Here is a 111,521-nt window from a genome sequence, read left to right as displayed (position 1 = left end):
TCACGCGGGCCGGGGCATCGGCGGGCGTGATCTCGATATTCTCGATCATGCCCATCATCAGGATGCGTTCCTCGGCACCCGGCGTCGCGTCGATCGCGACCGACACGGCGTCCATGGCACGGGCGCGGCGATCGCCGAAGGTCTTGTTGATGCCGTCGGCCACGCGCAGCGCGGTGGTCAGGTCGGCTTCGGACAGGTTGAAGGTCAGGGTCGGCGCGGTGTCGAAGCCGGTGGCAACCGCACGCTCGACCGTCGCACCTTCGGGGATGCGGCCGGCCGACGGGATGTTCACCGACACCTGGCTGCCATCGGCACCGGACACGCCCAGGCCGCCGACGGCCAGATTGCCCTGCGCCATCGCATAGATTTCGTTATCGGCGCCGCGCAGCGGCGTCATGATCAGCGTGCCGCCACGCAGCGACTTGGCCTTGCCCATCGCCGATACGGTGACGTCCAGCCGCTGGCCGGGCTTGGAAAAGGCGGGCAGGTCGGCCGTCACCAGCACGGCCGCGGCGTTCTTGAGCGCCGGGTTGACGCCTGCGGGCAGGGTCAGGCCAAAGCGCGAGACCACGCCCTTCATGCCCTGCACCGTATATTCGATGCTGTCGTCGCCAGTGCCAGCCAGGCCCACGACGATGCCATAGCCGGTCAGCTGGTTGGGACGGACGCCCTGGAAGGTGCCCAGATCCTTGACGCGTTCGGCATGGGCCGGCGCGGCGATCAGCGCCAGCAGCGGCAGGAGGAAGCGGAACAGGCGGGTCATGGCGATCCGGGTCTCCATCAGAAGGGGCTGATCATCGAGAAGAAGCGCTGCAGCCAGCCCTGGCGGCTGGCGCGGGCGATCTCGCCCTTGCCGGTATAGATGATCTTGGCGTCGGCCACGCGGGTCGACAGGATGCGGTTGTCCGGGCCGATATCGGCCTGGCGGACCAGGCCGCTGATCTGGATGAACTCGTCGCCGCGATTGAGCGTCAGCGCCTTCTCGCCCTTCACCAGCATGGTGCCGTTGGGATAGGCGGCCGCGACTGTCACGGTGATCTCGCCGTTCAGCGCGTTCGACTGGGTCGCCGCGCCCTTGCCGGTGAACGTGTTGTTGCCGCCCATCGCGATGTCGCTGGACGAGAAGAGCTTGGACAGCGGACCGGTGGTCGGCGGGTTGAGGCCGATCGAGCCGCTGCGGTTGGTGTCCGCGCTGTTGCTCTTGGTCGCCTGGGTCCGTTCGACCAGCACGATGGTGATGATGTCGCCGACATTGCCGGCGCGCGCGCCGCTGGTCAGCGGGGTATAGCCGGTCGAGACCTGGAAGATCGATCCATTGGCCTGCGGGGCCTGCGGCTGGGCGATGACGGTCGGCGCATAATATTCGCGCTCTACCTCGCGCTTCTTCTTTGCGGCGAAGGCGGGCGACGCGGCCATGGAGACCATGGCGAGAGCGACGAGCGAAGTGGAGAGCGCGCGCATCAGCCGGCTCACATATTCTGGTTGGCGTACTGGAGCATTTCGTCCGTCGCCTTGATCATCTTGGAATTGACCTCATAGGCGCGCTGGGTCTCGATCATGTCGACCAGTTCCTCGACGATGTTGACGTTCGAGGTTTCCAGATTGCCCGAGCGGATGAGGCCGCGGCCTTCCAGACCCGCGGTGCCGACCTGCGGCGTGCCGCTGGCGGCGGTTTCGACCAGCAGATTGCCGCCGATCGACTGAAGCCCTGCCGGGTTCATGAAGCTTGCCAGTTCGATCTGGCCCAGCTGGGTCGGTTCGCTCTCGCCCTGCAGTGTCGCCGACACGGTGCCGTCATTGCCGACGGTGACCGACGTCGCGCCCTGCGGCACGGTGATCTGCGGGATCAGCGGCAGGCCGTCGCTGGTGACGACGGTGCCTTCGGCGGTGACGCTGAAATTGCCGGCGCGGGTGTAGGCGGTCGAACCGTCGGCCTGCTGCACCTGGAAATAGCCCGATCCCTCGATCGCCATGTCCAGCGCATTGCCGGTTTCCTGCAACGTGCCCTGCGTGTTGATCTTGCTGGTGCCCTGCAACGAGACGCCCGAACCCAGATTGAGGCCGGTGGCGAACTTGTTCTGGCTGTCGCTGTTGGCGCCGGCGGCGACGATCTGCTGATAGGCCAGCGTCTCGAAGTCGGCCCGGTCCTTCTTGAAGCCGGTCGTGTTGACGTTCGCCAGGTTGTTGGCGATCACGCGCATCTTCGTGTTCTGCGCGTCAAGGCCGGTGCGGGCGACATGAAGGGCGGCGTTGGTCATCGTTCAATCTCCGTGCGGCTCCCCGAAGGGATGCTCATGCGTCGTTCACAGCAAGATGCGTGCCAAAATTAACCATCCAGTTTCATGAGCGATGCGCCGCCGTCGTCCATCTGCTTGGCGGTGTCGATCATCTTGATCTGGGTTTCCCAGGCGCGGCTGGCTTCGATCATCTGGACCAGCGCGGCGGTGGCGTTGACGTTCGATCCTTCCAGCGATCCCGATGTGACGGTCGCGATCGGATCTTCGGGCAGGGCGCCGCCATTCACTTCGCGGAACAGCCCGTCCGTGCCCTTGGCGATGCTGGAACCGGCGGCATTGACCAGCTTCAGCTTGTCGACCTGCTGCGGATTGGCCGGATCGCCGCCCTGGGGCACGCCCCAGATGCTGCCATCCTGGGCGATCGATACGCTGTCCATCTGGGGCAGGGTGATCGGGCCGCCCTGGCCCAGCACGGCCAGGCCGTCGCCGGTGGTCAGCAGGCCGCTGTCATTGACCTTCAGGTCGCCACGGCGCGTATAGGCTTCCTGTCCGTCCGGGGCCTGAACGGCGAGCAGTGCGTCGCCGTTCATTGCCACGTCCAGCGGATTGCCGGTTTCGGTGACCGCCCCCTGCGCCATGTCGGCGGCGATCACCTGTTCGGAGGCCTGGGCTCGGGTGTCGAAGGTGTCGCCCTTGATCCAGCGCGTCTCGGCATTGGCGATTTCGGCGCGAAAGCCGACCGTGTTGGCGTTCGCGAGATTGTTCGCGATCGACGCCTGGCGGGCCATCGCACCGCGCATCGCGGTCAGTGCCGTGTTGACGAGCCGGTCCATGGGCTACCCCTTCTACCCTAAGCCTTAGCTACGGATGTTGACGATGGTGGTGGTCAGCGTGTTGGCCGCCTCGATCGCCTTCGAGTTCGCCTGGAAGTTGCGCTGGGCAGCGATCAGCTGGACCAGTTCGTCGGTGATGTCGACGTTGGAACGTTCCAGCGAGCCCGAGTTGACGGCGCCGAACATGCCCTGGTTGGGCGTGCCGATGATCGCGTTGCCGCTTTCCACGGTCGAGGTCCAGTGCGCGTCGCCCTGCTGGCGCAGGCCTTCCAGGCTATTGAACGATGCCATGGCGACCTGGCCCAGATAGACGGTCGAACCGTCGGCATAGATGGCCGACACCAGGCCGTCCTTGCCCACGCCCACGCTGGTCAGCTGCGCGCCATCGGCTTCGCCCTTGTAGGTGGTCGGGATCTGCAGGTCGGTCAGGTCGTTGGGCGTGGTCGCGCTGGTCGCCGGGGTGGTGATTTCGCCGGTGTCGGGATCGACCGCGAATACCTGGATGCGCGACCCGGTGGTGTCGACGGCATAGCGGTCATTGTCGACCGAGAAGGCGCCGTTGCGGGTATAGCTGATGGTGCCGTCTTCGCCCTTCACGGTGAAGAAGCCTTCGCCCGAGATCGCCATATCCAGCGTCTTGTCGGTGGTTTCGATCGTGCCCTGGGTGAACTGCTGGGTGATGCCCTGCACGCGCACGCCCTGGCCGGCGACCTGGTGGGTGGTCTGCATCGGCGCAGCGGCGAAGATGTCGCCGAACTGGGCTTTGCTCTTCTTGAAGGCGGTCGAGTTCACGTTGGCGACGTTGTTCGAGACGGCGGACAGGTCGGCCTGTGCGCCCTTGAGGCCGGAAAGCGAAACATAGAAGGACATGGCGTAGCTCCTTGGGTGAAAAGGATGGGTGAAATTACATCAGGCTGATCGCGTCGGTCGGGGCGAAGCTGCCGAGCGCCGTGATCAGTTTGGAGGAGGAACCGTCAGCGGGTGACTGGACGGCGGCGATGGTGGCCCAGGTCGCGACCTGGCTGGTGGTGCCGCCATTGACCTTGACCTGCAGGGCGGAGGAGGAAACGGTTTCGCCCGCATCGTCCTTGCCGTCCCAGTAGAAGGCGACCTCGCCGGCGCTCTGCGCGCCCAGGTCGATCGACTTGACGACATTGCCGTCGCCATCGACCAGGTCGATGCTGACGGCATCGCTCGCGCCGCTCAGCGTAATCTGGCCGGCATAATAGCCGCTGGAATCGGGCACCGCGACATTGCTCTGGACCAGCATCGACTTGCCGATCCAGCTGGCCGCATCGCCAAGCCGCGTGCCGCTCAGTTCCGAAGCCAGCGATTTCAGCGACTGGTTCATTTCGGCGATGCCGGTCGACTGGGTGATCGTCGCCATCTGCGACACCATCTCGGTATTGTCGACCGGTTCGAACGGATCCTGATACTGCATCTGCGCGGTCAGCAGCGTCAGGAAGCTCGACTGGTCCATGGTCGCGCTGCCCGTGCCGACATTGGCATTCGGGTTGTAGACCGAAAGGCCTGCGCTATCGGTGACGGTAGACGTCGTCGTCATTTGCCGATCCTTATGGTTTCGAGCATCAGGGATTTGGCGGTGTTGAGCACCTGCACATTATTCTGGTACATGCGGGCGGTCTCGATCATGTCGACCATCTCCGCATTGCTATCGACCGCAGACTCCCAGACATCGCCATTGGCATCGGCCAGCGGATGATTGGGGTCGTGGCGCTTGGTCGGTTCCGCATTGGTGGTCACGACATTGGCGACCTTGACCGTCGACACGCCGGGGCTGTCGGTAACCGACTGGAAAACCGGCTTGATTGCGCGATAGGCTTCGGCGGCGCTCCCGGTGACATTGCCGGCATTGGCCATGTTCGATGCGGTGGCGTTCAGACGCACCAGTTGCGCGCTCATGGCGCGGCCGGCGATGTCGAACACATTCATGGGGCCTGAACCGCTCATGCTCATTCTCCCTTCAGCGCGCGGTTGATGGTGTTGATGCGGCCCTCCAGGAAGGAGAGGGTAGTGCGATATTTCACCGCATTTTCCGCAAACAGGGTCTGTTCGGTGCTCAGTTCGACGGTGTTGCCGTCAAGGCTGGGCTGCAACGGCACGCGATAGCCCATGGCATCGTCCACTGCCTGGCCGACATCGGCCGGCCCGCGGTCGCTCTGGGCGGTCGCTTCCTTGAGCGCCGCATCGAAATCGATGTCGCGCGCCTTGTAGTTGGGGGTCGAAGCGTTCGCGATGTTCGACGCGAGCAGGGACAGGCGCTGCGAGCGAAGCGCCAGCGCCTTTCCGTGGATCCCGAACAAACCGTCTTCCAGCGACATTTCCCGTCAGTCCCTTTTTGCCCTTTCGGGCCTAAAGCTTTCGATCGTCCCGTCGTTCTCCTGCCTGATGGCGTTCGATGCGAGCGATCCAGCCGGATATCCGCAAGGACCGTGCCAATTTGCGTGGGTGACGCAGGATGGTGCGGCAAACTGCGGGAAATTCGGGCTTTCGCGGCATCGGGCGGCAAGGGCGGCAAAAATTTGCCGGGTGGCGGCAATCTTTTGCCGCCCGGTCAGCATGGCGGAACGGAAGGTGGCATGATCGGGATTTTGGCGCATCTGTTCGATCCGCTCACGCTCGCCGCGATGCTGGGTGGTGTCGCGGTCGTGGCGCTGGCGCAAAATGGCGTTCAGGCGGTCGGCCGGGCCTGCGTGGCGTTGCGGCCTTTGCTGCGCGCCGATCCGCTGCGCGACCGGGATGCGGCGCGCACGGCCCTGCTTCAGATTGACCAAGTGGCCCAGTTGCGCGGCCTGATGTGCATCGACCGGGTGAAGAGTGACAGCGGCTTCATGGTCGATGCCGCGCGTCGCCTTGCCAATTGCGATCGCGTCGAACAATTCGAAACCTGGGCGTCGCAGGCGCTGGCCGATCGGGCCCAGCGCCACGCCAGCGTGCGCAACGTCTGGCTGTCGGTCGCCGATGCGGCGCCGGCGCTGGGCATGGCTGGCACGATCATTGGGCTGGTCGGCATGTTCGCGGCGATGGATGATCCGTCCGCGCTTGGTCCTTCCATGGCGCTTGCGCTGCTCACAACCCTTTATGGCGTGGTCATCGCCAATCTGCTCGCCGCGCCGATCGCTGCGCGTCTGGCGACCCTGTCCGAACAGGAACTTGCCTGGCAGCAGGAGGCGGTGGCGCGCATGCTGGCGATCGCACGGCGCGAAAATGCGCCGCTGCGCCGCGCATCGATCCGCGAAGTCGCATGACCGCGCCTGCAATTCCATCGGCCGCAACGGCGGCCCGGCGCAATCGCTGGGCCGTCAGCTTTGCCGATCTGCTGATGCTGCTGCTCGGCTTCTTCGTGCTGCTCCAGGCGACCGGCAGCCAGCGCCGCGATGCGATGCTGGCGGAGGTCAGTCGCCAATTTGGTGGCCGTCCCGCCCGCACCGCGATCGAACTGCGCGCGGCAGAGCTGTTTGCGCCGGGCGAGGCGATGCTGACGCCGCAAGGGCAGATACGTCTGCGCGCGGCGGTGCGGCCCTATATGCAGGATGACCGCATGATCGAACTGCGCAGCCAGGGGCAGGACCGGGCACGACAGCGTTTCGACGATTGGGATCTGGCGGCGGCGCGGCTTGGCGCCGTGGCGCGTGCGCTCAAGGCGCAGGGCATAGGCGGCGATCGGCTGCTCATCCGCGGCCTGGATCAGGCGGACAGCGCCGACGGGCAGGGGCAGGTGATCCGCATCGCACCGGGCGAGACCGTGAAGCCCTGATCCTTAACTGGCACGTTTGTTGCTTTTAACCATGGCGAAAGTCCGCATTTTCGGAGAAACGCCGTGACCAGACCCGTTCAGTTCCTCGCCATCGCCCTGGCCTGCGCCGCTGCGCAGCCCGCGCTGGCGCAGCAGAAGTTCGAGAATCTGGATCGCATCGACAGCCTGGTCGCGATGACAGTCGGCGCGAACATGGGTGAACCCGGTGGCCCGCTGGCGCCGGTCGATCGTCGCCTCCGCCTTGCAGCCTGCCCGACCACGCCCAGCGTCGAAGGGCCGATCTTCGGCGCCGCCATGGTCAAGTGCGATGCACTGGGCTGGCGCATCCGCGTGCCGCTGGTCGCGGGCGCCGCGGCAGCTGCTTCCGGCCCGGTCGGTCGCTATGCCCCGGCCGCGCGGCCGGTTGTCAAGGAATCGGTCGTCAAACGCGGCGATCCGGTCCAGCTCATGGCTGGCAATGCCAGTTTCAGCGTATCGCGCATGATGATCGCCGATGAAGATGGCGCAATTGGCGAGACGATTCGCGTGCGCGAAGACAAGAAGTCATCGCCTGTACTTGCCCAGATCGTGGACATGGGCGTAGTGCGCATTCCGGGATTTAATAATTTTTGAACTTGTCCGTTATAGCGTTCAAGGGACGAGTGAAGGAATGAACCAATGATCAACTCAGTCGGCCAGAGCATCAGTTCGGCAATCGAGGCAAACCGCTTGCGCGAAGGGGGCAAGACCCGCGTCGCATCGGCAACCGGATCGACCGGCACCACCGCGTCGGCATCGACGTCGGCCAGCCCGGCGGCGCGTATGGCGGCCGAAGGCGCGCCTGTCGACATGGACCGCATCGCCGCCATCAAGGCCGCGATCGCTTCGGGCAATTATCCCGTCAACCCGTCGGTGATCGCCGACCGGATGATGGCGCTCGATCTTCCCGCCTAAACAGGACATTCCTTCATGCCCCTCGGCCTTGCTGCATTGGATGGTCTCTTCGCCGCATTTGACGACCTGCGCGCTGCGCTGGACGGCAATGATGCGGCCGCGATCGAAGCTGCCAGCACCAGGGTCAGCACGGCGGCCGCTGCCGCCCGTGCGATTGGCGCCTGGCGCTCCGAACCCGATGTGGTCGAACGGCTCAACCGGCTCCTGCCGCTGATCGAAGCGGCGCGCGTCCGCACCAATGTGCTGGCGGACTATACCAGTCAGCGACTCGCGATCCTGACCTCCAACGGCGCTCGCAATGCGCCGCTCACCTACGGTCGGCGCTGACAAAAATAAATTTTGCTTTCGGGCTAAAGCGGCGCCAATCGGCGCCGTTTTTCGTTTTACGCAGAATCTTGTTTAACCGCGTTAACCAAATCTTGGCACAAGCATTGCTCTAATAGCCCACGGTACCAAATGGGGATTGTGGGTCAGTGTCGGCACTTGCAGACATTTCAGCAACGGGAGCTTCGGCCGGTAATCGCGTCACCAACGCGATTGCGATGGCGAGCCGTCGTACCGGCGTGGACTTCTCCTACCTGCTTGGTCAGGCCAAGATCGAATCCAGCCTGAACCCCAGCGCCCGTGCCGCCACCTCTTCCGCCACCGGTCTCTATCAGTTCGTCGACCAGAGCTGGCTCGCCGTCGTCGACAAGCATGGCGCCGAATATGGGCTGGGCTGGGCGGCTGACGCGATCAGCAAGGGCAGCAATGGCCGCTATTATGTGTCGGACCCTGATCTGCGCCAGCAGATCCTGGACCTGCGCAAGCATCCCGAGACCGCCTCGGTCATGGCGGCGGAACATGCCGCCGACAACAAGGCCTATCTGGAAAGCCGCCTGGGCCGTGAGGCCGAGCCGGTCGATCTCTACCTCGCCCATTTCCTGGGCGTGGGCGGTGCGTCCAAATTCCTGTCGATGAATGATCGCGCGCCTGGCGCAACGGCCGCCTCGATCTTCCCGGCGGCGGCCCGCGCCAATCGCTCGATCTTCTATGACAAGCAGGGCAATGCCCGCAGCTTCGCCGATATTCGCGATCGCTTCGCCAGCAAGCTGCAAAAGGGTGTCGATTCGATCGGCACCGGCAATGTCCAATATGCCGACGCATCTGGCGCAACTGGGCTACCCAGCGGCGCGAAGACCGTCGCTCCCGCCGATTATGTGCGGATCGAAACCCAGCGCCTTGCGACCCAGGCCGACGTTACCGTCCGCCCGGAACCGCAGACCGCGCGTCTCGCCTATCTCATGCTCGCCACCCTCGGAAGGTAACGGCCTCTCATGACTCCCACCCAAGTCAAAGCGAAGATCTGGATGAGCGCCGCCAAGGGGGCGGTGTTGCCGTTCGCCACGCTGATGGTCGTGCTGTTCATGATGGTGCCGGTGCCGGCGGTGATGCTGGACATCGGCTTCATCACCAACATCATGATCAGCCTTGCCGTGCTGATGGTGGCGCTGAACGCCGCCAAGCCGCTCGACTTTTCCAGCTTCCCGACGGTGCTGCTGTTCGCGACCCTGCTGCGCCTGGCGCTCAACGTCGCCTCGACCCGCGTCGTGCTGGTGTCCGGCCATGAGGGATCGGACGCGGCCGGCCAGGTGATCGAGGCGTTCGGCCACTTCCTGATCGGCGGCGACTATGTCGTCGGCATCTTCGTCTTCGCGATCCTGATGATCATCAACCTGGTGGTCATCACCAAGGGCGCCGGCCGCGTGTCGGAAGTGTCGGCCCGCTTCACCCTGGACGCCCTGCCGGGCAAGCAGATGGCGATCGACGCCGATCTCAACGCTGGCCTGATGACGCCTGAGGAAGCCAAGCTGCGCCGCGCCGAAGTCGCGACCGAAGCGGATTTCTACGGTTCGATGGACGGTGCGTCCAAGTTCGTGAAGGGCGACGCGATTGCCGGCATCCTGATCCTGGCGATCAACATCATCGGCGGCATCATCCTGGGCGTGGTCAGCCATGGCCTGGCGATGGGCGATGCGGCCCAGACCTATATCCTGCTCGCCATCGGTGACGCGCTGGTCGCGCAGATCCCGGCGCTGCTGCTGTCGATCGCTGCCGCCTCGATCGTGACCCGCGTCAAGTCCGAACAGGATCTTTCGGCGCAGGTCGCCGGCCAGTTCGGCACCGGCAAGGCCTGGGTGCCCGTGGCCGCGATCCTCGGCTTCCTCGGCATCCTGCCGGGTATGCCGCATCTCATCATCCTGACGGCCGCCGCCATCGCCGGCGGCATCGCCTGGCAACTGCGCAAGGCGGGTCAGCGCAAGGCCGCCGAACCCGAACCGGTCGCGCCGCCGCCCAACCCGGCCATCATCGAATGGAACGACGTGTCCGATGGCGCGATCCTGGGTCTGGAGATCGGCTATGGCCTCATCGGCCTGGTCGACGAGCGCAAGGGCGCGCCGCTGATGGCCCGCATCACCGGCATTCGTCGCCAGTTGTCGAAGGAACTGGGCTTTGTCGTGCCGATGGTCCGCGTGAAGGACAATCTCGCGCTCGAACCCAATCAGTATCGCATCACCATCGCCGGCGTCGTCGTGGGCGAGGATGATATCTGGCCCGACGATCTGCTGGCGCTGGACAGCGGCATGCTGGAAGGCACGGTCGCCGGTCGCCCGGCCAAGGATCCGACCTTCGGCCTCGACGCTGTCTGGATTTCGCCGGCCAAGCGCAGCGAGGCGGTGGTCGCCGGCTATACCGTGGTCGATCCGCCGACGGTGGTCGCCACCCATCTCAACCAGCTAATCGCGATGAACGCAGCCGAGATGTTCGGTCTGGACGAGGCTCGCAAGCTGCTCGACAATCTCAAGGATGTCGCGCCGCAGCTGGTCGATGGCCTGACCCCCGGCACGCTCAGCCTGACACAGATTTCCGCGCTGTGCCGCGCGCTGCTGTCGGAAGGGATCGCGCTCAAGGACTTCCGCCGTATCTGCGAGGCGATGGTCGATGCGGCCCGCCCCGACATGAACCACGAACAGCTTGTCGAAGCGGTGCGCCAGCGCATCGGCGCGCTCATCATCCAGGGCCTTGTCCCGGTGAAGATGCCGCTGCCGGTCATCACCCTCGACGGCGATCTGGAAGCGATGCTGGCGCAGGCGATGCGTGTCGCCGGCGACGCCAAGCATCCGATCGAGCCGAGCCTGGGCAACCGCATCGTCGAATCGGTCGTGCATGCCGCCCGGCCGATGCTGGGCCAGGCGCGCAATTTCGCCATCGTCACCTCGCCGGTCGCGCGCCGCGCGCTTGCGCGGCTGTTCAAACCCCATCTGCCCGAGACCCCGGTGCTGTCCTTCCTGGAAATCCCGGACGGCAAGGGTGTCGAGGTTGTCGCCGTCGTCGGTGGCGAGCAGCGTCCCACGCCCCGGCACGATCCGCTGCCGCGTGAACGCGTCGCCTGAGGAGACTGACCAATGTATATGAATAAGGTCGCTGCAGGCTCGGATGTCCTTACCTATGGACGGGCAGGGCTTGCCAATTCCCCTGAACAGCTGGCGCGTCGCTATATGCCGCTGGTGCGCAAGATCGCCTGGCACGTCCATGGCCGCGTCTCCAGCGCGATCGAGGTGGAGGATCTGCTGCAGATCGGCATGGTTGCGCTGGTGGAATCTGCCAACAGTTTCGAGGATCGCGGCCTGGGCTTCGCCTCCTATGCGCAACTGCGCGTGCGCGGCGCGATGATCGATCATCTGCGGCGCCATTCGACCCTGTGCCGCTCCGCCATGGCGACCCGCAAGAAGCTGGCCGCCACCCGCGCGAAGCTGGAACAGAAATTGGGCCGGGCGCCGCTCGAAGCCGAAATGGCCGCTGAACTGGACATGGATGCCGCCGATTATCGTGAGGCGGCCGATGGCGCCGAGATGGTCCAGCACACCAGCATGGACGAGGTCTATTCCGACCAGTCCATGTGGTTCGCCGATGTCGAGGATCGCGCCGACGACATCATGCAGCGGGAATCGCTCAAGGGCGCGCTGGCCAAATGCATCGGCGAACTGCCCGAGCGCGAGGCACTGGTGCTGCAACTCTATTTCGTCGAGGAACTCAATCTGGAGGAAATCGGCCAGACGCTGGACATTGGTGCTGCGCGCGTGTGCCAGATCAAGAAGTCGGCGCTCGACAAGCTGCGCGGCAAGCTCAGCGACTGGAACTGACCGGCCCGCGCGCCCGTCAACCGTCGTTGGCGGGGCGCGATACCGATGCCTTGCGACCCGGAACCGGCCAACGGAAACGCAGCGGCCGGTAATTCTGTGTCCGCCACCAGGGTTCGGGCACCTGGAACAGGCCGCTATTTTCCGCCCGCTGGCCCAGATCCTTGCGCGCGGTCAGCGCGGCCAGAATGGGCGCGGCGAACAGGCCGGCCAGCACCGGGCTCATCCAGCCGATCGCATTGGCGCGCACCGCCAGCACGGCCAGGCCGACGCCCAGCAAGATATGCCATTTGAACAGCCAGATTGCGCCCAGGATCGCCATGCCGTCGCGGTCGCGGGTCTGGCCGTTCCAGCTCGCCTTGCGGCCCATCAGGATGGAAAACAGGTTGATCGTCTGGGTCAGCATCGCGACCGGCGCCATCAGGATCGACAGGATTATGTCGGCGATCACGCCGCGCGTCATCCGCACCGCGCCGCCAAAGCCGATCCGCCGCGACGGGTCGGCCATGGCCCAGCCGATCGCCAATATCTTGGGGCCGAACAGCAGCACCGCCGTTACCGTCAGCAGCGTGCTGGACGGCAGCACGGCGGCCGGCGGCCAGACGCCGGTGGCGACGCCGCCCAGAACCACCAGCATCATCGCCAGCCATAGCGGCGAGGTGCAATAGGCCGATGCGCCGACGAACAGTTGGAACCGGCTGACCGGGTGCAGCCCCTTGATCTTCGCCAGCAGCGGGACATGCTGGATATTGCCCTGGCACCAGCGACGATCGCGGGTGAACAGGTCGGGCATGGCCGGCGGAAATTCCTCGAAACTGTCGTCGGCGGTGACCATGTGGACGTCCCAGCCGCGCCGGCGCAGCAGCGCCGCTTCCAGCATGTCATGGCTCAATATATGGCCGCCAAAGGGCGCGCGCCCCGGCAGTTCGGGCAGGCCGCAGCTTTCGGCGAAAGCGCGCACCCGCACGATCGCATTATGGCCCCAGAACATGCCTTCGGACCCGGCCCACCAGATCATGCCGGCGGCCGAGATCGGCCCGAACAGGCGGCTGGCAAATTGCTGCCAGCGGGCGAACAGCGTGGCGGCGCCCATCACCGTCGGGACGGTCTGGATAAGGCCCAGATGCGGGTGACGTTCCATGTCGACCGACAGGCGCGCCATGGTCTGGCCGCTCATCACGCTGTCGGCATCCAGCACGATCATATGGTCATATGCGCCGCCGAAACGGGTCACCCACTCCTCGATATTGCCCGGCTTGCGGCCGATATTGCGGGCGCGGCGGCGATAATGGACCGGGCGCGAGAAGGCCTTGCGCATTTCCAAATAGGCCTTGCGCTCGGTCTCGCCATTTTCCGGGTTGGAATCCGACAGGATGAAGAATTCGAAGCGCTCGCCGCCCATTACCTGCGACAGAGATCGTTCCATGATCGACAGGCGGCCGAGCACGCCCAGGAAATCCTCGTTGCAGACCGGCAGCAGGATGGCGGTGCGCGCCTTGAGCGGTGTGCGGTCGCGCGGGATATAGGGGCGAACGCCCTTGCCCTTGCCGACCGTCAGCAGCAGGAAGCCGATCGCGGCAGTGGCAAAGCCAAAGGCGATCCAGGCAAAGAGCGGGATGAACAGGGCAAGATAGACGCCTTCCCAGAAGGAAATGCCGTCCAGGCCGATCGACCGGCGCATCTCGTGCGCGGCAAGCGCGGCGGGCAGCAGCGCCAGCAGCACGACCAGCAGCCGGCGGGCCCACAGGTCGATGTTCAGCGGCCGATGGATCCGACCCGGCGCGGTCGCGAAATCCTGCACCGGCATGGCAAGCGGCGCCTCTGCCGGCACGCTTTCGAACGCCCGGACAAGCGCTTGCGACCCCGTGGCCCCATCGGCCACGTTCGTGCCTCCTGTCGATGTCATGTCAGACCCATTCCTGGTTAACCCGAGCGCTAGAACCTTTCGCTACCCGCGTGGTTCCCTTCATGCGCCTATCGGATAATGCACATATTCACTGAACGCGCGATTGCCAGAGCGAAGTTGGACCCGGATATCCGCCGCCCTGTCGCCCGATTTGCGGATATCGATCGCCACGCGATACAATCCCGTCTGGCCCAGCACCGGATATCCGCCCTTCTTGACGATGGTGCCATTGCCGATGTCGGTCCACAGTTCGGGCTTCGCATCGGCGGGCAGGCCGGCAAAGTCGATCACCAGTCGCTCGACCCCGGCTTCGTCACCACGACCGCGCCAGACCGCCTGCACGATCGCCAGATTGCTGCCGGCGGGTGCCCGGTCCGCGGTCCAGTCCAGGCGATAGGCGGCATCGATCCGGCTGCCGGGACGCGCGGCCTTGGCCGGCGTCCAATAGGCGCAGACATTGTCGGTATATTCGCTGTCGGTCGGGAAGGTGTAGAGCCGCACCTGTCCTGCGCCCAGCGGCGCAGACGGCGTCGCCCATAGCGAGGGGCGACGGTCATAATAGACGCCGTCATCCTGATAATGGTCGAAATTGCGGTCGCGCTGCAACAGGCCAAAGCCCTTGGGGCTGGTCTCGGCAAAGCCATCGACGCGCGGGACGGACGGGTTCACCAGCGGCCGGGCCTGCGCGCTGCCATCGGCGCTGGCGATGGAGAGCAGGTCGGAATCATGGATTTCCGGGCGCCAGTCGGTGCCCTTGGTCCGATGCGCCTCGTCGTACCAGAACATGCTGGTCATCGCCATCAGGCCCAGTTCGGGGATCGGCCGGCGCGGGAAGAGGGCAGCGGTCACGTCCTGTGTCACCCCCTTGGCGCCAAGCCGATTGACGAAGCGGAAGGCGCCGGTGATCGACGCCCCGTCGAGCAGGGCATAGACGGTGACGCTGCTGTCGCCGGTCCGCTCCAGCCAGAAATGGGTGAAGCGGGGAAATTCCTCCTTGCCCGGAATGCTGGTGTTGATCGCGATCGCGCGGGCGGACAGGCCGAACTGCTTGGTCGGGCCGGGCGCGCGGAAATAGCTGGCACCCAGGAAGGACAGCCAGTCGCCGTCGCGCCTGGCATTCATGATACGGAAGCCGGCATAGCCCGCGTCCGGGCCAAGGTCCGCGACGGCATTGCCGTCGGGCGTCTCGAACATGGCGGGGTCATAACGCAGCGGCGTCGCCACGCCCTTGTCCACCAACGCGATCTGCACCGGCTGCTGGGCCGTGCCGCTCAGCGGAAACAGGCGGACGCCGGTGTCGCCGGACAGGTCGCCCCAGATCGTCTTCTCGTCGCGGAACCGGGCCTGGTGCATCTGGTCATAACCGACCTTGGCGGCGACCGGATTGGGCGGGGTTTCGGCAAAGGGCGCGCGCGCCAGCTTCTGTGCCATGGCGATGATGCCATCCCAGGAGAAACGGTCGTTTCTGGCTTGGGAAAGGGCAGGGCGGGGGAGCAGCAGCGCTGCGCCCGAAGCAGCGATCAAGGCGCGCCGGTCGATCATGGTCATGCGTCCATCATGGGTGCTGATCGCGGCATTGCAAGATGCGCCTGTAATCAAACGCGATGAAGCCCCCGTCCGGGGGGGACGGAGGCTTCGAATTTGGCCGTTTGATCGAAGGTGTTACCCCCGGCACGGTGGGGACTGTTGATGTGCCGGGGGTGACATGGCGGGTTGCCGGTGACCAATACCTCAACCCGTCATTTTCGGTGTCTGATCCGGATTACTGGATCAGCTTCATGACGTTCTGCTGGCTCTGGTTGGCCTGGGCCAGCATCGCGGTCGATGCCTGGCTCAGGATCTGGGCCTTGGCGAGCGCGGTGGTTTCGGTCGAGAAATCGGCGTCTTCGATGCGGCTCTTGGCGTCGGTCAGGTTGGTGACGTTCGCGGTCAGCGTGTTGACGGTCGATTCCAGGCGGTTCTGCACCGCACCGAGATTGGCGCGCGAAGTGTCGATCGCCTTCAGGGCCGAGTCGTAGAGGTCGAGCGCTGCGCCGACGTCGAAGGTGCCGGCCGTGACGTCGAGGGCGGTGGTGGTCGCACCAGCGGTCACGACGGCGGCGACATCGGTGTCGTCTTCGACATTGCCCAGGTCGATTTCGATCGCGTCGCTGGAGTTGGCACCAGCCTGGATGTTGATCTTGCCGTCAGAGGCGGGACCGGCCGAACCGTCGAACAGCTTGATGCCGTTGAAGCTGGTGTCCGACAGAACCTTGCCGATCTGGGTGGCGAGCTGGTCGATTTCCGACTTGATGTTGCCCTTGGCGGTGTCGTCGTTGGTGTCGTTGCCGGCCTGGACGGTCAGTTCACGCATGCGCTGCAGCATGTTGGTGACTTCGCCCAGTGCGCCTTCTGCGGTCTGCGCCAGGCTGATGCCGTCATTGGCGTTGCGGATGCCCTGGGTCATGCCCTTGATCTGCGAGGTCATCGACGAAGCGATGGCGAGGCCGGCGGCGTCGTCCTTGGCCGAGTTGATGCGCTTGCCGGTCGACAGGCGCTCCATGGCGGTGGACAGAGCCTTGCTGGAGGCGGCCGAAGCATTGGTGGCCCGCAGCGCCGACGAGTTGGTTCCGATAACAGTCATGATATTCCCTTTCCGTTCATCAGGTCGCTGTCGTCTGACGCTTGCGGCCTCGAAAGGGGATAACGGCGGGCCGCGAAAAGCTTTTAGGGGGCGATGCGATTTTTCTGGAAAAAGACGGAAAAACAGCCCTCTACGCGTGCGCGTATATATAGAGTGCGATTTTTCTGCCGGCGGAGCGGAAAAAAATTGCCGGTCACCGGCAAGTTAATGGCCGCGTTAACCATCTAATAACCACGTAGGCGTAAATTTAAGTCATCGAAGGGGGTAGGGGCGTGCGGGGGCACAAACCTGCCAAGACACTGGGGACAGTTCATGTCATCGCTTGACGTGAGCCGTGGGGTCTGCGCGCTCGTTCCGGGCTTGCAGCACTGGCTCGAAAATGCCTTGTACACGGTGCGGATCGTGGATGCGCAGAGCCCGCGTGAGCGGGATAGCCGCCGCGTCCTTCTCGCGACCGAGATCGGTCATGCCACCCATCGCGATATCCTCATCAACCTGGTCGACGGCAAGCCGTCACTGGTGCCGGCGGCCAATGGCCTGCCCGCCCGCGTCGCCTTTGGCCTCGAAGACATGGGCTTTGCCTTCGCGCTGATCGCCGAACTGGCCCGCCCGGCTTCGGTCCCGGCCGTTGGCGATGCCGCCAGTGCCCGCCTGATGACGCTCGCCGGCCGCGTGGCCCGCAGCGATGCCACCGTCCTGATCCAGGGCGATACCGGCACCGGCAAGGAAGGCATGGCGCGCTTCCTTCATACCCAGTCCGGCCGGGTCACCCATGACTTCATCGCCGTCAACTGCGCCGCGCTGCCCGAAACCATGATGGAAGCCATGCTGTTCGGCCACAAGAAGGGCAGCTTCACCGGCGCATCCAATGCCTCGGACGGCCTGTTCCTGGCCGCGGACGGCGGCACCCTGTTCCTCGACGAAATCGCGGAGCTGCCCCTCGCGCTCCAGGCCAAGCTGCTGCGTGCCCTCCAGGAAGGCGAAGTGCTGCCGGTCGGCGCCACTCATCCGGTGCCGGTCAATGTCCGCATCGTCGCCGCCTGCAACCGCAACCTGGCCGATGAAGTCGCCGCCGGCCGCTTCCGCGAAGACCTTTACTGGCGCCTCAATGTCATGGCGCTGGAACTGCGCCCGCTGGCCGAACGTCCCGGCGACATCGCCGCGATCGCCGCCGCCATGCTGCTGCGCCACCAGGATGCCGGCAAGGACGGCTTTGTCTGGCCGACCGCCGCCGCACTCGACAAGCTGGCCGCTCATCGCTGGCAGGGCAATGCCCGCGAGCTGGGCAATGTGCTGCAGCGCGCGCTGGTGCTGCGCGACGGCGAGCGCATCGAGGCCGACGACCTGCATGTCGCCGGCGCGCCGCAGCCGCTGCGTATCGTTTCGGCGACGCCGGTGGCCGCAGTCGCTGCCGCACCGGCCGAACCGATCCGCCTGCGCGACGTCGCCCATCATTCCAAGCTGGAAGCGATCCGCACCGCCCTGCGCGAGACCGATGGCCATCGCGCCGCCGCCGCCCGCAAGCTGGGCATTTCCGAACGCACGCTGCGCTATCGGCTCGCCGAGATGCGTGAGCTGGCTGCGGCTTAAGGAGGGTTAGGGCATGACCGGTATCTCTCCCACCGACAGCGTGATGGCGATGCGCAATGCCATCCTGCAGAAGAACGCCGCGCTGCGCGACGTCGCCTCGACCGGCAATGTCGGTTCGACCGGTGGCGCGGGCGCAACACAGGGCACCGCGCCCGGCGGCTTCACCGACGCGCTCAACAACGCGCTCCAGCAGGTCAACGGCCTGCAGACCCAGGCCGGCGATGCCGCCTCGGCGTTCGAGCGGGGCGAAACCACCGATATCGCTGCGGTCATGCTGGCCAAGCAGCAGGCATCGGTCAGCTTCGAGGCGACCCTCCAGGTCCGCAACAAACTCCTGTCCGCCTACAAGGACATCATGAGCATGCCGGTCTAACCCATGAGCGAGAACGCACTCACCATCGATGGCGGCTCGGCCGCTGCCCCGGCCCTCCCGGCCGTCACCGGTGCCAGCTTCGGCAATGCCAAGGGCGTGGATGCGCTCAAGGCGCGCTTCGCGGGCTTCATCAAGCAGCCGGCCGTGGCCAAGAGCCTGCCGCTGCTCGGCCTGCTCGGCACCGTCGCGGTGGCCGGCGCTGCCTGGCTGGCCCTGCGTGAACCGCCACAGCGCGACCTGTTCCGCGGCCTGCCCGATGGCGACAAGTCTGCCGTCGCCCAGGTGCTCGACCAGAATGGCATCAAGTACGACTTCGACAATGCCGGCGGCATGACCGTTGGCGAGGGCGACTATTTCAAGGCGAAGATGATGCTCGCCGCCCAGGGCCTGCCCAAGAGCGCGCCCGACGGCAACAGCATGATCGACAGCCTGCCGATGGGCGCCAGCCGCGCGGTCGAGAATGAGAAGCTGCGCGGCGCCCGCGAGACCGACCTCGCCCGCACGATCGAGGCGATCGACAGCGTCGAAAGCGCCAAGGTTCATCTCGCGGTCGAAGCGCCCAGCGTTTTTCTGCGCGAACGCACCAAGCCTTCCGCCTCGGTGATGCTCCGCCTGTCGCAGGGCCGCACGCTCACCGACGCGCAGGTCAGCGCCATCGTCCATCTCGTCGCCTCGTCGATCCCGGAACTGAACCCGGAGGATATTTCGGTCGTCGACCAGAATGGCCGCCTGCTCAGCAATAATGACGGCAATGCCGCCGACGATCGCCAGCTCGCCATCCAGACCCGGATCGAGGATCGCTATCGCCAGTCGGTGGTCGCGCTGCTGACCCCGATCCTGGGCGACGGCAAATTCTCGGCCGAAGTCCACGCCGAACTGAATTTCGCCGAACGCCAGGCGACCCGCGAAAGCTTCCCCCAGGACGAGGCGCGCCTGCGTGCCGAGCAGGGCAGCTGGTCGTCGGACGAGCGGGGCCAGAAGGCTGGCGAGGCATCGGGCATCCCCGGCGCGCTCAGCAACCAGGCACCGGTCAACCCGACCGTGACCCAGACCAACCCGAACGGCCAGGCCGTTACGCAGGGGCAGACCACCGAACAGCAGCAGCCGGCCACGCCGGGCCTGCCGCCGATGAAGACCGAGGAAACCTTCAACCGCAGCTTCGAGCTGGGCCGTGAAGTGTCGGTCACCAAGGATGCAGTCGGCACCGTCAAGCGCCTGTCGGTCGCCGTCGCGCTCGACACCGGCGCCGACGGCAAGCCGCGCTCCGCCCAGGAAATCGCCGCGCTGGAAGCGCTGGTGAAGGGGGCCGTCGGCTTCGATCAGGCCCGTGGCGACGTCGTCGCCCTGTCGGCCCGCAGCTTCGCCAAGGCCGAAGAGGTCAAGGCCCCCTGGTATGAGGCCGACTGGATGTCGCCGCTGATCCGCAATGTCTCGGCCCTGCTGGTCGCGCTGCTGGTGATCTTCGGCATCGGCCGCCCGCTGCTCAAGCGCCGCGCCGCTGCCCAGGAAGCGAAGGCCGTCGAGACTGCCGAAGTCGGGCAGCGTCTGGGCCGCGAAATCTCGGGCGAACTGACCAAGCAGGCGACCGAAAATCCCGATCCCAGCCGTCCGGTGACGCTCGACATGATCTCGTCCACCTATGACTATGCCCAGCGCGCCGACCTGATCCGCAACTTCGTCAAGCAGGATCCCGATCGCGCCGCCCTGGTGGTCCGCGACCTTCTGAAGGAAGGAAAGAAGGAAAATGCCTGAGATCGTCCCCGGCCGTCCCGAGGCGCTCAAGGGCAGCGCCGCCGCCGCCGTCTTGCTGATGCTGTTCGATGAGGATGAAGCGGCGCAGATCCTGTCGCGCCTGGAGCCCGAAGAAGTCCGTCAGCTCGGCTATGCCATGTATGACGTGCAGGATGTCGATCCCGAGGAAGTGAACGAGGCGCTCGACCATTTCGTCACCAAGGCCAAGAAGCGCACCACCATCGGCTATGGCGCCACCCGCCATATCCGCGGCGCGATGACCAAGGCGCTGGGCGAGGAACGGGCCGAAACCATCCTGGCCCGCATCACCCCGCCGACCCGCTCCACCCAGCTGGAAATGCTGAAGTGGATGGACGCCAAGGAAATCGCCGTCCTGATCGAGATGGAGCATCCGCAGATCATGGCGATTGTGCTGGCCCATCTGGAAGCGCCGGTTGCCGCCGACGTGCTGCAATTGCTGCCGACTGAATATCAGGAAGAGATCGTCTATCGCATCGCCACGCTCGGCCCGGTGTCGAACGAGGCGCTGGACGATCTGGAGCAGTTGCTGCTGCGCGGTCCGGTGAACAAGCAGGGCGCGGCGTCGCAGCGCGGTGGCACGGTCGAAGCGGCCGCGATCATGAACAATGTCCGCAAGGACAATGAGCAGCGGATCATGAAGGCCGTCGCCAAGCGCGACAAGATGATCGCCCAGACCATCGAAGAGGAAATGTTCGTCTTCGATAACCTGATCGACATGGATGACAAGAATCTGGGCACGCTGATGCGCACCGTCGACAGCCAGGTGCTGGTCGTGGCGCTCAAGGGTGCGAACGACATGCTCAAGGCGAAGATCTTCAGCTGCATGTCGGCCCGCGCCGCACAGGCGATCGCCGACGAGATCGAGGAACGCGGCCCGATCCGCCTGGCCGAAGTCATCGACGCGCAGAAGCTGATCATCGCCACCGCCCGCCGCATGGCGGATGCCGGCACCATCATGCTGGGTGGCAAGGGGAACGACTTTGTCTAAGATCTGGGCCGCCGAAGCCAGCCATGACGTATCGAGCGTGCCGATGATCGGCGTTGGCCAGGTGGCCAGCAACGGCTTCCGCAGCCTTTATTCGGCGCTGCCCGGCGACGTCATCGCGGCGCCCGCCCGCGCCCCGATCCATGCCGAACCGGAAACCGATCCGATCGACGAAGCCCATATGGCGGGCTTCTCGCAGGGTTTCGAGGAAGGCTATCGCGCTGCCGGTGAGGATCAGGCGAACGAGATCGAGGCGCGCAACCGCCTGACCGCCGCGCTCGAAATGCTGGCGCCGGCGCCCAGCGGCAGCCTGTCGACCATGTTGTCGGCCACGGTCGTTCGCCTGGTCGAACAGATTGTCGGCGAAGTGCAGATCGATCTTGATCGACTGACCCAGCGTTGCGAGGCCGTGGCCGCCTTTATCGACAGCAGCAGCGACAAGAGCGCGCTGCATCTGCATCCTGACGACGTCGCCCTGCTCGAAGGCGAGCAGATCGGCGTGCCGCTGGTGTCGGACAAGAACATGCAGCGCGGCTGCGTGCGCCTCGAAACCGCCGATGGCTGGGTCGAGGATGGCCCGGACGTTCGTCTGGCGCGCCTGCGCGCCCTGATGGACGACATGGAGGGTAAGGCATGATCCGCGCCGAGCTGGCGCAGGCCGAAACCCTGTTCGAGCATCTTCAGGTCCAGAATCGCCAGCCGCGCCATGTCGGCCGTCTGGTCAGCCATGATGCCGGCATGCTGGAAGTCACCGGCTTCCGCCGTCCGATCGGTTCGGGCGCCCGCGTCCTTGCCAGCGACGGGTCGGTCTGCCGCGCCGAAGTCGTTGGCTTTCGTGGTGAGCGCACCCTGCTGGTGCCGCTCGATGCCGACGCGCCGCTGGAAAATGGCATTCGTGTCGAACCCGACAGCCAGGCCAATATGGTGCAGGTGGGTGAGGGGCTGATCGGCCGCGTCATCGACGCCATGGGCCAGCCGCTCGACCGCAAGGGGCCGATCATCGCCGGCGGCGTCTGGCCGCTCAACGGGGTGAAGGGCAATGTCCTCGATCGCGGCCGCGTGACCGAGCCGTTCGACCTTGGCGTGCGCGCCGTCAACGCGCTGCTGACCGCCGGGCGCGGTCAGCGCATCGCCATCATCGCCGGCTCGGGTGTCGGCAAGTCGGTGCTGATGGGCCAGATGATCGCCGGCGCGGAAGCCGATATCGTCGTCACCGGCCTGATCGGCGAGCGTGGCCGCGAGGTCAGCGACTTCCTCGAAACCAAGCTCAAGCATGCGATGCACAAGAGCATCGTGGTTGCCGTGCCGGCCGATCATCCGCCGGTGCTGCGCCTGCGCGCCGCCGCGCGCGCCACCGCCATCGCCGAATATTTCCGCGCTCGCGGCAAGAAGGTGCTGCTGCTGATCGACAGCCTCACGCGCTGCGCCCATGCCCAGCGCGAGATCGGCCTGGCGCTCGGCGAACCGCCGGCGATGAAGGGCTATCCGCCTTCGGCGCTGGCGCTGATCCCGCGTCTGGTCGAGCGGGCCGGCGTCGACGCCCGCACCGGCGGCTCGATCACCGCGCTCTACACCGTTCTCGCCGATGGCGACGACACCGACGATCCAATCGTCGATGCCGCCCGCGCCATTGTCGACGGGCATTTCGTGCTGTCGCGCAGCCTGTCTGAACAGGCGATCTTCCCGGCGATCGACATCGGCAAATCCTTGTCGCGCGTGATGGCCGACGTCGTGCCGGACGAGCATCGCCAGGCCGCAGCCGCCTATCGCCGCCTCTGGGCTGCCTATGAGGAAAATCGCGACCTCATCCTGATGGGCGCCTATCGTCCCGGCAATGATCCGGTGATCGACGAGGCGGTGCAGCGTCGCCAGGAAATTCTGAACTTCATCCGCCAGGACCAGAAGAGCCGGATCGACCTTGATACCAGCGCCAACGCGCTGATCGCGGAGTTCGGCGCGTGAAGGGGCTGGTGTCCCGCCGTCATCGCGTGCTGCGCGTGCGCCATGTCCAGCATGCCATGGCCATGGCCGAGACCGCGCGCGCCCGCGACGAAGCGGAAGGGATCGCCACCAACCTCGAACGTCTGCGCCGGGTGCGGGGCGAGCTGTTCGGCGTTCAGGGCGGCGCCACCGGTGCCTCCTTTGCATCGATGCAGGAACTGGCCAGTCGTCTGGAGCAGGCCGGTCGCCAGCTCGACGGCGCGCTCTATGACGCCCGCCGCAAGGTGGAGGCGAAGGAAGGGCTCAGCATCGCGGCCAACCGCGAGAAGGAAATTGCCGCGCGCCTGAAGGATCGGGCCCGCGTCGCGCTGGAAGAATGGCGCGAGAACAAGCTTGCCGCGCTGCCGCGCTATCGCCGCATGCAGCGCACGGGGGACAATTGACATGACCATGCTCGCCAGCCTCAAATCGCTGCTCTTCTCCTCGACGCCGCTGGCCGGTGCGACGACGGCCGCTGCTTCGGCCGTGGTCGAGGGTGCGACCGACTTCGCCGCGCTGCTGAGCGATGTCGATGGCGCGCCGCAGCCGGCTGCGCCTGCCACGACCGTGGGCGCGCCAGCCCTGCCGGCGGAAGCGACGATCGAGGGCGATGCGCCGGTCGTGATGCCCGAAGCAATCGAGGCGCCGGCTCTGCCGGATACCGCCGAATTCTTGACCCAGCGGGCCATGCCGGTCCAGCCGGTCGCAGAACCGGCGCCGCCGGTCGTTGCGGCCGCCTTGCCGGTTGCGGAACCGGTCCTGCCTGTCGCTGCGTCGGTTCAGAATCAGGCGGATGTCGCGCCCGTATCGGCCGAGCCCGCGCCGATCGTCCTGCCCGAAGGCGAGGCTGACGCTGAAGCCCTGCCGCTGCCCTTGCCGACCCCGGCGCCGGTGGTCGCGCCTGCGCCTGCCGATATCCGCACTCCGGCGCCGGTTCCGACTGCCGATATGGCCGCGCCGCTGCCGGTGGAAGCCGAAGGCCCGATCGCGCTCGCCCTTGCCGACGCGCCGATCAAGGCCGCGCCGACGCACGCGCCGCAGCCTCTGCCGGCTGCGATGGCCGCGCCCGAGGCCGACGACATCGCCGATGGTGACAGCGAAGCTGACATGGTGACGGCCGATGCGCCCGTCGACAGCGACGCACCAGTTGTCGCCGATCCGATTGCCCATTCCTTGCCTGCTGCACTCCCCCCCTTGCCGCAGGCGCCGATTGATGCCCCCGCATCTTCGGCTCCATCCGCGCCGACCCGGGAGATGCCTTTGAGCGTGTCTCCTTCGCTGTCACCTTCATTGTCCCAAACCCAGGCCCCTTCGAAACCGGCCGTGGGACAGGAAGCGATGACGGCCCCGGTGGTCGGCGCGGATGGGCAGGATGACCCGATCGTTGCAGCGCCCGTGGCGGCGCCTGCAATGACGCCCGAACTGGTCGCTGCGATGATCCCGGCACAGCCTGTGCCAGTCGCCAACGCGACACCGAATGTCGTGCAGGCCCCGGTCCAGGCCGCCCCGCAGCCCGCGATTGCACCGCGCCCGGTCGAGCAGGTCGTGCCCGCCGTCGCTGCGGCGCCGGAGGTCAACCCTGACATGCCCGCCGAAATGCTCGTGGCGGCCGCCAAGCCGACCGAAAAGACCGCGCCTGCAGCTGTAACCAGCAGCCCGGATGAGGGAGATGTCGAGATCGCATCCGCCGGCACCGACATCCCGGCCGCGCCCGTGGCCGCCAAGCCGGCCAAGGCGGAAGCCCTGTCGCTGCTGCAACTGGTGCGCGACCATATGAACCGCCGGGCGACGCCGGTGTGCGACAGCGCCGAAGCGGCAGCGCCGATCAGCGATCGCACGCCGGACAAGGCGACCACGGCCGTCGATCCGCTGGTTGCCACCACCCCGGCCGCGCCGCATCGTAGCGCGGAAGTATCCGTGCCACAGGCTGCTGCGCCCCAGACCCCTTCGGTTACCCCGGCGGCGATGCCGACGGTCGACCTGTCGGCCAGTCTTGGCCAGCAGGTCGTCGATATGGGCGTGTCGGGACAGTGGATTGACGGGCTGGCCCGCGACATTGCCGGCCTGTCGGCCAATGGCGCGCAGGGCCGGTTTCAGATCAATGCCGACCAGCTTGGCCCGATTCAGGTCGATATCCGCCAGGATGGCGATGGCGCGGCGGTCAGCCTGACCGTCGCCAGCGAGGCGGCGGAAATGGCGCTGCGCCAGGATAGCGATCGGCTGAAGCTGGACGCGGGCCTTGCCGCCGTGCGCATCCATGAGGTGAAGATCGAGCGTGCGCCGCATGTTGCCGAAGCGGCCAAGGCCGATGCCAATGGTCAGACCGGCAGCCAGTCGAACGGCCAGCAGGGCAATGCCTCCCAGCAGCAGGGCGCCTGGCAGGGTGCCGGCCAGATGTCGGGCCAGTCGATGGGCCAATCCTCGTCGCAGGGGCGCTGGCAGGGCCGTGAAAATAATGGCCTTGGCCATAAAGCCGGGAGCGATCCGGCCGTTCTTAACCATGGTGACACCGGCGATAGCGCCGGTGACGTCCGCCGCGCGCGCTACGCCTGACGGCCGGGACGGGATATTCCAGGGGACGTGAACGATGAGCGATGAACCCAAGGCGAAGAAGAAGGGTGGGGGGATGAAGCTCATCCTGCTGGTCGCCGTCGCCATGGTGGTGGGTGGTGCCGGCGCTGCGGGCGGGCTGTACGCCGCCGGCTTCTTCAGCCCCAAGGCCGAGGGCCCCAAGGAAGATCCCAACAAGCCCGTGCTCGTCCTGGCGGGCGAGGATGCGCAGGCTGTCGCCACCGCCCATGGCTGGGCCGGTGAAGGCGGCGGCGGTGGTGGCGAAGGCGGTGGCCATGCGAGCGCCGGTGGCGAGGGGCATGCCCCGTCGGCCGCCCATGCGCCGGGCAAGGGCATCGACCTGCCCGCGCCGGCCAATCCGACCGCCTATCAGGCCACCTATTTCCAGCTTCAGGCGCCCTTCACGTCGAACATGACGGACACCGACGCCTTCGCCCAGATCACCGTCGCGGTGTCGACCTATTATGACTATCGCGTGATCGCCGCGATCAAGATGCACGAGATGGCGATTCGCAGCCAAGTGCTGATGATGCTCGCCGAACAGCCGGAGGAGCAGCTGGTCACGCCCGACGGCAAGCGCATGCTGCAAGGAAAAATCCGGGGCATCATCAACGATGTACTCAAGCAGAAGACCGGCTATGGCGGTGTCGATAACGTTTATTTTACCAATTTCGTTATTCAATAGCGCTGCCTGAACGCTGGGAAGTCCCCTGGCCGAGGGCAGGGGACAGACATGAATCACGTTCAATCCTTCGCCTTCGGGCGGGGAGACGCGCAAGCTCCGGTAATGCTGTCGGGCCTCGACCGGCTGGGTGAAAAGCTCGGCCGGCGTATCCGTGCGCTGATCGAACCCATTTCCGGCATCCGCCCGCATGTCGCGGCCGAGGATGCACGGGTCGTGGAGTTTGGCGCCTGGTCGGCCGGCGCGCCCAATTTCTGCAGCCTGTCCATCTATCGCCTGCTGCCCCTGAAGGGGCAGATGCTGCTGTGCATGGACGCCACCATGATCTCGACCCTGGTCGACTGTTTCTATGGCGGCCTTGGCAACCGGGCGCTGCCCGCGCGCGGCGAATTTACTCCGACCGAGGACCGGCTGATCGCCCGCCTGTCCGAAACCATCATGGCCCGCATGGTCGAATGCTGGTCCGAAGTCCTGCCCCTGGAACCCGGCCTGCTGCTGCGTGAAACCGGCATCGGCTTCGCTGCCGCTGCCCAGCCCGCCGACCAGATGGTGGTGCAGCGCTTCCGCGTCGGCCTGGACCGGGATCGCGAATGGTCGATCGACATGGTCTTCCCGCTGGCGGCGCTGCGCGGCGTCGAGGCGCTGATGGGCAGCAAGGTCGCAAGCGACGACGAGCATGTCGATCCGGTATGGCAGGCCCGCGTGGCGCGTCGCATGCGCGACATCCGCCTGCCGGCCCGCACCGTGCTGGCGCGCCCCAATCTCTCGCTGGCGGAGCTGATGCAGCTCAAGGCCGGGGACATCATACCCGTGACGATCGGCCGCAGCCTGCCGCTGATCGTCGGCGACAGGATCGTCGCGCACGGCACGATCGGCGAACAGGATGGCCGTGCCGCCTTCCAGATTGAAAAGATTGCACAGGGACCGGAACAATGAGTGATATGAGCGACGCCCCGATGATGGATCCCCGTGGGGAAGACAGCGCCAGCCGCATGGCGGCGAACCGCCAGTTCAAGCTGCTGGCCGATATTCCGGTGCGCATGTCGGTGGAGGTCGGATCGACCTCGCTGCGCCTGGCCGAAGTCATGGACCTGGCCGAAGGCAGCATCGTGGAACTGGATCGCCAGGCCGACGAACTGCTCGACATCATGGTCAATGGCGCGTTGATCGCGAAGGGCGAGGTCGTGACGGTGAACGGCCGCTATGGCATCCGCATCGTCGATATCGCCGCCACCGAAACCCGCATGGCCGGGGTCGAACGGCGCGGCTGATCGCAGGGCCGTGCTTTTGCGCTTGCCTTGCGGCCCATTCTTGCGGATCGGATGACGCATTAACCTAAACGCGGGGCGCGTGCATGTTCTGGTATTTCGTCAAATTGCTGATCCTGCTGCCGCTTGTGGGCGGCATGGCCTTTGGTGCCTTGTGGCTGTGGCGCAAATATCAGCCCGGCATGATGGTCGGCCAGAATGACCGGTCGCTGAAGCTGCTGGAAGCGCTGCCGATGGGCACGTTCGGCAAGCTGGCCGTGGTCGAGTTCGAGGGCAAGAAGATCCTGCTGTCGGTTACCCGTGGCCGGATCGAGAAGATCGCGGAAGGCGACCCCTATCGTGCGCGCTAGTCACTGGTTGGTCGGCGGCATCCTGCTGACCGCCGGGCTGATGCTGGTCGATCCTGCGCTGGCGCAGGCGGTGCCGGCCGCGCCGGCGCCGGTCGACAATGGCGGCGCGCTGACCCGCGCGATGGGACAGATTTCGGGCGACGGCCGCTCGCTGTCGCTGTCGCTGCAGATCCTCGTCCTCATGAGCCTGCTGTCGGTCCTGCCGTCGCTGATCCTCATGATGACCAGCTTCACCCGGATCATCATCGTCCTGTCGCTGCTGCGCCAAGCGCTGGGCCTGCAACAGACGCCGCCCAACCAGGTGCTGGTCGGGCTTGCCCTGTTCCTGTCGCTGTTCGTGATGCGGCCGGTGATCGACCAGATCAACGGCCAGGCCTATGATCCCTATGGCAAGGGCCAGATATCGATCGAGGAAGCGGTCGGCCGTTCGGGCAAGGTGCTGCACGGCTTCATGGCCAAGCAGACGCGCGAGAGCGACCTCAAGCTGTTCGCCAACATGGCCGAGGCCCCGGCTTTCCGCACGCCCGACGACATTCCCTTCACGATCCTGCTGCCGGCCTTCGTCACCAGCGAGTTGAAGACCGCGTTCCAGATCGGCTTCATGATCTTCCTGCCCTTCCTCATCATCGACCTGGTCGTCGCATCGACCCTGATGGCGCTGGGCATGATGATGCTGTCGCCCACGATTATCTCCATGCCCTTCAAGCTGTTGCTGTTCGTGCTGGTCGATGGCTGGGCGCTGACGATGGGGTCGCTCGCCGGCTCCTTCGCGACATAGGAGGGCGGCAATGGAGAATGCGGATTTCTTCATGGGCCTGGCACAGCATGCGCTGTGGATCACGGCGCTGGCGACGGCGCCGATCCTGATCCCGGCGCTGGTCGCGGGCGTGCTGATCGGCATGGTCCAGGCCGCGACGTCGATCAACGAACAGACGCTCAGCTTCATTCCCAAGATTCTGGTCGTGGGTGCGATGCTGACCCTGTTCGGTGGGTCGATCATGGTGCTGATCGCTGACTTCACGCGCGAGATATTCGAGCGGATACCGGACCTGCTGCAATGATCGCACCCGGCTTCGCAGGCGTCGAGACGCAATTGTGGATCTGGCTGATCGCCATGATCCGCCCCGGTGCGGCCTTTCTGGCCGCGCCCGTCTTCGGTGCGCCCGCGATGCCGCTTCAGTTGCGCCTGATCCTCTCGCTCGCGCTTGGCATGGCCGCCCTCAACAGCGTCACCATCCAGTTGCCGCATGACGGCGTCGCCAGTTTCGAAGGCGTAATGCTGGTCGCCGGCGAAGTGCTGACGGGCCTTGCCATGGGTTTTGCCGTGCAGATCGGCTATTCCGCCGCCTTTGTCGCTGGTGAGGCGATTGCCAACACCATGGGGCTGGGCTTTGCCGCGATGGTCGATCCGGGATCGGGGCAGGGGACGCAGGCGGTCGGCCAGTTCCTGTCGATCCTCTCGACCTTCCTGCTGCTGGCGATGGACGGCCATCTGCTGCTCGTCAGCTTCGTGGTGCAGAGCTACAAGGCGCTGCCGCCCGGCGCCGCAATGCTCAGCAATGATGCGGTCTGGCACATGATCCAGTTTGGCGGCTCGCTGCTGGGGGCCGGGGTCACGATCGCGCTGCCGGTCGGCTTTGCGCTGGTGCTGGTGCAGATCGTCATGGGCATGCTGGCGCGCACCGCGCCCGCGCTCAACCTGTTCGCCGTCGGCATGCCGATGGCGGTGATGGCGGGGCTGGTGCTGCTGGCGATGGCGGTGCCGGTGATGGGCGAGGGGATCACCATCGCGCTCAAGTCGGGGCTGGAACAGGCCCGCGCCATCTCGGAAGGGCGCTGAGCCATGGCGGGCGGATCCGAGGGCGGTGAAAAGACCGAAAAACCGACACAGAAGAAATTGCAGGATGCCGCCAAGGAAGGCGATATCCTCCAGTCCCGCGAACTGGGGACGGCCCTGGTGGTGATGGCCGGCATCGGCTGGCTCGCGGTCGCAGGGCCGGGCCTGATCGACGCGCTGTCGGGTATGCTGACCCGCGCGCTGCGCTTCGGGCGTGAGGATATCGTGAACTTCTCGCCGGTGACGCGCGGCACCGGCCTGTTGGCGGACATCGCGCTGCCGGTGGGCGGCGTATTGCTCGCGACCTTCTTTGCCGCGATCGCGGCGCCGGCGCTGCTCGGATCGCTGGGCTTTCGTCCTGGCGCCTTCGCGCCCAAGGCGTCGAAGATGAACCCGGCTTCGGGGCTCAAGCGCATGTTCGGCGCGCAGGGGCTGATCGAACTGGTCAAGTCGATCGCCAAGGTGGGGCTGCTGGGCGCGGTCGGCTTCTGGATGATCTGGGACCGGCTGACCGCGATCATCGGCCTGGGCAAGGCGGGGGTCGGCAATGCGATCAGCGACCTTGGCAACATGTTCATCCTGGTCTGCTTGGTGATGGCGGGCGGGCTGTTCGTGATCGCCGGCATCGACGTGCCGATGCAGATTTTCCAGCGCGCCAAGCGGCTGGGCATGAGCAAGCAGGACATCAAGGACGAGCATAAGGAAAGCGAAGGCTCGCCCGAACTCAAGGGGCAGATCCGCCGGCGCCAGTTCGAGGTGCTGAACGGATCGACCCGCCAGGCGGTGGCAGAGGCCAGCGTCATCATCACCAACCCGACCCATTTCGCGGTGGCGCTGCGCTATCGACCCGGCGTGGATGCCGCGCCGGTCGTGGTCGCGCGCGGCTGTGACGCGATCGCGGCCTCGATCCGCGAACTGGCCGAGGATCATGGCGTGTCGGTGCTGCAATATCCCGAACTGGCGCGCGCCATCTACTTCACCTCGCGCGCTGGCGAGATCGTCAATGAAGGTCTCTACATGGCGGTGGCGACGGTGCTGGCCTTCGTCTTCCGGGTCGAGAACAAGATGGCGACGGAAATGGACCGTCCGTTCATTACCGTGCCCGAAGATCTGCGTTTCGATCCGGATGGAAAGAAATTGTAGAGAATTTGCTGATACTTGGCAGTTGATCGAAGAAATAGAGCGATGGTGAATTAAAGTTTAGCCACGCTTGTCCGTATTCTGTTTACGGGGACGCATTAGGATGGTGCGTCATGAACGAGTATTTTTCGCGTAGCGAGATTTCGCCAGTGGATCGGAGCGTCGTTCGCGCGCCGGTGCCGGCTGCGGCCGTTCAGCCGGTTTCAGCGATGGAATCGGCAACCGAGCAGGGCAACATGTCTGCCAGCGATGCGCGCAGGCAGGAGAGTTTTGCAGTCGATATCGTTGCGGTCGACGAGGATGCCGCCGGCGCCGCCGAATATGCGCGCATCCATGCCCGGATCGCCGATATCCTGGCCGACATGCGCGCCGGGCAGGGGGATGTGTCGGTCGATGGTGCATCGGCGGCCGTCCAGGCGATGATGCCGCAGCCCTTCATCTACATTCCGCTGCCGCCCGCCACGCGCGAGGCGGTGGAGCAGGCCGCCGATCTGGCCAAGCGGATCGCCCAGCAGGCCAGCTATGCCTATGCGGCCCAGGCGCATGTCGCGCGCGGGACCGTCGACCAGATCCTGTCCGCATCGGCGATCTGATCGCGGCCATGCCCGCTTTTTTGCGGGCTTTGCCATCAGCTTGAAAATCATTCCTAAACATCTTCGCGCTACGGCCGTTCTCTCATTTGAAAGGACGGTCCATGGCAACGACGACGACATCGGTAGGGAGCAGCATCCTGTCGGCGCTGGGTGCCAATTCGGGCATCGACACGAGCGCGCTCGTCACCAGCCTGGTCAGCGCGACCCGTGACCCGCGCCAGTCCGCGATCACCACCCAGCAGACGACCAACAATGCCCGCATTTCGGCACTGGCGTCGGCCATCAGCTCGCTCGACACCTTCGCCGATGCGCTGACCAGCGTCCTGTCGGGTGCCGAATATACCGGTACGCCCAATTCGACCAACACCAACATCGCGTCGGTCAGCCTGCTGAGCGGCGGCACGCCGGCCGGCATGCCGGCGCAGTTGGTGGTGAAGTCGCTGGCGACCGCCCGCATCTTTGCCTCTACCGCGACCAGCGGCGCCACCAGCAGCACGGCGGTCGGCACGGGATCGCTCACCATCACGACGGCGGGCGGCAAAACCGCGACGATCACCGTCGATTCGAGCAATAACAGTTTCTCCGGCCTGGCTTCGGCGATCAACGCCGCCGACATCGGCGTAACCGCGAGCGTCGTCACCGATGCGCAGGGCACGCGGCTGGTGTTCAAGGGCGAAACCGGCGCCGCCAATGATTTCACCATCACCAGCTCGGCCGACAGCTCGACCAGCGTTCTCGCCGGCCTCAACAGCAGCGCGATGACCTCGACGTCGGACCCGGCCAATGCGAAGATCACGCTCGACGGCACCGACTATGAATATGCCAGCAACACCATCGACGATGCGATCCCCTATCTGCGGATCGAACTGAGCGCGGCGGACGTCAACAGCACGGTCAACCTGACCATGACCCAGCCGACCGCGACGATGAAGGATCTGCTGCAGGAATTTGTCGACGCCTATAACACGCTGATGAAGGCGCTGAACACGTCGACCTCGACCGGTACGGATTCGTCGACCGCCGGTGTCCTCAACGGTGTGTCGGCGGTGCGCGACATGAAGTCGCAGCTCTCGAAGATCACCTCGACCCAGTTGGCCTCGACCGGCAGCTACAAGACGCTGGCCGATATCGGCATCGCGACCAACCGCGACGGCACGCTGACGCTCAACACCGACACGCTGGACAAGGCGCTGGCTGCCGATCCGGCGGGCATCACCAAGATGCTCAACCCCGCCAAGTCGACCGCCGACAATCTGGGCCTGTCGGGCCTGATGGACAGCGTGCGCGACAATATCGAGCTGGAGAACGGCCCGATCAAGGCGGCGCAGGACCGTTATGAGAAGCTGGCCGACAGCCTGACCGAACAGCTCGAAAAGCTGGACGAGGACATGGCCGACTATGAGACGCGCCTGACTTCCATCTATTCGGCAATGCAGACCAAGCTGTCTGCGCTCAACGCAACCCAAAGCTATCTCCAGCAGCAGATCGATGCCTGGAATAGCAGTGACGATTAACCGGGGATTTTGACGCATGTTCTATAATCACAGCTTTGCGGGTACGGCAGCGGCACGGCGCTATGCGGCGGTGCATTCGGGCAGCCGGATCGAGGGCGCCACGCCCCACGCGCTGGTCAAGATCCTGTTCGACGAACTGCTGATCGCGCTCGATGCCACGGCGCTGGCCGAACGCAATGGCGACCGGCTGAAGGTGTCCGACAAGCAGGCGCGCGCCATGTCGATCCTGTTCGCGCTGGAAGCCAGCCTGGATTTCGACAAGGGCGGCGACATCGCCACCGGCCTGGCGCGCATCTATCGTGAGGCCCGCCGCCTGCTGCTGGTCAGCGCCAAGGAGCATGATGCCGCGCCCGTCGAGCAGGCCCGCGCCATGGTCGGCGAGATTGCCGATGCCTGGAGCCAGATCGGCCAGCCCTGATCGCTCGCGGGGCGATCAGTCCATAGGCTGCTGACTGGCCCGGTTGCGGGGTTGCACCCCCTTCCGGTGGCCTGTATAGGCGGCACTCGCACAAGGGCGGCCCGGCGGGGGCCGCCTTTTTGCGTTATATCCAATGCGCACGGACGCGCAGCATCAACCCAGAAAGGGAAGGCACATGTCGATTACGCCGCTCATGCCCGTTTACCCCCGGTGCGATGTGCGTCCGGTCCGAGGCGAGGGCTGCTACCTGATCGGGGAGCGCGGCGAGCGCTATCTCGACTTCGCCAGCGGCATCGCCGTCAATCTGCTGGGCCATGGCCACCCCAAGCTGGTGAAGACCATTGCCGATCAGGCTGCGACGCTGATGCATATCTCCAACCTCTACGGTTCGCCGCTGGGGGAGGAATTTGCGCAGAAGCTGGTTGATAATAGTTTCGCGGACACCGTCTTCTTCACCAATTCGGGTGCCGAAGCGGTCGAGTGCGCGATCAAGACCGCGCGCCGCTATCATTATGCCAATGGGCAAGCGCACCGGCACAAGATCATCAGCTTCGACAACGCCTTTCATGGCCGCACGCTGGGCACCATTTCGGCGACCAGCCAGCCCAAGATGCGCGATGGTTTCGAGCCGCTGCTGCCCGGTTTCCAGGTCGTGCCCTTCAACGATCTCGACGCGGCACTGGCGGCGATCGACGACAATACCGCCGGCTTCCTGCTGGAACCGGTGCAGGGTGAAGGCGGCGTGACCCCGGCGACGGCGGAGTTCCTGACCGGCCTGCGCAAGGCGTGCGACGAGCAGGGCCTGCTGCTGATCCTGGACGAAGTGCAGTGCGGCTATGCCCGTACCGGCACCTTCTTCGCCCATGAGCAATATGGCGTGAAGCCCGACATCATGGCGGTGGCCAAGGGCATCGGCGCGGGCTTCCCGCTCGGCGCCTGTCTCGCCACCGAGGAAGCGGCCAAGGGCATGGTGTTCGGCACCCATGGTTCCACCTATGGCGGCAACCCGCTCGCCATGGCGGTGGGCATCGCGGTGCTGGAAGAGGTGCTGGCGGACGGCTTCCTGGAGCAGGTGACGGCGATGGGCGCGCGTCTGCGCTCCGCGCTGGAGCAGATGATCCCGAACCATGACGACATGTTCGAGGATGTGCGCGGCATGGGGCTGATGCTGGGCGTCAAGATGAAGGACGCCTATGATGCGCGCGCCTTCGTCGGCCATCTGCGCGACCATCATGGCTTCCTGTCGGTATCGGCGGGCCAGAATGTGCTGCGCATCCTGCCGCCGCTCGTCATCGACGAAAGCCATATCGCCGAGTGCATCGAGAAGATTTCCGCCGGCGCGCGGAGCTTCGCGGACGCCAAGGCGGCCTGACCATTTAGTTTCCGTTCGCCCTGAGCGAAGTCGAAGGGTATCGCCGAGCGCAGCGAGGTGCCTTCACTTCGTTCAGGTGGGGGCTTCGACTTCGCTCAGCCTGAACGGGTTAGAGGTTGTTTCTAATGACCAAGCATTTCCTGAATCTCACCGATGCGGGCGGCGACGCGATCGCCGCGATGATCGCCGACGCCATCGACCGCAAGGCGGCGCGCGCGGGCAAGCCCAAGGGCTGGGTCGACGCCGATGCGCCGCTCGCCGGCCACACGCTGGCGATGATCTTCGAGAAAAACAGCACGCGCACCCGCGTCAGCTTTGACATGGCGATCCGCCAGCTCGGCGGCAATTCGCTGATCCTGGACGGCGCGACCAGTCAGCTTGGCCGTGGCGAGACCGTCGCCGACACGGCCCGCGTGCTCAGCCGCATGGCCGACGCGATCATGATCCGCACCGACGATCATGCCAAGATCGAGGAAATGGCCGAATATGCCAGCGTCCCGGTCATCAACGGCCTGACCGACCTGTCACATCCCTGCCAGATCGTCGCCGACCTGCTGACGGTGGTCGAACATGGCCTGGCGCTGCCGGGCAGCCAGTGGGCGTGGCTGGGTGACGGCAACAATGTCCTCCACTCGATCGTCGAGGCCGCGGGCCTCATGAAATTCGATGTGCGCATGGGCATTCCTGAGGGCTATGATCCCGATCCGTCCTTTGCCACCGCAGCGCAGGCGGCGGGTTCGACCATCACCCTGACTCGCGATGCGGCACAGGCGGTGGCCGGCGCTGACGTCGTCGTCACCGACACCTGGATCTCCATGGGGCAGGCCCATGCCGAGGCGAAGCTGGCGGCGATGATGCCCTATCAGGTGACGCCGGAACTGATGGCGGGCGCCAAGGCGGACGCCAAATTCCTCCACTGCCTGCCCGCCCATCGCGGCGAGGAAGTGGTGGAAGCGGTGATCGATGGTCCGCAGTCGCTGATCTGGGACGAGGCGGAAAATCGCATCCATGCCCAGAAGTCGGTTCTGCTCTGGGCGCTTGGAAAGCTGTAAGCTCATCCTATATTCGGGCGAAATTTTCCGTTCGCCCTGAAAGATGACGGGGCCTGTCCTGCGCTGGGAAGCGGAGGACGGGCCCTCGCGGCTTTCGGGGCGGGTGGATCGGAAGGAAATATCGTGACCAGTTCCAATGTCGACCAGGCCCTTGGCTTCACCATCCCCTCGCGCCATGTGCGCGGCCGTTTCGTGCGGCTGGGACCGGTGCTGGACCAGGTGCTGTCCGCCCATGCCTATCCCCCGGCGATCGAGCGGGTGCTGGCGTCCTCGCTGGTGCTGGGCGCGCTGCTCGGCAGCCTGCTCAAGGATGCCGGCGGCCAGCTGACCCTGCAGGCGCAGACCGAAAATGGCGTCGTCAGCCTGCTGGTGGCCGATTACAAGGGCGGCGAACTGCGCGGCTATGCCAAGTTCGATGCCGAGCGGCTGGCGGAAATCGGCAGCGATCCGACCCTGTTCGGCCTGTTCGGCAAGGGCTATCTGGCGATCACATTCGACCAGGCGGCGACCGGCGAGCGCTATCAGGGCATCGTGCCGCTGGACGGATCGTCGCTGGCCGAGGCGGCGGAGCATTATTTCTTCCAGTCCGAACAGATCCCCAGCATCGTCCAGATCGCGACCCGGCATGAGCCGGGCGAAGGCTGTGTCGCGGCGGGCCTGCTGCTGCAGCATCTGCCCGAAGGCGAAGTGGGGCGCGAGCGCCTGCATGTGCGCCACGATCATCCCGAATGGGAACATGTGCAGGCGTTGGCCGGCACGCTGCGCGACGAGGAACTGACCGATCTCGACCTGCCGCTGACCGACATCGCCTGGCGCCTGTTCCATGAGGAGGAAGAGGTGCGCGTCACCGAGACGACGGCGCTTGCCAAGGGCTGTCGCTGTGACCTTGCCCATATTCGCGATGTGATCGGCCGCTTCCCGGCGGACGAGCGGGTGGCGATGGCGGACGAGAAGGGCATTATCGGCGTCGATTGCGCCTTCTGCTCGCGGCTGTTCCCGCTCGCGCTGGACAGTTTCGTTACCCATTGAAAGCCGGCGCGGGGCAATTGCGGCACGGCCGTTCGCCCCGCGCTATCAAATTGCCGCAATTGCGCGGCACAACAGGATGAAGCATGGCGCCGCTCCCCGGCGCCGATGACAAGGTCTGGACGCAAGATGGCAAGGCTGGGGCTGCAGGCGCTGGGCGCCGCGGCGGCAATGATGATGGCAAGCTGGGCCGGGGCGGCGAACGCGCCGCAACTGGCTGCGCTCGCCAAGCTGGAAACGGGCGAATGGGAATTGCGCCTGCGCGATGATCCGTCTGCGCCGCCCCGCCGCCTGTGCGTGACGATGCCGCATCAGTTGCTGGAGCCGGCCAATGCCGGCCCCGGCTGCAAGCCGTTCGTGGTCAGCGACGCGCCTGCTGCTGCCACCGTGACCTTCGATTGCGGGGCGGCCGGCAATGCGCGCACCGACCTGCGCGTCGAAACGCCGCGCCTCATCCAGATACGATCGCAGGGGATCAGCGACGGCGCGCCCTTTTCCAACATGGTCGAAGGGCGCCATGTCGGGGCATGCCGCTGACCGGCGGCCCCCTTGCACTGCAACATAACGAGGTCTAGCGCAGCATCATGGTCGCACAGAATGGAAAATTCGCCGTCGTCCTGCTTTCGGGCGGGCTGGATTCAATGGTCGCGGGCGGGCTCGCGCGCGAAGCGGGCTATCGTGTCCTGGCGCTGACGATCGACTATAATCAGCGCCATCGCGTCGAACTGCGCGCTGCGGCCAAGGTCGCGACGGCGCTCAACGCCATGTCGCACATCGTGCTGCCGCTTGACCTCACGGCCTTTGGCGGGTCGGCGCTGACAGCCGATATCGAAGTGCCCAAGGGCGGCGTGGGCGACGAAATCCCTGTCACCTATGTGCCGGCACGCAACACCATCTTCCTGTCGCTGACGCTGGGCCTGGCCGAAGTCGCGTCGGCCAGCGACATCTATATCGGTGTCAATGCGCTCGACTATTCGGGCTATCCCGACTGCCGTCCCGAATTTATCGACGCGTTCCAGAAGATGGCGACGCTGGCGACCAAGGCGGGGGTCGAGGGCCATCCGATCCGCATCAACACGCCGCTGCAGTTCATGACCAAGGCGGACATCGTGCGCGAGGCGCATCGCCTGGGCCTGGACGCCGGGCTCAGCTGGTCCTGCTATGATCCGACGCCCGACAACAAGCATTGCGGCCTGTGCGACAGTTGCCGCCTGCGCTCGAAGGGCTTCGAGGAAGCAGGGCTGCCCGATCCCACCGTCTATGCGACGCGTCCCGGAAAGGCCTGACACATGACCTATGCGGTCAAGGAAATGTTCCTGACCCTGCAGGGCGAAGGCGTGCAGGCGGGGCGGCGTGCGGTATTTCTGCGCTTTGCCGGCTGCAACCTGTGGAGCGGGCGCGAGCAGGACCGGCGCGATGCCGTATGCCGCTTTTGCGACACTGATTTCGTCGGCACCGACGGTGATGGCGGCGGCAAGTTCGCGACCGCCGACGCGCTCGCCGATGCGGCATTCGCCTTCTGGGGCGAGGGGGAAGGCCCCTATATCGTCCTGACCGGTGGCGAGCCGATGCTGCAGGTCGACGATGCGCTGATCGATGCGCTCCACGGCCGTGGCTTCACCATCGCGATCGAAAGCAACGGCACCTTGCCGGCGCATCCGGGCATCGACTGGGTCTGCATCAGCCCCAAGGCGGGCAGCGACGTGGTCCAGGTGAAGGGCAATGAGCTGAAGCTGGTCTGGCCGCAGCCCGATGGCGGCCACAGCCTGGCGGATGTCGAGGCGATGGAGGGCTGGGGCTTCGACCATCTGCTGGTCCAGCCGCTCGACGATGCCCATGCCGTGGACAATGCCCGCGCGGCCATCGATCTGGTGATGGCCCGGCCGCGCTGGCGGTTGACGGTGCAGGCCCATAAATATCTGGGCCTGCGTTAAGTCTCCGTCAGATCAGGGCTGGACGCCCGCCTTCTGGTTCCACTGCTGGTGGCATTCGGGCAGCAATACGCCCTTCTTCCAGCATTTGGCGTCGAGCGAGGGCAAAGCGAGCTGATAGTTCCAGCCCGGATCGCCATAATATTGCTCGCCGGCATGGACGAGCGACTTCTTGATCGAGGCCAGGCCCTGGCGCGCGACGACGTTGAGCTGGCCGCGATCAGCGAAGATCGCCTGGCGACCGACCGCTGCCGCCGCCTGGCAGAAGCCGCGCTGCGCCTGGACCGTCGAATAGCCCGAATAGATGCGGGTATTATACATGTCGGACGCCGACTGGCCGGGCTTGCCCTTGCCCTTGGTGCGCTGGAAATAGCTGAGCAGCGTCGCCTGCGCTGCGTCAAGTTCGGCGTCATGATGGGCGATCATGGCGTTGTAGTTGCTGACCGACAGCAGGGTCGGTTCGAACTGGCACTGCAGCGCGGCCACGTTGATCGCGGCGCGCAGGTTCCAGGTGAGGCCGGCCTTGATTTCGTCGGCCGTGGCGCCGGGCAGGCCCAGCGCGGTGGCGGCGGCTTCGTCGGTCAGGGCCGGGGCCGACATGTCGGGCGGCGACCAGAAGAATTGCGCGGCGGCCGGCTGCGCGGCGGCGAGCGACGCGGCGGCGATCGTCAGGGCGGCAAAGGCCTGGCGCGAGCGAAAACGGAACGTCATTGAATAAACCCTCTCAGCCGGGGTCTTGACGGCGCGAACGCCCAATTACCCCATAACGGCATCGACTATAGCGCGGCTGTATCGGAAGTGAACGGCAAAAGCCTCACTGATCCGACACGACTTCCTCATCATTGGCGGGTGCGGTCACATTGTCCGCCTTGGCCGGGGCAGCGGCCTTGGGTTCGGTGCGGTTTTCCGGCAGGGCCAGGCTGGTGCCCTCGCTCTGCACGCCGTCCAGATCGGTCATGGCGTCGGTGGCGGTGCCATCGACCACTTCCATATCCTTCATCTGCACCGTGTTGCCGCTCTTTTCGCCGCCACCGCCGCAGCCTGCCAGCGGCATGAAGCCGATCAACAGGGCGGCAGTCATCATCCTTGCGTCAAGGCGCATCCGGGTCTCCATAACATGGCTCAACATGCCCGGCGGCCCCCCACCTGGCGAAGTGGCGGACCCTAGCGGGCGGTCCCGCATTGCTCAAGTCCCGTGCCGTCGCCCGATCCGCAGCGCCGCAGCCGGCCGAGAAAGGCAGGGAAATGCGCCTTGAGCGCGGCATCAAGGGCTTCCATCGAGGCATTGCCGCCCAGTGCGGCGATGCTGGTCACCGGAAACTCGCTGATCCCGCACGGCACGATGCCGCCAAAATGGGACAGGTCGGGATCGACGTTGATCGAAAAGCCGTGCAGCGTCACCCAGCGACGGACGCGAATGCCCAGCGCACCGATCTTTGCCTCGCGCGCCTGCCTGTCGTCGGTCCAGATGCCGATGCGCCCTTCGGCGCGGCGGGCGGCAATGCCCAGATCGGCGAGCGCGTCGATCATCCAGCCTTCGAGATGATGGACGAAATTGCGCACATCCTTGCCGCGCTCGCGCAGGTCGATGTTGAGATAGCCGATGCGCTGGCCCGGCCCATGATAGGTATAGCGGCCACCGCGCCCGGCATCATGGACAGGAAAGCGCGGGTCGATCAGTTCTGCCGGATCGGCGCTGGTGCCGGCGGTGTAGAGCGGCGGATGCTCCAGCAGCCAGACGCGCTCGCGCGCATCGCCTTCATAAATGGCGGCGGCCCGCGCCTCCATATCGGCAAGGGCGGTGGGATAATCGACGGGGGCGGCATCGCTGCGCCACTCGACGTCAGGAAAGGGCAGGGGATCGGTCATGGCGCTTCCTTGACTTGAGCGGGGCGAGCGATCAAGTCTCGGGCCGCATTTCGCAGGACAGGGGTAGGCATTAGATATGGCGGCAGTCTCGATCGGCAAGGCGTGGGAGGAGGCGGTTGCCTTCGTCGCCCGCGAAGCGTCGCTGCTCTTCCCCGTCGCGCTGCTGTTCCTGGCCCTGCCGGGGCTGATCCTGCAGGAAATGACGCCGCCGCAACTGGCCGAATGGATGGCCAATCCCCAGCGCACCGGCCTGCCCGATATTCCGCCGGGCTTTGCGCTGGCGACGCTGCTGGGCGTCGTCATCATCTGGTTCGGATCGCTGACGCTGTTTGCGCTGGCGCTTCGGCCGGGCATCAGCGTGGGGGAGGCGTTGCGTCTGGGCTTCGCGCGGTTGCCGGTGCTGCTGGGCACCGCCTTGCTCGCCATGTTCCTGATCGGCGGGCTGATGCTGGCCGCGATTCTGGTCGCCGTTCTGGCCAGCCTGGTCTCGGAGTCTGTGGGCACCAGCATCGGCGCCATCCTCGGCGCCTTTGTCGGCGGCGCCACCATCTTCGCCAGCGTCCGGCTGATGCTGCTCAATCCGGCGGTGATCGACGGCAATCAGGGGGTGGTGCCCTCGCTGCGCCATGCCTGGGCGCTGACGCGGGGCTGTTTCTGGCGGCTGCTGGGCTTCATCATCCTGATCACCCTGCTGTCGGGCATTGCCAGCATGGCGGCGCAGACGATCTTCGGTGCGCTCGCCGGCCTTGCCGCCGGGCCGGAGGCCGCGCGGCTGGTGGGCGGCGTCGCCTCGGCGGCGGTGTCGACGGTGATCCAGGTCTATATGCTGGTGATGCTGGCCCGCATCTATCGTCAGGCGTCGGCCGGCTGACCGAACATCGGGATCTGCGGCGCCGCTTCGGGCGGCAGCAGGCCCAGCAGGCGTGGGTCAGCGAAGGTTTCGATCTCCCGGCCATAAGGCGTGAATCCCGACTTGATGTAGAAGCCGAGCGCCGCCGGACTGTCGAGCGTGCAGGTATGGACCCAGAAGCGCTCCACCCCCTTGCGCCAGGCGAGCGACTTGGCCTGCGCCATCAGCCATTTGCCAAGGCCCTTGCCGTTGAGCGAGGGCACCAGCCCGAAAAAGGCCAGCTCGCATTGTGCCGGGCTGCGGAAATCGAGCTCCAGCAGGCCGACCTCCACCCCGCGCGGGTCGGTGACGGCATAGACCTCGACCAAGGGATCATGCAGGATAGCCGCGAGCTGATCGTCCGGCATCACCAGCCGCGAGAACCACAGCCACGGCTCGCCCACGCGGCGGAACAGGGCGCGATAGGCGGCAAGGTCCGGCATCTTCCACGGCACCAGCCGCAGTGGTGCGGGCGGGATCGGCGCGGGCCTGGGCCGATCCCGCATTTCCAGATGGGTGACGATGGTCGCGATCTCGCGCGGATCGACCGGGGTCAGCGCCATCGGATCAGCTCCAGCTCGCCATCGGCGGCAGGCTCATCAGGATCGCGTCGATATTGCCGCCGGTCTTGAGTCCGAACAGGGTGCCGCGGTCATGAACCAGGTTGAATTCGGCATAGCGGCCGCGCCATTCCAGCATGGTGCGATACTCTTCCTCGCTCCACACCTCGTTCATCCGCCGCCGCACGATCGGCGGGAAGGCCTCCAGGAAAGCGTCGCCGACATCGCGGGTGAAGGCGAAATTGGCGTCGAACGCCGCATCGTCCGCGCATTCGAGATGATCGTAGAAGATGCCGCCGACGCCGCGGTGCACGCCGCGATGAGGTATGAAGAAATACTCGTCGGCCCAGGCCTTGAAGCGCGGATAATAGGCCGGATCATGGGCGTCGCAGGCGGCCTGCAACACCGCATGAAAATCCGCCGTATCCTCGTCGCGCGGCAGGGGCGGATTGAGGTCGGCGCCGCCGCCGAACCAGGTCTTGCTGGTGTTGAGGAAGCGGGTGTTCATGTGGACGGCCGGCACATGCGGGTTCGCCATATGCGCGACCAGGCTGATACCGGTCGCGAAAAAGGCCGGATTGTCGGCCGCGCCATGGATGGTCTGGGCAAAGCCGGGGGCAAGATCGCCGCTGACGGTCGAGACATTGACGCCCACCTTCTCGAAGACCTTGCCCTTCATCACCCCGCGCACGCCGCCACCGCCTTCGCCCGGCGCTACGCCTTCGGCCTCGCGGTCCCAGGGGGTGTAGGCGAAGCTGGCGTCGCTGCCGGCCTCGCGCTCGATCGCCTCGAACTCTGCGCAGATCCGGTCGCGCAGCGATTCGAACCAGGTACGGGCCGCCTGCTGCTGCGGGTTCAGGGGAAAGCGTATGTCAGGCGTCATGCGGGGAAGCTCCCGGTCTGGCGAAGGGCCTCGGCAACGGCGATGCCGGTGGAAACGGCGATGTTGAGCGAGCGGAAGCCCGGCGCCATCGGAATGCGCACGCGAATATCGGCCAGATCGCGGACATGATCGGGCACGCCCGCGCTTTCCGACCCCATCAGCAAGACATCGTCACTGCGAAATGTCACGTCGGGCAGTCGTTCCGACGCGTGGCTGCTCATCAGCAGCAGACGGCGGCCGGCGGCCCGTCTTTCGGCATCAAATGCCTCGAAATTGGCGTGGCGCACGACTTCGGCCGCTGCGCCATAATCCATTGCCGCGCGCTTCAGCCGGGCATCGGAAAAGGCGAATCCGGTCGGCATGATGATGTCGACGGGCACGGCAAAACAGGCGGCGAGGCGCAGGATGGCGCCGACATTGCCGGCGATTTCGGGCTGGTAGAGAGCGATACGCATGGCTGTCGCATAATGCAGCGCGGCGATTTGTCATAGTCTGGATGACTTTGCGGTTGGCAAAGCCCTGACAGTCCGGTTATCAGACCTTTGACCCACGCCGGGGGGAGGCGGGGTATACCCTAACTCCCTTGATAATCAGGATCACTCAAGGCATTCCGGCGTGAATAGGGAAGTCTTGCAAGGGTAGAGGTGCATGGCGAACTCAGAACAAGTTGACGGGCAGGGTCTATCCGGCGAAGACGGAGTGCGTCGCCGCGATTTCATCAATATCGCTGCGGTGAGCTTCGCAGGGGTGGGCGCCGTCGGCGTCATTCTCCCGCTCATCGATCAGATGAACCCCAGCGCCGACGTATTGGCGCTCGCATCGACCGAGGTCGATCTTTCCGCGATCCAGCCAGGCCAAGCGATCAAGACGACCTTCCGGTCGCAGCCGCTGTTCGTTCGCCAGCTCACCGAAAAGGAAATTGCCGAGGCCGACAAGGTCGACCCGTCCACGCTGCGTGACCCGCAGACGCTGGCGGAGCGCACCGTCGACGGCAAGAAGCAGTGGCTGATCACCATGGGCGTCTGCACCCATCTGGGCTGTGTGCCGCTGGGCGCGGGCGAGGGCGAAAATCGCGGCGAATTTGGCGGTTATTTCTGCCCCTGCCACGGCTCGTCCTATGACACGGCCGCTCGCATCCGTAAGGGGCCTGCCCCCAAGAATCTGGAAGTGCCGAAGTATAGCTTCACTTCCGACACTGCCATTCTTGTGGGTTGAGGGGGACCGTCATGAGCTTTCCATGGGCTGAACATTATACCCCCAAGCATCCGCTGATGCAGTGGGTCGACGAGAAGCTGCCGCTGCCGCGTCTCGTCTACAATGCCGTCGGTGCCGGCTATCCGGTGCCGCGCAATCTCAATTATTTCTGGAATTTCGGCGTGCTCGCCGGCTTGGCGCTGGTGATCCAGATTGTCACCGGCGTGGTCATGGCGATGCATTATGGCGCCAATACGCTGGTCGCCTTCGGCACCGTCGAACAGACGATGCGCGACGTGAATGCGGGCTGGCTGATGCGCTATGCCCATGCCAACGGCGCCAGCTTCTTCTTCATTGTCGTCTATCTCCATATTTTCCGCGGTCTCTATTTCGGCTCCTACAAGGCGCCGCGCGAAATGGTCTGGCTGCTCGGCCTCGTCATCTTCCTGTTGATGATGGCGACCGCCTTCATGGGCTATGTCCTGCCCTGGGGGCAGATGAGCTATTGGGGCGCCAAGGTCATTACCGGCCTGTTCGGCGCGATCCCGGTGGTGGGCGAGCCGATCCAGACCTGGCTGCTGGGTGGTTTTGCCCCCGGCAATGCCTCGCTGAACCGCTTCTTCTCGCTCCACTTCCTGCTGCCCTTCGTGATCGCGGCGGTGGTGATCCTGCATATCTGGGCGCTGCACATTCCCGGTTCCTCCAACCCGACCGGTGTCGAGGTTAAGGGGCCACAGGATACCGTGCCCTTCCATCCCTATTATACCGCGAAGGACGGTTTTGGGGCGGGCATCTTCCTGATCCTGTTCGCGATCCTGCTCTTCTTTGCACCCAATTATCTGGGTCACCCGGACAATTATATCGAGGCGAACCCGCTCTCGACCCCCGCGCATATCGTGCCCGAATGGTATTTCTGGCCCTTCTACGCGATCCTGCGCGCCTTCACCGTCGACTTCTTCTTCGTGCCGGCCAAGCTGCTGGGCGTGCTGGCGATGTTCGCATCGATCCTGCTGCTCTTCTTCCTGCCCTGGCTCGACACTTCGCCGGTGCGCTCGGGCAGCTATCGTCCGACCTTCAAGACGTTCTTCTGGATTCTGGTGCTCGACGTGCTGATCCTGGGCTATTGCGGCGGTGCGCCGGCGGAAGAGCCCTATGTGATGATCAGCCAGGTCGCCGCGGCCTATTATTTCGCGCATTTCCTGATCATCCTGCCGATGATCGCGCGCTTCGAAAAGCCGCTGCCGCTGCCCAATTCGATCACCGAGGCGGTGCTGGCCAAATATGCCCAGGCTGACGGCGAATCCGCCGCAGTCCCGGCCGAATAAGGGGGAAGACAAGCATGGTACGCATCGGCGCATTCCTTGTCGGCCTCTTCTTCGCCGGCTGGCTGCTCATCTCCTTCCTCGTGGGTGCCTATTCCTACGTGGTGGAGCCTCCGGCCAAGACGGTGGAGCATGAGTTCCACCTGGCCCCCAAGCATGTCTCCTTCTCGTTCGACGGGCCGCTGGGCCGCTATGACAATCAGCAGCTCCAGCGCGGCTTCCAGGTGTTCAAGGAGGTCTGCTCGGCCTGCCACAGCCTGAAGTTCGTCGCCTTCCGCGATCTGGCCGGCATTGGCTATAATGAAGCGGAGATCAAGGCGATCGCCAAGAACTGGGCGATCAAGACGCCCAGCGTCGATCCGGCGACGGGCGAGGCCTCGACCCGCGACGGCATTCCTGCCGATTATTTCCCGTCCCCCTTCGCGAACAATGTCGCGGCGGCGGCGGCGAACAATAATGCGATCCCGCCGGATCTGTCGCTGATGACCAAGGCGCGCCATCATGGCTCGGCCTATGTCTATTCGCTGCTGACGGGCTTCCAGGAACAGCCGGCTGAACTGCTCAAGCATTTCCCGGATGCCAAGACGCCCGAGGGGCTGCACTTCAACCCCTATTTCGCCAACCTGAACCTTGCCATGGCGCCCCCGCTGTCGGCCGATGGCCAGGTGACCTATGGCGACGGCACCAAGCCGACCATCGACCAGATGTCGCAGGACGTGGCCGCCTTCCTCACCTGGACGGCCGAGCCGAAGCTGGAAAACCGCCGCCGCGCGGGCGTGGCGACGATCCTCTTCCTGCTGATCGCCACGGGCCTTGCCTATATGGCCTATCAGAATATCTGGGCGGACAAGAAGAAAGCGGCCTGACCGCACCTCTGCCTGATGGCATGAAAGAAAGGGCGCGCTTCCTTGTCGGGAGCGCGCCCTTTCCCTATGGGGCTTCAACCATGAGCATCGACAGTCTGACCGCGCTGGTCCGCACCATCCCCGACTTCCCCAAGCCGGGCATCCAGTTCCGCGACATCACGACCCTGCTGGCCGATGGGCCGGGTCTGGCCGAACTGATCGACCAGATGGCGAAGGTGGCAGGACCGCTCGACCCCGACCTGATCGTCGGCGTGGAGGCGCGCGGCTTCATCCTGGGCGCGGCGCTGGCGCTGAAGCTGGGCAAGGGTTTCGTGCCCGTCCGCAAGAAGGGCAAGCTGCCGGGCAAGACCGTCGGCATCGACTATGTGCTGGAATATGGCACCGACCGGCTGGAACTGCATGAAGGACAGGTGCCACAGGGCGCGCGCGTGCTGCTGGTCGACGATCTGATCGCCACCGGCGGGACGGCGCAGGCGGCGGCGCGGTTGCTGCGCGAGCAGGGCGCGCAGGTGCTGATGGCGCTGTTCGCGATCGACCTGCCGGATCTGGGTGGTCTGGCTGCGCTGGAGCAGGACGGTGTCCCCTCGCGCGCGATCCTGTTGTTCGAGGGCGACTGATCCGGTCCAGGCGCCGGTTGTCGCCGGCGCCCTTTCGCGTCATGATGCGCCGATCCGATGACGAGGAGCATATGGCCGCTACTTCCCGCTTCCTCCACCGGTTCGGCGCCTGTTTGGCGCCGCTGTTGCTGTCGGCCTGTGCGACGCCGGCACCCTATCGCGAATTGTCCTGTAGCGCGGCAGTCGCGCCCGTGCTCGCCGCACCGGATGCGCAGCGGATCACCACCACCCTGTCGGTGCTGACCTATAATATCGAGGGGCTGGGCTGGCCGGCACGCAGCGGGCGTGGACCCTCGCTCGAGCAGATAGCGGAGCGTCTGGCCGCCATGCGCGCGGCGGGGACGGCACCCGACGTGGTGCTGTTCCAGGAAATGTTCAGCGGATCGGCGAAGCAGGCGGTGGCCGATACCGGCTATCCGGCAATCACCGCCGGCCCGCATCGCACGACCCGCGCGCGTGGGTCGACCAAGGACAAGCTGCCGGGCAAGTCGCATATCGACCGGGGCGAGATCGGCATTCATTTTTCCGGCAGTGGCCTGGCCGTCGCCTCGCGCTATCCGATTCTCCTGACGCAGAAGCGGGCCTATGGCCGCAAATCCTGTGCGGGCCTGGATTGCCTGTCGAACAAGGGGATCGTGCTGGCCCGCATTGCCATGCCCGGCGTGCCGACCCCGATCGACATCTATGACACGCACATGAACTCGCGCGGGGCGTCCCGCGCGCCCGGACCGCGCAACCTCGCCGCGCATGAGCGGCAGGCGCTCGAGGCCTCGGCCTTCATCGATGCCAGCCATGACGACGCCTATCCGCTGATCTTCGGTGGCGATTTCAACATGCGCCATTCCGAACCGCGCTGGGAGAATTTCTCTCGCTATCAGGCGCTCAACCTGGTCCATCGCGTCTGCGCCGATGCCGCGTCAGGCTGCGATGTACGCATGTCCTGGGATGGCGACGAACCCTGGATGGACACGCAGGATCTGCAATTTTTCTGGCCGGGCGACCGGGTCTCGGTTCGCCCGATCCGGGTGGAAGCGATGTTCGATGGAGGACCGAGCGGGCCGGAACTGTCCGACCATGACGGCTTCCTCGTTACCTATGAACTGTCCTGGCCGCGCGGCGCCGCGCGCCAGCCGGGCGGCTGTTAAAGCGCCTCGCCCAGGGCATCGACGGCCACCGCCAACTTCTCGTCGATCAGTGAGAGCAGCTGCGTCCAGCCGAGCATGTCGTTCAGCTCGCCCGGCCCATCGGAAATGCCGCGCAACCCCATCAGCGGCACGTCGAAACGCTGGCAGGCGCGGGCGATCGCAAAAGTTTCCATGTCGACCATGTCGGCGTCGATCGCGGCATATTCCTCGCCACCCACGACATTGGCACCGGTCGACAGGCGCAGGGCGCGGATTTCGAGCGGCGTGACCAGCGGAATGTCGACCGGATGGTCGATCAGCGGCGTCACCCCCTTGATAAGGCCGAGGCGCGAGGCATCCATGTCGCGCCAGGAGACGCTGGCGACCTGATAAACCTCCCCCAGCATGCCCACCCGCGATCCGGCAGAGCCCAGCGACACGACCAGATCGGGCAGGGTGCCCGCCTGCGCCATCCGGTCGAGCGTCACGGCCATGGCCAGTGCGGCCTCGACCGGGCCGACGCCGGTCATCAGCGGGGTGATCCGGGCTTGCAGATGCGGGCCATATTCGGCGTCGATCGCCATCACGAACAGCACCCGCCGTCCGCCCATCACCACACATGTCGCCGTCATCTGCTGGTCTCCGTCTCGCTGCTGCGCGTCATAGCCGGAAAAACGCAAAAAATAAGGCCTCGGAAATCCGGAGACTTCCAAGGCCTTATCATGGTGGGCGTGGCAAGGATTGAACTTGCGACCCCTGCGATGTCAACACCAGCCATCTACGCAAAACTGCGGTTTTCTTTATCGAAATGCAGGCGAATCAGGGTGTTTTACCCCATGATTCCCGATCTGCGCGGTCACTTGGGTTCATATTGAACCAGACGACCACTGTAGGTTCGTGATCTATCTAACTTGTTGTTATAAAATGATTCGTGGTCTCGCGTCTGTATGATCCATGCACAGGCAGGCGATCGGCTTGGCGACATGCTATCCTGCCAGACGATAGCGCATCGGCACCAGGAAGCGGCGTGCCATTGCCGGCAAATTCCGCGGTGGCCGGGGATAGGGCGTGGCTGTGCGCAGTTGGTCGAGCGCCAGTCGATCCAACTCCGCAAAACCGCTGCTACGCGCCAGCGCGACATCCTCCAGATCGCCGTCCGACGCGAGATGCAGGCGGACGAGGACAGTGCCTTCGGTCCCTTCGCGCGCTAGGCTGCGGGGATAATCCTTGTGTCGGCCGATCCAGGCCAGGACTTTGCGGGCATAGGCATCATCCTTGCCGGCATCGGGCGATGGGGCTGCGTTCGGGGCGGTATCGCCTATATCCGCTGCGGGAGCGCTGCCGGTTGATGTGCTGCTCTGAGCCGAGCGCGAAGCAATCATCTGCGGAGGCGCCGCAATACGGACCGGCGCTGCCAATTGCACCAGGGGGGCAGGCTGACGCAGAAGCGGCTGAGCGGGCATCATTGTGGGTAGCGTCAGGCTTGGGGGCGGTGCCGGTGAAGCGCGTTGTGCTCTTTCCGGCTGCGGTTCGACCTTGGGAGTGGACTGCGGTTGGGCGGGCAGGGCGAAGACGGAGAGGGCTGCAGTGTCGGTTGTGGGAGCAGCGCCGAAGGATCGTTGCATCAGGACGAGGCCGATCACCAGCCCGTGAACACCCAGCGTCAGCAGGCCGGAGGTCGTGCGCGAAAAATCCATGTCCGCGCCCTAATCTTGTTGCTCAAGATTCTCAATAGCATATTATTAACTGATGGCAGTGCTCTCCATTCCCCATTTCGTGGCGCGCAGTGTGAACTTCATGTTCCTGGCCCTGCATGGTTTCCAATTCCTGAGCTACCTGTCCTGGTATTTCCTGGAGGACCGTGTGGGCGCGGGAACGGACGAGACGATCGCCTGGTTATCAGCGGGCACGGCCATCCTCTATCTCTGCAACATGCTGTTCCTGGTGCCGCACCGCGCCTGGGCCAGGATGGCGCTGGTGACGCCCAACATCCTGATTGCGCTGCTCGGTCTGCCAGCCCTGATGGTAGGTTTTGCCGATCCCGTGGCCTGGGGCTTCCTCGTCCTGTTCGTTACGCCCTGCGCGGCCGCGTTGATCGGCTTCGCGCTGGACGACATGGCGCGGCGCTCTCCGCTCTGAATGGCTATAATGTCTGGAGGAAGGCGATCAGGGCATCGCGCTCCGTTTTGCTGAGCCCGAGCGGTGCTACCAGTGGATCGGGCTGAGGGTTGGGCACATTGCCGGGCCTCTTCGTGCGGTCCTTGCCGCCGCCGCCATTGTAGAAGGCAACGACATTGTCGAGCGTCTGGAGCAGGCCGACATGCATATAGGGAGCGGTTTGCTTGACGCCGAGCAGCGAAGGCGTGCGGAAACGGCCGACATCAGCGGCTGCGCCGGTCACCTCGTAGCGGCCCAGATCCTCCAGCCGGCGGCCATAGAAGCTCAGGCCTAGATTGTGGAACTGCCGATCGGACAGCAGCGGTCCATTATGGCAATTGACGCAACCTGCCTTGGTGCGGAACAGGTGCAGCCCTTCCAGTTCCTGGTCATCCAGTGCCCGATGATCGCCGGCGATGAAGCGGGACCATTTCGATCGCGGTGGTCGTAGGGTCCGCTCATGCGCGGCAAGCGCGGCGCTCACGTCGGCGATGCTTATCCGCCGCCGGCCATTGAGTTTGGCGAAGGCGGTCCGGTAGGTCGGGTCATGATTGACCCGGCGTTCGACGATGCGAATGCTGCTCGCCATTTCCTTGCCGTCGACCAGCGGATGCAGCGCCTGTGCCTCCAGGTCGGCGGCGCGGCCATCCCAGAAGAGCGGCGTCATCCAGGCGGCGGTGAACAGCGACTGGGCGTTGCGTCGGCCGCGCTGGCGGTCGTGGCCAAAGGATGTGCGAATGCCATCGGCCAGACCCAATTCGCTGTTATGGCAGGATGCGCAGGCGATCTGGCCCGATCGGGACAGTGCCGGATCATCGAACAGGCGCAGACCGATCTCGGCAAGTGCCTTGTCCCGATCGCTCATCGCCGGCCTTGCGGGCAGGGGGGCAAATTCGCTGAAGGCCGCGCCATCCTTGAGCAATGGGCGCGGCCAGCTTTCCGGCGTGCCCGCATAGAGAAGGCGCAGGCTCGCCGGCTCGGCGGTTGCCCGCACCATCGGCCCCGCGACGATGGCGGCGCAGGCCAGCATCATCACGAGGCGAACGGGGCGCAGGAAGCGGATCGTCATCCCGTCAGAAGCGATAATTCAGCCCGAACCAGAAGGAACGGCCATATTGATAGGGTTGAGAGGTTGAACTGCTGTTGGGCGAGGGCGTGTTGTCGAGCAGGTTCGCTACACGCACGTCGGCGGTCAGCGTGCCATAGCGGGAGCGGATCACCTCCACCTGCGCGTTCATGTTCATGTCGAACGCATCGGGATAATGGACATAGTCGTAAAGGTCGTAGGATGTGCCGTCCACGGTCGCGCTCTGGCCGGTATCCTCGATCCGGTCGAAACCACTGCGATAGCGCAGGTTCATGTTGGTGGTGATGCGATCGTCCAGCCAGTTGGCGGTCCAGGTAGCGTTGACGATCAGGGGCGCGGCCATGTCGGGGCGCTGGTTCATCGCCATCACATCGGCATAGCTGCGCACCTCTCCATCGAACACGACCAGAGGGTTTTCGATCAAATCCTCGATGTCGACGATATAATCGTCATTGCTGCTTTTGGTCTTGGAAAAGTTTGTGCTGAGCGCGATCGAGTGTTTGCCGAAGCTGCGTGTCCATTCGAGTGACAGGCCACGATATTTGCTAAACCCGTCATTGGTGACGACATAGTTGGTGTAGGTCGTTGTGCGGCCGTTGGCGAGCGTCGTGGTGAGCGTTTCACCAACCGAGCGGACGAACTCATCCTTGCCTTCGCGATAGATGCCTTTGACCCGCAGGCTACCGCCCAACACGCCTGCAGTCAGCGCCGCCGACAGTTCGTCCGAATAGGGTGTCTTCTTGTTGCCGTCGGAATAGCTGGCGGATTTGCTGGTGCTGTAGAGATACCAGTCACTGTCCGCATAGACCAGGCTGGAGCCTGATGTGGCGGCGGCGCGACGATAGACGAAATTGTCAGGATATTGCTCGCGAAGGGCATAAGCGAGCATGGAACGGCCATAATAGCGATTGGCGCCCAGCGTGATGTTCCAGCCATCCCAGGGCAGATCATAGCTGGCCGACAGGCGCGGCGAGAAATTATGATTGCCCAGGAAGCTCTCATAATCATAGCGCAGGCCGCCGCGCAGTGAGACGTTGCCGAGCTTCAACTGATATTCTGCCCAGGCGGCATAGCTGTCGAGATTTACCCGCGCCCGATAGGCTTCATAGACCGAATATTGCTCCAGTGCATATTCACCGGTGACACAGGTCAGGCTGTTGCCGTCGGCGCAGACGATATTGGCGGCGTCCTCCTCGTCGGTCCCGCGCGAATAGGCATAATTATCATCGGGCCGGCTGCGCATGGCCTCGATCCTCTGATAGTCCATGCCAAGGCTCAGGCGACCAGGTCCAAAGGGTGCCGACCAGCGGCCGGTCAGAGCATAGTTATTCTGCCACTGATCGACATCGCCGAAGCCACCGATCGTGCAATTGGTAGCCGAACACACATTGCCGTTTGTCGTCCAGGACGGGATGGAATAATTGTCTGAGGAGGCCTCACGGCTGGTGTCGCTATGCGAGAGGCTGGCCGAGATCGACCAGTTGGTGTCGCCCGATTTGCTCAGTTCCAGCTTGCTGGTAATGCCGCCGCCGTGGGACGTGACGATGTTGTCCACTCCGTTGGCAGATGCGGACTCGCTCTCATAAGGCGTGTAGACGAACTGGCCGCTCAGTTTCAGGTCGGTGCGGATGTCGTAGACCAGCTTGGCCAGATAATTGTCGCTGACACTGGACTGACCGAAGCGGCTGTTCCCATAATTGGCCCCGCGCGTATAGACCACATCGGCGCGCGACCGGTTATAGCCCAGCAGCAACCCGATATCGTCGTTGAGCGGGGCATCGACCGTAACGCCGTAGCGCCATTTTTCGAAGGAGGGCTTTCCCGGCATGGCATCGTCGCCAATTGCCTCGCGCGACGCGTCCGACATCTTGAAATGGGTCAGTGCGTCGGACGTGTAGGACAGGGTGCTGGTGAAGCCGAAGCGGCGCTTGGGATCGCGCGTCTTGATGTCCAGTACGCCACCGGTGAAGCGTCCATATTCGGCAGAAATGTTGGAATCGCGCACCACGATCTCGCCAACCAGATTGGCATCGACCCAAAGAGATTGCGCGCCGGCCCCAGTCGGCTCTGCAAAATGCTGGGGATTGTCCTGCGTTATATCGACACGGGCATTGGCGTCGATCCCGTCGATGCTGATGAGGTTTTCGTAGAAACGGCCGCCTAAAATTGCGATGTCGGAGGGGCGGATGTCCTGAATGTCCTCCCGCGTGGCAAGAAATTCATCGCTGCGGAACTGGATCGTGGGCAGGGCCTTGAGCAGTTGATTGACGTCGCCTGATCCGGGCGTGCGGGCGCGAATTTCCTTTTCGGTGATGCGCGTGGTGCCGGCGTCGGCACCGGTCCCCATGACATAGCTGTCGTCGGTGCGCTCGCCATCGGCAACGACTTCAGGCAGCAGGCGGGCATCGGTGCCGCTATCCTGTGCGGTAGCGATCTGAACAGGCAATAGCGCAGCACTCGCGAGCAGCGCCCGCGTTACGATCTGTCTCAATGTGCGACCCCTTTTTCTGGCTTAGGGGGCGCCTGCTAAGCTGGCTCGATTATTAATGCAATAGATTCGCAATAGCATATTTGCGTTTTTGAAGGGTGTTGCCTGTTGGCGACACTCACTCGAATGGATCTGCCTGATGTGGCCATGCAGAAGATCGCTCAGTTCCTTGGGCATACCTCGACGCGCGTGACCGAGCGCACCTATGCAAGATACAGTCCTGGCTTCATGCGAGACGCCGCTGATGCGCTCGATTGGTGAGCTTGATGTGGGGCGACCGGTAGTGAGGGGCCGGTTCAATCGAACCGGACGAACTCTGTGGTGCAGAGCAATAAAAACCCCGGCAGGTCGTTGACCTACCGGGGTTTTCAATGGTGGGCGTGGCAAGGATTGAACTTGCGACCCCTGCGATGTCAACACAGTGCTCTACCACTGAGCTACACGCCCGCCGTGGAGGGGGCCAATAACGGGGGGCGGTGACTCGCGCAAGCGCTAAATGACACTTTTTTGTAGAAACTTTTCCAACCCGCTGGACAGGGGGTGGGGAGGCCATATGCTGCGGTGCAAATAAGGGGGGACGCAAAAACATCATGTTGCCTACGCCATCGACGCCGACGGAACCGGTTCGGCCGCTCCCCTTCTATCGCCATCTCTATTTCCAGGTGCTGGTGGCGATCGCGCTGGGCGTGTTGCTCGGCCATTATTTCCCGGCGACGGGCGAGGCGATGAAGCCGCTGGGCGATGCCTTCATCGCGCTGGTGCGGATGATCATCGCGCCGGTCATCTTCCTGACGATCGTCACCGGCATTGCCGGAATGAAGGAACTGGGCGCGATCGGCCGGGTCGCGGCCAAGGCTTTTGCCTATTTCCTGACCTTCTCCACCCTGGCGCTGATCGTCGGCCTGATCATCGCCAATGTCGTGCAACCCGGCGCCGGGCTCAACATCGATCCGGCGACCCTGGATGCCAGCAAGATCGCCGATTATGCGCAGCAGGCGCATGATCGCACGCTGGTCGCCTTCCTCCTGAACGTCATTCCCGCGACCCTGGTGTCGGCGGTGGCCGACGGGCATAATATCCTGCAGGTGCTGTTCGTCGCGATCCTGTTCGGCATCGCGCTCAGCATGATCGGGGAGAAGGCCGAGCCGCTGATGACGGTGCTGGAATCGGCCAGTCTCGCCATCTTCAAGCTGGTATCCTTCCTGATGAAGGCGGCGCCCTTCGGCGCATTCGGCGCGATGGCCTTCACGGTGGCCAAATATGGCGTCGGGACGCTCGCCAACCTCGCCGGGCTGGTCGCGACCTTCTACCTCACCTCGCTGCTGTTCGTGCTCGTCGTGCTGGGGACAGTCGCCTGGTTCGCCGGCTTCAACATCCTGCACCTGATCCGCTATCTGCGCGCCGAACTGCTGCTGGTGCTGGGCACGTCCTCGTCGGAAGCCGCGCTGCCCAGCCTGATCGAGAAGATGGAGCAGGCGGGGTGCCGCAAGTCGGTGGTCGGGCTGGTCGTGCCGACCGGCTACAGCTTCAACCTCGACGGCACCAATATCTACATGACGCTGGCGGCGCTGTTCATCGCGCAGGCGACCAACGTGCATCTGAGCCTGGAGGAGCAGATATTGCTGCTGCTGGTGGCGATGCTGTCGTCAAAGGGCGCGGCGGGCGTGACCGGCGCGGGCTTCATCACCCTGGCCGCCACCCTGTCGATCGTGCCGTCAGTGCCGGTCGCGGGCATGACCCTGATCCTGGGCGTCGATCGCTTCATGAGCGAATGCCGCAGCCTCACCAACTTCGTCGGCAATGCGGTGGCGACGGTAGTGGTGTCGGTCTGGGAAAAGGGCCTGGATCGCGAGCGCTTTGCGGCGGCCATGGCGGGCAAGCCGCTGCCGCCGCAGGGGCAGGGCGCGGACGAGGCCGAAGCGCTCAGCTAAGGCCGGTCAGCGTCTCGCTGCCGAACATCCGTTCGACTTCCAGCACCAGGTCGCGCAGGTGGAAGGGCTTTGACAGCACCTTCGCCTGCGGTACCGCCTTGCCGGCCTTGAGCGTCACGGCGGCAAAGCCGGTGATGAACATGATGCGGGTCTGGGGCGCGACATTGGCGGTGTGTTGCGCCAGTTCGATGCCGTCCATCTCGGGCATGACGATGTCGGTCAGCAGCAGGTCGAACCGATCCGATTCGATATGCGGCACGGCCTGGGTGCCGGTGGCGACCGCCACCACCTCATAACCCGACTTTTCCAGCGCCCGCGCCAGATAGGCGCGCATGCTGTCATCATCTTCCGCCAGCAGGATTCGAACCATTGACCCCAAATTTCCTGTAAGCCGTCTTCCGCGGCGCCCCTTGCCTTGCCCACAGACTGGCAAGCCGTTTGGATATATGCGACAAGGATTAAAGATTATCCAGCCGACCAAATTTTTCCCCGGCCGGTGAAAGGAATGGCGTTGGATCATTTTGGTACGTGTCCGCCAACCGAATCGACGGCGGCCTATGATCTTCATGGTCCTGCTCTTCCCAATGGTCCGCTGATTGTGTCCGTGCCCCATGCCGGCCGCGACTATTCCCCTGAATTGCTGGCTCTGGCGCGGGTGCGGCCGGAGGTGCTGCGTCGGCTGGAGGATCGCTGGGCCGACATGCTGGCGGGGCCGCTGGTCGCGCGGGGCTACAGCGTGCTGGTCGCCCGCGCGCCGCGCGCGATGATCGACCTCAACCGGCATGAGCGGGAGCTGGATCCGGTGATGGTGACCGGTCTGCCCCGCGACCAGCCGCTGCAGAGCAGCGCCAAGCTGCGCGGCGGGCTGGGCCTCATTCCCCGTCGCCTGCCCGGCGCCCTGGAATTGTGGCAGCGGCCCATCCCCTGGGAGGAAGCGCGGCGGCGGATCGAGACGGTGCATCGGCCCTATCATGCCCGGCTGGCACAGATGATGACGGCGGCGCGGGAACGGCATGGCCATGCCATCCTGATCGACCTGCATTCGATGCCGCCGCTGCCGCCGCCGGCTGCCGGACAGGCTGCCCCGGCGCTGGTGCTGGGCGATCGCTTCGGCCGCAGCGCCGCGACACGGCTGATGATGCTGGCGGCCGATGTCGCGGCCGGGCATGGCGTGCTGACCTCGCAGAACCACCCCTATGCCGGCGACCATCTGATCGAGCGGCATGGCCGGCCGGAGCGCGATTTCCATGCGCTGCAGCTGGAGGTGGACCGTGCCCTCTATCTCGACGTCACGCTCGACCGGCCGGGACCGGGACTGACGCGGATGCAGGGCGTGGTGGCAGCGATTGCCGAGGCGCTGGCGAACGAACTGCCGCGCAGCTACGCGATGGCGGCGGAATGATTTTAGTCGTTCATCACCAGCCGGGCGCCGGCGACGCTCAGATGGTGGGAATCGAAATAGAGCGGCTTGCCGTCATGGATGATGGCGCAGCGGCGGGCATCGCATAGCCGCGCCATCGGATCGATCAGCGTCACGCCCTGTGCCTGCCATCGCGCGAACAGCGCGCGCAGATTGCGGGTGCGGGCCTCGATCGTGGCGCGGTCCACGCCCTGCGCCTGCGCAAGATCGTCGGCGCGGGCGAGATGGGCCAGATGGCGTGGCACGTCGAAAGGCTGGGGCGGCACCGGTCCGATCAGGATGACCTGCCGTCCTTCGGCGCGCAGCGCATGGATGGTGGCGTCGAGTTTCGCGACGAAGGCGGGATCGTCAAATTCGCCATTGGCCCAGAAGGCGGCGAGATAGACGCGGCGAATGCCCGGATCGGCACGGATGGCGGCAAAGGCGGCCTGGTTGGCGCGAGCGCAGCGGGCATCCTTGGGCGCGTCATAGCCCAGCACCGGCGGGCAACTGGAGGTGGTGCGCTCGATCAGGGCGCGGCCTTCCGCTCTGGCCCTGAGCGACAGGGCATAGGCCATTTCCACGCCATGGCTGTCGCCCCAGAGCAGGGCGTCGGGCCGGACCTTGGCACCGAGAATGCAGGGCTGGGCACCGCGGGCGAATGTGTCGTGGCAGGCCTTGCGCGCGGGGCTGATGTCGGTGCGGCCGGCGGCGAGTTGCAGCACCTGCGGCGCAAAGCGCTGCGGCCAGCCGCCCATCGCCAGCAGTGCCAGCGACAGGAGGCCGAGTAGCGCCATGGCGCTGCCGGTGAACTGGAAGATGCGCCGGGCGGGGATGCGGCGGGCATCGCGGAAGGGACGCTCGATGAAGCGCCAGGAGAGGATGGCGGCGATGAAGGAAGCTGTCACGACCGCGATGGCCGTCGATCCGGTCAGGGCCGCATCGGTCGCATATTCGGTGAAGACGATCAGCGGCCAGTGCCACAGATAGAGGGAATAGGAGATGAGGCCCACGCCGACGAAAGGGGGCAGGCTGAGCAGGCGCCCGACGCTGGTGCCCGGCGCGCTGTGCAGCAGCAGCGCCGCACCCAGCACCGGGGGCAGGGCGGTGATGCCGGGGAAGACGGTCTCGCGGGTGTAGAAGATGACGGCGAAGGTGACAGATAGAAGGCCACTCCACGCAAGCGCCTCCCGCAGCCAGCGCGGGCGCGCGGCGGGTATGGCGCCGAGCGCCAGCAAGGCCCCCGCAAATAATTCCCAGGCGCGGGTCGGCAGCAGGTAGAAGGTGAAGCCGCTGGTGTCGCGCTGGAGCGCGATCGCCAGTGCCAGCGACAGCGCGGCGATCGCGCCGACGATCAGGCTGCGCCAGCGGGCGGCAAAACGCGCGACCAGCATCAGCAGGATCGGGAAGCCGATGTAGAATTGCTCTTCCACGGCCAGCGACCAAGTGTGGAGCAGGGGCTTTACGTCGGCGCCGCCGGCGAAATAGCCGGTGTCGGTGAAGAACCAGAGGTTGGAGGCGAACAGCGTGGCGGCGAGCGCGGATTTCGGCACGCCTTCTATATCGCCGGGCAGATAGAGCCAGCAGGCCGCCGCCAGCACGGCCAGGATCATCAGGCTGAGCGCCGGCATGATCCGGCGGAAGCGGCGTTCGTAGAAATGGACGAGCGAGAAGCGCTGTTCATCCACCTCGCGCGCGATGATGCCGGTGATGAGGAAGCCGGAGATCACGAAGAAGATGTCGACGCCGACATAGCCGCCGGAAAAGCCGGGCACATGGGCATGGAAGAGCAGCACCGGCAGGATGGCGATGGCGCGCAGCCCGTCAATGTCGCGGCGATAGCGACCCGCCCCGATCATGCTGCTTTCCTGTGGTGCCGACCCATGCATGGCGCTGTCCTAGCGCGAAAGCCCTGCGATTTGCTTTACCATTTTGCCGTCGTTGACAGCGACATGACAGCTGATATGATCCAATGTATATCATAAATGGGTGAGGATCATGCGCGACTACGCCACGGCGGACTTCTACAAGGATGTGGATCTGGTTGATGATCCCCATGCCTATTTCGACTTTCTGCGCGCCCAGGGGCCGGTGACGCGGCTGCCCCATCGCAATGTGGTGGCGGTGACGGGCTATGAGGAAACGGTGCAGGTGATGCTCGACACCGAGCATTTTTCCAGCATCAACGCCGTGACCGGGCCGATGACGGACTTGCCCTTCACGCCGCAGGGCGACGACATCGCGGCGGAACTGGAGGCGGCGCGGCCCAAGATCGCCTTTGCCGACCAGATCGTGACGGAAAGCGGCACCCGCCATGCCAAGCTGCGGTCGGTGATCGGCAGCCTGTTCACCCCCAGCCGGTTGAAGGCGCTGGAGCCATCCCTCTATGCGACCGCCGACAGCCTGATCGACGAGTTTGCCGCCGACGGTAAGGTCGATTTGGTGCGCCAATATGGCGGCCCCTATGCAACGCTGGTGATCGCCGATCTGCTGGGCATCCCGGCCAAGGGGCGCGCGGCCTTCCGCGTCCTGCTGGAAGGGGCGGTGCCGGCCCAGATCGACGGATCGCCCGAGGATCTGAAGCACAATCCGCTGGTCGGCCTTGGCAAGCATATGTTCCGCTACATCGCCTGGCGCCGCTTCCTGAACCATCCGGCGGTGCTGCCGGTACGCCGGCTGCTGGGCGCGGACACGGAGAAGAAGGACATATTGACGACGCTGGCGTTGGCGAAGTTCCCGGATGGGACGAGCCCGACCCTGGTCGACCTGACGGCGATGGCGGCCTTCCTGTTCGGCGCGGGGCAGGACACGACCAACCGGCTGCTGGCCAACGCCTTTCGCATCATCGCGATCCGGCCGGATATCCAGGCGCAGTTGCGCGCCGACCCCAAGCGTATCCCCAATTTCCTGGAGGAAGTGCTGCGCTATGACGGGTCGGTTAAGAGCGGGGGGCGCATCTGCACGCGGACGACAGAGCTGGGCGGGGTCGAGATCAAGGCGGGGACGACGATCCTGATGTCGCACATGGCGGCCAATCGCGATCCGCGCCGCTTCGACAATCCGGCACAGTTCGACATGGATCGGCCGCGCGCCAAGGAGCATCTGGCGTTCGGCCGGGGCGCCCATACCTGCATCGGCGCGCCGCTGGCCCGGCGCGAGGTGGCGGTCAGCATCGAACGGCTATTGGCGCGGATGGGCAATATCCGCCTGTCCCCGGCCCATCATGGGGCGGGTGAGGCGCTGCGCTTCGATTATGAGCCCACCTATATATTGCGGGCGTTGCGGCACCTGCATCTGGAGTTCGACCCGATCGCAGATCCCGGCTGAACAGGGGGCAGAAGCCGGCTGGACCGGCCCCTCCTTGCGGTTCGGAGGGGCCGGTTCCTTTTTCGTCAGGCCGCGGCGCGGCGTTCCTTCAGTTCCTCGTTCAGCATTTCTGCCAGCAGGAAAGCCAGTTCCAGGCTCTGGGCCGCGTTGAGGCGGGGGTCGCAATGGGTGTGATAGCGATCGGCCAGACCTTCGTCGGTGATCGCGATCGCACCGCCGGTGCATTCGGTGACATTCTGGCCGGTCATTTCGGCATGGATGCCGCCGCCGAACGTCCCTTCGGCGCGATGCACGGCAAAGAAGCCGCGCACTTCGGCCAGGATGCGGTCGAACGGTCGCGTCTTGTAGCCATTGGCTGCCTTGATGACATTGCCGTGCATCGGGTCGCAGGACCAGACCACCGAATGGCCTTCGCGCTTTACCGCGCGCACCAGCTTGGGCAGGCCGGCCTCGATCTTGTCATGGCCATAGCGGGTGATGAGCGTGATGCGGCCGGCTTCCCGCTTCGGGTTCAACAGGTCGAGCAGGCGCAGCAATTCGTCCGGCTCCAGGGTCGGGCCGCACTTCATGCCGATCGGGTTGCCGATGCCACGCAGATATTCGACATGGGCCGACCCCTCGAAGCGGGTGCGGTCGCCGATCCACAGCATGTGCGCCGAGGTGTCGTACCAGTCGCCGGTCAGGCTGTCCTGACGGGTCAGCGCCTGTTCGAACGGCAGCAGCAGCGCCTCATGGCTGGTGTAGAAGCTGGTGCCGCCAAGCTGGGGCACGCTATCCGCGTCCAGGCCACAGGCACGCATGAAGTCGAGCGCCTGGCCGATCTGGTCGGCCATCGCCTCGAACTTCGCGGCCCAGGGGCTGCGCCCCATGAAATCGAGCATCCAGCCATGCACCCGGTCGAGGCTGGCATAGCCGCCGGTCGAGAAGGCGCGCACCAGGTTCAGCGTCGCCGCCGACTGGTTATAGGCGCGGATCATCCGCTGCGGATCGGGCTCACGCGCTTCAGGGGTGAAGGCGATGTCGTTGACATTGTCGCCGCGATAGCTGGGCAGTTCCACGCCGCCGATCGTCTCGGTATCGGCCGAGCGGGGCTTTGCGAACTGGCCCGCCATGCGGCCGACCTTCACCACCGGCAGCTTCGAGGCGAAGGTCAGGACGACCGCCATCTGCAGCAGCACGCGGAACGTGTCGCGGATATTGTTCGGATGGAACTCGGCAAAGCTCTCGGCGCAGTCGCCGCCCTGCAGCAGGAAGGCTTCGCCGTTCGCGACGCGGCCAAGATCGGCCTTCAGATTCCGTGCCTCGCCCGCAAAGACGAGGGGCGGAAACTGGCCAAGCTGGGCCTCTACCGAGGCAAGCGCCTCCTGGTCCCGATAAAAGGGCATCTGGATGCCCTTATGCTCCCGCCAGCTTTCCGGCGTCCACTTCGCCGCCACGTCGAGTCTCCTTCACGTCAAAAAAATAGGGGCCGCATCTACGCGCAACCGCCCGGCAGGGCAAGTTTATAGCGGTTGCGGCGCCTCTTTGCGCAAGGATACTATCGATCAGACTGATCGAGCGGCTTTATTTCTGGCAGGGATAGCGATCGTTGAGGGCGATGCTGACCAGCGCCGACGCCGCAGCGCCGCGCTGATCTGGGTAGCGCTCCAGATAGGCGACGACGGTGCCTTTCACATCCTCGGCCGCCATGCGCTTGGGCCAGCAGACGGTGCGGGCGCGGCCCAGGAACATCTCCTTGCGGATGCCGTCAGTCGCCCCGGCGATGTATGCGGTGCAGGCCAGCTTATATTCCGGCGCCTTGTTGCGGCATTTGGCGAGCAGGCTGGTGCCGGTCTCGAACATGTAGATGCCGCCTTCGTCCGATGCGGGCGGTGGCGGCGGAACCTTGCTCGATGACGCGGCGGCGATCGCCAGCAGAAGCGCAAACATGGGGGCGGGGCACTCATATCGGATCGTTGAGGATGCGACGCAAAGTGCCGTCTTTGGGATAGCCTGTCCAACCGGACTGGCCGACATGTGAAACGGACTGGCTCAGTATAGGCCGCGGCTTGACGATGGCGGTCGGGCAGGCACTATGGTGCCATGCGCATCGCGATCTTCGGCACCAAGGGCTATGACCGGCATTTCCTGTCGGCCGCCAATCAGGGACATGAACTGCATTTCCTGGAACCCAGGCTGGACGCGGATACCGCGAGCCTGGGCGAAGGGTTCGAGGCGGTTTGCGTGTTCGTCAACGACCGGCTGGACGCGGCCGTGCTGGCCAAGCTGGCGGCCGGCGGCACGCGGCTGATCGCGCTGCGCTGTGCCGGCTATAATAATGTCGATCTGGTCGCGGCGGCGGAACTGGGGCTGACGGTGGTGCGGGTGCCGGCCTATTCGCCCCATGCGGTTGCGGAATTCACCGTCGCGCTGCTGATGGCGCTCGACCGGCGCATCCATCGCGCCTGGGCGCGGGTGCGGGAAAATAATTTTGCGCTCGACGGGCTGATCGGCCGCAACCTCCATGGCCGGGTGGCGGGGGTGATCGGCACCGGGCGGATCGGCGCGCTGGTCGCCCGCACGCTGAAGCTGGGCTTTGGCTGCGAGGTGCTGGCGAGCGATGTGGCCCAGGATCCCGAATTGCTGGCGATGGGCGTGCGCTACGTGCCGCCACGCGACCTGCTGGAACAGGTCGACATCGTGTCGCTCCATTGCCCGCTCACCCCGGATACGCGCCATATCATCAATGCCGACGCGATCGGCCGGGCGCGCGATGGACTGGTGATCGTCAATACCAGCCGCGGCGCGCTGATCGATACGCAGGCGCTGGTGGCGGGGCTCAAGTCGCGCAAGATCGGCGGTGTCGCGCTCGACGTCTATGAGCAGGAGGCCGACCTGTTCTTCGAGGATCTGTCCAACGAGATTATCGAGGATGATCTGTTCCAACGACTGCTGACCTTCCCCAATGTGCTGGTCACCGGGCATCAGGCCTTTCTGACCGAAGAGGCGCTGGCGAGCATCGCAGAGACGACGATGACCAATATCAGCGATTTCGCCGCCGGTCGTCCGCTCGCCAACCGGGTCGATCCGCAAGCGGCTATTGCCCCACGAGGATGAACGGCGCCCAGACATAGGGCTGCACCGCGTCCGGCTTGCCGGACCGGATCAGCTTCAGCATCGCCCGTTGCAACGCCACCCCGCGATAGGCGCCGCGCCGGTTGGCCTTAACCGTCTCGACCGTGATGAAGGTGCCGGCATCGTCCCGCACTGGCCAGTGCGACACCAGCAGGGCGCCGGCGCCGGCATAACGGAACGCCTGGGCCAGGCCGGAATAGGTCTGGGCCTGGGCGCTGCTGCCGGCGGCGGTGTTGCAGGCGGACAGGATCACCCAGTCGGCGCCGATCCGCATCTGCGCCACTTCCGATGCCGTCAGTATCCCGTCATTGCCGGAATCCGTGTCGGGGGGCGACAGCAGCAAGGCCGGCTCATCCAGCCCCTCCATCTGGCCACCGACCAGCCCGTGGGTGGCGAACAGCATGACCGAATAGGGGCGCAGGTCGCTGGAGCGGAGGATCGCCTCGCTGGCGTTCGCGCCGATCAGCAGCCGGGCATGATCGGGGCCGAAATAGCGCGCGACCGATCGCAATTCCTCGGCCGATCCGGGCAGGGGCGGCAATTGCGCCAGCGTGGCCGCGCCGCCGCCGCGCTGCTTGAGGGCGATCGCCTGTGTCTCCTGCGAAAAGGGCAGGGGCGCGCCGATGCCCAGCATCCGGTCATCCTGCGCCGCCAGCTTTTGCGGCACGACGGGGCGAAAGCCGCTGTCGATCCGCAGCGCATAGCGCCGGATCAGCCAGGGTGTGTTGCGGTCGATATGCTGCACCGGCTTTTGCGGCAGCATGGCAAAGGGCAGGGCAGCAAAGGCACCGGTCGGTACGACCCGCAGGCGCGGCGCCTTGCCCAGCACGGCTTGGACATCGGGCGTGAAGATCTGGGTGTAGAGGATATGGGCGCCTTCCTGATCGAAGCCGGTGGCGCTCAGCGATGCGCGCAATCGCGCGATCCGGCCGACCAGATCGGCGCGCGTCTCCTGCGCCCGGATGATGGCGGTCCGTTCGCGGCTGACGGCCAGGATATAGACGCCGTCAAAGGCAGGCGTCACCGCCAGCAGCGCCTCGTCCGTCGCCAGATTGGCGCGCAGCGATGCCAGGTCGGGCAGGGCGCCGCCACGCGCCTCCAGCCATCGGGGAAAATCATGGGCGATCGCGGCGCGGTCGGCATTGACCTCTTTTGCCAATGTCGCGCGACTGGCGCGTGCGGCGGCAACGCCTTCGTCGCGGGCGAGCGCCTGCAGCAACAGGCTGTCGGCGGTCTGCAGCGCGCGGGTCCGGTCCTGCAGCGCGCGGACCCGGTTGCCCAGAGCGGGGTCGTCCACCATCCGCTGCGCGACCAGATGATTGGCCTGGACGATGCCCGATCCGGCAAGCAGGGCCATCGCGTCCATCGCCAGCCCGGCGTCGCGCGCCTGTGTCGCGATCGCCAGCACGCTGTCCAGCGCGGCGCGCTGATCCTCGGTCAGGGCGCCGTCCTCCTGCAGGCTGAGGCTGGTGCGCAGCAGCGCGATCAGCCGGCAGGCCGCATCGACGCTGTCGCCGCCATTGGCCCAGGCGGACAGCATGCCGGCATTGGCGATGGCGAAGCCGGGCAGATTGTCGAGTTGGCGGGTTTCCCGGTCGAAATCGGCGGCGGCAGCGCGCGCCTCGTCCATCCGGTCGGCCTGGATCAGCGCGGGGATCAAAAAGGGATAGACGCGCTGCCCCATGTCGCGATCCTCGGCGCTGCCGGTGCGGCCACGCGCCAGCGCGGTCTGTAGCCGGCTGATCGCTTCTTCCCTGCGTCCCTGGGCGAAAGCGGCGACGCCGGCAAAGGCCAGCGCGCGTGCGGACTGCGGACTGGTGTCACCTTCGATGTCACGAAAGCCGCGCTCGGCCTCCAGGAACAGCGGTTCGGCCTCGTCATAGCGTTCCAGCGGCAGCAACAGATTGCCGAGATTCTGTAGCGCGAAGTCAAAGGCCAGGCTCTTCGTGCCGCTGGTCTCGCGCTTGATCGCGATCGATCGCTCCAGATAGGCGAGGCTTTCGCTGCGCCTTCCGGTGCGCGAGAGCAGCAGGCCCAGCGCTTCGAGCGCGCGGGCATAATTGGGATGCTTGCGATCGACATGGTCGGTCGCGGTATCGACGGCAAGGCGTACATAGATTTCCGCCTCGGCATCGCGATCCGCGCGCGAGAGCATCTGCCCATACATATAGTAGGCGCCGACCGCGTCCGCGCTGTTCTGGCCGCTGGCGGCGACCCGCGCCTCCATGCTGCGGCGCTGCGCCTCGACCGCCTCGCTGTTGCGGCCGAGGCGGGACAGTGCCTGGGCATGGGCGAAGGCGATGTTTGACTTCAGCATCATCGCCGATTCATCGAGCGCCTTGGGATCGGTGCGGGCAAAATAGCCGTCGATATAGCGGCTCGCCTCGGCCAGCGTCTCGACCCCGGCGCCGATCTGGTTCAGCGTGACCTGGACATAGCCTTTGATCGACAGGCCCTGCATCCAGTAGATCGGATAGGCGTCGCGGAAGGGGGCCAGCAGGGCAAGGCCGCGGTCCGCATGAGCGAGCGCGTCGGGGTTGCGGCCGTCGATCTGGTCCATCGATGACAGGTTGATGAGCGCGACGCCCGCCAGCGGATGGGCCTGGCCCTGCACCTTGCTGTGGGATGCCGCCGTTTCGAGCGCTGTCCAGGCGTCGCGCGTCTTTTGCGACATGGACAGGGCATAATCATCGCTCTCGAACAGCGCATCGGCCTTGTCCTCCAGCGCGTAGAGCCGGGCATAGCGCGGATCGTCGGTGCGGAAGGCAGGCGGCGGTGCGGCGGCAGCGGGCAGCAGCGCGGGGCCGGCCAAGGCCAGCAGAAACGCGCCCGCGCGCGCGGAAAACAGCATGATGCGCCCCACTTTTCTCGACCCGATACCGTCTTGGGTCGAACCCAGGACGGCGTCAAGCCATCAGGCCAGCGTCAGGCGCCAGTCCCAGCGCAGCGGATCGCCGTCCATCACCTCGACCCCGCGCGCGATCAGCGCGTCGCGAATCTCGTCCGACAGGGCGAAATCCTTCTCGGCACGGGCAGCGGTGCGGCGTTCCAGTTCGGCCTCGATCTCCTCGGGCGTGATCTGCGCATCCTTGGGCTGCACCCGCAACTCGGCGCGGGTGAGGTCGAGCAGGCGCAGGCCCAGCGCCTGGTCGAACGCGGCGATGAGGCAGAGCTTCTCGTCGACCGGCACCTTTTTCATGCTGATCGCTTCCTCCAGCAGCGGCAGCGCGCGGGGCGTCATCAGGTCGTCGGCGATCGCGGCGTCGAACTGTTCCAGCAGCGGCACCAGCTTGGGGTGGAGATTGGCGCGCAGATAATCGAGCGTGACCGACTGCCAGGTGATGCCCTCGGCCCGGCTTTTCAGCCCCTCGACGCCCATGACCAGTCGTTTGAGGCGGGTCAGCGCAGCGGCCAGATTGTCAGCGCTGAACTCCAACTCGCTGCGATAATGGGCGCCCAGGCACAGCAGGCGATAGGCGATCGGATGCACGCCGGCGTCGACCAGGCTGAACAGGGTGGTGAAGCCGCCCTTCGACTTGCTCATCTTCCCCTGCCGGTCGACCAGGAAATTATTGTGCATCCACCAGCGCGCGCCGGTGAAGTCCGGCTGCGTATCGGTGCAGCCGCAATAGGCCTGATTCTGCGCAATCTCGTTGGGATGATGGATTTCGCGATGGTCGATGCCGCCGGTATGGATGTCGAACGGCTGGCCGAGGCGGGCTTGGCTCATGACCGAGCATTCCAGGTGCCAGCCCGGCGCGCCCTTGCCCCAGGGGCTGTCCCATTCCATCTGGCGCTGCTCGCCCGGCGGCGACTTGCGCCAGATGGCGAAGTCGCTCGGGTTGCGCTTGCCAGCCACCGGGTCGATGCGGGCATGGGCGGCATCGTCGCGACCACCGGCCAGCGCACCATAATTAGGCACGGTCGAGCTATCGAAATAGAGGCCGCTGTCCAGTTCGTAGCAATGCGTGTCGGCGATTTTCTGCGCAAATTCGATCATCTGCGGCACATAGTCGGTCGCGACCGTCCATTCGCTGGGCGCCATGATGTTGAGGTCGGCGATATTGGCCTTGAAGGCTTTGGTGTAATGGGCCGCGATGTCCCAGATGCTCTTGGCGCTGGCGCGGGCGGCCGCCTCCATCTTGTCGTCACCGGCATCGGCATCCGACGTCAGATGGCCGACATCGGTGATGTTGATGATCTGGGTGACGTCCAGCCCCTTCCACAGCAGGGTCCGGCGCAGCGTGTCGACGAACACATAGGCGCGCAGATTGCCGATATGGGCATAATTATAGACGGTCGGGCCGCAGCTATAGACGCGCGCATGGTTGGGCTCGATCGGCGCGAACGGCTCGATCGACCGGGTCAGGCTGTTGAACAGGCGCAGGGGCGCGTCGCTATGCTGGTCTTGGCTCATGGCGCCAGCCATGTCGCGAGACGGCGCGATCGTCAACGGGGCGGGCACCGCAAAAAAGCGCTTGAACTTGACCTTGGGTCAAGCGGTAGCAAGGGGCATGACCGATATATTGGATATTGCCGCCGTCGCCCGCGCCACCGGCCTCACCAGCCGGGCGCTGCGTTTCTATGAGGCGCGTGGGCTGGTCGCGCCGCTGCGCACCGCGTCGGGGCGGCGCCTGTTTGGCCCGGCCGAGCTGGCGCGGCTGCATGAATTGCTGGCGCTCAAGCGGGCGGGGCTGAGCCTTGCCCAGATCAAGACTTTGTTCGACGGCCGGCCGATCGACCTTGGCGCGCTGCTGCGCGCGCAGGTCGCGGCGATCGACGCGCAGGCGCAGGAACTGGCGCAGGCGCGCAGCCATCTGGAAATCGCCTTGTCCCGCATCGACCGTGGCGAGCCGCTCGATGCCGCGACCCTTTGCTCGCTGATCCGCAGTGGAGAAAGCATGACCATGCAAGAAGAATGGAAGGCGGTCAGTGGCCGCTATATCAGCGCCCAGGCCGAGGCCGACTTTGCCGAGACGATGCCCAACATGCCGGCCGATTTCGACCAGGCGGCCTATAGCGCGCAATGGGCGGACCTCACCGCCCGGATAGAGGCGGCACTGCCGCTCGACCCGGCGAGCGCGGCGGCAGGGGCCTTTTATGACGAATGGCAGGCGCTGCTCGCGCCCTTCACCGCCATCGCCACGCCGGCGATGATGGAGGGGGTGACGCGCATGTACGATCATGTCGACGAGTGGAAGGACGAACGGCAGCCGCCCTTCGCCTCGGAAGTGTGGGACTTCATCCGCAGCGTCGGGGCGGCGCGGCAAATGTAATAAATTGTTGCTTGGGCGGTGGCGCCTTGCGCGATCGTCCGGGCGACCCGATATTGGCTGTGCGGACCGGGCCCCTCTGGCGACATGGATCTCTTCCCCCTTGATCCAGGTCGCGATGTCGGACCGCATCGGGTGCGCCCGGTGCAGGTTTTGTGGCAATTCCCCCCTCTTTTTGCCGCAGGAGACCGCACCGGGCTCACTCGAACCACATTTATGATGGAGTGAGTGAAGCCGTGAACAATCCCGTACGCATGCCGGGCTATGGTGCCAGCCAGACGGCGCAGACCGATGCTGGCCTGCGCGCGCACATGCTCGGCGTTTTCCGCAACATGGGTATCGGCCTGGTCATTACCGGCCTGGTCGCCGCCCTGGTCGGCAACACCCCGGTGCTGGCTGCCGCCATCTTCGGCACGCCGCTGAAGTGGGTCGCGATCTTCGCGCCGCTGGCCTTTGTCTTCTTCTTCAGCTTCCGCATCGACAAGATGACGACGGCTGGCGCGCGCACCGCCTTCTACGCCTTCGCGGCGGTGATGGGCGTGTCGCTGGGCAGCGTCTTCCTGGTCTTCACCGGCGGCAGTATCGCCCAGGCCTTCTTCTCGGCAGCGGTGATGTTCCTCGCCATGGCGCTCTGGGGCTATACCACCCAGCGTGACCTGACCAAGATGGGCAGCTTCCTGATGATGGGCCTGATCGGCATCGTCGTCGCCAGCCTGATCAACATCTTCATCGGCTCGTCGGCCATGGCGATGGTGATCTCGATCATCGGCGTGGTGGTCTTCACCGGCCTCACCGCCTGGGACGTGCAGCGCATCAAGTCGGAATATTTCTACTATGCCGGCCATGAGGTGGCGCAGAAGATGCAGGTGATGGGCGCGCTGTCGCTCTACCTGAACTTTGTCAACCTGTTCCAGATGCTGCTGAGCCTGACCGGCGAGCGCGAATAAGCATGCGGGATCAGGCCACCGTGTCGGCCATGCTCTGCCCGGTCTGCCATGTGGGGCTCCACATGAGCGACCGGCAGGGAGTGGAGATCGACTATTGCCCGCAATGTCGCGGCGTCTGGCTGGACCGGGGTGAACTCGACAAGATCATCGAGCGCTCGGTTCAGCCGGCCCCGGCGCCCGCCGCGCCACAGATGAGCTACCGCCCGGACCGCGAATATCGCGACGACGGGCGGGGCTATCCCAAGAAACGCAGGAAGAGCTTTCTGGAAGAGCTGTTCGATTGAGAAAAAGGCCGGTCCCGATGGGGCCGGCCTTTTTCGTTGGAAGGGGGAAGAAGAGAGATCCCAGCCTGGGCTGGGATGACGGCAGTGGATAGTGGTTCCTATACTCCGTCATGCCAGCGAAGGCTGGCATCCCACTTCCTTCTGGCGCCGCGCTTCAGTCCATGTGCAGCGTATCGAATAAATCCTGCCATTTGGGATTGATGCTTTCGATCAACCGCACTTTCCACTCGCGCTTCCACGCCTTCATCGCCTTTTCTCGGGCGATGGCATCGATGATCGCTGCATGCCGCTCGGCATAGACCAGGCGATCCAGACCATATCGGCGACAGAAGTCCGAACCCGTCCCGTCGCGATGCTGCATGGTTCGATGCGGCAGGCTGGATGTCACGCCAATATACAACACGCCATAAGCGCGGTTCGTCATGATATAGATCCAGCCGCCCGTCATGGCCGTGATGCTGCGTCAAAAGGCATTGGGATGCCAGCCTTCGCTGGCATGACGGGGAGTGGAGGGCCACAGCCCGGTCATGCCAGCAGATGTTGGTATCTTGGATTTTTTAGTGCGCCGCGCCCCAGCTTGGGCCGGTGCCGATTTCCACGCCCAGTGGTACGGACAGGCTGACCATCGGTTCGGCCGCGCTTTCCATGACCTGGCGGATCACCTTGCTGGCGGCCTCGACATCGGCTTCGGGCAGTTCGAACACCAGTTCGTCATGCACCTGCAGCAGCATGCGCACGCGCGGCAGGCCGGCGGTTTCGAGTGCCGGGCCCATGCGGGCCATCGCCCGCTTGATGATGTCGGCGCTGGTGCCCTGGATCGGCGCGTTGATCGCGGCGCGTTCGGCGCCCTGTCGTTCGTGCTGGACCGGCGCCTTGATACGCGGGAACCAGGTCTTGCGGCCGAACAGGGTTTCGGTGAAGCCGTTGGCGCGCGCCTTTTCCAGCGTCTCGTTGATATAGACGCTGATGCCGGGGAAGCGCTCATAATAGCGGCTGATCATGTCCTGCGCCTCGTCGGCGCTGATTTCCAGCCGGCCGGCCAGGCCCCAGCGTGAAATGCCGTAGAGGATCGCGAAGTTGATCGTCTTGGCGCGGCCGCGCGTGTCACGATTGACCTCGCCGAACAATTCCATGGCCGTGCGGTTATGAATATCCTCGCCCTGTTCAAACGCATCCTTGAGCGCGGGCACGTCGGCCATGTGCGCGGCCAGGCGTAGCTCGATCTGGCTATAGTCGGCCGCCAGGATGACATTGCCGGGTTCGGCGACGAAGGCATGGCGGATCTGCCGGCCGATCTCGGTGCGGATCGGGATATTCTGCAGGTTGGGATCGGTCGAGGACAGGCGGCCGGTCTGGGCGCCGGTCAGCGAGTAGCTGGTATGGACCCGGCCGGTGTCGCGATTGATCTGCTGCTGCAGCGCGTCGGTATAGGTCGACTTGAGCTTGGAAAGCTGGCGCCATTCCAGCACCAGCCCGCAAATGGCCGAGCCTTCGGCCTTGAGCTTCTCCAGCACGGTAACGTCGGTGGAGTAGGTGCCGCTCTTGCCCTTCTTGCCGCCTTTGAGGCCCATTTCGTCGAACAGCACGACGCCGAGCTGCTGCGGCGATCCGATGGTGAAGGGATGGCCGGCGAGTTCGTGGATTTCGGCTTCGAGGCCGGCGATCGACTGGGAGAAGCTGCCCGAGAGACGGGACAGGGCTTCGCGGTCGACCTTGATGCCCTGCCGCTCCATGCCGGCGACCACCGGGATCAGCGGCCGGTCGACCAACTGGTAGACGCGGGTCGCCCCCTCCGCCGGCAGGCGGCCCGATAGCTTGTGCCACAGGCGCCAGGTGACTTCGGCATCCTCGGCGGCATAGGCGGTGGCCTTGTCGAGCGGCACATGGGCGAAGCTGATCGCCTTCTTGCCGGTGCCGGTCACTTCCTTGAAGCTGATGCAGGTGTGGTTGAGGTGGACGCTCGCTGCCTCGTCCATGCCATGGCCGCCCAGCGACTTGCCGGCGTCGAGGTCGAAGCTCATCACCATCGAATCGTCGATCGGCGTCACCTCCAGCCCGACGCGAGCGAGGACGTTGAGGTCATATTTGATATTATGGCCGACCTTGAGCACCGCATCGTCGGCGAGCAGGGGCTTGAGCAAGCGGATCGCGTCATCGAGCGCGATCTGCTGCGGCACTTCGCCGAACATGTCGTCGGCGGAGCGATGGGCGAGCGGGATGTAGCAGGCGCGCCCCGGCCCAGTGGACAGGCTGATGCCGACCAAGCCCGATTCCATGCTGTCGAGCGCATCGGTCTCGGTATCGACCGCGACCACGCCGAGCGCGCGGGCTTCGTCGATCCAGACTTGCAGCGCCTCGACCGTGGTGACGGTTTCATAAAGGGCGCAGTCGATCGGCGGATGCTCGACCTCGATTACCGGGGGCGGCGGTGGCGCGTCGGCGCTGCCGGTCGCAGCGGCCGCGCTGGCGACCGCAACCGTAGCGGCCGGCGCGCCCAGGCGGTTGAGCAGGGTCTTGAAGCCATGATGCGACAGGAAGGCCTGCAACGGCTCCTTGGGAATGCCCTTCAAGGTCAGGTCGTCCAGCGGCTCGGGCAGGTCCATGCTGTCATGCAGCGCGACCAGCCGGCGCGACAGGCGCGCCATGTCGGCATGAGCGATGAGGTTTTCCTGCATCTTCGACTTCTTCATCGCCGGGGCCGCGTCCAGCGCCGCTTCCAGCGTGCCATATTCGGTGATCAGCTTGGCCGCGGTCTTGGGGCCAATGCCCGGCACGCCCGGCACATTGTCGACGCTGTCGCCCATCAGCGCCAGCACGTCGCCCAGTTGCTCGGGCAGCACGCCGAACTTTCCCATGACATAGTCGGCGCCGCGCCGCTCATTCTTCATCGTGTCGTACATGTCGACGCCGGGCTGGATCAGCTGCATCAGATCCTTGTCGGAACTGACGATGGTGACATGCCAGCCGGCGCGCACGGCGGCCTGGGTGTAGCTGGCGATGATGTCGTCCGCCTCGAACCCGGCTTCCTCGATGCAGGGGAGCGAGAAGGCGCGGGTGGCGTCGCGGATCATCGGGAACTGGGGCACCAGATCCTCGGGCGCGGGCGGCCGGTTCGCCTTATACTGATCATACATGTCGTTGCGGAAGGTGTGGCTGCCCTTGTCCAGCACGACGGCCAGATGGGTCGGGCCTTCGGCCTTGCCCAGCTCCTCGGCCAGCTTCCACAGCATGGTGGTATAGCCATAGACCGCGCCGACCGGCTGGCCATGCTGGTTGGTGAGCGGCGGAAGCTGATGATAGGCGCGGAAGATATAGCCGCTGCCGTCGACCAGATAGAGATGATTCTGCTGAGACATGGGGCAGGGGATAGCGGGGATTGGTCCGCCGCTCCAGTGCCGGGCGCTCCTGTATCCGCGCTTATACGCCGCCGCTCTCGCCGCTGGCCGGGGCGGTCGCTTCGTCTGCGTGCCGACCACGCAGTATATGGCCGACCAGCAGCACCGGCATCAGCACGGCCATGCCGATGAAGATCGCCATCAGCCGCTCGACGCCCGGTTCCAGCGCCAGTTGGTCATACCGGTCGGGCACCAGCATCACCAGCACGGCCAGGGTGAACTGGGTGCCGACATAGCGATGGGTCGGATCGCCATTTTCCAGATGCCGGCCCAGCATCACGCCGATCGCGGTGGCGCCCAGCAACAGCGCCATATTGTCGGCGCCCGCGACCAGGAAGAAGGCGGCGAACAGGGCGCCGCCGATGCAGCCGATCATCCGTTGCAGGATGCGCTGGCTGACCGGGGCCAGGCCACTCGACCCGATGCCGGTGACCGGCAGCAGCATCACCGCCATGATCATGATCGCGCCCTGCGCCAGCGCGGGCACCGGGATCCAGGCATTGAGCGCCACCAGCAGCGCCAGCGCCACGCCGGCCTGCAGCGCGTGGCGCAGCGAATCCCCGTGCCAGCCCGCGCCGGTCGCGGCGGGCGTGCGCTTGGCCGGCCAGCGGCGGCGCAGGGTCAGGGTGGAGGCCAGGCTGACGATCAGGCTGGCGGCGATGCCGGCCAGCGTTTCGAGCACGCGGGTCTGGACGAATTCGGGCAGGGCGATCGCGGGATGCTCGATCTTGTCGAGCACGACCATCGCATAGGTCAGGCCGAAGAAGAGCCAGGCATAGGAACGGCGCGAGGTGATCGCGGCATAGAGGCTGATCGTGCCCATCAGCGCCAGCGCCGCCGCAGCGGCGGGCCAGTAGCCGACAATGAAGGGCGCGCTGCCCAGCGCGATCAGGCCGCCCGCGACCGTACCGATAATCCGCAGCACGCCGCGCGCCAGCGTCTCGGCGGCATGGCCGCGCATCACCATATAGCCGGCAAAGGCGGCCCAAGAGACATGGGTGGCGCCGAGCAGATGGGCGAGCAGGATCGCGCCCAGCACCGACAGCGCACATTCCAGTTCATCGATGGTGCGCGGCGTCACGCGATCGAGCAGCGAGGAAAAGGGGCGCGGCATAGGGACTTAGTGCCGCAGCGGGACAGTAAAGGCCAGCGCGGGATATTTGCCGCTTCCTATCCGTTTCGTTGCGCTGGAAACAGATTGGGAAGGGGAGGGCGTGTGATGCGGGCATGGGGCGCGGCGATCCTGATGGCGATGGCGGCGCAGGGTGGCGCGGCCTGGGCGCAGGACCAGCGGGAATTCTGCGCCGACCGGCCGGGGCTCGACACGCCGCCCTGCACCATGGCGCCGGGCAGGGTTCAGGTCGAACTGGGGCTGGGCGACTGGACCCGCGAGCAGGATGCGGAGAGCCGCACCGACACTGTGAACTTCGGCGACGCACTGCTGCGCATCGGACTGACCGACAGCCTGGAAGCGCAACTGGCCTGGACCGCCTTTGGCCATGTGCGCACGCGCGATCGGGTAACCGGCGCGGTCGAGACGGACAATGACATCGGCGACATGCGCGTCGCGCTGCGGCAGAATCTGCGCAATCCCGATGGTTCGGGCTTCTCGATCGCGGTCATGCCCTATGCCAGCCTGCCGACTGGCGGCGACGCGATCGGCGAGGGTGACTGGGGCGCCGGGATGCTGGTGCCGATCAGCTATGATCTGGGCCATGGCCTGACGCTCCAGGCCACGCCAGAAGTCGACGCGGCGGTCGATGAGGATGGCGATGGCCGGCATCTCGCCTATGGCAGCGTCGCCGGGCTGGGCTTCGACATCAGCGACAGCCTGTCCGGATCGATCGAGGCGTCGCTGATGCGCGACGATGATCCCGACGGCCATGCCACCCAGGCGCTGGCGGGACTGTCGCTGGGCTGGCAGGCGGGCGACGACATGCAGTTCGATGCCGGCGCCAATCTTGGCCTCAACCATGACAGCCCCGATGCCGAACTCTATGTCGGCGTCGTCAGGCGCTTCTGATCGTCACCGCTTCTCATGATTGGCGACCACCGCGCGCGACACGGCCTGCATCAGCTGCCAGCGTTCGGGGATCGACACGGTTGTGCTGCCGATCATCACCGCGACCGCATAGCTGGTGCCGTCGGGGGCGGTCATGATGCCGACATCATTATAGCCGGTCGATCGCGGCGGCAGATCCTGCCCGGTGCCGGTCTTGTGCATATAGGTCCAGCTATGCGGGACGCCGCCCTTGATCCGCTGCGGCCCGGTCTTGGCTTCCTCCATGAAGTTCATCAGCACGCGGGCCGAAGCGGAGGACAGCATGTCGCCTTCCTTGAGCTTGGCCAGCGCCTGCACGATCGACGCCGGCGCGGCGCCATCGGGCGGGCTGGCGAGATAATTGTCGAGCGCCTTCTGCCGCACCGACATGGGCAGCGCGGCGCGGGCGGCGTAGAAATTGCGGCCGATCGAATAATCCTGCCGCCAGTCGAGGCCGGCGGTGGTCGATTGCAACAGCCGTTCGCCTGGACCAAAGCGGATATTGGCGATATGGCGGCGCGCCAGATAGCCGCGCACCGCGTCCGGCCCGCCGACCGCGCGCAGCAGCGTGTCGTTGGCAGTATTATCGCTCTGCGTCATCGCGCGGCGCATCAGGTCGGAATAGGTGGTGGTCCAGCCGCCCGATCCCACCATCGCCGCGCTCGGCTGGTGGAACAGGGTCAGATCCTTCTTCGTGATGGTGGTCGAATCGGCGAGGCGGATCTTGCCGCGATCGACCGCGTCGAGGAAGGTCATCGACACCCACAGCTTCGACACGCTCTGCTGCGGGAACAGGGCATTGCCATTATAGGCGACGGTCCAGTCCGCCCCGACCCGGCGCACCGCGATGCCGACCTTGCCACGGAAGCTCTGACCCAGATTCTGGATCACGCTGACGAGTGCGGGCGAGGGCTGCTCGCGCTGGTCGATATCCTTGAACGGGGCGGGGGGATTGGCGACCTGCTTGATCGGCCAGGTGTTGGTCGTGGGCTGCACCGTCTGGCGCGGCGGATTATTCGGTCGCGCGCTGCTGGCCTGGGCACCCGGCTGGGGGGGCGCGCCGACGCAGGCGGACAAGGCAACCACCGCAAGCACAAGGCGCGACGAGACGCGCCTGCTATCATTCGAACTCATCACTAACCCCGCACTTCAAGCCGTTACAAGGCGCGGCGACCCGCATTGTAGGCAAGGACGATGCGACGAATGATTCCACAATTGCGATGTAAGGAGTCTGAACGGCGGAACGGCGCTCAGTTGCGGTTCAGCGGCGGGGCGGCAATAGGGAGCGGATGACGGATGGACTGATGGATCGACGCGGCCTGCTCTGCGGCGCGGGAGCGCTGGCGGCGGGATGGGCGATGCCGGCACTGGCGGCGGATTTTGCCTCGCGCCGGATCATGGTGACGGTGCGCGGCAGCGGCCGGGACGTGCTGCTGATCCCCGGTCTTGCCAGCGGTCCGGGCATCTGGAACGGCGTGACGGGGCAGATGCCGGGCTATCGCTGGCATCTGGTCCATGTCCGCGGCTTTGCTGGACTGGCCGCCGACGCCAATGGCAGCGGGCCGGTGGTGCAGCCGGTGGCGGACGAGATTGCCCGCTATATCGCCGCCGCGGGACTGCGGCGACCGGCGGTGGTCGGGCACAGCATGGGCGGCACGCTGGCGATGATGCAGGGCCTCAAGGGCCTCGCCAGCCGGGTGATGGTGGTCGACATGCTGCCGGCCGGCGCGGCGATGGTCGGCGGCACCGCCAATGGCATGGGCTATCTGGCCGACCAGTTGAGCCAATATTTCACCGGTACGGCAGCCGGGCGCCGCTACCTCGCCCAGATCGTCGCGCAGGCGCCGGGGGCGGAGGGCAGCAATCCGGAGGTGATCGCCACCGCGCTGCGTGACCTGGCCAATACCGATCTTGGCCCGCAGCTTGGCCGGATCGGGGTGCCGATGTCGGTGGTCTACGCCGTCGGCGCGGATCAGGCCCAGTCGGTCGAGATCACCCGGCGTTTCCGGGCCGCCTATGCGGCCAAGAAGGACGCGAAGCTGATGCCGATCGGGCCGAGCGGCCATGTCGTGATGGCCGACCAGCCGACCCGGTTCAACGCGGCGCTGGGCAATTTCCTCAAGGGCGTTTGACCTGGATCAAAGCGCCGGTTGATGCCGACGCTAGGGTGATCGGCGAGACGACGCCCCTGGCGTTTGCTCCTCCTCCCTTCAAAGGCGCGGCTGCCCGGCCGCGCCTCTTTTTTGGGTCAGGGCGCCAGCACCGTGTCGACGGCTTGCGCCAGCGTCTCGGGATAATCGAGCGTGTAGTGCAGGCCCCGGCTTTCCTTGCGATGGAGCGCCGAGCGGACCACCAGCCGGGCGACTTCGAGCAGGTTGCGCAGCTCGATCAGGTCCGGCGTAACGCGGAAATTACCGTAATATTCATCGACTTCCTTGGACAAGAGGTCGATGCGATGCTGGGCGCGCTCCAGCCGCTTGGTGGTGCGGACGATGCCGACATAGTCCCACATGAAGCGGCGGATTTCCTTCCAGTTATGCTGGACGATGACCTCTTCGTCGCCATTGGTGACGCGGCTTTCGTCCCACGGCCGGATGGGCGGCGGGGCGGGCAGATCGTCCCAATGGGCGCGGATATGCTTGGCCGCCGCCTCGCCGAAGACGAAACATTCGAGCAGCGAGTTGGAGGCGAGGCGATTGGCACCGTGCAGGCCGCTTTCGGTCACTTCGCCGGCGGCATAGAGGCCGGGCAGGTCGGTGCGGCCGTCCAGGTCGATGATGACGCCGCCACAGGTATAATGCTGCGCCGGGACGACCGGGATCGGTTCCTTGGTGATGTCGATGTCGAGGTCCAGCAGCCGGGCATAGATGGTCGGGAAATGCTGCTTCACGAATTCGGGCGGCTTGTGGCTGATGTCGAGATGGACATAGTCGAGGCCAAGGCGCTTGATCTCATGGTCGATCGCGCGCGCCACCACGTCGCGCGGCGCCAGTTCGGCGCGGGCGTCGAAGCGGGGCATAAAGCGCTCGCCGCCGCCGGGCACGCCGGGCGGGAGCTTGAGGTGGCCGCCTTCGCCGCGCACAGCCTCGGTAATCAGGAAATTCTTGACCTCCAGATTATAGAGGCAGGTCGGGTGGAACTGGTTCATCTCCATGTTCGACACGCGGCAGCCCGCGCGCCAGGCCATGGCGATGCCGTCGCCGGTCGCGCCACGCGGCGCGGTGGAGAAGAGATAGGTACGGCCCGCGCCGCCGGTGCACAGGATGGTCGCGCGGCCGAGGATCGTGTCGACATGGCCGGTCTGCTTGTTGAAGGCATAGACGCCCCAGACATGGCCGTCGCCCGAATAGCGCTCGCCATGGCGCGAGGTGATGAGGTCGACAGCGACCATATCCTCCATCAGGGTGATGTTGGGATTGGCGCGCGCGGCCTTGAGCAGCGCGACCTGAACGGCATGGCCGGTGGCGTCGTCGACATGGACGATGCGGCGATGGCTGTGGCCGCCCTCGCGCGTGAGGTGCCAGCGTTCGCCGAACTCGTCGCCATCCCCTTCTTCGTTGGGATTGAAGGGCACGCCCAGTTCCGCCAGCCGCTCGATCGCCGCGGGGGCTTCGGAGACGACGAACTCGACCGTGTCCTGATCGTTGAGGCCGGCGCCCGCGACCATCGTGTCATGGACATGGGCCGCAAAACTGTCACCCGCGTCGAGTACAGCGGCAATGCCGCCCTGCGCCCAGTTGGTCGATCCGCCATCCAGCGCCCCCTTGGCCAGCACCACTACCTTGCGGTCCTGCGCGAGGTTGATGGCGGCTGTCAGCCCGGCCGCGCCGGAACCGATGATGACGACGTCATGGGTGATGGTGGGCATGAACTGGCCTTCTATTTCCCAATATCCGTTCGCCCTGAGCGAAGTCGAAGGGCCAGGCCGAACGCAGTGAGGTTTTGCCTTCGCTACGCTCAGGCGTGGGCTTCGACAAGCTCAGCCCGAACGGAGATTTTCGGTCACGCAGCCGCCGTCAGGTTGAGGAAGACATCCTCCAGGTCGGGATCACGGGTCACCACGTCGACGATGGCGAGACCGCCGGCCTGCACCGCGCTCAGCACCTGGCCCGCATTGGCGCGGTTCTTCATATAGGTGATGGTGAGGGTGCGCTCGTCGGTCAGCTCGACCTTCTCGAAGCTGGGGTCGCTCGGCGGGGCGGTGATGTCGCGGTCGACCGTCACCTGCACCACCTTTTCCTGCGCCATCGCGATCAGCTCGCGGGTTGGCTTGTCGGTGATGACCCGGCCATGGTTGATGATGCCGATGCGGTCGCACAGCTCCTCGGCCTCTTCGAGATAATGGGTGGTGAGGACGATCGTCACCCCCATGGCGTTCAGCTCCTTCACATAGGCCCAGAGCTGCTGGCGCAACTGCACGTCGACGCCGGCGGTGGGTTCGTCCAGCACCAGGATCGGCGGCGAATGGACCATCGCCTTGGCCACCAGCAGCCGGCGCTTCATGCCGCCCGACAGGGTGCGGGCATAGGCATTGGCCTTGTCCTCCAGGTGGACCGCGCGCAGCAGCTCCATCGAGCGGCGCCTGTCCTTCGGCACGCCATAATAGCCGGCCTGGTTCTCCAGCGTCTCGAACGGCGTGAAGAAGGGATCGAAGACGATCTCCTGCGGCACGATGCCGATGCTGTTCTTGGCATTGCGCGGATTGGCGTCGATGTCGAAGCCCCAGATGCTGGCCGATCCGCTGGTCTTGTTGACGAGGCCCGCGAGGATGTTGATCGTGGTCGACTTGCCCGCGCCATTGGGGCCGAGCAGGCCATAGATCTGGCCGCGCGGGATGGTGAGGTTGATCCCGTCGAGCGCGCGCTTGCCGCCCTTATAGACCTTGGTCAGGTCGCGGATCTCGATGGCGGCTTGCGCAGGCTGGTCGGTCATGGCTGATCTCTATGGGGATCGAAGCGGGGGAAGGGAAGGGGGCGAAACGACGCGACAGTTGAAAGTTCACACCGTTCTGCGTCGCGATTTCCGGGCGATTTTGGCGGAAACGCGCCTGCGACGCGACACGGAAGCGACGCTGAGGTCACGCCGAAGCGACACCGAAGCGACAGTGACGCGACAGCCAGGCGACAGGGACGCGACATTTATCGGCCGATCGGTCCCTTGTGCGGACGGATCGGCGCGAGCGGATCGGCCCGGCGGGCGGCGTGAAGCGCCAGCGCGCTGGCCCAGCTACGGTCGAAGCCGGTGCCGGCCAGCCGATCGCGCAGCCGGTGCGCGCTGGAGCGGGACATGCCGACCATCTGCGCGGCATGGCTGATATTGCCGGTTTCGAGCAGCGCGGCGAGGAAGCGGCGCTGACGATCGGGCGTCCATTGGCCGCGACGCGACCGGGTTGCGGGGATGGGCGGATTGGGGCGGGGCTGGTCCATCCATCAGGATAGATCAGGAAAAGCGCGTGTAGGAAAGATGGGAGGGGCGCCTGTCCGTGACGGTCCAGGCGACGCCCGGCTGGCCTATTTGAACGAGGCCAGGCATTCCACTTCGAGCGGGGCGCCGAGCGCCAGGCCGTCGGCACCGAAGGCGCTGCGGGTGGGCAGGCGCTTGCCCTCGAAATAGCTGACATAGGTGGTGTTGAAACGCGGCCAGTCGGCCATGTCGTCCAGCATCACCGTGCATTTGACGACATGGCGGAAGTCGAGGCCATTGTCCTTCAAGATCTTGCCGATCGAATCCATCGCATTCTTCACTGCCGCATCGAACCCTTCCTTGTGCGGGTCCATGCCGTCGGGCACCTGGCCGATCTGACCCGACATATAGAGCATGTCGCCGACCCGGATCGCGGGCGAGAAGGGCAGCTTGGCCGGCAGCGGCTTCTGCGCGGCGGCGGGGGCGGCGATCATGAGGCTGGCGAGAAGGGCGGGGGCGAGCAGCTTTTTCATCATAGGGCTCCGAAAAGGATCAGACGCGGGGCAGGGCGGCGATCAGCCGTTCGACATCCCTGTCATCGTTGAACACCGATGGCGAGATGCGGAAATAATTGTCGTGAACGGATAGGCGCACCTGCGCCCGTGCCAGCGGCTCAGTGAGCAGGCCCTTCGCATTGGGCAGGATGCAACTGAGCAGCGGGCTGGTCGTGCCCGGCGGGGTGATGAGGCGATAGCCCTTGCGCGGCAGTTCGTCGCGCAACTGGCCGATCAATTGCTGGGCATGGGCCTGGATCGCCGGGACGGTGATGGTCGAGATGTAGCTGATCGAATGATCGAGCATGGTGCTGATCGCCTGGGCATAGGTGCCGGTGCCGAAATGGCCGAGCGCGCCGGGGCGGGCGACATAGCTGGTCGGCGCATCGCCGGGCGGATCGAGCGGGAAGATATGGGTCTGGGGTGGGGACAGGCCGATGCCCGGCGGCGCATCGGGCGCGGCAAAGCCATAATAGCCATATTCGGTGCGGGGCAGCTGGTCCGCGACACCGCGCCGGACATAGAGGAAGCCCAGGCCAAAATCGCCCATCAGCCATTTATAGGTGGCGCAGGCGGCGAAATCGACGCCACTGTCATGCAGGTCGATCGGCACCGCGCCGGCGGCATGGATGATGTCGGCATAGACGAGCGCGCCGACCTTGTGCGCCATATCGCTGATCGCCTTCAGGTCATGCTGGAAGCCATTATAGGTGGAGACGGCCGAGATGCTGACCAGCTTCGTCCCCGGCGTGATGGCGCGGGCCATGTCCTCGGGCGCGATGCGGCCCTCGCGCGCCTGCACCCAGGCAACATCGACGCCCTGTTTCGCCATTTCCTGATACATGGGGAAGGCGGCGTAGAAATGGAGCGTGTCGGTGACGACGCGGCCGCCGTCATGCGGGAAGCCGAGTGCGCGCAGCACCGCCTGCTCGCCCATGGTGGTGGACTGGACCCAGGTGATCTCGTCCGCGTCGGCGCCCATCAGCGCGGCAAATTTCGCGATCAGCGCGGCGCGGTCGACCGGTTTGCGCGCGGCGGCGACGGGATCGAGCGTACGGCCGGCGAGATAGGCGTCGGCGGCGGCCTTGGCGCCCAGGCTCACCGGATGGGTGGAGGCGCTGTCGAGATAGGCGACCGGGGTGGCGGCGAAGCTGGCTTTATCGGGCAGCGATGGCGGTGCGGCGACGGCGCGAGCGGCCTGTGCCGCCAGCGGCACGGCAAGCGCTGCACCGAGCGCCTGGCGCCGGCTGAGGCTCACGCCATGATCCGGGCGAGCGCGGTCTTGAACGCCTGCATCTCCGCCGGCGTGCCGAAGGAGACGCGGATCCAGTCGTCCATATGCTTGCGCGGGCCGCCGATGAAGATCTTCTCCTTCGCCAGTGCGGCGGTGACATCGGCGCCGGGGCGGCCGACATGGATCATCGCGAAGCTGGTTTGCGACGGCAGATATTTGAGGCCGCGGGCGTCGAGCCAGGCGAAGAGATCGTCGCGCACCGCCTTGTTATAGGCCTTGCGCTGGGGCAGCAGCGTGGGATCGAGCAGGCTCGCTTCGGCCGCGACCACGGCGGGCATCGGCGTGATGTTGACGCCATAGTCGGCCATGCCGTCGAGCAGATCCTTGCGCCCGGCGATCAGGCCGCAGCGCAGGCCGGCCAGGCCGTAGATTTTCGAGAAGGTGCGGGTGATGAGAATGTCCGCACCCTTCGCCACCAGATCGAGGCAGCTCTGCGCGTCGCTATAATGGATATAGGCCTCGTCAACCAGCAGCACGGAACCGGCCGGCTTGTTGGCGAGCAGCCATTCGATGTCGGCGCGCGGGATGGGCAGGCCGGTCGGGTTGTTGGGATTGCAGAGATAATAGACGCCGGCGTCGGGCGCGGCGGCCAGCAGCTTGCGGACATCGGCGGTGAAATCGCCGGCCAGCGGCAGGGCGACGGCGCGGGTGACCGGCTGGTTGCCCTTGCCCAGGAACCCCTGGTCGAAGGTCGGCTCGAAATAGGCGATCGGGCGGGTTTTCGACGAGTAGGTCAGCGCGACCGAGCGCAATGGCATGAAGGAGCCGGGATGGACCTGGACCTGGTCGGGTGCCAGGCCGTTCTGGCGCGCGAACAGGCTTTCCAGCTTCGAGGCGAAGGCCATGCCATAGCGGCCGGCGAGCGGATCGAGCCCGGACAGCGCCTGCAACGCGGCGGGGGCGGGGCCGAGCGGGTTTTCGTTGCTGTTGATGAAGACGCCGTCGGTCAGCGTGGCGACCATTGCCGCCGGATCATCGCTCATCGCCACCTTGCGGTCGCGCTGGGCGAGGGCGGGTGCTGCGCCGGCGAGCGCCGCCGCGCCCATGGCGCCGCGCATCAGCATGCGGCGGCTGAGAGTGTCCGGACGGTCGGTCATGGTTTTCGCTTCCCCCTGATGGGGATCGAGGCATCGATCCACATCCCTATCATTGTTGCCGCGTCCTGCGAGCCGCCGGTCGTGCCGACCGGCTTCAGGACGCTGACAAAGCAAAAGGGCCGGTCTCCTGGGAGACCGGCCCTTGTGTTCTAGCCTATCAGAACTTGAAGTCGATACGCGCGTAGTAATAGCCGCCCGAGGTGCCGTAGGGGCCAAAGCCATAGGGGCTGTTATAGGTGGTCGACCCGTTGATATAGGGCGAGGTGCCCGCCGGGATCGTCACGCCCTTCAGCAGTGCCGGGGTTTCCGGGATCTTGTCGAACAGGTTGTTCGCGCCGAGCGAGAAGGTCATGGCGTCGTTGAACGCATAGCTGACTTCCAGATCGGTGATGCCGGTCGGCTTGACCTTCGCTTCATAGATGGTCGGCAGGCCGGCGGCGATCAGCGAAGCGCTCGACACGCCCGGCTGCACCAGCACGCTGGTCTTGCCATAGAAGGTCTCGCGCAGATTGACCGTGAAGGCGCCGCTCTTGAACAGGGCGCCCAGCACGACCTTGTAGTCGGGCGAAGCGTCTTCGACATAGCTTTCAGAGATGTTGCTGAAGACCGTCGGAATCTTGTTCTTGGTGATCTTCGTCTTGTTGTAGTTGGCCGAAACCGACAGGTTCAGGCTGCCGAAGTCTAGGGCCACCGGATAGGCGGCCGAGAAGTCGATGCCCCAGGTGCGGGTGTCGATGCCGTTGGTGAAGCTCTGCGCACCGATGTTCGGCAGCGCCGCGTCAAACACCACGCCGGCTGCCTGCAGCGCCGAGATGATTGCCGGGGCTTCCGCCGTCGCAACGCCGCCCTGGACGGCATAACGGGCCGCGGTCAGGGCGATGCGATCCTTGATCTTGATGAGATAGCCATCCAGCGTGACCGCGAGCTTGGGGATCGGACGGAAGACGAAGCCGCCCGAGAAGTTGGTCGACTTTTCCGGCTTCAGCGCGGAGAAGCCCAGCAGGGTCGCCGCAGGCGAACCGGCCGGCAGCACCGCAACGGCGCTGGTCGGGCCGACGGCCACGGTCGAATAATGCTGTTCGGCCAGCGTCGGCGCACGGAAGCCGGTGCTGACGGTGCCGCGGATGGCGACCGCATCGCTGAAGTCGAAGCGGGTGGTGGCCTTGCCGATCAGCGTGTCGCCGAAGTCCGAATAATCTTCGTAACGGCCGGCAAGGTCGACGGTCCATTTTTCGACCGGGTTGACGATGACGTTGATGTAGCCGGCCTTGGCGCTGCGGTTCCAGTCGCCCGCGTCGCTTTCCTTGTAGCCCGGGAAGGACTGAACGCCGGTCTTGTAGGTGGAATAATAGTCGCCCGCGACGATGGTGTAGGTGTCGCGGCGATATTCGCCACCGAAGGCGAAGGTCAGCGGATCGGCCAGGCCAAGATCGAATTCCTTGCGGATGTCGGCCGTGACCGTGGTCTGGCTGAGGCGGAAGCCGCCGTCATAGGCCGAGTCCGGCGTGTTGGGCAGGACGCCCGAGCCATTCAGATACTGGGCATAGGTTTCCTGCCAGACTTCGCGATGGGCCGAATTTTCGGTCCAGATCTCGTTCTTGTCATGGCCATAGGTGGTCGACAGGTCATAGTTCCAGCCGCCGCCAAATTCGCCCTTGGCGCCGACGGTGAAGCTATATTCGTCCTCGGTCACATGCTGCAGCGGGACCATGCCGACGACGCCGGTATTGCCATAGCAGATGCTGGGATCATAAGCCGCCGTGGTGACGCTGCCGCCCAGATTGCCGCTTTCGTAGCAGACGCGCTTGGGGTGGCGATAACCCTGCTTGGCATAGCCGATGCGGCGGGCATAGTTACCGAAGCTGTAGAGCTCGACGCCGCCGAAATCATAGCCCATATTGTAGAAGAATTCGGTCAGATAGGTCTTGGGCTGGCCGCCGTTGATGCCCGCCAGCGCGTCGCCGGTCAGGTTCGACCATTGCGCGGGAGCGTTGGGCTGGAGCGAACCGTCGAGCTGGGTCACCTGAACCTGGCCGGTGCCGGTGGTGGTATAGTCCTGGCGACGGTGGAAGCCGCTGAGGTTGAAATAGCCATCCTCGCCCAGCTTGAAGCCGACATTGCCCGAGACCGAGAAGGTTTCGCCTTCGCTGTCGTAATTCTGGCCGCCGGTGATCTTGAAGCTGCCGCCTTCGGTATCGTCCTTCAGGATCAGGTTGATGACGCCGGCGATCGCATCGGTACCGTAAACGGCGGCGGCGCCTTCCTGCAGGATTTCGATGCGTTCGACGGCATCAGGCGGAATGAGGTCGAGGCTGGGCGCGGCGGAACCGCCGAACGGGCCGGTGGCGACCTGAAGAATGGCCGAGCCGTGGCGACGCTTGCCATTGACCAGCAGCAGCGTGTGGTTGGGGCTCAGGCCGCGCAGACGAGCCGACAGCGAGAAGCTCGACATGTCGGTGCCCTGGGTCTGGGCGGTGAAGCTGGGAACGATCTGGGTCAGCGCCTGGTTGAGGTTCGGCTGGCCGACATGGGCGATGGCTTCTTCGCTGAGCACCTGAACGGGTGCGGCAGCTTCGGCGGCCGACATGCCGACGGCACGGGTGCCGGTAACGATGATGGCTGCACCTTCATCGGCCTGCGGTTCCTGCGGTGCTTCCTGCGCCATGGCGCAGGCCGACCAGGATGTCGCAATCACGAGAGAAAGCTTGAGCGCGGAAAGTCTCTTCATTCTATGCCCCCTGATATTGTCATTATCTTGACACTCGGAGGGACGAACGATCTGCGGACTATCCTCTATTGCGCCGCACAAAATTTAAGTAAAAGTGACATATTTCACGCATATTTCAGCGACTGAACTCTGCAGCATATTTTTTGTTGCATCAATGTCGCAATGTTCAATTTTGCATTTTTCATGTGCATTTTGCAATCAACTGGCATGGCGGATTTTTGATCCTGGTTCGTTGTTGATTTACTTGTGCCTCATTCGCCCTTGGCCATGGCGATGAGCTTGCGGGCCTCTGCGCCGGTCCAGTCCATGGCTCCGACCACGCGCGCAACCTCCTTGCCCTTGGCATCATAGAGGACGGTGGTCGGCAGGACGCCGGTGGCATAGCCGAGGCCCAGCTTGTTCTCCGGATCGGTCCAGCCCTTGAGGTGGGGCAGCTTGTGCTTGGCGAAGAAGGGCTTGATCGCGGCCTGGCCCCGCACGTCCTGCGAGATCGTCAAAACGACCAGGCTCCTGTCACCTTCGCTGTCACTTTGCGCGGCGAGGGCGTCGAGCGTCGGCATCTCCGCGACGCAGGGCGCGCACCAGGTCGCCCAGAGATTGACCAGCAGCGGGCGGCCGGCAAAGTCCTGCAGCGTCGCCGTGCCACCCTGCGGATTTTCGAACGCGAAGGTCGGCGCAGGCGTGCCCGCCTTGCTGCGGTCGATCGTGTAGTTGAATTCGCCCTTGGCGCTGCCGCCGGCAGCGGGTTGCACTTCGTCGCCCGTCACCTCGCCGCTGGCGCTCGCATTGGCTTGCCCCGCGGGCGGGGATTGCCTATCGCATGCCGCCAGCCCAGCCAGCAGGAGCAGTGTCATTACCGAGCGCAAGGACGATATCATGGAAGCAGGCTCCAACAGCATGTGGGGTGGCCGGTTCGCGGCCGGCCCGGCATCGATCATGCGTGAGATAAATGCCTCCATCCCCTTCGACAAGCGCTTGTGGAAACAGGATATCGCCGGGTCCAAGGCGCATGTCGCGATGCTGGCCAAGCAGGGCATCGTCGATGGCGAGGATGCGCAGGCGATCACCGAGGGGCTGAACCGGATCGCGGCGGAATATGAAGCCAATGGCGTTCCGGTCAATCTGGACCTGGAAGATATCCACATGGTCACGGAGTCGCGGCTGGCCGAACTGATCGGCCCGGCGGCCGGCCGCCTGCACACCGCGCGCAGCCGCAACGACCAGGTGGCGACCGATTTCCGCCTGTGGGTTCGCGACGCCATGGATGAAGTGATGGCGGGCCTGGCCGGCTTGCAGCAGGCGCTGCTCGCCCGCGCCGAGGAGCATGCCGATGCGGTGATGCCGGGCTTCACCCATCTCCAGTCGGCGCAGCCGGTGACGCTGGGCCATCATCTGATGGCCTATTATGAAATGGTGCGTCGCGACCGCAGCCGCTTTGCCGATGCGCGCGTGCGGCTGGACGAATGCCCGCTGGGCGCCGCCGCGCTGGCCGGCACCGGCTTCCCGATCGATCGCCATGCGACGGCGGCGGCGCTGGGCTTTGCCAAGCCGACCGACAACAGCCTGGACAGCGTGTCCGACCGCGACTTCGCGCTCGACTATCTGATGGCCGCGACGCAGGCGTCGCTGCACCTGTCGCGCCTGGCCGAGGAATTCATCATCTGGGCGAGCCAGCCCTTCGGCTTCGTCAAGCTGCCCGACGCCTATTCGACCGGTAGCTCGATCATGCCGCAGAAGCGCAATCCCGACGCGGCCGAACTGGTGCGCGGCCATGCCGGCCGCATCATGGGCTGCATGAATGCGCTGTGCGTGACGATGAAGGGCCTGCCGCTCGCCTATTCCAAGGACATGCAGGACGACAAGCCGCCGGTGTTCGAGGCGCATGACCTGCTGGGCCTGTCGATCGCGGCGATGACCGGCATGGTCGAGACGGTGACGTTCCGCACCGACCGGATGCGCGGGCTGGCCGAAAGCGGTTTTGCCACCGCGACGGACCTGGCCGACTGGCTGGTGCGCGAGGGCGATATTCCGTTCCGCGAGGCGCATCATATCACCGGCCGCGCCGTGGCGGCGGCGGAAGAGGCCGGCGTGCAACTGGCCGACCTGCCGCTCGAAACGCTGAAAGCCATTGATGCGCGTATCGACGATCGCATCTATGCGGTATTGACGGTCGATGCGTCGGTCGCCAGCCGCAAGAGCCATGGCGGCACGGCGCCCGATCAGGTGCGCGCCCGGATCGCCGCGGCGCGCGCGACACAGGAGTGAGGCAGATGGCACGGCATGTCCGCAACGGGCTGATGATCGGGGCAATGGCGCTGGCGCTGGCCTCCTGTGGTGGCCGTGAATCGCTCAAACCCGTGGCGGGCCAGAAATTGCCCGCCGTGCCGGTGGGGGCGGCGACCGCGCCGACCGCCGCCGACATGATGGATCCGGGCACCCAGGCTCGCCCGGAACGTAACGTCGAACTGCTGACCCAGTCGCGCCAGCGCGGCAATGACGAGTTCGACCTGCCGCCGGAAAGCCGGCCGCAACAATAGTCCCTATTCCCGCAAGGATCAGACCTTGGACCATTTCGATTATGTAGACGGCACCATGCATGTGGAGCAGGTGCCGATGACGGAAATTGCGCAGCAGGTCGGCACCCCGGTCTATGTCTATTCGACCGCGACGCTGGAACGCCATGTCGGCGTGTTCCGCGAAGGGCTGTCCCAGCTCGACAATCCGCTGATCGCCTTTGCCGTGAAGGCCAATCCCAATGCCGCCGTGCTGGCGACGCTGGCGAAGCTGGGGCTGGGCGCGGACGTGGTGTCGGGCGGCGAGTTGCAGCGCGCCGTGGCCGCGGGCATTCCGGCCAACCGCATTGTCTTTTCGGGCGTCGGCAAGACCGCCGAGGAAATGAAGCTGGCGCTGGAGCTGGGCATTTTCCAGTTCAACCTGGAAAGCGAACCGGAAGCGGAAATGCTGTCGCAGGTTGCGGAGTCGATGGGTCGGAAGGCGCCGGTCGCTTATCGCATCAACCCTGATGTCGACGCCGGCACCCATGCCAAGATTTCGACCGGCAAGTCGGAAAACAAGTTCGGCATCCCCTATGACCGGGCGCTGGAAAGCTATGCGGCGGCGCGCGACCTGCCGGGCCTCGATGTCCAGGGCGTCGCCGTGCATATCGGCAGCCAGCTGACCGACCTGGCGCCGCTGGAGGCGGCCTTTGACAAAGTCGGCGCGCTGATCGCGCAGTTGCGCGCGGCGGGCCATGACATCCGTACCGCTGATCTGGGCGGTGGCCTGGGCGTGCCCTACGACCCGTCGCAGCCGCTGCCGCCGAGCCCGGCCGATTATGGCGCGATGGTGACGCGGGTGACGCAGGGATGGGATGCGCGGCTGATGTTCGAGCCGGGCCGGGTGATCGTGGGCAATGCCGGCGTGCTGCTGTCGAAGGTGATCCGCGTCAAGCAGGGCGCGCAGGCGCCGTTCGTTATCGTCGACGCGGCGATGAACGACCTGATGCGGCCCAGCCTCTATGACGCATGGCACGATATCCGCGCGGTGGCGCCGGACGGCAACCGGATCGCGTCGAACGTGGTCGGACCGGTGTGCGAAACCGGCGATACCTTTGCCATGGGCCGCGACATGGACGTGGTGGCGGCCGGCGACCTGCTGACCTTCATGACCGCTGGCGCCTATGGCGCGACCATGGCGGGCACCTATAACAGCCGATCGCTGACCCCCGAAGTGCTGGTGTCGGGCGACAAATGGGCGGTGGTCCGCGCGCGTCCGCCGATCGAGGCGCTGATCGCGGGCGATCATATCCCCGATTGGGTGGCTGGCTGATGCACAGCCTGCCCGTCTTTCTGCGGCTGGAGGGGCGGGCGGTCATCCTGACCGGAGAAGGCGAGGCGGCCGATGCCAAGCGCCGGCTGCTGGAGCGCGCCGGCGCGCGCATCGTCGGCGAGAATGATGCGGATGCGCGGGTCGCGATCGTGTCGGATGGCGACGCGGCGGTCGTGGCGCGACTGCGTGCGCGCGGCGTGCTGGTCAATGCGACCGACAAGCCGGACCTGTGCGATTTCACCCTGCCGGCGATCGTCGATCGCGATCCGGTGCTGATCGCGATCGGCACGGGTGGGGCGTCGGCGGGGCTGGCGGCGGCGCTGCGGCAGCGGATCGAGGCCTTGTTGCCGAGCGGGCTGGGCGATCTGGCACGGGCGCTGTTCGCGGCGCGGGGGCGGTTGCGCGACCTGTGGCCCGATGCGGGCGCGCGGCGGCAGGCGATCGGCAAGGCACTGGCGCCGGGCGGGGCGATCGATCCGCTGGGTTTCGATCCGGATGTCGACGTCTGGCTGGCGGAAGGTCCGGAGGCGGGCAATAGCGCGCTATATCTTGTCCGGCTGTCGTCGGCTGATCCCGACGACCTGACCGTGCGCGATGCGCGGATGCTGGCGCTGGCGGACCGGGTCTATCATGATGCGTCCGTGGCGCCGGCGATATTGGACCGGGCGCGGGCGGATGCCGAGCGGATCGTGGCGGATGGTCCGCCCGAACGGCTTGAAACCGGCCTCAGTCTGTGGGTCAGTTCTGTCGCGCGCTGAGGCGGGCGACTTCATCCTGTAAGGCCTGGATCGAGGAGACGAGACGGGCGCGGTCGAGCTGCATTTCCTGCAGCGCGTCACGGGTTTCGCCCAGTTCCACGGCGCGGCGGGCGATGCGGGCGTCGAGTTCGGCATTGTGGCGGCTGAGCATGCCGAGCCGTTCGGCGCGGGCGCACAGATGGCGCAGCCGCGCATCGAGCAGGTCGAAATCGAACGGCTTGACGATATGGTCGTCGGCGCCGGCCTCCAGCACTTCGACCGCGGACTGGCTGTCGATGCGGCCGGTCAGCATGACGATGCAGGCATGGGGGGCGAGCGCGGTGGCGCGAATGCGCTTCATCGTCGCCACGGCGGGCAGCATCAAAAGGTCCATGTCGATCAGGATCAGGTCGACCGGACGCGTGACCAGCAGGTTGAGGGCGATGAAGCCGTTTTCGGCCAGCACCACGTCATAGTTAAGCCGCGACAGGCGGCGGGCGATGACGGCGCGGGCGGTCGCATTCTCGTCGATCAGCAGTACGCGCAGCCGACGCGAGGCTGTGGCCCCGCTTTCCGGCTGTTCCGCGATGATCTGATGAAGGGGCTTGCGCTTGAAAAACGGCATTGGATAGCAACTCCTGCGATCGGCAGGATAGAAGCTGGCGGCAAAGAAATGGTTAACGCGCCATGCCCTCGGCGCCATAGGCGCGCAGGAAAATGTCGACGGCGAAGGCGGCGTCGCTTTCCATCTGTTGCGGCGTGACCCGTTCGATCTGGCTGAGCAGCAGCAATTCATGGCAGCCCGATGTCGTCAGGCGCATCAGCACGCGGGCGGCCTTGTCGGGATCGTCGCGGCGCAACTGGCCGCGGTCCATGGCGCCTTCGAGGAAGCGGGCGAGCAGCATCCGCGTATGGCTGGGCGCCATTTCATAGAAGATGCGACTCATTTCCGGGAAACGGCCACCTTCCGACGCGATCAGCCGGTGCAGCGCGATCGCTTCGGGCGATGTCACCTTTTCGAGCAGGCTGAGCGCGGTGCGGTGTAGCGTCGAGGCGAGGTCGCCGCCGGGGTCCAATATTTCCGAAAGTCGCGCGCGATAGGTGCTGGTCGCATTTTCGAGAACCGCGCGAAACAATTCCTCCTTGGACGGGAAATGATTCCACAACGTGCCCTTCGACCCGCCCAATATGGCGGCGATGGCCGACATGCTGGTCGCGGCATAGCCATTTTCCAGAAAATGCCGGGCAGCCACCTCCAATATCGTCTGGCGCCGGTCGAGGCGGCGGGCCTCCCGACGACTGGGGGCAGAAGCTTTTTCCGAGCATGTCATATAAGCGTACCATAGAGTACGCTATTTATATTGACAAGGGTGGTACGGCGGGGCAAAGGCGATTTTCATACTGGATGGTACGGTTTGGATATGTCCGTGAGTCGCATCAGTTTTTCCATTCGCACCGGCGGTATTGCAGTGACAGCGCTGCTTCTGGCCGGCTGTGCTTCAATACCCGATCTGGGCGACAAGCCCGAGATTCGCGCGCCGCAGAGCGTGGAGGCCGGGCGCAGCCTGAGCGCCGACACGGTTGCCTGGCCCAGCGAGAATTGGTGGAGCGCCTATGGCGATCCGCAACTGACATCGCTGATCGAGGAGGGGCTGCGCAATTCGCCTGACATGGCGGTGGCGCTGGCGCGTTTCCGCCAGGCGACGGCGATGGCCCAGCAATCGGGCGCGGCGCTGCTGCCCACGGTCGACGCCACGGCCAATGCCGGCGTGACCAAGCAGAGCTATAATATGGGCATGCCCAAGGATTTCGTGCCTCAGGGCTGGCTGGGCACCGGCAAGGTCGGGCTGGACTTTGGTCTGGACATCGACCTGTGGGGCAAGAACCGGGCGTCGCTGGCCGCAGCCACGTCGGAAGCCCGCGCGGCCGAGATCGACGCGCAGCAGGCACGCCTGGCGCTGACCACCGCGATCGCCGATGCCTATGCCGATCTGGCCCGCCTCTATGACGAGGCGGAAATCCAGGAGCGCACGCTGGAAATCCGTACGGCCAGCCAGAAGCTGGTCGCCGACCGGCGGCAGAATGGCCTGGAAACGCGCGGCAGCGTGCGCCAGGCCGACGCCACCGTGTCCTCGGCCAAGGCGCAACTGGCGGCCGCCCGCGTGGCGATCGAGCTGCGCCAGCATCAGATCGCCGCGCTGATCGGCGCCGGGCCGGACCGTGGCCTGGCGATGACCCGGCCGCAGGTCGGCCAGTTGGCGCCACTGGGCCTGCCGGCGGACGTCACCACCAATCTGGTGGCGCGTCGTCCCGACGTCGCCGCCGCGCTGGCCCGGACGCAGGCCGCCGCCAGCCGGATCAAGGTGGCGCGGGCATCCTTCTACCCGGCGGTGAGCCTGAGCGCCCTGATCGGCGTCCAGTCGCTGGGGTATGAAACGCTGTTTACCGGCACCGGTGCTTCGGGTGGTTCGACGTCCTTTGCGGACAATCTGTTCAAGAAGGATTCGCTGTTCGGCAGTGCCGGCCCGGCGATCAGCCTGCCGATCTTCCATGGCGGGCAGTTGCGCGGCCAGTATCGTGGCGCGCGCGCGACCTATGACGAGGCGGTCGCCAGCTATGACAAGACGGTGCTGGGCGCCTATCAGGACGTCGCCGACGCCGTGACCAGCCGCCGGACGCTGGACCAGCGGCTGACCGACGCCAAGGCGGCGCTGGCCGCGTCGCAGGATGCCTATGGCGTCGCCCAGCAACGCTACAAGGGCGGGCTTTCCACCTATCTCGACGTGCTGAACGTCGAAGACCAGCTGCTCGCGGCGCGTCAGTCCGTCGCGCAGCTGGAAGCGAGCGCCTTCTCTCTCGATATTGCCCTCATTCGCGCGCTCGGCGGCGGCTTTGCCGCGAGCGACGCTCAGTCCAAGGATCGACCCAATGGCTGATGCCGCCACCGAAACTTCCCCTGAACTGGCCGAGCAGCGCGGCAATGCCCGCAAGACCTGGCTGACCCGTCTGGCGATCGCCGTGCTGGTGGTCGGTGTCCTGTGGGCGGCCTGGTATTTCCTGATCGGCCGCAACCATGTCAGCACCGACAATGCCTATGTGAATGCGGAGGTCGCCCAGGTGACCCCCTTGCTGTCGGCGCAGGCGATCGAGGTCAACGTCACCGACACCCAGGCGGTGAAGCGTGGTGACATCCTGGTGAAGCTGGACCCGACCGATGCGCAGATCGCGCTGCAGCAGGCCGAGGCCGATCTGGCCGATGCCCGTCGCCGCTTCCGCCAGACGAGCGCGACCAGCGGTTCGCTGTCGGCGCAGGTCGAGGCGCGTGGTGCCGACATCGTCCAGGCCCGTGCCCAACTGGCGACCGCGCAGGCCGATTTCGACAAGGCCCGCATCGACCTGCAGCGCCGCGAGGCGCTGGTCGCGGGCGGCGCGGTTTCGGGTGACGAAGTCACCGCGGCGCGCAAATCCTATGCCGCTGCCAAGGCGGCGCTGGACCTGGCCCGTGCCGGTGTCGAGACCGCGCAGGCGACCCGCAATGCCGCCACCGGCCAGCTGGCCGCCAATGACGCGCTGATCCGCGGTTCGACCGAGGAAAGTGATCCCGCGGTGATGGTTGCCAAGGCGAAGCTGGAAGACGCCAAGCTGGACCTGGAACGCACGATCATCCGTGCGCCGATCGACGGCGTGGTGACCAAGCGTGCGGTCCAGATCGGCCAGCGCGTCGCGCAGGGCAGCCCGATCATGAGCATCGTCCCGCTGTCGCAGGTCTATGTCGATGCCAATTTCAAGGAGCGCCAGCTGCGCCATGTGAAGGTGGGCATGCCCGCCACGGTGGTGGCCGACATCTATGGCGGCGACGTCGTCTATCATGGCAAGGTCGTGGGCTTCTCTGGCGGCACCGGTTCGTCGCTGTCGCTGATCCCGGCGCAGAACGCGACCGGCAACTGGATCAAGGTGGTCCAGCGCCTGCCGGTGCGCATCGCGCTCGACCCCAAGGAACTGGCAGAGCATCCGCTGCGCGTGGGCTTGTCCACCGAAGTCGAGATCGATCTGGCCGGCAAGTAAGGGAGCGAGCGCGTGAGCGGTCCCGAAACCTTCAATCTGCTCTCGCCGCGCACCCGCACGCTTGCCGGGCTGGTGCTGGCGCTCAGCAACTTCATGGTCGTGCTCGACCTGACCATCGCCAATGTCTCGGTGCCGCATATCGCCGGTAATCTGGGCATCTCCGGCGACCAGGGCACCTGGATCATCACATCCTATGCGGTGGCGGAGGCGATCTGCGTGCCGCTGACCGGCTGGCTGGCGCTGCGTTTCGGCGTGGTGCGGACCTTCATCTGGGCGATGATCGGCTTCGGCTTCTTCTCGATGATGTGCGGCCTGTCGACCACGCTGGGCATGATCGTGGCCGCGCGCCTGGGTCAGGGCATTTGTGGCGGGCCGATCATGCCGATGTCGCAGACCCTGTTGCTGCGCATCTTCCCGCCGGAAATGCGGCCGCGCGCCATGGGCCTGTGGGCGATGACGACGCTGCTGGGGCCGGCCATGGGGCCGATCGTCGGCGGCTATATCAGTGACAATTGGAGCTGGCACTGGATCTTCTTCATCAACCTGCCGATCGCGGCGCTGTGCGTGTTCGCGGCGATGGCGATGCTGCGGCCGGTGGAGACCGATACGGCGCACCAGCCGATCGACAAGATCGGCCTGTGCCTGCTGATCTTCTGGATCGGCTGCCTGCAGGTGATGCTGGACATCGGTCGCGACCATGACTGGTTCTCCGACCCGCTGATCCTGACGCTCGCCATCCTGGCCGGCATCGGCTTCATCGTCTTCATCATCTGGGAGCTGACCGAGGAGCATCCGATCGTCGACCTGCGGGTGTTCCGACATATCGGCTTCTCATCGGGCGTTTTCACGCTGGCTTTAGCCTTCGGCGCCTATTTCTCCAGCATCGTGGTCATCCCGCAATGGCTGCAGATGTCGATGGGCTATACCGCGACCTGGTCGGGCATCGTCACCGCCTTCACGGCGATGGCGGCGGTGATGAGTGCCCCCTTCGCCGCGCGTTTCACCGGTAAGGTCGATCCGCGCATCATGATTTCGGGCGCGGTCTTCTGGCTGGGCTGCATGACCTTGTGGCGGGCGCACTGGACCAGCGGCATCGACTTTTTCGGGCTGGCGCTGCCGCAGTTCGTGCAGGGCTTTGCTATGCCCTTCTTCATGATCCCGTTGACGACGCTGACCCTGGGGTCGGTGCCGCCGAGCGAGACGGCGTCGGCGGCCGGCCTGCAGAATTTCCTGCGGACCATGGCGATCGCGATCGCGACGTCGCTGGTGCTGACCGGATGGAGCGACAGCCAGCGCGTGTCGCGCAACGAACTGGCCGGTGCCTTGCAGCCCGACGATGCGCAGCGCGCGCTGTCGGGCATGGGGATGACGACCGAGCAGATCCGCCAGACCATATCCAATCTGGTCGAGCAGGAGGCGATCGCCATTTCGGTCGATTATGTCTTCTTCATCTCCGCGCTGGTGCTGTTTGCGGCGGCGGTGATCGTCTGGCTGGCGCCCAAGCCGAGCGGGCCGGTGGACACGTCGGCCGCGCACTGAGCGCTGCCCTGTTCGAGGCAAAGAAAAAGCCTCCCGTTGCTGTCGCGACGGGAGGCTTTTCTTTGTGCGGGCCTCGGCCCTAGCGGGCGGCCGAGGCGCGCTTCTGTCCATAGAGGAAATAGACGACGAGGCCGATCGCGTTCCAGATCAGGCAGGCATAGATGGTCTTCATCGGCAGGCTGAGGAACAGATAGGCGCAGCCGAGCACGGCGCCCAGGCCCACCAGCGTCGCCGCCGGGGTGCGGAACGGGCGCTTGAGGTCCGGTGCGCGGCGGCGCAGGATTAGCAGGCAGGCGCCCACCGCGGTGAAGGCGATCAGCGTGCCGGCATTGGCGAGCGCGGCGATCTGGTCGATCGGCAGCACGCCGGCGATGACCGCCACCAGCACGGCCGTGACGGCGGTGATGCGCGCAGGGGTGCCGCGCTTCGAGATGCGGGCGAGCGATTGCGGCAGGAAGCCGTCGCGCGCCATCACCAGGAAGATGCGGCTCTGGCCGTAGAGGAAGCCCAGCAGCACGGTGGGAAGCGCAATGACGGCGGCGATCGCGACGATCCGGGCGATCGACCCCTGGCCCATTTCACGCAGGATGAGGGCAAGCGGCTCCGGGCTGTCGGCAAAGCGGGTGAAGGGCATGGCGCCCACCGCTGCGGCGGCGACCAGCACATAGATGAGGGTGCAGACGATCAGCGAGCCGACGATGCCGATGGCGAGGTCCCGGTCCGGGTTCTTGGCTTCCTCCGCCGCGGTCGAGATCGCGTCGAAGCCGTAGAAGGCGAAGAAGATGATCGCGGCTGCGGCCATCACGCCGCGCTCGATGCCGTCAGGCCCCATATGCTTGGCAAAGCCGAAGGGCATGAAGGGTTCGAGATGCTGGGCATCGAAGGCGGGCAGGGCGACCCAGACGAACAGGCTCAGGGTCGCGATCTTGATCAGCACCAGCAGCGTGTTGAGCCGGGCGCTTTCGCGCGTGCCGAACATCAGCAGGGCAGCGACGACGCCGATGATGAAGATGGCGGGGGTGTTGATGAGGCCGCCAAGCTCCGGCCCCTTGGTCAGCGCCTCGGGAAAGCCGAGCGGGGTGAGGAGCGGGGCGGCATAGCCCGACCAGCCCACCGCCACGGTCGAGACGACCAGCGAATATTCGAGGATCAGGCTCCAGCCCACGATCCACGCAATGCCCTCGCCCAGCACCACATAGGAGTAGCTGTAGGCGCTGCCCGCTGCCGGCATCATGGTCGACAGTTCGGCATAGGCGAGCGCGGCGCAGGCGCAGATCGCGCCGGCAATGGCGAAGGAGATGAGGACGGCGGGGCCGGCGCGATCGGCGCCGACGCCGATCAGGGTGAGGATGCCGGTGCCGACGATCGCGCCAACGCCCAGCGCCAGCAGATGCGGCCAGGACAGGGTGCGCGCCATGCTGTGGGCGCCTCCCTGGGGCGTCATCGCCTCCATCGGCTTGCGACGTGTCCAACTCATAGAAAAGCTCCCCCTGTTATGCGGTCTGTGGCGGGTTTGCTGGCGCAAACGACGGGCGGGCGCAAGCGCCGAGCCGGAACGTGGCGACTTCTTACAATATTGGGCGTGGTTGCTGCGCTATTGTTGCCAAAGAGTGGGAGGTCGACGCAATGGCGACGGCAATCGGTGCAGTGGAACGACAGGCGCGGGAACGGCGCATCTTTACCGGCATGGCGGCGCTGGTCGCTGTCACCGTGGTTGGCGGCTTCGGCAGCTTTGCCCTGCGCGGCTATGTCGACGTGGCGACCGTGCCGTGGTGGGTGCATGTCCATGCGCTGTCGCTGCTGGCATGGACGCTGCTGTTCCTGGCGCAGGCACTGCTGGTGGCGCAGCGGCGGACCGATCTCCATCGCCAGTTGGGCTGGATTGCGGCCGGGCTTGCCTGCTTCCTGATCCCCTGGGGTATCGCGACGTCGATCCTGGCGGTGCAGATGGGGCGGGTGCCGCCCTTTTTTCCGCCGGGCATATTCCTGGTGCTGGGGCCGCTCGACATGCTGGCCTTTGGTTCGCTCACATTGGCGGCGATCCTGCTGCGGCAGCGGAGCGACTGGCACAAGCGGCTGATATTGTGCGGGACCATCGCGATGATGGAGCCGGCATTCGGCCGGATATTGCCGATGCCGCTGCTGGGGCCATGGGCCGGCGCCTGCGCGACATTGATGCAGTTGCTCTATGTCGGGATCGCGATGCGCGCCGATGCGGGGCTGCGCGGCGCGGTGCATCCGGCCTATCGCTGGGGGCTGGCGGTGATCGCCGGGCGATTGCTGTTGGTCGAGTTGCTGGGGCGCACGGCGATCGTCACTGGGGCGGCTGCCGCGCTGGCTGCGGGATAGCGGACTTGCGCTTGCGGCCGCTTTGGCTTAAGGGGCGCCCTGCATCCGGGACTCTGGTCCTGGAACCCTGACGACTCCAGGATATCCAAGAGGGATATCGAATGGACGCTGGCCGGCGAGTTTTCGCCCGCCGGCGATTTTGTCGTTTTGGGGTGATGCATGGATTTTCCGGGTCTTGGCCCGAATTGAGGTGATGATGTTCGATTCGCTAAGCGATCGTCTCGGTGGGGTATTCGACAAGCTGCGTGGGCGCGGTGCGCTTACGGAGGACGATGTCCGTGCCGCGATGCGCGAAGTGCGAGTCGCACTGCTGGAAGCCGACGTGGCGCTGCCCGTCGTCCGCCAGTTCGTCGACCAGGCGACCGAAAAGGCTGTCGGCAGCGATGTGCTGCGGTCGATCACGCCCGGCCAGATGGTCGTCAAGATCGTTTCCGACACGCTGACCGAAACGCTGGGCGCCGAAACCAGCGACCTGCTGATCGACGTGACCCCGCCCGCCGTCATCATGATGGTCGGCCTGCAGGGGTCGGGCAAGACGACCTCGACCGCGAAGATCGCCAAGCGCCTGAAGGACAAGGAGCGCAAGAAGGTGCTGATGGCGTCGCTCGACGTCCAGCGCCCGGCCGCGCAGGAACAGCTTGCCGTCCTTGGCACCCAGATCGATGTCGCGACCCTGCCGATCGTCGCCGGCCAGCAGCCGGTCGAGATTGCCAAGCGCGCGCTGCAGTCGGCCAAGCTGCAGGGCTTCGACGTCGTCATGCTCGACACCGCCGGCCGACTGCATGTCGACCAGGCGCTGATGGACGAGATGAAGGCGGTTGCCGACGTCGCCAACCCGGCGGAAATCCTGCTGGTGGTCGACTCGCTGACCGGCCAGGATGCCGTGAACGTGGCGACCAGCTTTACCGCGCAGGTGCCGCTGACCGGTGTCGTGCTGACCCGTATGGACGGCGACGCCCGTGGCGGCGCCGCGCTGTCGATGCGCGCGGTCACCGGCCGTCCGATCAAGTTCGCTGGCACCGGCGAAAAGCTGGATGCGCTTGAGCCCTTCCATCCGGCCCGCGTTGCCCAGCGCATCCTGGGCATGGGCGACGTCGTCAGCCTGGTCGAGAAGGCCGCCGAGACGATCGACGCCGAGGAAGCCGACAAGCTGGCCAAGAAGATGGCCAAGGGTCAGTTCGACATGAACGACCTGCGCAGCCAGCTCAACCAGATGCGCCGCATGGGCGGTCTGGGCGCGCTGGCCGGCATGCTGCCGGGCCTCAAGAAGGCGCAGGCGGCGATGGCCAATAGCGGCGCCAACGACAAGACGCTGCTGCATCTGGACGCGATGATCGGGTCGATGACCCCCAAGGAGCGCGAGAAGCCCGCGCTGATCAACGCCAAGCGCAAGATCCGTATCGCCAAGGGCGCCGGCCGCACCGTGCAGGACGTCAACCGTCTCCTGAAAATGCATCAGGAAATGGAAACGGCGATGAAGAAGATCCGCAAGATGGGCGGCCTCAAGGGGCTGGCCAAGATGTTCACCGGCGGTGGCATGGGTGGATTGGGCGGCCTGGGTGGTCCGGGCGGCGCGGATGGGCAGGGCGGTCCGCCCGACCTGTCGGGTCTGGGTGGCCTTGGTGGCTTGGGCGGCAACATGCCCAAGCTTCCGCCCGGCTTTCAGAATTTCATGAAGAAATAAGCAATTTCCGTAATTTGGTTTGAATAGAAAGGTCTAGTTCCATGGCAACCTCCATCCGTCTGTCGCGCGGCGGCTCCAAGAAGCGCCCCTATTACCGCATCGTCGTGGCCGACAGCCGCGCTCCGCGTGACGGCAAGTTCATCGAGCGCATCGGCAGCTACAACCCCGTCCTGCCCAAGGGCGACGAAAAGCGCGTCATCATCGACGTCGAGCGTGCGAAGCACTGGGTTGCCGCCGGCGCCCAGGCGACCGACCGCGTTGCCCGCTTCCTCGACGCCGCCGGCGTGAAGGAGCGCGCTGCTCGCAACAACCCGAAGAAGGCAGAGCCGGGCCAGAAGGCCAAGGACCGCGCTGAAGACCGCGCTGCCAAGGCTGCCGAAGCTGAAGAAGCTGCGCGCGAAGCCGCTGCCGCTGCCGCCGCTCCGGCTGCTGAAGAAGCTGCTCCCGCCGAGGAAGCCGCTGCCGAGCAGGCCGAGGGCTGATCCTCTTGACCGACAAGCCCGTCACCCTGGCCGCGATCATCGGTGCCCATGGCGTGGCGGGCGAAGTCCGTCTGAAGCTGTTTGGCGAAGGGGCCGAGGCCCTGAAAAGCTACAAGAGCTTCGATGCGGCGGGGCGCACATTGACCTTAAAGTCGGTGCGCCCCGGCCCGAATGGCGCGGTGGCCCGCTTTGCCGAGATCGGCGATCGCGGCGCGGCCGAAGCCCTGCGCGGCACGGCGCTGACCGTCCTGCGTTCCGCCCTGCCGGCCTTGCCCGAGGGCGAATATTATCATGCCGACCTGGTCGGCCTTCCCTGCACCAGCAGCACCGGCGAGACGCTGGGCGAGATCATCGCGGTCGAGAATTTCGGCGCCGGCGACATCATCGAGGTGCAGCGTCCGTCCATCGAGGGCAAGCCCGGCAAGCGCTTCATGGCGCCGATGCATGTGGTGGTGCTGAGCGAGGACGGCGCCGTGATTGACGCGGCTTTTACCGAATAGTATATACGCTCCGTATATACGGAGCTTCTCCATGGGCGAAGAATATCGGGCCAAGGTCTTCAAGTCGGGCAACAGCCTGGCGTTGCGGCTGCCAAAGAGTCTGGGCCTGAATGACGGCGAGGAAGTCGTCATGATACCGCATGCCGATGGCAGTTTTTCCTTCTGGAAGCAGGGGCAGCAGCGCGACATCCTTTTGTCCCTGTTCGGCAGCATGTCGGCGGGCTTCATGGCGGAAGGGCGCGGCGATATCGATCAGGGGGATCGCGATTGGACCGGACCGGCGTCGTCTGCGGCATGACGCAGGTCGCTTATCTGCTCGACACCAATGTTTGCATCGATTTCCTGCTCGGACGGAGCGCCCGTCTGGCCGAGCGGATGGCGGCCGAGTTCGATCGCCTGTCGGTTTCCGCTGTCACTGCTGCCGAATTGCGGGTCGGCAATCGCGGCTCTAGCGATCCGGTCGGCGACCTGCGGCGTGTCGATACATTTCTGGCGCTGCTGAATATCTTGCCGTTCGATGATGCGGCGGCGCACACCTATGCCGAGATGGTACGCCTGCTGGGGGTGCGCCGTCGGGGTTTCGATCGGTTGATCGGAGCGCAGGCGATGGCGTCGGCCATGGTGCTGGTGACGCGCAACGAAAAGGATTTCGCGGATATTCCCGGCCTGACAGTGGAGGATTGGAGCGCATGATGACCATGGCTGTGCGCATGGTGGCCCTGTCGGGATTTCTGTCCATCCTGTCTGCGCCGGCCGTTGCTGCTGATGCAAAGAAGATCGACGCTGCCATCCCCGAGATTGACCGTCTCTTTGCCGATTTCCAGGTCGATAGCCATGCGCCGGGCCTGGTCTATGGCATCGTCTCCGATGGCAGGCTGGTTCATGTGAAGGGCTTTGGCGCGCAGGATCTGGTGCAGAAGCGGCCGGTAACGGCCGACAGCCTGTTCCGCATCGCATCCATGACCAAGGCGTTCACGGCGCTGTCGATCCTGAAGCTGCGGGAGGAGGGCAAGCTCTCGCTCGATGATCTGGCCGAGACTTATGTGCCGGAAATGCGTGGCTGGACCTATGCGACCAAGGATAGCCCTCGCATCCGTATCCGCGACCTGCTGACCCACAGTGCTGGCTTTGTCGATGACAATCCCTGGGGCGACCGGCAGACGCCGCTGCCCGACGCGGACTTCACCCGGATGCTGGAGCAGGGCGTGCCGATGAGCAGCGCGCCGGCGACCCATTATGAATATTCCAACTTCGGCTATGCGCTGCTGGGGCGGATCATCGCCAATGTTACGGGCATGCCCTATCGCCGCTATGTCGAGCAAAGCCTGTTGACGCCGCTGGGCATGACGTCGAGCGGCTATCAGCTGAGCGAATGGCCGGTTGCGCGGCGGTCGCTCGGCTATCGCTGGGAAGATGGGCGCTGGAAGCGCGAGCCCGACATGGCCGACGGCGCCTTTGGCGCGATGGGCGGGCTGCAGACCAGTGCCAATGACTATGCCCGCTGGGTGGCCTTTCTGCTGTCGGCCTGGCCGCCGCGCGACGATGCGGAGAGCGGCCCGGTCAGCCGGGCGTCGGTGCGGATGCTGGCGGAGGGTAGCAATTTCATGAGCGTCGGCCAGCGCAACGGCAAGAGCGGGGCGACCGCCTGCCGCCAAGCGGCGGCCTATGGCTTTGCCATGCGGATCGCGCAGGATTGCGACCTGGGGCTGACCCTGTCCCATGGCGGCGGCTATCCCGGCTATGGCAGTCATGTGATGCTGATGCCGGATTATGGTGTCGGCATCTTCGTTTTCACCAATCGCACCTATAATGGCGGGGCGGGCGCCGCCTGGGATGCGGCGATGCTGTTGCACAAGGCGGGGGCGCTGATCGCGCGGGACGTGCCGGTCAGTCCGCTGCTGGCGCAGGGCTATGCCGCGGCAGGGCGCATCTATGCGTCGGGCGATGTGCTGGCCGCCCGCGACAATCTGGCGATGAATTTCCTGATGGACGCCGATGCGGTGCATTGGGGCAAGCGCCTGGCGGCGTTGAAGGGAGAGGTCGGTAGCTGCGCGGTCGATGCACCGCTGAGCGCGACGGGCAATCTGTCGGGCAAGTTCACCTGGACCTGCGAGAAGGGGCGGGTGGCGGGCAGCCTGCTGCTGGCGCCGACGGCCGACGCGGAAATCCAGGAGATGAAGCTGGAGGTCAAGGCGCCCTGAGGCGCGCGCGATCGACAGTTCCCCCTGCGGCGAAAATACTCTAGGCGCGCAGCCATGGCGCAAATTTTGACCGCAATCTATCTGCTGATGATGCTGGCCGGGGGCTGGCGGCTGTTCGGCCTTGGCTGGCCGCTCTGGGTGAAGGGGCTGGTGGCGATCGGGCTGGTCTGTCCCCTGCCGCTGCTGGTGCTGCTGCCGGGCATGCTGCATCCCGAACGGCCCTTTGCCGACATGCTGCGGATGATCGGCTTCGTGATGATGGGCTGCGGTGCGCTCTGCCTGATTGGTGGCCTGTCTGCCGCCCGGCTGCGGGCGCGCCGGCGATGAGCTTTGCGGCCCAGATCCTGACCCTCTATCCCGAGATGTTTCCGGGCCCCTTGGGCGTGTCGCTCGCGGGGCGTGCGCTGGCCGAGGGCAAATGGTCGTGCGATCCGATCCAGATGCGCGGCTTTGCGACCGACAAGCATCGCACCGTCGACGATACGCCGGCCGGGGGTGGGGCGGGCATGGTGCTGAAGCCCGACATATTGGCGCGCGGCATCGATCATGCGCTGGCGCAGCGGCCCGACCTGCCGATCCTGGCGATGACGCCGCGCGGCAAGCCGATCACGCAGGCGCGGATCCGGGCGCTGGCGGACGGTCCCGGTGTGACGCTGCTGTGCGGGCGGTTCGAGGGGTTTGACGAGCGTATTTTCGAGGCCCGGCCGATCGAGCAGGTCTCGATGGGCGACATCATCCTGTCCGGCGGGGAAATGGGCGCGCTGATGCTGCTGGATGCTTGCATCCGCCTGCTTCCCGGTGTAATGGGCGCCGCTTCCAGCGGTGTTGAGGAATCCTTTGAAACGGGGTTGCTCGAATATCCGCATTATACCCGACCAGTCGAATGGGAGGGGCGCAGGATTCCCGAAGTGTTGCGATCGGGGGATCATGCGAAGATCGCCGCCTGGCGGAAACAACAGGTGGAGGCAGATACACGGCTAAGGCGGCCGGACCTTTGGGAACGTCATATCGGCGTTCGGGACCAGTCGCCCTCTGGTGCGCAACGCGAAAATAAGGACTAAGTTACATGAACTTGATCCAGCAGATCGAGGCCGAAAACATTGCCGCCCTGGCGAAGGAAATCCCCGATTTCCGTCCCGGTGACACCCTGCGCGTCGGCGTGAAGGTTGTCGAAGGCGAGCGCAGCCGCGTCCAGAACTATGAAGGCGTCTGCATTGCCCGTTCCAACAAGGGCATGGGCAGCAACTTCACCGTTCGCAAGATTTCGTTCGGCGAAGGCGTGGAGCGCGTGTTCCCGCTCTACTCGCCCAACCTCGATTCGATCACCGTCGTTCGTCGCGGTGTCGTGCGTCGTGCCAAGCTCTATTATCTGCGTGGCCGCACCGGCAAGCGCGCTCGTATCGCCGAGCGCCGCGATACCCGCACCGAAGGTTGATCCTTCAAAACTGTCCTTGACAGTTGTAAAAATGAAACAGGCGGTGGCCCCCAGGGCTGCCGCCTTTTTCTTTGTGTTACAATGATTTGACACATTGTTTTACGGCATGAATTATTGCGCTTGCGAACAAATTTTTGCGGCCACCCAAAGGGCCATTTCGCAGTCGATGCAATTATGCCAGCCTGATATTTCCAGATGTTACTGAATGAAACGCACTGAAATTTCCGATTTCAGGAACGGATAGTTGCGTCCATTCCGATCTCATCCGGCAACAAGAAGAGGGGGGTGTCGAAAGGTCTCTAAAAAAAGAAATAGGGGGCTTTTTGATGAAGTATCAGGGTCTGTTTTCATGCAGTGCGATTGCCATTGCACTGTCCTATTCCATGCCTGTTCTTGCGCAGGATGTCGCGCCCCAGGCGGCCGCAGCGGAAACGCCCGGCCAGACGATCATCGTCACCGGCACGCGGCGTACCGACCGTACCGTCGCCGAATCGCCGACGCCGATCGATGTCTATTCCGGCGAGGAACTGCAGAAGCAGGGCGTCGCCGACATGAACCAGGTGATCCAGAACCTGGTCCCGTCCTTCTCGGTGGCGCGCTATGCCATTGGTGACGGCTCCTCCTTCGTCCGGCCGCCCAACCTTCGCGGGCTGGCGCCCGACCAGACGCTGGTGATGGTGAACGGCAAGCGCATGCATCGCTCCGCGCTGGTGCAGATCGGCGCGAACGCCCAGTCCGCTGGCGCCCATTCGGCCGACCTTGCGCAGATTCCGGCGATTGCGGTGCGCAGCGTCGAAGTGCTGCGCGACGGCGCTTCGGCCCAATATGGTTCCGACGCGATCGCGGGCGTCATCAACATGGCGCTGCGCGACGATACCGACGGCATTTCGGGCTATGCCCGCTATGGCCAATATTATCGCGGCGATGGCGAGGATTATCAGGTCGCGCTGAACGGTGGTTTCAAGCTGGGCGACAATGGCTTCATCAACATCAGCGGCGAATATGTGAACGCCGGCAAGACCAGCCGCGGCGTCACCCGACCCGGCGCGCTGGAACTGTCGCAGGAGCAGCCCGACATCGGCGTGCCCAAGCTGGCGCAGCGCTATGGCAATCCGAAGATGGAATCCTATCGCTTCTTCGTGAATGGCGGCTTCGACCTGGGCGACGACAGCAGCATCTACTTCTTTGGCAATTATGGCCACAGCTTCCAGGAAGAGAGCTTCAACTATCGCCAGTCGGTCAATTCCGCCAATTTCGGCCTGAACGGCATCTTCAACGACTATTTCACCGATTTCGACAACACGACGCCGGGCATCCAGACCGGCGCGGCGGGCGGCAATGTCTATGCGCCCAACGATTATGACCCCACGACGCGGGATTATACGCAGGTGTCGGATTGCTCCGATCCGCTGGTCCAGAACTGGAGCTGCGTCTATTCGGGCGGCTTCACGCCGATCTTCTTCGGCAAGATCGACGATATTTCGGGCACCGTCGGCTACAAGGGCACGCTCGGCTTTGGCCTGAACTATGACCTGTCGGGCAGCTATGGCCAGTCCACGCTGAAATATACGATGAACGGCACGATGAACCCGTCGCTGGGCATCACCTCGCCGACCGAATTCTACCTCGGCAAGCTGGAACAGCGCGAGACGCTGTTCAATGCGGACTTCAGCTATCCCTGGGAAGTCGGGCTGGCGAGTCCGATCACGATTGCGTTTGGTGGGCAGTATTTCCGGGAATCCTATGAACTGGGCCTGGGCGACGCGGCCTCCTATGCGATCGGGCCCTATACCGGGAACCTGGTCTTCCATCAGGATGGCACACCGGTGCTGAACGCGGATGGCAGCCAGCTTTCGGTCGCGCTGCCGGTCGGCGCCAATGGCTTCCCCGGTTATGGTCCGGCGATCGCGGGTGAGAGCAGCCGCAATTCCAAGGGTCTTTATATCGACGTGGAAGGCGACATCACCGAAGCCTTCTCGCTTGGTTTTGCCGGCCGCTACGAGCATCTGTCCGACTTCGGCAATTCGACCACCGGCAAGGTGTCGGCACGCTACGCCATCGTGCCGGATGTGTTCGCGGTTCGCGGCACGCTGTCGACCGGCTTCCGTGCGCCGACGCCGGGCCAAACCAACACCAGCAGCATCGCGACCACCTTCAATCCGGGCAATCCCAACGCGATCGAGTTCATGACGCTGCCGGTCGCCAGCCCGGTCGCCCAATATCTGGGCGCGGTGCCGCTGAAGCCGGAAGAGTCGGTCAGCTTCTCGGCCGGTACGGTGTTCACGCCGGCCCCCGGCGCGTCGCTGACGATCGACTATTACAACATCAAGGTGAAGGACCGCATTGGCACCACCGGATCGCGGGTGATCACCGACGATCAGCGCCCCGAACTTCAGGCGCTGGGCCTGGCCAACTATGCCACGGTCAACGAGGTGCAGTTCCTGACCAATGCCTTCGATACCCGGACCCAGGGTGTCGACGTGGTTGGCAGCTATCGCTTCTCGACAGACAGCATGGGGACGTTCAACACCACGCTGGCCTTCAACTACAACAAGACGAAGGTCATCCGCGTCGGGCTGGACCCCGATACCGGATCGCCGATCATCAGCGACACGCGCATCATGCAGCTGCAGAATACGCTGCCCAAGACGCGCGTGATCCTGACCGAGAACTGGACCAGCGGCGCGCTGTCGGTGCTCGGCCGGGCGAACTGGTATGGCAAGTACAAGGTCTATGACGACGGCACTGGTGCGAACGGCGAAAGCTATGTCAATCAGAGCTTTGGCAGCGAGTTCGTGTTCGATCTGGAAGTCAGCTATCAGCTCAATGACAATTTCACGCTGAGTGCCGGCGCGCAGAACCTGTTCAGCAACTATCCCGACAAATATGACAATCGCGCCGGCGGGCTGGGGCCGGTCTATGCGTCGACGGGTGGTCGCTTCACCGGTGACATCTATCCCGACGTATCGCCCTTCGGCTTCAACGGCGGCTTCTGGTATGCGAAGGTCGGATTCAAGTTCTGATCCCGCATCATCATGATCCGATCGGCCGGTCCCTTGCGGGGCCGGCCGATTTCGTTGCAGGAGGGGCCATGTCCTTGACCAACCGCCTGGCGACCGCCGCCGACGAACCCGCTTTGTCCACCCTGATGACGCTGGCCATCGAGCAATTGCAGTCGGCCTATCTGACCGCTGCGCAGGTACAAGCCAGCCATGGCTTCATGGGGCTGGACCGGCGGCTGATCGGTGACCGGACCTATTTCGTGGTGGAGGCGGAGGGCGCGATCGCCGGATGTGGCGGATGGAGCCGCCGGGCGACCGCCTATGGCGGCGACCACACGGCCGGGCGCGACGACCGCATGCTCGACCCCGCGACCGAGGCGGCGAAGGTGCGGGCGATGTACACCCATCCCGACCATGTCCGCAAAGGGGTCGGCACGACCATCCTGGCGCTGTGCGAGGCGGCCGCGCGGCGGGAGGGCTTTGCCGCGCTGGAATTGTCGGCGACGATGGCGGGCGTGCCGCTCTATCGCAGCTTCGGGTTCATCGACGTCCGCCCGTTTGAGGATAGTGGCGTGCCGATGATCCTGATGCGCAAGGCAATCTGATTCAGCTGCGGCTGGTCCACCACAGGCCCGCCAGGCTGATGAGGGCAGCCGCCGACATGTAGAGGCCGACGAGCGCGACGCCCTGCATCCCGATCAGCCAGGTCGCGACGATCGGCGCCAGCGCGCCGCCCAGGATACCGCCCAGATTGAAGGCGAAGGACGCCCCGGTATAGCGCAGCTGGGTCGGGAAGAGGGCGGGCAGATAGGCGCCGAGCGGGCCGTAGATGAAGCCCATGACGAACAGAGCGAGGCTGAGCGCGACGAAGATCGGCAGCAGCGCCGCGGTGCCGATCAGCGGGCCGAAGACGATGCCCATGACCAGTGTGCCGGCACAGCCCCAGGCGAGCACGCGGGTGGGGCTGCTCCTGTCCGACCACCAGCCGGCGATCACGATGCTGAGCGCCATGAACATGATGGCGCCAAGCTGGATCGCGAGGAAGATTTCCCGGTCGATCTTGAGCGCGGTGGTGCCATAGCCCAGCGCAAAGGCGGTCGCGATATAATAGACGGCGAAGCAGGCGGCGCAGGCGAAGGTGCCGGCGATGGCCGCGCCCAGATGAGTCGAGAGCAGGGTGGCAAGCGGCACGGCGGGCGGTGGTGCTTCCCGCTGCGCGGCGGCAAATTCCGGCGTCTCGGTGAGCTTGAGGCGGACCCAGAGGCCGAGGATCACGAGGACCGAACTGCCCAGGAACGGCAGGCGCCAGCCCCAGGCGAAAAATTCCGCATCGGTCAGGAAGGCGCCGAGCAGCAGGAACAGGCCATTGGCGGCGATGAAGCCGACCGGGGCGCCCAGTTGCGGGAACATGCCGAAGCGGGCGCGCCAGCCTTCGGGCGCATTTTCGACCGCCAGCAGTGCCGCGCCGCCCCATTCGCCGCCCAGGCCAAAGCCCTGGCCGAAACGCAGCACGCACAGGATCAGCGGCGCCCAGAAGCCGATCATGAGATAGGTCGGCAGGAAACCGATCAGCAATGTGCAGCCGCCCATCAGCATGAGCGAGGTGACGAGCGTCGCCTTGCGCCCGATGCGGTCGCCATAATGGCCGAAGACGGCGGCGCCGAGCGGCCGGGCGAGGAAGGCGAGGGCGAGGCTGCCATAGGAGGCCATCAACTGCGCCGAGGGCGAGGAGGCCGGAAAGAAGAGCGAGGGGAAGATCAGGCTGGCGGCGGTGGCGTAGATATAGAAGTCGTAAAATTCGACCGCCGTGCCGATGAGGCTCGCTGCCAGCACCCGCTTGTGCAGCCACATTGCGCCCATGCCGCTCGTCTGTTTCACGTCTTCTCGCCCCCTTTGGCGTCATGCCAGCGAAGGCTGGCATCTCTCTTCTTCCACATGTGTAAAGAAAAATGAGATCCCAGCCTTCGCTGGGATGACGTTATGATGTCTTTCGTTTCTGGTTCAGCAGCTCATAGGCCATGACCGCCGTCGCGACCGCAGCGTTGAGGCTGTCGGCCTTGCCGAGCATCGGCATCTTCACCAGCTGGTCGCATTCGGCTTCGTAGCTTTCGGGCAGGCCCTGCGCCTCATTGCCGACCAGCAGGAAGCTGGGGCTCTGATAGCTCGGTTCCTGATAATCCTGGGTCGCTTTCAGGCTGGTGCCGATCAGTTCGCCCGGCCCCTGGCGCAGCCAGTGCATGAATTCGCCCCAGCGTGCCTGGGTGATCGACTGGGTGAACAGGGCGCCCATGCTGGCGCGCACCGATTCGACCGAGAAGGGGTCGACGCAATCGTCGATCAGGATGAGGCCGCCGGCGCCCACCGCGTCGCCGGTGCGCAATATGGTGCCGAGATTGCCGGGGTCGCGCAGCGACTGGGCGACGATCCAGATGTCGGCCGTGCTGCGGTCGAGCTTCTCCAGCGGGGTCAGCCGGTCGCGATAGACGCCGACCACGGCCTGGGCATTATCCTTGCCGCTGATCTTGGACAGAATATCGGGCGTGGTTTCGATCACGTCGCCGCCGTCCGCCTCGATCGCGTCGATCAGGTCGAGCGCGAGCGGGTGGGTGGAGCCGGCATGGAAGAGCATTTCGGGCAGCACGCCTTCCTCGCGCGCTTCGGTCAGGATGCGCAGCCCTTCGGCAAGGAACAGCCCTTCGGCCTTGCGATATTTCTTTTCCCGCAGCGAGCGCACGCGCTTGACCAGCGGGTTGGAAAAACCGGTGATTTCGCGTGCCACGTTCTGCGTCCTGCCTTCTGGTCCGCGACCAGTGCGGACGAAGCGGCCTCTCTATCGAGGGAATGGGGAAAAGGACAGCCTTTCGGTGTCAGTCGGGCTGGGCGGCGTCCGTTTTCGTGATGACCACGCGA

Annotated in this window: 114 protein-coding genes, 1 tRNA gene and 1 pseudogene (2 of these 116 only partly in view); 68 read left to right on the top strand and 48 right to left on the bottom strand. The window is 65.2% G+C overall.

All coding sequences use genetic code 11. The features are described 5' to 3' along the window. The 9 genes from JQK15_RS01670 to JQK15_RS01630 all read right to left on the bottom strand — a co-directional run. Positions 1-781, bottom strand: the 5' portion of a protein-coding gene (locus JQK15_RS01670; protein WP_125997869.1) for a flagellar basal body P-ring protein FlgI. 335 nt of this gene lie to the left of the window's left edge; 781 of the gene's 1,116 nt are visible here — the first part of the coding sequence; its start codon is at positions 779-781; the stop codon falls past the left edge of the window. Further along, positions 781-1,461: a flagellar basal body L-ring protein FlgH gene (locus tag JQK15_RS01665; RefSeq protein ID WP_004208211.1), complete on the bottom strand. Its 681-nt coding sequence runs from the start codon at positions 1,459-1,461 to the stop codon at positions 781-783. Before JQK15_RS01665 ends, JQK15_RS01670 begins: the two co-directional genes overlap by 1 nt. An 8-nt stretch (positions 1,462-1,469) precedes the next feature. Beyond that, positions 1,470-2,258: a flagellar basal-body rod protein FlgG gene (gene flgG, locus JQK15_RS01660; protein WP_010338863.1), complete on the bottom strand. Its 789-nt coding sequence runs from the start codon at positions 2,256-2,258 to the stop codon at positions 1,470-1,472. A gap of 68 nt (positions 2,259-2,326) precedes the next feature. After that, a complete protein-coding gene (locus JQK15_RS01655) occupies positions 2,327-3,070 on the bottom strand; it encodes a flagellar basal body rod protein FlgF (protein ID WP_004208209.1) in 744 nt (247 codons plus the stop codon). A 24-nt stretch (positions 3,071-3,094) separates the two neighbouring features. Then, positions 3,095-3,940 carry a flagellar hook-basal body complex protein gene (locus JQK15_RS01650; RefSeq protein WP_017500436.1) on the bottom strand — a complete coding sequence of 282 codons (846 nt, stop codon included), beginning with the start codon at positions 3,938-3,940 and terminating at the stop codon, positions 3,095-3,097. A gap of 34 nt (positions 3,941-3,974) precedes the next feature. Then, positions 3,975-4,634, bottom strand: coding sequence for a flagellar hook assembly protein FlgD (locus JQK15_RS01645; protein ID WP_214863076.1), 660 nt, complete (start codon positions 4,632-4,634; stop codon positions 3,975-3,977). After that, a complete protein-coding gene (flgC, locus tag JQK15_RS01640; RefSeq protein ID WP_004208206.1) occupies positions 4,631-5,041 on the bottom strand; it encodes a flagellar basal body rod protein FlgC in 411 nt (136 codons plus the stop codon). Before flgC ends, JQK15_RS01645 begins: the two co-directional genes overlap by 4 nt. 2 nt (positions 5,042-5,043) lie before the next feature. Further along, the gene (flgB, locus tag JQK15_RS01635; protein ID WP_004208205.1) at positions 5,044-5,412 is read right to left on the bottom strand and encodes a flagellar basal body rod protein FlgB; all 369 of its coding nucleotides are present in this window, start codon (positions 5,410-5,412) and stop codon (positions 5,044-5,046) included. A gap of 6 nt (positions 5,413-5,418) precedes the next feature. Further along, positions 5,419-5,691 carry a hypothetical protein gene (locus JQK15_RS01630; protein WP_214863074.1) on the bottom strand — a complete coding sequence of 91 codons (273 nt, stop codon included), beginning with the start codon at positions 5,689-5,691 and terminating at the stop codon, positions 5,419-5,421. On the opposite strand from JQK15_RS01630, the gene JQK15_RS01625 reads away from it, so the two are divergent. From JQK15_RS01625 to JQK15_RS01590, 8 genes are all read left to right on the top strand, one after another. Then, on the top strand, positions 5,671-6,339 hold the full coding sequence (locus JQK15_RS01625) for a motility protein A (protein ID WP_004208204.1): 669 nt from the start codon (positions 5,671-5,673) through the stop codon (positions 6,337-6,339). The two genes, JQK15_RS01630 and JQK15_RS01625, sit on opposite strands and share 21 nt — an antisense overlap. Then, a complete protein-coding gene (locus tag JQK15_RS01620; RefSeq protein WP_069335727.1) occupies positions 6,336-6,848 on the top strand; it encodes an OmpA/MotB family protein in 513 nt (170 codons plus the stop codon). Before JQK15_RS01625 ends, JQK15_RS01620 begins: the two co-directional genes overlap by 4 nt. A 63-nt stretch (positions 6,849-6,911) precedes the next feature. Further along, positions 6,912-7,460, top strand: a complete 549-nt coding sequence (locus JQK15_RS01615) for a flagella basal body P-ring formation protein FlgA (protein ID WP_037517563.1) — start codon at positions 6,912-6,914, stop codon at positions 7,458-7,460. 45 nt (positions 7,461-7,505) lie between these two features. Next, positions 7,506-7,781 (top strand): flagellar biosynthesis anti-sigma factor FlgM, encoded by a 276-nt coding sequence (gene flgM / locus JQK15_RS01610; RefSeq protein ID WP_214863072.1) that lies wholly within the window; start codon positions 7,506-7,508, stop codon positions 7,779-7,781. Between the two features lie 15 nt (positions 7,782-7,796). Beyond that, a complete protein-coding gene (locus tag JQK15_RS01605) occupies positions 7,797-8,108 on the top strand; it encodes a hypothetical protein (RefSeq protein ID WP_004208200.1) in 312 nt (103 codons plus the stop codon). A 146-nt stretch (positions 8,109-8,254) separates the two neighbouring features. Next, complete coding sequence (locus JQK15_RS01600; RefSeq protein ID WP_026109018.1) at positions 8,255-9,088, top strand: hypothetical protein; 834 nt, start codon at positions 8,255-8,257, stop codon at positions 9,086-9,088. A gap of 9 nt (positions 9,089-9,097) precedes the next feature. Continuing rightward, entirely contained in the window at positions 9,098-11,215 is a 2,118-nt protein-coding gene (flhA, locus tag JQK15_RS01595) for a flagellar biosynthesis protein FlhA (protein WP_004208198.1), read from the top strand. A 12-nt stretch (positions 11,216-11,227) separates the two neighbouring features. Then, positions 11,228-11,965: a FliA/WhiG family RNA polymerase sigma factor gene (locus JQK15_RS01590; RefSeq protein ID WP_214863070.1), complete on the top strand. Its 738-nt coding sequence runs from the start codon at positions 11,228-11,230 to the stop codon at positions 11,963-11,965. Positions 11,966-11,981: 16 nt separating this feature from the next. Here the strand turns inward: JQK15_RS01590 and mdoH are convergent, their stop codons facing one another. The 3 genes from mdoH to JQK15_RS01575 form a co-directional block, all read right to left on the bottom strand. Continuing rightward, a complete protein-coding gene (gene mdoH, locus JQK15_RS01585; RefSeq protein ID WP_026109019.1) occupies positions 11,982-13,868 on the bottom strand; it encodes a glucans biosynthesis glucosyltransferase MdoH in 1,887 nt (628 codons plus the stop codon). A 60-nt stretch (positions 13,869-13,928) separates the two neighbouring features. After that, a complete protein-coding gene (locus tag JQK15_RS01580; RefSeq protein ID WP_214863068.1) occupies positions 13,929-15,416 on the bottom strand; it encodes an OpgD/OpgG family glucan biosynthesis protein in 1,488 nt (495 codons plus the stop codon). 214 nt (positions 15,417-15,630) lie between these two features. Beyond that, positions 15,631-16,491: a flagellin N-terminal helical domain-containing protein gene (locus JQK15_RS01575; protein WP_010338850.1), complete on the bottom strand. Its 861-nt coding sequence runs from the start codon at positions 16,489-16,491 to the stop codon at positions 15,631-15,633. A 312-nt stretch (positions 16,492-16,803) separates the two neighbouring features. On the opposite strand from JQK15_RS01575, the gene JQK15_RS01570 reads away from it, so the two are divergent. The 20 genes from JQK15_RS01570 to JQK15_RS01475 all read left to right on the top strand — a co-directional run bounded on the left by JQK15_RS01570 (position 16,804) and on the right by JQK15_RS01475 (position 34,937). Continuing rightward, positions 16,804-18,081, top strand: coding sequence for a sigma 54-interacting transcriptional regulator (locus JQK15_RS01570; RefSeq protein WP_029547900.1), 1,278 nt, complete (start codon positions 16,804-16,806; stop codon positions 18,079-18,081). A 13-nt stretch (positions 18,082-18,094) separates the two neighbouring features. Then, complete coding sequence (gene fliE / locus JQK15_RS01565) at positions 18,095-18,454, top strand: flagellar hook-basal body complex protein FliE (protein ID WP_037517575.1); 360 nt, start codon at positions 18,095-18,097, stop codon at positions 18,452-18,454. A gap of 3 nt (positions 18,455-18,457) precedes the next feature. After that, the gene (gene fliF / locus JQK15_RS01560; protein WP_037507677.1) at positions 18,458-20,206 is read left to right on the top strand and encodes a flagellar basal-body MS-ring/collar protein FliF; all 1,749 of its coding nucleotides are present in this window, start codon (positions 18,458-18,460) and stop codon (positions 20,204-20,206) included. After that, on the top strand, positions 20,199-21,215 hold the full coding sequence (gene fliG, locus JQK15_RS01555) for a flagellar motor switch protein FliG (protein ID WP_004208190.1): 1,017 nt from the start codon (positions 20,199-20,201) through the stop codon (positions 21,213-21,215). Before fliF ends, fliG begins: the two co-directional genes overlap by 8 nt. Further along, complete coding sequence (locus tag JQK15_RS01550) at positions 21,208-21,849, top strand: FliH/SctL family protein (RefSeq protein ID WP_251007509.1); 642 nt, start codon at positions 21,208-21,210, stop codon at positions 21,847-21,849. Before fliG ends, JQK15_RS01550 begins: the two co-directional genes overlap by 8 nt. After that, entirely contained in the window at positions 21,846-23,174 is a 1,329-nt protein-coding gene (locus JQK15_RS01545; protein ID WP_010338846.1) for a FliI/YscN family ATPase, read from the top strand. The genes JQK15_RS01550 and JQK15_RS01545 overlap by 4 nt, the downstream gene beginning before the upstream one ends. Continuing rightward, positions 23,171-23,596, top strand: a complete 426-nt coding sequence (locus JQK15_RS01540; RefSeq protein ID WP_010338845.1) for a hypothetical protein — start codon at positions 23,171-23,173, stop codon at positions 23,594-23,596. Before JQK15_RS01545 ends, JQK15_RS01540 begins: the two co-directional genes overlap by 4 nt. Before the next feature lies 1 nt (position 23,597). Next, positions 23,598-25,745 carry a flagellar hook-length control protein FliK gene (locus tag JQK15_RS01535; protein ID WP_214863066.1) on the top strand — a complete coding sequence of 716 codons (2,148 nt, stop codon included), beginning with the start codon at positions 23,598-23,600 and terminating at the stop codon, positions 25,743-25,745. A gap of 34 nt (positions 25,746-25,779) precedes the next feature. Next, positions 25,780-26,448: a flagellar basal body-associated FliL family protein gene (locus JQK15_RS01530; RefSeq protein ID WP_214863064.1), complete on the top strand. Its 669-nt coding sequence runs from the start codon at positions 25,780-25,782 to the stop codon at positions 26,446-26,448. 48 nt (positions 26,449-26,496) lie between these two features. After that, positions 26,497-27,381 (top strand): flagellar motor switch protein FliM, encoded by an 885-nt coding sequence (locus tag JQK15_RS01525; RefSeq protein WP_004208184.1) that lies wholly within the window; start codon positions 26,497-26,499, stop codon positions 27,379-27,381. Further along, positions 27,378-27,716 carry a flagellar motor switch protein FliN gene (fliN, locus tag JQK15_RS01520; RefSeq protein WP_004208183.1) on the top strand — a complete coding sequence of 113 codons (339 nt, stop codon included), beginning with the start codon at positions 27,378-27,380 and terminating at the stop codon, positions 27,714-27,716. The genes JQK15_RS01525 and fliN overlap by 4 nt, the downstream gene beginning before the upstream one ends. Before the next feature lie 83 nt (positions 27,717-27,799). Beyond that, positions 27,800-28,063, top strand: a complete 264-nt coding sequence (locus JQK15_RS01515) for a FliO/MopB family protein (RefSeq protein WP_004208182.1) — start codon at positions 27,800-27,802, stop codon at positions 28,061-28,063. Between the two features lie 40 nt (positions 28,064-28,103). Further along, a complete protein-coding gene (gene fliP / locus JQK15_RS01510) occupies positions 28,104-28,841 on the top strand; it encodes a flagellar type III secretion system pore protein FliP (RefSeq protein WP_169863187.1) in 738 nt (245 codons plus the stop codon). Between the two features lie 10 nt (positions 28,842-28,851). Next, positions 28,852-29,124, top strand: coding sequence for a flagellar biosynthesis protein FliQ (gene fliQ, locus JQK15_RS01505; protein WP_004208180.1), 273 nt, complete (start codon positions 28,852-28,854; stop codon positions 29,122-29,124). Further along, a complete protein-coding gene (gene fliR, locus JQK15_RS01500; RefSeq protein ID WP_004208179.1) occupies positions 29,121-29,903 on the top strand; it encodes a flagellar biosynthetic protein FliR in 783 nt (260 codons plus the stop codon). Before fliQ ends, fliR begins: the two co-directional genes overlap by 4 nt. Before the next feature lie 3 nt (positions 29,904-29,906). After that, positions 29,907-31,043, top strand: a complete 1,137-nt coding sequence (flhB, locus tag JQK15_RS01495) for a flagellar type III secretion system protein FlhB (protein WP_069335734.1) — start codon at positions 29,907-29,909, stop codon at positions 31,041-31,043. 110 nt (positions 31,044-31,153) lie between these two features. Further along, positions 31,154-31,633 carry a hypothetical protein gene (locus JQK15_RS01490; protein ID WP_214863062.1) on the top strand — a complete coding sequence of 160 codons (480 nt, stop codon included), beginning with the start codon at positions 31,154-31,156 and terminating at the stop codon, positions 31,631-31,633. A gap of 101 nt (positions 31,634-31,734) precedes the next feature. Then, entirely contained in the window at positions 31,735-33,147 is a 1,413-nt protein-coding gene (gene fliD, locus JQK15_RS01485; RefSeq protein WP_185704209.1) for a flagellar filament capping protein FliD, read from the top strand. Positions 33,148-33,163: 16 nt separating this feature from the next. Beyond that, a complete protein-coding gene (locus tag JQK15_RS01480; protein WP_004208175.1) occupies positions 33,164-33,565 on the top strand; it encodes a flagellar export chaperone FliS in 402 nt (133 codons plus the stop codon). A gap of 175 nt (positions 33,566-33,740) precedes the next feature. Next, positions 33,741-34,937 carry an aspartate aminotransferase family protein gene (locus JQK15_RS01475; protein ID WP_037507686.1) on the top strand — a complete coding sequence of 399 codons (1,197 nt, stop codon included), beginning with the start codon at positions 33,741-33,743 and terminating at the stop codon, positions 34,935-34,937. Here the strand turns inward: JQK15_RS01475 and JQK15_RS27385 are convergent. Continuing rightward, positions 34,925-34,978: pseudogene (locus JQK15_RS27385) on the bottom strand (hypothetical protein); the annotation flags it as partial. The gene JQK15_RS01475 and the pseudogene JQK15_RS27385 sit on opposite strands and share 13 nt — an antisense overlap. 84 nt (positions 34,979-35,062) lie before the next feature. Between JQK15_RS27385 and argF the strand changes: the two are divergent. The 5 genes from argF (at position 35,063) to queE (ending at position 38,949) form a co-directional block, all read left to right on the top strand. Next, a complete protein-coding gene (argF, locus tag JQK15_RS01470) occupies positions 35,063-35,989 on the top strand; it encodes an ornithine carbamoyltransferase (protein WP_214863060.1) in 927 nt (308 codons plus the stop codon). 123 nt (positions 35,990-36,112) lie between these two features. After that, entirely contained in the window at positions 36,113-37,018 is a 906-nt protein-coding gene (hslO, locus tag JQK15_RS01465; RefSeq protein ID WP_004208172.1) for an Hsp33 family molecular chaperone HslO, read from the top strand. A gap of 126 nt (positions 37,019-37,144) precedes the next feature. Continuing rightward, complete coding sequence (locus JQK15_RS01460) at positions 37,145-37,552, top strand: DUF3617 domain-containing protein (RefSeq protein ID WP_159366946.1); 408 nt, start codon at positions 37,145-37,147, stop codon at positions 37,550-37,552. A 47-nt stretch (positions 37,553-37,599) separates the two neighbouring features. Continuing rightward, positions 37,600-38,301 carry a 7-cyano-7-deazaguanine synthase QueC gene (gene queC / locus JQK15_RS01455; protein ID WP_004208170.1) on the top strand — a complete coding sequence of 234 codons (702 nt, stop codon included), beginning with the start codon at positions 37,600-37,602 and terminating at the stop codon, positions 38,299-38,301. Positions 38,302-38,304: 3 nt separating this feature from the next. After that, positions 38,305-38,949 (top strand): 7-carboxy-7-deazaguanine synthase, encoded by a 645-nt coding sequence (queE, locus tag JQK15_RS01450; RefSeq protein WP_004208169.1) that lies wholly within the window; start codon positions 38,305-38,307, stop codon positions 38,947-38,949. A 12-nt stretch (positions 38,950-38,961) separates the two neighbouring features. Here queE and JQK15_RS01445 read toward each other — a convergent pair whose 3' ends face one another. The 3 genes from JQK15_RS01445 to lipB form a co-directional block, all read right to left on the bottom strand. Next, the gene (locus tag JQK15_RS01445) at positions 38,962-39,657 is read right to left on the bottom strand and encodes a hypothetical protein (protein WP_004208168.1); all 696 of its coding nucleotides are present in this window, start codon (positions 39,655-39,657) and stop codon (positions 38,962-38,964) included. A 103-nt stretch (positions 39,658-39,760) separates the two neighbouring features. Continuing rightward, a complete protein-coding gene (locus JQK15_RS01440; RefSeq protein ID WP_214863059.1) occupies positions 39,761-40,048 on the bottom strand; it encodes a hypothetical protein in 288 nt (95 codons plus the stop codon). Between the two features lie 62 nt (positions 40,049-40,110). Further along, complete coding sequence (gene lipB, locus JQK15_RS01435) at positions 40,111-40,815, bottom strand: lipoyl(octanoyl) transferase LipB (RefSeq protein ID WP_214863056.1); 705 nt, start codon at positions 40,813-40,815, stop codon at positions 40,111-40,113. 76 nt (positions 40,816-40,891) lie between these two features. Between lipB and JQK15_RS01430 the strand changes: the two genes are divergently transcribed. Continuing rightward, a complete protein-coding gene (locus JQK15_RS01430; protein ID WP_214863054.1) occupies positions 40,892-41,686 on the top strand; it encodes a DUF7847 domain-containing protein in 795 nt (264 codons plus the stop codon). Here the strand turns inward: JQK15_RS01430 and JQK15_RS01425 are convergent. Genes JQK15_RS01425 through JQK15_RS01415 form a run of 3 tightly spaced genes read right to left on the bottom strand, consistent with a single transcriptional unit; the run spans position 41,668 to position 43,602 of the window. Then, positions 41,668-42,267 (bottom strand): GNAT family N-acetyltransferase, encoded by a 600-nt coding sequence (locus tag JQK15_RS01425; RefSeq protein WP_214863052.1) that lies wholly within the window; start codon positions 42,265-42,267, stop codon positions 41,668-41,670. The genes JQK15_RS01430 and JQK15_RS01425 overlap by 19 nt on opposite strands. A 4-nt stretch (positions 42,268-42,271) precedes the next feature. Further along, positions 42,272-43,147 (bottom strand): oxygen-dependent coproporphyrinogen oxidase, encoded by an 876-nt coding sequence (gene hemF, locus JQK15_RS01420; RefSeq protein WP_214863050.1) that lies wholly within the window; start codon positions 43,145-43,147, stop codon positions 42,272-42,274. Continuing rightward, positions 43,144-43,602, bottom strand: coding sequence for a tRNA (cytidine(34)-2'-O)-methyltransferase (locus JQK15_RS01415; RefSeq protein ID WP_004208162.1), 459 nt, complete (start codon positions 43,600-43,602; stop codon positions 43,144-43,146). Before JQK15_RS01415 ends, hemF begins: the two co-directional genes overlap by 4 nt. Positions 43,603-43,795: 193 nt before the next feature. Here JQK15_RS01415 and petA point away from each other — a divergent pair, with 193 nt between their 5' ends. From petA to JQK15_RS01390, 5 genes are all read left to right on the top strand, one after another. Next, complete coding sequence (petA, locus tag JQK15_RS01410; RefSeq protein WP_026109474.1) at positions 43,796-44,362, top strand: ubiquinol-cytochrome c reductase iron-sulfur subunit; 567 nt, start codon at positions 43,796-43,798, stop codon at positions 44,360-44,362. 11 nt (positions 44,363-44,373) lie between these two features. Then, complete coding sequence (locus tag JQK15_RS01405) at positions 44,374-45,666, top strand: cytochrome b (protein ID WP_214863048.1); 1,293 nt, start codon at positions 44,374-44,376, stop codon at positions 45,664-45,666. A 14-nt stretch (positions 45,667-45,680) separates the two neighbouring features. Beyond that, on the top strand, positions 45,681-46,529 hold the full coding sequence (locus JQK15_RS01400; RefSeq protein ID WP_037507701.1) for a cytochrome c1: 849 nt from the start codon (positions 45,681-45,683) through the stop codon (positions 46,527-46,529). 80 nt (positions 46,530-46,609) lie between these two features. After that, complete coding sequence (locus tag JQK15_RS01395; protein ID WP_004208158.1) at positions 46,610-47,146, top strand: adenine phosphoribosyltransferase; 537 nt, start codon at positions 46,610-46,612, stop codon at positions 47,144-47,146. 71 nt (positions 47,147-47,217) lie between these two features. Beyond that, a complete protein-coding gene (locus JQK15_RS01390) occupies positions 47,218-48,291 on the top strand; it encodes an endonuclease/exonuclease/phosphatase family protein (RefSeq protein WP_214863046.1) in 1,074 nt (357 codons plus the stop codon). Here JQK15_RS01390 and JQK15_RS01385 read toward each other — a convergent pair. Beyond that, positions 48,288-48,902 (bottom strand): 5'-methylthioadenosine/S-adenosylhomocysteine nucleosidase, encoded by a 615-nt coding sequence (locus JQK15_RS01385; protein ID WP_214863044.1) that lies wholly within the window; start codon positions 48,900-48,902, stop codon positions 48,288-48,290. The two genes, JQK15_RS01390 and JQK15_RS01385, sit on opposite strands and share 4 nt — an antisense overlap. 354 nt (positions 48,903-49,256) lie before the next feature. Beyond that, positions 49,257-49,967: an energy transducer TonB gene (locus JQK15_RS26740; RefSeq protein WP_251007508.1), complete on the bottom strand. Its 711-nt coding sequence runs from the start codon at positions 49,965-49,967 to the stop codon at positions 49,257-49,259. A 52-nt stretch (positions 49,968-50,019) separates the two neighbouring features. Between JQK15_RS26740 and JQK15_RS01375 the strand changes: the two genes are divergently transcribed. Beyond that, positions 50,020-50,409, top strand: a complete 390-nt coding sequence (locus JQK15_RS01375; protein ID WP_214863042.1) for a hypothetical protein — start codon at positions 50,020-50,022, stop codon at positions 50,407-50,409. A gap of 4 nt (positions 50,410-50,413) precedes the next feature. Here the strand turns inward: JQK15_RS01375 and JQK15_RS01370 are convergent, their stop codons facing one another. From JQK15_RS01370 to JQK15_RS01360, 3 genes are all read right to left on the bottom strand, one after another. Further along, positions 50,414-51,496 carry a cytochrome-c peroxidase gene (locus tag JQK15_RS01370; RefSeq protein ID WP_214863040.1) on the bottom strand — a complete coding sequence of 361 codons (1,083 nt, stop codon included), beginning with the start codon at positions 51,494-51,496 and terminating at the stop codon, positions 50,414-50,416. A gap of 4 nt (positions 51,497-51,500) precedes the next feature. Next, on the bottom strand, positions 51,501-54,005 hold the full coding sequence (locus JQK15_RS01365) for a TonB-dependent receptor plug domain-containing protein (RefSeq protein WP_214863039.1): 2,505 nt from the start codon (positions 54,003-54,005) through the stop codon (positions 51,501-51,503). Positions 54,006-54,374: 369 nt separating this feature from the next. After that, positions 54,375-54,449, bottom strand: a tRNA-Val gene (locus tag JQK15_RS01360). A gap of 143 nt (positions 54,450-54,592) precedes the next feature. On the opposite strand from JQK15_RS01360, the gene JQK15_RS01355 reads away from it, so the two are divergent. Continuing rightward, complete coding sequence (locus JQK15_RS01355) at positions 54,593-55,933, top strand: dicarboxylate/amino acid:cation symporter (RefSeq protein ID WP_125997899.1); 1,341 nt, start codon at positions 54,593-54,595, stop codon at positions 55,931-55,933. On the opposite strand, the gene cpdR is transcribed toward JQK15_RS01355, so the two are convergent. Then, on the bottom strand, positions 55,926-56,303 hold the full coding sequence (gene cpdR / locus JQK15_RS01350) for a cell cycle two-component system response regulator CpdR (protein WP_004208143.1): 378 nt from the start codon (positions 56,301-56,303) through the stop codon (positions 55,926-55,928). The genes JQK15_RS01355 and cpdR overlap by 8 nt on opposite strands. Before the next feature lie 135 nt (positions 56,304-56,438). Here cpdR and JQK15_RS01345 point away from each other — a divergent pair, with 135 nt between their 5' ends. Continuing rightward, on the top strand, positions 56,439-57,335 hold the full coding sequence (locus JQK15_RS01345) for an N-formylglutamate amidohydrolase (RefSeq protein ID WP_037507717.1): 897 nt from the start codon (positions 56,439-56,441) through the stop codon (positions 57,333-57,335). Between the two features lie 2 nt (positions 57,336-57,337). Here JQK15_RS01345 and JQK15_RS01340 read toward each other — a convergent pair whose 3' ends face one another. Beyond that, positions 57,338-59,191: an acyltransferase family protein gene (locus tag JQK15_RS01340; RefSeq protein WP_214863037.1), complete on the bottom strand. Its 1,854-nt coding sequence runs from the start codon at positions 59,189-59,191 to the stop codon at positions 57,338-57,340. Between the two features lie 139 nt (positions 59,192-59,330). On the opposite strand from JQK15_RS01340, the gene JQK15_RS01335 reads away from it, so the two are divergent. Continuing rightward, positions 59,331-60,659, top strand: a complete 1,329-nt coding sequence (locus JQK15_RS01335) for a cytochrome P450 (RefSeq protein WP_214863035.1) — start codon at positions 59,331-59,333, stop codon at positions 60,657-60,659. Positions 60,660-60,724: 65 nt separating this feature from the next. On the opposite strand, the gene JQK15_RS01330 is transcribed toward JQK15_RS01335, so the two are convergent. Both JQK15_RS01330 and JQK15_RS01325 read right to left on the bottom strand, forming a co-directional pair. Beyond that, complete coding sequence (locus JQK15_RS01330; RefSeq protein ID WP_136186622.1) at positions 60,725-62,095, bottom strand: class II 3-deoxy-7-phosphoheptulonate synthase; 1,371 nt, start codon at positions 62,093-62,095, stop codon at positions 60,725-60,727. Positions 62,096-62,222: 127 nt separating this feature from the next. After that, complete coding sequence (locus tag JQK15_RS01325; protein ID WP_010338432.1) at positions 62,223-62,588, bottom strand: Rap1a/Tai family immunity protein; 366 nt, start codon at positions 62,586-62,588, stop codon at positions 62,223-62,225. 153 nt (positions 62,589-62,741) lie between these two features. On the opposite strand from JQK15_RS01325, the gene JQK15_RS01320 reads away from it, so the two are divergent. Beyond that, the gene (locus JQK15_RS01320) at positions 62,742-63,755 is read left to right on the top strand and encodes a 2-hydroxyacid dehydrogenase (protein WP_214863033.1); all 1,014 of its coding nucleotides are present in this window, start codon (positions 62,742-62,744) and stop codon (positions 63,753-63,755) included. Here the strand turns inward: JQK15_RS01320 and JQK15_RS01315 are convergent. Then, positions 63,736-66,624 (bottom strand): CHAT domain-containing protein, encoded by a 2,889-nt coding sequence (locus tag JQK15_RS01315; protein ID WP_214863031.1) that lies wholly within the window; start codon positions 66,622-66,624, stop codon positions 63,736-63,738. The two genes, JQK15_RS01320 and JQK15_RS01315, sit on opposite strands and share 20 nt — an antisense overlap. 63 nt (positions 66,625-66,687) lie before the next feature. Further along, the gene (gene cysS, locus JQK15_RS01310; RefSeq protein WP_502956773.1) at positions 66,688-68,190 is read right to left on the bottom strand and encodes a cysteine--tRNA ligase; all 1,503 of its coding nucleotides are present in this window, start codon (positions 68,188-68,190) and stop codon (positions 66,688-66,690) included. Between the two features lie 97 nt (positions 68,191-68,287). Between cysS and JQK15_RS01305 the strand changes: the two genes are divergently transcribed. The 3 genes from JQK15_RS01305 to JQK15_RS01295 all read left to right on the top strand — a co-directional run bounded on the left by JQK15_RS01305 (position 68,288) and on the right by JQK15_RS01295 (position 70,277). Next, positions 68,288-69,049: a MerR family transcriptional regulator gene (locus JQK15_RS01305; RefSeq protein ID WP_214863029.1), complete on the top strand. Its 762-nt coding sequence runs from the start codon at positions 68,288-68,290 to the stop codon at positions 69,047-69,049. A 251-nt stretch (positions 69,050-69,300) separates the two neighbouring features. Beyond that, positions 69,301-69,993, top strand: a complete 693-nt coding sequence (locus JQK15_RS01300) for a Bax inhibitor-1/YccA family protein (protein WP_037517646.1) — start codon at positions 69,301-69,303, stop codon at positions 69,991-69,993. 2 nt (positions 69,994-69,995) lie between these two features. After that, positions 69,996-70,277 (top strand): TFIIB-type zinc ribbon-containing protein, encoded by a 282-nt coding sequence (locus tag JQK15_RS01295; protein ID WP_017503181.1) that lies wholly within the window; start codon positions 69,996-69,998, stop codon positions 70,275-70,277. A 154-nt stretch (positions 70,278-70,431) separates the two neighbouring features. On the opposite strand, the gene JQK15_RS01290 is transcribed toward JQK15_RS01295, so the two are convergent. The 3 genes from JQK15_RS01290 to JQK15_RS01280 all read right to left on the bottom strand — a co-directional run bounded on the left by JQK15_RS01290 (position 70,432) and on the right by JQK15_RS01280 (position 74,786). Continuing rightward, a complete protein-coding gene (locus JQK15_RS01290) occupies positions 70,432-70,725 on the bottom strand; it encodes a GIY-YIG nuclease family protein (RefSeq protein ID WP_185704020.1) in 294 nt (97 codons plus the stop codon). 109 nt (positions 70,726-70,834) lie between these two features. Continuing rightward, complete coding sequence (gene polA / locus JQK15_RS01285) at positions 70,835-73,633, bottom strand: DNA polymerase I (protein WP_214863027.1); 2,799 nt, start codon at positions 73,631-73,633, stop codon at positions 70,835-70,837. 61 nt (positions 73,634-73,694) lie between these two features. Then, on the bottom strand, positions 73,695-74,786 hold the full coding sequence (locus JQK15_RS01280) for an FUSC family protein (RefSeq protein ID WP_214863024.1): 1,092 nt from the start codon (positions 74,784-74,786) through the stop codon (positions 73,695-73,697). Between the two features lie 105 nt (positions 74,787-74,891). Here JQK15_RS01280 and JQK15_RS01275 point away from each other — a divergent pair, with 105 nt between their 5' ends. Beyond that, the gene (locus JQK15_RS01275) at positions 74,892-75,695 is read left to right on the top strand and encodes a transporter (RefSeq protein ID WP_214863022.1); all 804 of its coding nucleotides are present in this window, start codon (positions 74,892-74,894) and stop codon (positions 75,693-75,695) included. Between the two features lie 3 nt (positions 75,696-75,698). Here JQK15_RS01275 and JQK15_RS01270 read toward each other — a convergent pair whose 3' ends face one another. Further along, the gene (locus tag JQK15_RS01270) at positions 75,699-76,847 is read right to left on the bottom strand and encodes a serine hydrolase (protein ID WP_037517655.1); all 1,149 of its coding nucleotides are present in this window, start codon (positions 76,845-76,847) and stop codon (positions 75,699-75,701) included. Between the two features lie 155 nt (positions 76,848-77,002). On the opposite strand from JQK15_RS01270, the gene JQK15_RS01265 reads away from it, so the two are divergent. Continuing rightward, positions 77,003-77,845: an alpha/beta fold hydrolase gene (locus JQK15_RS01265; RefSeq protein WP_169860107.1), complete on the top strand. Its 843-nt coding sequence runs from the start codon at positions 77,003-77,005 to the stop codon at positions 77,843-77,845. A 116-nt stretch (positions 77,846-77,961) separates the two neighbouring features. Here JQK15_RS01265 and nadB read toward each other — a convergent pair whose 3' ends face one another. From nadB to JQK15_RS01225, 8 genes are all read right to left on the bottom strand, one after another. After that, positions 77,962-79,581, bottom strand: a complete 1,620-nt coding sequence (gene nadB, locus JQK15_RS01260; RefSeq protein ID WP_125997912.1) for an L-aspartate oxidase — start codon at positions 79,579-79,581, stop codon at positions 77,962-77,964. A gap of 134 nt (positions 79,582-79,715) precedes the next feature. After that, the gene (locus tag JQK15_RS01255) at positions 79,716-80,645 is read right to left on the bottom strand and encodes an ABC transporter ATP-binding protein (protein ID WP_004208122.1); all 930 of its coding nucleotides are present in this window, start codon (positions 80,643-80,645) and stop codon (positions 79,716-79,718) included. A 206-nt stretch (positions 80,646-80,851) separates the two neighbouring features. Further along, on the bottom strand, positions 80,852-81,139 hold the full coding sequence (locus JQK15_RS01250) for a terminase small subunit (protein WP_214863020.1): 288 nt from the start codon (positions 81,137-81,139) through the stop codon (positions 80,852-80,854). Between the two features lie 84 nt (positions 81,140-81,223). After that, on the bottom strand, positions 81,224-81,649 hold the full coding sequence (locus tag JQK15_RS01245) for a RidA family protein (protein ID WP_214863019.1): 426 nt from the start codon (positions 81,647-81,649) through the stop codon (positions 81,224-81,226). A 19-nt stretch (positions 81,650-81,668) separates the two neighbouring features. After that, positions 81,669-82,928, bottom strand: coding sequence for an aminotransferase class V-fold PLP-dependent enzyme (locus JQK15_RS01240; protein WP_214863018.1), 1,260 nt, complete (start codon positions 82,926-82,928; stop codon positions 81,669-81,671). After that, positions 82,925-84,061 carry an aminotransferase class I/II-fold pyridoxal phosphate-dependent enzyme gene (locus tag JQK15_RS01235; RefSeq protein WP_214863017.1) on the bottom strand — a complete coding sequence of 379 codons (1,137 nt, stop codon included), beginning with the start codon at positions 84,059-84,061 and terminating at the stop codon, positions 82,925-82,927. The genes JQK15_RS01240 and JQK15_RS01235 overlap by 4 nt, the downstream gene beginning before the upstream one ends. Before the next feature lie 157 nt (positions 84,062-84,218). Beyond that, positions 84,219-86,789, bottom strand: a complete 2,571-nt coding sequence (locus JQK15_RS01230; protein WP_097384275.1) for a TonB-dependent receptor plug domain-containing protein — start codon at positions 86,787-86,789, stop codon at positions 84,219-84,221. A 251-nt stretch (positions 86,790-87,040) separates the two neighbouring features. Next, a complete protein-coding gene (locus JQK15_RS01225; RefSeq protein WP_214863016.1) occupies positions 87,041-87,643 on the bottom strand; it encodes a TlpA family protein disulfide reductase in 603 nt (200 codons plus the stop codon). Between the two features lie 43 nt (positions 87,644-87,686). Between JQK15_RS01225 and argH the strand changes: the two genes are divergently transcribed. Genes argH through JQK15_RS01205 form a run of 4 tightly spaced genes read left to right on the top strand, consistent with a single transcriptional unit; the run spans position 87,687 to position 91,375 of the window. Further along, on the top strand, positions 87,687-89,054 hold the full coding sequence (gene argH, locus JQK15_RS01220) for an argininosuccinate lyase (RefSeq protein WP_214863914.1): 1,368 nt from the start codon (positions 87,687-87,689) through the stop codon (positions 89,052-89,054). Between the two features lie 5 nt (positions 89,055-89,059). Next, positions 89,060-89,326 carry a hypothetical protein gene (locus tag JQK15_RS01215; RefSeq protein ID WP_004208112.1) on the top strand — a complete coding sequence of 89 codons (267 nt, stop codon included), beginning with the start codon at positions 89,060-89,062 and terminating at the stop codon, positions 89,324-89,326. 25 nt (positions 89,327-89,351) lie between these two features. Continuing rightward, positions 89,352-90,617, top strand: coding sequence for a diaminopimelate decarboxylase (gene lysA / locus JQK15_RS01210; protein WP_214863015.1), 1,266 nt, complete (start codon positions 89,352-89,354; stop codon positions 90,615-90,617). After that, positions 90,617-91,375 carry a precorrin-2 dehydrogenase/sirohydrochlorin ferrochelatase family protein gene (locus JQK15_RS01205; RefSeq protein ID WP_214863014.1) on the top strand — a complete coding sequence of 253 codons (759 nt, stop codon included), beginning with the start codon at positions 90,617-90,619 and terminating at the stop codon, positions 91,373-91,375. Before lysA ends, JQK15_RS01205 begins: the two co-directional genes overlap by 1 nt. Here the strand turns inward: JQK15_RS01205 and JQK15_RS01200 are convergent. Together JQK15_RS01200 and JQK15_RS01195 are read right to left on the bottom strand one after the other, a co-directional pair. Further along, positions 91,356-91,979, bottom strand: coding sequence for a response regulator transcription factor (locus JQK15_RS01200; protein ID WP_214863012.1), 624 nt, complete (start codon positions 91,977-91,979; stop codon positions 91,356-91,358). The two genes, JQK15_RS01205 and JQK15_RS01200, sit on opposite strands and share 20 nt — an antisense overlap. Before the next feature lie 52 nt (positions 91,980-92,031). Continuing rightward, entirely contained in the window at positions 92,032-92,685 is a 654-nt protein-coding gene (locus JQK15_RS01195) for a TetR/AcrR family transcriptional regulator (protein WP_214863010.1), read from the bottom strand. A 90-nt stretch (positions 92,686-92,775) separates the two neighbouring features. Between JQK15_RS01195 and JQK15_RS01190 the strand changes: the two genes are divergently transcribed. Genes JQK15_RS01190 through JQK15_RS01180 form a run of 3 tightly spaced genes read left to right on the top strand, consistent with a single transcriptional unit; the run spans position 92,776 to position 96,958 of the window. After that, on the top strand, positions 92,776-94,290 hold the full coding sequence (locus JQK15_RS01190; RefSeq protein ID WP_214863008.1) for an efflux transporter outer membrane subunit: 1,515 nt from the start codon (positions 92,776-92,778) through the stop codon (positions 94,288-94,290). Beyond that, the gene (locus tag JQK15_RS01185) at positions 94,283-95,419 is read left to right on the top strand and encodes an EmrA/EmrK family multidrug efflux transporter periplasmic adaptor subunit (RefSeq protein ID WP_214863006.1); all 1,137 of its coding nucleotides are present in this window, start codon (positions 94,283-94,285) and stop codon (positions 95,417-95,419) included. The genes JQK15_RS01190 and JQK15_RS01185 overlap by 8 nt, the downstream gene beginning before the upstream one ends. Positions 95,420-95,431: 12 nt before the next feature. Next, positions 95,432-96,958 (top strand): DHA2 family efflux MFS transporter permease subunit, encoded by a 1,527-nt coding sequence (locus tag JQK15_RS01180; protein ID WP_004208105.1) that lies wholly within the window; start codon positions 95,432-95,434, stop codon positions 96,956-96,958. 79 nt (positions 96,959-97,037) lie between these two features. Here the strand turns inward: JQK15_RS01180 and JQK15_RS01175 are convergent, their stop codons facing one another. Further along, on the bottom strand, positions 97,038-98,435 hold the full coding sequence (locus JQK15_RS01175; RefSeq protein WP_214863004.1) for an amino acid permease: 1,398 nt from the start codon (positions 98,433-98,435) through the stop codon (positions 97,038-97,040). A 149-nt stretch (positions 98,436-98,584) separates the two neighbouring features. Between JQK15_RS01175 and JQK15_RS01170 the strand changes: the two genes are divergently transcribed. From JQK15_RS01170 to JQK15_RS01115, 12 genes are all read left to right on the top strand, one after another. Then, complete coding sequence (locus JQK15_RS01170) at positions 98,585-99,307, top strand: hypothetical protein (RefSeq protein WP_214863002.1); 723 nt, start codon at positions 98,585-98,587, stop codon at positions 99,305-99,307. Positions 99,308-99,500: 193 nt separating this feature from the next. Further along, on the top strand, positions 99,501-100,991 hold the full coding sequence (gene ffh / locus JQK15_RS01165; protein WP_010335520.1) for a signal recognition particle protein: 1,491 nt from the start codon (positions 99,501-99,503) through the stop codon (positions 100,989-100,991). 41 nt (positions 100,992-101,032) lie between these two features. Beyond that, the gene (rpsP, locus tag JQK15_RS01160; RefSeq protein WP_004208098.1) at positions 101,033-101,473 is read left to right on the top strand and encodes a 30S ribosomal protein S16; all 441 of its coding nucleotides are present in this window, start codon (positions 101,033-101,035) and stop codon (positions 101,471-101,473) included. Positions 101,474-101,478: 5 nt separating this feature from the next. Beyond that, entirely contained in the window at positions 101,479-101,973 is a 495-nt protein-coding gene (gene rimM / locus JQK15_RS01155) for a ribosome maturation factor RimM (RefSeq protein ID WP_214863000.1), read from the top strand. A gap of 31 nt (positions 101,974-102,004) precedes the next feature. Next, entirely contained in the window at positions 102,005-102,271 is a 267-nt protein-coding gene (locus tag JQK15_RS01150) for an antitoxin (RefSeq protein WP_004208096.1), read from the top strand. After that, on the top strand, positions 102,241-102,666 hold the full coding sequence (locus JQK15_RS01145; RefSeq protein ID WP_214862997.1) for a type II toxin-antitoxin system VapC family toxin: 426 nt from the start codon (positions 102,241-102,243) through the stop codon (positions 102,664-102,666). Before JQK15_RS01150 ends, JQK15_RS01145 begins: the two co-directional genes overlap by 31 nt. Further along, positions 102,663-104,174: a serine hydrolase domain-containing protein gene (locus tag JQK15_RS01140; protein ID WP_214862996.1), complete on the top strand. Its 1,512-nt coding sequence runs from the start codon at positions 102,663-102,665 to the stop codon at positions 104,172-104,174. Before JQK15_RS01145 ends, JQK15_RS01140 begins: the two co-directional genes overlap by 4 nt. A gap of 54 nt (positions 104,175-104,228) precedes the next feature. Beyond that, complete coding sequence (locus JQK15_RS01135) at positions 104,229-104,501, top strand: hypothetical protein (RefSeq protein WP_010335523.1); 273 nt, start codon at positions 104,229-104,231, stop codon at positions 104,499-104,501. Continuing rightward, on the top strand, positions 104,498-105,235 hold the full coding sequence (gene trmD / locus JQK15_RS01130) for a tRNA (guanosine(37)-N1)-methyltransferase TrmD (protein WP_214862993.1): 738 nt from the start codon (positions 104,498-104,500) through the stop codon (positions 105,233-105,235). Before JQK15_RS01135 ends, trmD begins: the two co-directional genes overlap by 4 nt. A gap of 5 nt (positions 105,236-105,240) precedes the next feature. Continuing rightward, positions 105,241-105,609: a 50S ribosomal protein L19 gene (rplS, locus tag JQK15_RS01125; RefSeq protein WP_004208091.1), complete on the top strand. Its 369-nt coding sequence runs from the start codon at positions 105,241-105,243 to the stop codon at positions 105,607-105,609. Between the two features lie 326 nt (positions 105,610-105,935). Further along, positions 105,936-108,632: a TonB-dependent receptor plug domain-containing protein gene (locus JQK15_RS01120; RefSeq protein WP_037507760.1), complete on the top strand. Its 2,697-nt coding sequence runs from the start codon at positions 105,936-105,938 to the stop codon at positions 108,630-108,632. Positions 108,633-108,700: 68 nt separating this feature from the next. Then, complete coding sequence (locus JQK15_RS01115; RefSeq protein ID WP_214862991.1) at positions 108,701-109,216, top strand: GNAT family N-acetyltransferase; 516 nt, start codon at positions 108,701-108,703, stop codon at positions 109,214-109,216. Between the two features lies 1 nt (position 109,217). Here JQK15_RS01115 and JQK15_RS01110 read toward each other — a convergent pair whose 3' ends face one another. From JQK15_RS01110 to JQK15_RS01100, 3 genes are all read right to left on the bottom strand, one after another. Further along, positions 109,218-110,471 (bottom strand): MFS transporter, encoded by a 1,254-nt coding sequence (locus JQK15_RS01110; RefSeq protein WP_214863912.1) that lies wholly within the window; start codon positions 110,469-110,471, stop codon positions 109,218-109,220. Positions 110,472-110,589: 118 nt separating this feature from the next. After that, the gene (locus JQK15_RS01105; RefSeq protein ID WP_125997928.1) at positions 110,590-111,390 is read right to left on the bottom strand and encodes a TrmH family RNA methyltransferase; all 801 of its coding nucleotides are present in this window, start codon (positions 111,388-111,390) and stop codon (positions 110,590-110,592) included. 88 nt (positions 111,391-111,478) lie between these two features. Beyond that, a protein-coding gene (locus JQK15_RS01100) for a sensor domain-containing diguanylate cyclase (protein ID WP_214862989.1) crosses the window boundary here: on the bottom strand, positions 111,479-111,521 show its end. It continues 953 nt past the right edge of the window; only the last 43 of its 996 coding nucleotides appear in the window; the start codon falls outside the window, past its right edge — the gene reads right to left on this strand; the stop codon is at positions 111,479-111,481.

The organism is Sphingobium sp. BHU LFT2 (genome assembly GCF_018604485.1).
In the GTDB taxonomy this organism is placed as follows: Bacteria; Pseudomonadota; Alphaproteobacteria; order Sphingomonadales; family Sphingomonadaceae; genus Sphingobium; species Sphingobium yanoikuyae_A.
This window is presented reverse-complemented; position numbering and strand designations above follow the sequence as displayed.

Bases quoted from the DNA above. Each gene is read 5' to 3' on its own strand.
- JQK15_RS01390 (WP_214863046.1), top strand. From the start codon at position 47,218: ATGGCCGCTACTTCCCGCTTCCTCCACCGGTTCGGCGCCTGTTTGGCG.
- ffh (WP_010335520.1), top strand. From the start codon at position 99,501: ATGATGTTCGATTCGCTAAGCGATCGTCTCGGTGGGGTATTCGACAAG.
- JQK15_RS01575 (WP_010338850.1), bottom strand. From the start codon at position 16,491: ATGACTGTTATCGGAACCAACTCGTCGGCGCTGCGGGCCACCAATGCT.
- JQK15_RS01385 (WP_214863044.1), bottom strand. From the start codon at position 48,902: ATGACGGCGACATGTGTGGTGATGGGCGGACGGCGGGTGCTGTTCGTG.
- JQK15_RS01315 (WP_214863031.1), bottom strand. From the start codon at position 66,624: ATGCTGTTTTCCGCGCGCGCGGGCGCGTTTCTGCTGGCCTTGGCCGGC.
- JQK15_RS01440 (WP_214863059.1), bottom strand. From the start codon at position 40,048: ATGCGCCTTGACGCAAGGATGATGACTGCCGCCCTGTTGATCGGCTTC.
- JQK15_RS01115 (WP_214862991.1), top strand. From the start codon at position 108,701: ATGTCCTTGACCAACCGCCTGGCGACCGCCGCCGACGAACCCGCTTTG.
- queE (WP_004208169.1), top strand. From the start codon at position 38,305: ATGACCTATGCGGTCAAGGAAATGTTCCTGACCCTGCAGGGCGAAGGC.
- fliR (WP_004208179.1), top strand. From the start codon at position 29,121: ATGATCGCACCCGGCTTCGCAGGCGTCGAGACGCAATTGTGGATCTGG.
- polA (WP_214863027.1), bottom strand. From the start codon at position 73,633: ATGTCTCAGCAGAATCATCTCTATCTGGTCGACGGCAGCGGCTATATC.
- JQK15_RS01665 (WP_004208211.1), bottom strand. From the start codon at position 1,461: ATGCGCGCGCTCTCCACTTCGCTCGTCGCTCTCGCCATGGTCTCCATG.
- JQK15_RS01235 (WP_214863017.1), bottom strand. From the start codon at position 84,061: ATGACCGACCGTCCGGACACTCTCAGCCGCCGCATGCTGATGCGCGGC.
- JQK15_RS01295 (WP_017503181.1), top strand. From the start codon at position 69,996: ATGCGGGATCAGGCCACCGTGTCGGCCATGCTCTGCCCGGTCTGCCAT.
- JQK15_RS01335 (WP_214863035.1), top strand. From the start codon at position 59,331: ATGCGCGACTACGCCACGGCGGACTTCTACAAGGATGTGGATCTGGTT.
- fliN (WP_004208183.1), top strand. From the start codon at position 27,378: ATGAGTGATATGAGCGACGCCCCGATGATGGATCCCCGTGGGGAAGAC.
- JQK15_RS01545 (WP_010338846.1), top strand. From the start codon at position 21,846: ATGATCCGCGCCGAGCTGGCGCAGGCCGAAACCCTGTTCGAGCATCTT.
- JQK15_RS01200 (WP_214863012.1), bottom strand. From the start codon at position 91,979: ATGCCGTTTTTCAAGCGCAAGCCCCTTCATCAGATCATCGCGGAACAG.
- fliG (WP_004208190.1), top strand. From the start codon at position 20,199: ATGCCTGAGATCGTCCCCGGCCGTCCCGAGGCGCTCAAGGGCAGCGCC.
- JQK15_RS01370 (WP_214863040.1), bottom strand. From the start codon at position 51,496: ATGACGATCCGCTTCCTGCGCCCCGTTCGCCTCGTGATGATGCTGGCC.
- JQK15_RS01170 (WP_214863002.1), top strand. From the start codon at position 98,585: ATGGCGACGGCAATCGGTGCAGTGGAACGACAGGCGCGGGAACGGCGC.
- JQK15_RS01270 (WP_037517655.1), bottom strand. From the start codon at position 76,847: ATGAGTTCGAATGATAGCAGGCGCGTCTCGTCGCGCCTTGTGCTTGCG.
- flgC (WP_004208206.1), bottom strand. From the start codon at position 5,041: ATGAGCGGTTCAGGCCCCATGAATGTGTTCGACATCGCCGGCCGCGCC.
- petA (WP_026109474.1), top strand. From the start codon at position 43,796: ATGGCGAACTCAGAACAAGTTGACGGGCAGGGTCTATCCGGCGAAGAC.
- JQK15_RS01490 (WP_214863062.1), top strand. From the start codon at position 31,154: ATGAACGAGTATTTTTCGCGTAGCGAGATTTCGCCAGTGGATCGGAGC.
- JQK15_RS01190 (WP_214863008.1), top strand. From the start codon at position 92,776: ATGTCCGTGAGTCGCATCAGTTTTTCCATTCGCACCGGCGGTATTGCA.
- JQK15_RS01645 (WP_214863076.1), bottom strand. From the start codon at position 4,634: ATGACGACGACGTCTACCGTCACCGATAGCGCAGGCCTTTCGGTCTAC.
- fliF (WP_037507677.1), top strand. From the start codon at position 18,458: ATGAGCGAGAACGCACTCACCATCGATGGCGGCTCGGCCGCTGCCCCG.
- JQK15_RS01430 (WP_214863054.1), top strand. From the start codon at position 40,892: ATGGCGGCAGTCTCGATCGGCAAGGCGTGGGAGGAGGCGGTTGCCTTC.
- JQK15_RS01445 (WP_004208168.1), bottom strand. From the start codon at position 39,657: ATGACGTTCCGTTTTCGCTCGCGCCAGGCCTTTGCCGCCCTGACGATC.
- fliP (WP_169863187.1), top strand. From the start codon at position 28,104: ATGCTGGTCGATCCTGCGCTGGCGCAGGCGGTGCCGGCCGCGCCGGCG.
- JQK15_RS01280 (WP_214863024.1), bottom strand. From the start codon at position 74,786: ATGCCGCGCCCCTTTTCCTCGCTGCTCGATCGCGTGACGCCGCGCACC.
- JQK15_RS01650 (WP_017500436.1), bottom strand. From the start codon at position 3,940: ATGTCCTTCTATGTTTCGCTTTCCGGCCTCAAGGGCGCACAGGCCGAC.
- JQK15_RS01300 (WP_037517646.1), top strand. From the start codon at position 69,301: ATGCCGGGCTATGGTGCCAGCCAGACGGCGCAGACCGATGCTGGCCTG.
- flhB (WP_069335734.1), top strand. From the start codon at position 29,907: ATGGCGGGCGGATCCGAGGGCGGTGAAAAGACCGAAAAACCGACACAG.
- flgB (WP_004208205.1), bottom strand. From the start codon at position 5,412: ATGTCGCTGGAAGACGGTTTGTTCGGGATCCACGGAAAGGCGCTGGCG.
- JQK15_RS01215 (WP_004208112.1), top strand. From the start codon at position 89,060: ATGGCACGGCATGTCCGCAACGGGCTGATGATCGGGGCAATGGCGCTG.
- JQK15_RS01375 (WP_214863042.1), top strand. From the start codon at position 50,020: ATGGCAGTGCTCTCCATTCCCCATTTCGTGGCGCGCAGTGTGAACTTC.
- JQK15_RS01265 (WP_169860107.1), top strand. From the start codon at position 77,003: ATGACGGATGGACTGATGGATCGACGCGGCCTGCTCTGCGGCGCGGGA.
- JQK15_RS01625 (WP_004208204.1), top strand. From the start codon at position 5,671: ATGATCGGGATTTTGGCGCATCTGTTCGATCCGCTCACGCTCGCCGCG.
- queC (WP_004208170.1), top strand. From the start codon at position 37,600: ATGGTCGCACAGAATGGAAAATTCGCCGTCGTCCTGCTTTCGGGCGGG.
- JQK15_RS01525 (WP_004208184.1), top strand. From the start codon at position 26,497: ATGAATCACGTTCAATCCTTCGCCTTCGGGCGGGGAGACGCGCAAGCT.
- flgG (WP_010338863.1), bottom strand. From the start codon at position 2,258: ATGACCAACGCCGCCCTTCATGTCGCCCGCACCGGCCTTGACGCGCAG.
- JQK15_RS01340 (WP_214863037.1), bottom strand. From the start codon at position 59,191: ATGATCGGGGCGGGTCGCTATCGCCGCGACATTGACGGGCTGCGCGCC.
- lipB (WP_214863056.1), bottom strand. From the start codon at position 40,815: ATGACCGATCCCCTGCCCTTTCCTGACGTCGAGTGGCGCAGCGATGCC.
- fliD (WP_185704209.1), top strand. From the start codon at position 31,735: ATGGCAACGACGACGACATCGGTAGGGAGCAGCATCCTGTCGGCGCTG.
- JQK15_RS01320 (WP_214863033.1), top strand. From the start codon at position 62,742: ATGCGCATCGCGATCTTCGGCACCAAGGGCTATGACCGGCATTTCCTG.
- JQK15_RS01120 (WP_037507760.1), top strand. From the start codon at position 105,936: ATGAAGTATCAGGGTCTGTTTTCATGCAGTGCGATTGCCATTGCACTG.
- nadB (WP_125997912.1), bottom strand. From the start codon at position 79,581: ATGCCCACCATCACCCATGACGTCGTCATCATCGGTTCCGGCGCGGCC.
- JQK15_RS01225 (WP_214863016.1), bottom strand. From the start codon at position 87,643: ATGACACTGCTCCTGCTGGCTGGGCTGGCGGCATGCGATAGGCAATCC.
- JQK15_RS01425 (WP_214863052.1), bottom strand. From the start codon at position 42,267: ATGGCGCTGACCCCGGTCGATCCGCGCGAGATCGCGACCATCGTCACC.
- JQK15_RS01590 (WP_214863070.1), top strand. From the start codon at position 11,228: ATGTATATGAATAAGGTCGCTGCAGGCTCGGATGTCCTTACCTATGGA.
- flhA (WP_004208198.1), top strand. From the start codon at position 9,098: ATGACTCCCACCCAAGTCAAAGCGAAGATCTGGATGAGCGCCGCCAAG.
- JQK15_RS01580 (WP_214863068.1), bottom strand. From the start codon at position 15,416: ATGACCATGATCGACCGGCGCGCCTTGATCGCTGCTTCGGGCGCAGCG.
- JQK15_RS01205 (WP_214863014.1), top strand. From the start codon at position 90,617: ATGCACAGCCTGCCCGTCTTTCTGCGGCTGGAGGGGCGGGCGGTCATC.
- JQK15_RS01630 (WP_214863074.1), bottom strand. From the start codon at position 5,691: ATGCGCCAAAATCCCGATCATGCCACCTTCCGTTCCGCCATGCTGACC.
- JQK15_RS01185 (WP_214863006.1), top strand. From the start codon at position 94,283: ATGGCTGATGCCGCCACCGAAACTTCCCCTGAACTGGCCGAGCAGCGC.
- JQK15_RS01255 (WP_004208122.1), bottom strand. From the start codon at position 80,645: ATGACCGACCAGCCTGCGCAAGCCGCCATCGAGATCCGCGACCTGACC.
- JQK15_RS01110 (WP_214863912.1), bottom strand. From the start codon at position 110,471: ATGGGCGCAATGTGGCTGCACAAGCGGGTGCTGGCAGCGAGCCTCATC.
- JQK15_RS01405 (WP_214863048.1), top strand. From the start codon at position 44,374: ATGAGCTTTCCATGGGCTGAACATTATACCCCCAAGCATCCGCTGATG.
- JQK15_RS01605 (WP_004208200.1), top strand. From the start codon at position 7,797: ATGCCCCTCGGCCTTGCTGCATTGGATGGTCTCTTCGCCGCATTTGAC.
- JQK15_RS01195 (WP_214863010.1), bottom strand. From the start codon at position 92,685: ATGACATGCTCGGAAAAAGCTTCTGCCCCCAGTCGTCGGGAGGCCCGC.
- mdoH (WP_026109019.1), bottom strand. From the start codon at position 13,868: ATGACATCGACAGGAGGCACGAACGTGGCCGATGGGGCCACGGGGTCG.
- JQK15_RS01475 (WP_037507686.1), top strand. From the start codon at position 33,741: ATGTCGATTACGCCGCTCATGCCCGTTTACCCCCGGTGCGATGTGCGT.
- cpdR (WP_004208143.1), bottom strand. From the start codon at position 56,303: ATGGTTCGAATCCTGCTGGCGGAAGATGATGACAGCATGCGCGCCTAT.
- trmD (WP_214862993.1), top strand. From the start codon at position 104,498: ATGAGCTTTGCGGCCCAGATCCTGACCCTCTATCCCGAGATGTTTCCG.
- JQK15_RS01290 (WP_185704020.1), bottom strand. From the start codon at position 70,725: ATGACGGGCGGCTGGATCTATATCATGACGAACCGCGCTTATGGCGTG.
- JQK15_RS01355 (WP_125997899.1), top strand. From the start codon at position 54,593: ATGTTGCCTACGCCATCGACGCCGACGGAACCGGTTCGGCCGCTCCCC.
- JQK15_RS01325 (WP_010338432.1), bottom strand. From the start codon at position 62,588: ATGTTTGCGCTTCTGCTGGCGATCGCCGCCGCGTCATCGAGCAAGGTT.
- JQK15_RS01230 (WP_097384275.1), bottom strand. From the start codon at position 86,789: ATGAAGAGACTTTCCGCGCTCAAGCTTTCTCTCGTGATTGCGACATCC.
- JQK15_RS26740 (WP_251007508.1), bottom strand. From the start codon at position 49,967: ATGGATTTTTCGCGCACGACCTCCGGCCTGCTGACGCTGGGTGTTCAC.
- fliE (WP_037517575.1), top strand. From the start codon at position 18,095: ATGACCGGTATCTCTCCCACCGACAGCGTGATGGCGATGCGCAATGCC.
- JQK15_RS01400 (WP_037507701.1), top strand. From the start codon at position 45,681: ATGGTACGCATCGGCGCATTCCTTGTCGGCCTCTTCTTCGCCGGCTGG.
- JQK15_RS01415 (WP_004208162.1), bottom strand. From the start codon at position 43,602: ATGCGTATCGCTCTCTACCAGCCCGAAATCGCCGGCAATGTCGGCGCC.
- hemF (WP_214863050.1), bottom strand. From the start codon at position 43,147: ATGACGCCTGACATACGCTTTCCCCTGAACCCGCAGCAGCAGGCGGCC.
- JQK15_RS01535 (WP_214863066.1), top strand. From the start codon at position 23,598: ATGACCATGCTCGCCAGCCTCAAATCGCTGCTCTTCTCCTCGACGCCG.
- fliQ (WP_004208180.1), top strand. From the start codon at position 28,852: ATGGAGAATGCGGATTTCTTCATGGGCCTGGCACAGCATGCGCTGTGG.
- JQK15_RS01570 (WP_029547900.1), top strand. From the start codon at position 16,804: ATGTCATCGCTTGACGTGAGCCGTGGGGTCTGCGCGCTCGTTCCGGGC.
- rpsP (WP_004208098.1), top strand. From the start codon at position 101,033: ATGGCAACCTCCATCCGTCTGTCGCGCGGCGGCTCCAAGAAGCGCCCC.
- JQK15_RS01345 (WP_037507717.1), top strand. From the start codon at position 56,439: ATGGCGTTGGATCATTTTGGTACGTGTCCGCCAACCGAATCGACGGCG.
- JQK15_RS01530 (WP_214863064.1), top strand. From the start codon at position 25,780: ATGAGCGATGAACCCAAGGCGAAGAAGAAGGGTGGGGGGATGAAGCTC.
- JQK15_RS01395 (WP_004208158.1), top strand. From the start codon at position 46,610: ATGAGCATCGACAGTCTGACCGCGCTGGTCCGCACCATCCCCGACTTC.
- cysS (WP_502956773.1), bottom strand. From the start codon at position 68,190: ATGAGCCAAGACCAGCATAGCGACGCGCCCCTGCGCCTGTTCAACAGC.
- JQK15_RS01150 (WP_004208096.1), top strand. From the start codon at position 102,005: ATGGGCGAAGAATATCGGGCCAAGGTCTTCAAGTCGGGCAACAGCCTG.
- JQK15_RS01620 (WP_069335727.1), top strand. From the start codon at position 6,336: ATGACCGCGCCTGCAATTCCATCGGCCGCAACGGCGGCCCGGCGCAAT.
- JQK15_RS01655 (WP_004208209.1), bottom strand. From the start codon at position 3,070: ATGGACCGGCTCGTCAACACGGCACTGACCGCGATGCGCGGTGCGATG.
- JQK15_RS01305 (WP_214863029.1), top strand. From the start codon at position 68,288: ATGACCGATATATTGGATATTGCCGCCGTCGCCCGCGCCACCGGCCTC.
- argH (WP_214863914.1), top strand. From the start codon at position 87,687: ATGTGGGGTGGCCGGTTCGCGGCCGGCCCGGCATCGATCATGCGTGAG.
- JQK15_RS01275 (WP_214863022.1), top strand. From the start codon at position 74,892: ATGCGGGCATGGGGCGCGGCGATCCTGATGGCGATGGCGGCGCAGGGT.
- argF (WP_214863060.1), top strand. From the start codon at position 35,063: ATGACCAAGCATTTCCTGAATCTCACCGATGCGGGCGGCGACGCGATC.
- JQK15_RS01515 (WP_004208182.1), top strand. From the start codon at position 27,800: ATGTTCTGGTATTTCGTCAAATTGCTGATCCTGCTGCCGCTTGTGGGC.
- JQK15_RS01480 (WP_004208175.1), top strand. From the start codon at position 33,164: ATGTTCTATAATCACAGCTTTGCGGGTACGGCAGCGGCACGGCGCTAT.
- rplS (WP_004208091.1), top strand. From the start codon at position 105,241: ATGAACTTGATCCAGCAGATCGAGGCCGAAAACATTGCCGCCCTGGCG.
- JQK15_RS01140 (WP_214862996.1), top strand. From the start codon at position 102,663: ATGATGACCATGGCTGTGCGCATGGTGGCCCTGTCGGGATTTCTGTCC.
- JQK15_RS01245 (WP_214863019.1), bottom strand. From the start codon at position 81,649: ATGAAAAAGCTGCTCGCCCCCGCCCTTCTCGCCAGCCTCATGATCGCC.
- JQK15_RS01135 (WP_010335523.1), top strand. From the start codon at position 104,229: ATGGCGCAAATTTTGACCGCAATCTATCTGCTGATGATGCTGGCCGGG.
- flgM (WP_214863072.1), top strand. From the start codon at position 7,506: ATGATCAACTCAGTCGGCCAGAGCATCAGTTCGGCAATCGAGGCAAAC.
- JQK15_RS01460 (WP_159366946.1), top strand. From the start codon at position 37,145: ATGGCAAGGCTGGGGCTGCAGGCGCTGGGCGCCGCGGCGGCAATGATG.
- JQK15_RS01250 (WP_214863020.1), bottom strand. From the start codon at position 81,139: ATGGACCAGCCCCGCCCCAATCCGCCCATCCCCGCAACCCGGTCGCGT.
- JQK15_RS01175 (WP_214863004.1), bottom strand. From the start codon at position 98,435: ATGAGTTGGACACGTCGCAAGCCGATGGAGGCGATGACGCCCCAGGGA.